Source organism: Streptomyces axinellae (assembly GCF_039532135.1).
Taxonomy (GTDB): domain Bacteria; phylum Actinomycetota; class Actinomycetes; order Streptomycetales; family Streptomycetaceae; genus Streptomyces; species Streptomyces axinellae.
Genome location: NZ_BAAARJ010000014.1, coordinates 114,373 through 217,325, shown reverse-complemented (window position 1 = coordinate 217,325; position 102,953 = coordinate 114,373). Strand labels below are relative to the sequence as shown.

At 70.1% G+C, this 102,953-nt stretch carries 88 protein-coding genes, 4 tRNA genes and 2 pseudogenes (1 of these 94 running past the window's edge); 30 read left to right on the top strand and 64 right to left on the bottom strand.

What is annotated here, in order from left to right; translation table 11 throughout:
- Nucleotides 1-17 precede the first annotated feature (17 nt).
- From ABD339_RS21930 to ybiA, 4 genes and pseudogenes are all read left to right on the top strand, one after another.
- Entirely contained in the window at nucleotides 18-416 is a 399-nt protein-coding gene (locus ABD339_RS21930; RefSeq protein WP_344568124.1) for a putative T7SS-secreted protein, read from the top strand.
- Nucleotides 329-1,813, top strand: a pseudogene (locus ABD339_RS21925) (RHS repeat-associated core domain-containing protein); the annotation flags it as partial. The gene ABD339_RS21930 and the pseudogene ABD339_RS21925, both read left to right, overlap by 88 nt.
- Before the next feature lie 1,010 nt (nucleotides 1,814-2,823).
- Nucleotides 2,824-3,078 (top strand): hypothetical protein, encoded by a 255-nt coding sequence (locus ABD339_RS21920; protein WP_344568106.1) that lies wholly within the window; start codon nucleotides 2,824-2,826, stop codon nucleotides 3,076-3,078.
- Entirely contained in the window at nucleotides 2,984-3,685 is a 702-nt protein-coding gene (gene ybiA, locus ABD339_RS21915) for a riboflavin biosynthesis intermediates N-glycosidase (RefSeq protein WP_344568105.1), read from the top strand. Before ABD339_RS21920 ends, ybiA begins: the two co-directional genes overlap by 95 nt.
- Nucleotides 3,686-3,845: 160 nt before the next feature.
- Here ybiA and ABD339_RS21910 read toward each other — a convergent pair whose 3' ends face one another.
- The gene (locus tag ABD339_RS21910; RefSeq protein ID WP_344568104.1) at nucleotides 3,846-5,708 is read right to left on the bottom strand and encodes an MFS transporter; all 1,863 of its coding nucleotides are present in this window, start codon (nucleotides 5,706-5,708) and stop codon (nucleotides 3,846-3,848) included.
- Nucleotides 5,709-5,971: 263 nt separating this feature from the next.
- Here ABD339_RS21910 and ABD339_RS21905 point away from each other — a divergent pair, with 263 nt between their 5' ends.
- Nucleotides 5,972-6,994: an Lrp/AsnC family transcriptional regulator gene (locus ABD339_RS21905; RefSeq protein ID WP_344568103.1), complete on the top strand. Its 1,023-nt coding sequence runs from the start codon at nucleotides 5,972-5,974 to the stop codon at nucleotides 6,992-6,994.
- An 84-nt stretch (nucleotides 6,995-7,078) separates the two neighbouring features.
- Here ABD339_RS21905 and ABD339_RS21900 read toward each other — a convergent pair whose 3' ends face one another.
- The 3 genes from ABD339_RS21900 to ABD339_RS21890 all read right to left on the bottom strand — a co-directional run bounded on the left by ABD339_RS21900 (nucleotide 7,079) and on the right by ABD339_RS21890 (nucleotide 8,937).
- Nucleotides 7,079-7,294: a DUF397 domain-containing protein gene (locus ABD339_RS21900; RefSeq protein ID WP_344568102.1), complete on the bottom strand. Its 216-nt coding sequence runs from the start codon at nucleotides 7,292-7,294 to the stop codon at nucleotides 7,079-7,081.
- Nucleotides 7,291-8,145 (bottom strand): helix-turn-helix domain-containing protein, encoded by an 855-nt coding sequence (locus tag ABD339_RS21895; protein WP_344568101.1) that lies wholly within the window; start codon nucleotides 8,143-8,145, stop codon nucleotides 7,291-7,293. Before ABD339_RS21895 ends, ABD339_RS21900 begins: the two co-directional genes overlap by 4 nt.
- Before the next feature lie 600 nt (nucleotides 8,146-8,745).
- Entirely contained in the window at nucleotides 8,746-8,937 is a 192-nt protein-coding gene (locus ABD339_RS21890) for a hypothetical protein (RefSeq protein WP_344568100.1), read from the bottom strand.
- Between the two features lie 741 nt (nucleotides 8,938-9,678).
- On the opposite strand from ABD339_RS21890, the gene ABD339_RS21885 reads away from it, so the two are divergent.
- The gene (locus ABD339_RS21885; protein WP_344568099.1) at nucleotides 9,679-10,269 is read left to right on the top strand and encodes a Uma2 family endonuclease; all 591 of its coding nucleotides are present in this window, start codon (nucleotides 9,679-9,681) and stop codon (nucleotides 10,267-10,269) included.
- Between the two features lie 164 nt (nucleotides 10,270-10,433).
- Here ABD339_RS21885 and tuf read toward each other — a convergent pair whose 3' ends face one another.
- The 5 genes from tuf to ABD339_RS21860 all read right to left on the bottom strand — a co-directional run bounded on the left by tuf (nucleotide 10,434) and on the right by ABD339_RS21860 (nucleotide 15,880).
- Complete coding sequence (gene tuf / locus ABD339_RS21880; RefSeq protein WP_344568098.1) at nucleotides 10,434-11,627, bottom strand: elongation factor Tu; 1,194 nt, start codon at nucleotides 11,625-11,627, stop codon at nucleotides 10,434-10,436.
- A gap of 227 nt (nucleotides 11,628-11,854) precedes the next feature.
- Entirely contained in the window at nucleotides 11,855-13,978 is a 2,124-nt protein-coding gene (gene fusA, locus ABD339_RS21875; RefSeq protein ID WP_344568097.1) for an elongation factor G, read from the bottom strand.
- 39 nt (nucleotides 13,979-14,017) lie between these two features.
- Nucleotides 14,018-14,488, bottom strand: coding sequence for a 30S ribosomal protein S7 (gene rpsG / locus ABD339_RS21870; RefSeq protein ID WP_191209779.1), 471 nt, complete (start codon nucleotides 14,486-14,488; stop codon nucleotides 14,018-14,020).
- A gap of 2 nt (nucleotides 14,489-14,490) precedes the next feature.
- A complete protein-coding gene (gene rpsL / locus ABD339_RS21865; protein WP_344568096.1) occupies nucleotides 14,491-14,862 on the bottom strand; it encodes a 30S ribosomal protein S12 in 372 nt (123 codons plus the stop codon).
- Between the two features lie 547 nt (nucleotides 14,863-15,409).
- Entirely contained in the window at nucleotides 15,410-15,880 is a 471-nt protein-coding gene (locus ABD339_RS21860) for a DUF1707 and DUF4190 domain-containing protein (RefSeq protein ID WP_344568123.1), read from the bottom strand.
- A 240-nt stretch (nucleotides 15,881-16,120) separates the two neighbouring features.
- On the opposite strand from ABD339_RS21860, the gene ABD339_RS21855 reads away from it, so the two are divergent.
- The 6 genes from ABD339_RS21855 to ABD339_RS21830 all read left to right on the top strand — a co-directional run bounded on the left by ABD339_RS21855 (nucleotide 16,121) and on the right by ABD339_RS21830 (nucleotide 22,988).
- Nucleotides 16,121-16,831 carry a Crp/Fnr family transcriptional regulator gene (locus ABD339_RS21855; RefSeq protein WP_344568095.1) on the top strand — a complete coding sequence of 237 codons (711 nt, stop codon included), beginning with the start codon at nucleotides 16,121-16,123 and terminating at the stop codon, nucleotides 16,829-16,831.
- Between the two features lie 125 nt (nucleotides 16,832-16,956).
- Entirely contained in the window at nucleotides 16,957-17,799 is an 843-nt protein-coding gene (locus ABD339_RS21850; RefSeq protein WP_344568094.1) for a hypothetical protein, read from the top strand.
- Complete coding sequence (locus ABD339_RS21845) at nucleotides 17,796-20,012, top strand: hypothetical protein (protein WP_344568093.1); 2,217 nt, start codon at nucleotides 17,796-17,798, stop codon at nucleotides 20,010-20,012. The genes ABD339_RS21850 and ABD339_RS21845 overlap by 4 nt, the downstream gene beginning before the upstream one ends.
- A gap of 32 nt (nucleotides 20,013-20,044) precedes the next feature.
- The gene (locus ABD339_RS21840) at nucleotides 20,045-21,394 is read left to right on the top strand and encodes a hypothetical protein (RefSeq protein ID WP_344568092.1); all 1,350 of its coding nucleotides are present in this window, start codon (nucleotides 20,045-20,047) and stop codon (nucleotides 21,392-21,394) included.
- A 68-nt stretch (nucleotides 21,395-21,462) separates the two neighbouring features.
- Nucleotides 21,463-21,939, top strand: a complete 477-nt coding sequence (locus ABD339_RS21835) for a Pycsar system effector family protein (RefSeq protein ID WP_344568091.1) — start codon at nucleotides 21,463-21,465, stop codon at nucleotides 21,937-21,939.
- 35 nt (nucleotides 21,940-21,974) lie between these two features.
- A complete protein-coding gene (locus ABD339_RS21830) occupies nucleotides 21,975-22,988 on the top strand; it encodes a M48 family metalloprotease (RefSeq protein WP_344568090.1) in 1,014 nt (337 codons plus the stop codon).
- A 142-nt stretch (nucleotides 22,989-23,130) separates the two neighbouring features.
- Here the strand turns inward: ABD339_RS21830 and ABD339_RS21825 are convergent, their stop codons facing one another.
- The 10 genes from ABD339_RS21825 to ABD339_RS21780 form a co-directional block, all read right to left on the bottom strand.
- Nucleotides 23,131-27,030, bottom strand: coding sequence for a DNA-directed RNA polymerase subunit beta' (locus ABD339_RS21825; protein ID WP_344568089.1), 3,900 nt, complete (start codon nucleotides 27,028-27,030; stop codon nucleotides 23,131-23,133).
- A gap of 95 nt (nucleotides 27,031-27,125) precedes the next feature.
- On the bottom strand, nucleotides 27,126-30,608 hold the full coding sequence (gene rpoB / locus ABD339_RS21820) for a DNA-directed RNA polymerase subunit beta (protein WP_344568088.1): 3,483 nt from the start codon (nucleotides 30,606-30,608) through the stop codon (nucleotides 27,126-27,128).
- A 538-nt stretch (nucleotides 30,609-31,146) separates the two neighbouring features.
- Nucleotides 31,147-31,536, bottom strand: a complete 390-nt coding sequence (rplL, locus tag ABD339_RS21815) for a 50S ribosomal protein L7/L12 (protein ID WP_344568087.1) — start codon at nucleotides 31,534-31,536, stop codon at nucleotides 31,147-31,149.
- Nucleotides 31,537-31,620: 84 nt separating this feature from the next.
- On the bottom strand, nucleotides 31,621-32,193 hold the full coding sequence (gene rplJ / locus ABD339_RS21810; protein ID WP_344568086.1) for a 50S ribosomal protein L10: 573 nt from the start codon (nucleotides 32,191-32,193) through the stop codon (nucleotides 31,621-31,623).
- 318 nt (nucleotides 32,194-32,511) lie between these two features.
- Nucleotides 32,512-33,417 carry an SCO4651 family lipoprotein gene (locus ABD339_RS21805; protein WP_344568085.1) on the bottom strand — a complete coding sequence of 302 codons (906 nt, stop codon included), beginning with the start codon at nucleotides 33,415-33,417 and terminating at the stop codon, nucleotides 32,512-32,514.
- Between the two features lie 258 nt (nucleotides 33,418-33,675).
- A complete protein-coding gene (gene rplA, locus ABD339_RS21800; protein ID WP_344568084.1) occupies nucleotides 33,676-34,398 on the bottom strand; it encodes a 50S ribosomal protein L1 in 723 nt (240 codons plus the stop codon).
- Between the two features lie 88 nt (nucleotides 34,399-34,486).
- Nucleotides 34,487-34,921, bottom strand: a complete 435-nt coding sequence (rplK, locus tag ABD339_RS21795; protein ID WP_326688602.1) for a 50S ribosomal protein L11 — start codon at nucleotides 34,919-34,921, stop codon at nucleotides 34,487-34,489.
- Nucleotides 34,922-35,123: 202 nt separating this feature from the next.
- Nucleotides 35,124-36,173 carry a transcription termination/antitermination protein NusG gene (nusG, locus tag ABD339_RS21790; RefSeq protein WP_344568083.1) on the bottom strand — a complete coding sequence of 350 codons (1,050 nt, stop codon included), beginning with the start codon at nucleotides 36,171-36,173 and terminating at the stop codon, nucleotides 35,124-35,126.
- Nucleotides 36,174-36,247: 74 nt separating this feature from the next.
- Nucleotides 36,248-36,529, bottom strand: a complete 282-nt coding sequence (gene secE, locus ABD339_RS21785) for a preprotein translocase subunit SecE (protein ID WP_344568082.1) — start codon at nucleotides 36,527-36,529, stop codon at nucleotides 36,248-36,250.
- Between the two features lie 128 nt (nucleotides 36,530-36,657).
- Nucleotides 36,658-36,730: transfer RNA gene (locus tag ABD339_RS21780), tRNA-Trp, on the bottom strand.
- Between the two features lie 179 nt (nucleotides 36,731-36,909).
- Here ABD339_RS21780 and ABD339_RS21775 point away from each other — a divergent pair.
- Together ABD339_RS21775 and ABD339_RS21770 are read left to right on the top strand one after the other, a co-directional pair.
- On the top strand, nucleotides 36,910-38,145 hold the full coding sequence (locus ABD339_RS21775; protein WP_344568081.1) for a pyridoxal phosphate-dependent aminotransferase: 1,236 nt from the start codon (nucleotides 36,910-36,912) through the stop codon (nucleotides 38,143-38,145).
- Between the two features lie 179 nt (nucleotides 38,146-38,324).
- A complete protein-coding gene (locus ABD339_RS21770; RefSeq protein ID WP_344568080.1) occupies nucleotides 38,325-39,362 on the top strand; it encodes an adenosine deaminase in 1,038 nt (345 codons plus the stop codon).
- A gap of 119 nt (nucleotides 39,363-39,481) precedes the next feature.
- Here ABD339_RS21770 and ABD339_RS21765 read toward each other — a convergent pair whose 3' ends face one another.
- The 6 genes from ABD339_RS21765 to ABD339_RS21740 form a co-directional block, all read right to left on the bottom strand.
- Nucleotides 39,482-40,624, bottom strand: a complete 1,143-nt coding sequence (locus tag ABD339_RS21765; protein WP_344568079.1) for a UDP-N-acetylmuramate dehydrogenase — start codon at nucleotides 40,622-40,624, stop codon at nucleotides 39,482-39,484.
- Nucleotides 40,625-40,805: 181 nt separating this feature from the next.
- Nucleotides 40,806-41,240, bottom strand: coding sequence for a MaoC family dehydratase (locus ABD339_RS21760; RefSeq protein WP_344568078.1), 435 nt, complete (start codon nucleotides 41,238-41,240; stop codon nucleotides 40,806-40,808).
- A 5-nt stretch (nucleotides 41,241-41,245) separates the two neighbouring features.
- Nucleotides 41,246-41,698: an FAS1-like dehydratase domain-containing protein gene (locus tag ABD339_RS21755; protein ID WP_344568077.1), complete on the bottom strand. Its 453-nt coding sequence runs from the start codon at nucleotides 41,696-41,698 to the stop codon at nucleotides 41,246-41,248.
- 183 nt (nucleotides 41,699-41,881) lie between these two features.
- Nucleotides 41,882-42,046, bottom strand: a complete 165-nt coding sequence (gene rpmG, locus ABD339_RS21750; RefSeq protein ID WP_344568076.1) for a 50S ribosomal protein L33 — start codon at nucleotides 42,044-42,046, stop codon at nucleotides 41,882-41,884.
- A 90-nt stretch (nucleotides 42,047-42,136) separates the two neighbouring features.
- Nucleotides 42,137-42,209, bottom strand: a tRNA-Met gene (locus tag ABD339_RS21745).
- A gap of 39 nt (nucleotides 42,210-42,248) precedes the next feature.
- Nucleotides 42,249-42,321, bottom strand: a tRNA-Thr gene (locus ABD339_RS21740).
- A 274-nt stretch (nucleotides 42,322-42,595) separates the two neighbouring features.
- Between ABD339_RS21740 and ABD339_RS21735 the strand changes: the two genes are divergently transcribed.
- From ABD339_RS21735 to ABD339_RS21725, 3 genes are all read left to right on the top strand, one after another.
- On the top strand, nucleotides 42,596-44,011 hold the full coding sequence (locus ABD339_RS21735; RefSeq protein ID WP_425576053.1) for an amidohydrolase family protein: 1,416 nt from the start codon (nucleotides 42,596-42,598) through the stop codon (nucleotides 44,009-44,011).
- 41 nt (nucleotides 44,012-44,052) lie between these two features.
- Nucleotides 44,053-44,721: an NAD(P)H-binding protein gene (locus tag ABD339_RS21730; RefSeq protein WP_344568074.1), complete on the top strand. Its 669-nt coding sequence runs from the start codon at nucleotides 44,053-44,055 to the stop codon at nucleotides 44,719-44,721.
- A gap of 858 nt (nucleotides 44,722-45,579) precedes the next feature.
- Nucleotides 45,580-45,828, top strand: coding sequence for a hypothetical protein (locus tag ABD339_RS21725; protein ID WP_344568073.1), 249 nt, complete (start codon nucleotides 45,580-45,582; stop codon nucleotides 45,826-45,828).
- Between the two features lie 1,103 nt (nucleotides 45,829-46,931).
- Here the strand turns inward: ABD339_RS21725 and ABD339_RS21720 are convergent.
- Nucleotides 46,932-47,013 (bottom strand) — tRNA-Tyr (locus ABD339_RS21720).
- Nucleotides 47,014-47,221: 208 nt separating this feature from the next.
- Between ABD339_RS21720 and ABD339_RS21715 the strand changes: the two genes are divergently transcribed.
- Nucleotides 47,222-47,710: a YajQ family cyclic di-GMP-binding protein gene (locus tag ABD339_RS21715; RefSeq protein WP_326688619.1), complete on the top strand. Its 489-nt coding sequence runs from the start codon at nucleotides 47,222-47,224 to the stop codon at nucleotides 47,708-47,710.
- 204 nt (nucleotides 47,711-47,914) lie between these two features.
- Complete coding sequence (locus ABD339_RS21710) at nucleotides 47,915-48,058, top strand: hypothetical protein (RefSeq protein ID WP_344568072.1); 144 nt, start codon at nucleotides 47,915-47,917, stop codon at nucleotides 48,056-48,058.
- A 42-nt stretch (nucleotides 48,059-48,100) separates the two neighbouring features.
- Here ABD339_RS21710 and ABD339_RS21705 read toward each other — a convergent pair whose 3' ends face one another.
- The 12 genes from ABD339_RS21705 to ABD339_RS21650 all read right to left on the bottom strand — a co-directional run bounded on the left by ABD339_RS21705 (nucleotide 48,101) and on the right by ABD339_RS21650 (nucleotide 59,841).
- Nucleotides 48,101-48,505 carry a YccF domain-containing protein gene (locus tag ABD339_RS21705; protein WP_344568071.1) on the bottom strand — a complete coding sequence of 135 codons (405 nt, stop codon included), beginning with the start codon at nucleotides 48,503-48,505 and terminating at the stop codon, nucleotides 48,101-48,103.
- Nucleotides 48,502-49,365 (bottom strand): zinc metalloprotease HtpX, encoded by an 864-nt coding sequence (htpX, locus tag ABD339_RS21700; RefSeq protein WP_344568070.1) that lies wholly within the window; start codon nucleotides 49,363-49,365, stop codon nucleotides 48,502-48,504. The genes ABD339_RS21705 and htpX overlap by 4 nt, the downstream gene beginning before the upstream one ends.
- 268 nt (nucleotides 49,366-49,633) lie before the next feature.
- Nucleotides 49,634-51,352 carry an NADH-quinone oxidoreductase subunit N gene (locus ABD339_RS21695; protein WP_344568069.1) on the bottom strand — a complete coding sequence of 573 codons (1,719 nt, stop codon included), beginning with the start codon at nucleotides 51,350-51,352 and terminating at the stop codon, nucleotides 49,634-49,636.
- Complete coding sequence (locus tag ABD339_RS21690) at nucleotides 51,349-52,929, bottom strand: complex I subunit 4 family protein (RefSeq protein WP_344568122.1); 1,581 nt, start codon at nucleotides 52,927-52,929, stop codon at nucleotides 51,349-51,351. The genes ABD339_RS21695 and ABD339_RS21690 overlap by 4 nt, the downstream gene beginning before the upstream one ends.
- Before the next feature lie 25 nt (nucleotides 52,930-52,954).
- Entirely contained in the window at nucleotides 52,955-55,150 is a 2,196-nt protein-coding gene (locus tag ABD339_RS21685) for an NADH-quinone oxidoreductase subunit 5 family protein (RefSeq protein ID WP_344568068.1), read from the bottom strand.
- Nucleotides 55,147-55,590 carry an NADH-quinone oxidoreductase subunit NuoK gene (nuoK, locus tag ABD339_RS21680; protein WP_344568067.1) on the bottom strand — a complete coding sequence of 148 codons (444 nt, stop codon included), beginning with the start codon at nucleotides 55,588-55,590 and terminating at the stop codon, nucleotides 55,147-55,149. The genes ABD339_RS21685 and nuoK (ABD339_RS21680) overlap by 4 nt, the downstream gene beginning before the upstream one ends.
- A complete protein-coding gene (locus ABD339_RS21675) occupies nucleotides 55,590-56,204 on the bottom strand; it encodes an NADH-quinone oxidoreductase subunit J family protein (protein ID WP_344568066.1) in 615 nt (204 codons plus the stop codon). The genes nuoK (ABD339_RS21680) and ABD339_RS21675 overlap by 1 nt, the downstream gene beginning before the upstream one ends.
- Nucleotides 56,201-56,758, bottom strand: a complete 558-nt coding sequence (locus ABD339_RS21670; RefSeq protein WP_344568121.1) for a 4Fe-4S binding protein — start codon at nucleotides 56,756-56,758, stop codon at nucleotides 56,201-56,203. The genes ABD339_RS21675 and ABD339_RS21670 overlap by 4 nt, the downstream gene beginning before the upstream one ends.
- A 77-nt stretch (nucleotides 56,759-56,835) precedes the next feature.
- Nucleotides 56,836-57,795 (bottom strand): complex I subunit 1/NuoH family protein, encoded by a 960-nt coding sequence (locus ABD339_RS21665; RefSeq protein WP_344568120.1) that lies wholly within the window; start codon nucleotides 57,793-57,795, stop codon nucleotides 56,836-56,838.
- On the bottom strand, nucleotides 57,792-58,844 hold the full coding sequence (locus ABD339_RS21660) for an NADH-quinone oxidoreductase subunit C (protein WP_344568065.1): 1,053 nt from the start codon (nucleotides 58,842-58,844) through the stop codon (nucleotides 57,792-57,794). The genes ABD339_RS21665 and ABD339_RS21660 overlap by 4 nt, the downstream gene beginning before the upstream one ends.
- On the bottom strand, nucleotides 58,841-59,479 hold the full coding sequence (locus ABD339_RS21655; protein ID WP_344568064.1) for an NADH-quinone oxidoreductase subunit B: 639 nt from the start codon (nucleotides 59,477-59,479) through the stop codon (nucleotides 58,841-58,843). Before ABD339_RS21655 ends, ABD339_RS21660 begins: the two co-directional genes overlap by 4 nt.
- Nucleotides 59,470-59,841, bottom strand: a complete 372-nt coding sequence (locus ABD339_RS21650) for an NADH-quinone oxidoreductase subunit A (protein WP_344568063.1) — start codon at nucleotides 59,839-59,841, stop codon at nucleotides 59,470-59,472. Before ABD339_RS21650 ends, ABD339_RS21655 begins: the two co-directional genes overlap by 10 nt.
- A 364-nt stretch (nucleotides 59,842-60,205) precedes the next feature.
- Between ABD339_RS21650 and ABD339_RS21645 the strand changes: the two genes are divergently transcribed.
- The 5 genes and pseudogenes from ABD339_RS21645 to rarD all read left to right on the top strand — a co-directional run bounded on the left by ABD339_RS21645 (nucleotide 60,206) and on the right by rarD (nucleotide 65,544).
- Nucleotides 60,206-60,907 (top strand): sensor domain-containing protein, encoded by a 702-nt coding sequence (locus tag ABD339_RS21645; RefSeq protein ID WP_344568119.1) that lies wholly within the window; start codon nucleotides 60,206-60,208, stop codon nucleotides 60,905-60,907.
- Nucleotides 60,901-60,978 (top strand): annotated as a pseudogene (locus tag ABD339_RS21640) (DNA-binding response regulator); the annotation flags it as partial. The gene ABD339_RS21645 and the pseudogene ABD339_RS21640, both read left to right, overlap by 7 nt.
- Before the next feature lie 212 nt (nucleotides 60,979-61,190).
- Nucleotides 61,191-63,128: a 2-oxoacid:acceptor oxidoreductase subunit alpha gene (locus ABD339_RS21635; RefSeq protein ID WP_344568062.1), complete on the top strand. Its 1,938-nt coding sequence runs from the start codon at nucleotides 61,191-61,193 to the stop codon at nucleotides 63,126-63,128.
- Nucleotides 63,121-64,266 (top strand): 2-oxoacid:ferredoxin oxidoreductase subunit beta, encoded by a 1,146-nt coding sequence (locus ABD339_RS21630; RefSeq protein ID WP_344568061.1) that lies wholly within the window; start codon nucleotides 63,121-63,123, stop codon nucleotides 64,264-64,266. The genes ABD339_RS21635 and ABD339_RS21630 overlap by 8 nt, the downstream gene beginning before the upstream one ends.
- Nucleotides 64,267-64,485: 219 nt before the next feature.
- Nucleotides 64,486-65,544 carry an EamA family transporter RarD gene (gene rarD, locus ABD339_RS21625; protein ID WP_344568060.1) on the top strand — a complete coding sequence of 353 codons (1,059 nt, stop codon included), beginning with the start codon at nucleotides 64,486-64,488 and terminating at the stop codon, nucleotides 65,542-65,544.
- Nucleotides 65,545-65,633: 89 nt separating this feature from the next.
- Here the strand turns inward: rarD and ABD339_RS21620 are convergent, their stop codons facing one another.
- From ABD339_RS21620 to ABD339_RS21605, 4 genes are all read right to left on the bottom strand, one after another.
- Nucleotides 65,634-66,569 carry an ABC transporter permease gene (locus tag ABD339_RS21620; RefSeq protein ID WP_344568059.1) on the bottom strand — a complete coding sequence of 312 codons (936 nt, stop codon included), beginning with the start codon at nucleotides 66,567-66,569 and terminating at the stop codon, nucleotides 65,634-65,636.
- Nucleotides 66,556-67,518, bottom strand: a complete 963-nt coding sequence (locus tag ABD339_RS21615) for an ABC transporter ATP-binding protein (RefSeq protein ID WP_344568058.1) — start codon at nucleotides 67,516-67,518, stop codon at nucleotides 66,556-66,558. Before ABD339_RS21615 ends, ABD339_RS21620 begins: the two co-directional genes overlap by 14 nt.
- A 107-nt stretch (nucleotides 67,519-67,625) precedes the next feature.
- The gene (locus ABD339_RS21610; RefSeq protein WP_344568057.1) at nucleotides 67,626-68,861 is read right to left on the bottom strand and encodes a LolA family protein; all 1,236 of its coding nucleotides are present in this window, start codon (nucleotides 68,859-68,861) and stop codon (nucleotides 67,626-67,628) included.
- A 427-nt stretch (nucleotides 68,862-69,288) separates the two neighbouring features.
- Nucleotides 69,289-70,302 (bottom strand): polyprenyl synthetase family protein, encoded by a 1,014-nt coding sequence (locus ABD339_RS21605; protein WP_344568056.1) that lies wholly within the window; start codon nucleotides 70,300-70,302, stop codon nucleotides 69,289-69,291.
- 303 nt (nucleotides 70,303-70,605) lie between these two features.
- On the opposite strand from ABD339_RS21605, the gene ABD339_RS21600 reads away from it, so the two are divergent.
- Entirely contained in the window at nucleotides 70,606-72,171 is a 1,566-nt protein-coding gene (locus ABD339_RS21600; protein WP_344568055.1) for a peptide MFS transporter, read from the top strand.
- 59 nt (nucleotides 72,172-72,230) lie between these two features.
- A complete protein-coding gene (locus tag ABD339_RS21595) occupies nucleotides 72,231-74,273 on the top strand; it encodes a CocE/NonD family hydrolase (RefSeq protein ID WP_344568054.1) in 2,043 nt (680 codons plus the stop codon).
- 30 nt (nucleotides 74,274-74,303) lie between these two features.
- Here the strand turns inward: ABD339_RS21595 and ABD339_RS21590 are convergent, their stop codons facing one another.
- Nucleotides 74,304-75,518, bottom strand: a complete 1,215-nt coding sequence (locus tag ABD339_RS21590; protein ID WP_344568053.1) for an amidohydrolase family protein — start codon at nucleotides 75,516-75,518, stop codon at nucleotides 74,304-74,306.
- Nucleotides 75,519-75,619: 101 nt separating this feature from the next.
- On the opposite strand from ABD339_RS21590, the gene ABD339_RS21585 reads away from it, so the two are divergent.
- Nucleotides 75,620-76,087 (top strand): MarR family winged helix-turn-helix transcriptional regulator, encoded by a 468-nt coding sequence (locus tag ABD339_RS21585; protein WP_344568052.1) that lies wholly within the window; start codon nucleotides 75,620-75,622, stop codon nucleotides 76,085-76,087.
- Nucleotides 76,088-76,149: 62 nt separating this feature from the next.
- A complete protein-coding gene (gene fahA, locus ABD339_RS21580; protein ID WP_344568051.1) occupies nucleotides 76,150-77,361 on the top strand; it encodes a fumarylacetoacetase in 1,212 nt (403 codons plus the stop codon).
- A 123-nt stretch (nucleotides 77,362-77,484) separates the two neighbouring features.
- On the opposite strand, the gene ABD339_RS21575 is transcribed toward fahA, so the two are convergent.
- The 4 genes from ABD339_RS21575 to recQ all read right to left on the bottom strand — a co-directional run bounded on the left by ABD339_RS21575 (nucleotide 77,485) and on the right by recQ (nucleotide 81,045).
- The gene (locus ABD339_RS21575; protein WP_344568050.1) at nucleotides 77,485-77,802 is read right to left on the bottom strand and encodes a hypothetical protein; all 318 of its coding nucleotides are present in this window, start codon (nucleotides 77,800-77,802) and stop codon (nucleotides 77,485-77,487) included.
- Nucleotides 77,799-78,200 (bottom strand): hypothetical protein, encoded by a 402-nt coding sequence (locus ABD339_RS21570; protein WP_344568049.1) that lies wholly within the window; start codon nucleotides 78,198-78,200, stop codon nucleotides 77,799-77,801. The genes ABD339_RS21575 and ABD339_RS21570 overlap by 4 nt, the downstream gene beginning before the upstream one ends.
- The gene (locus tag ABD339_RS21565; protein ID WP_344568048.1) at nucleotides 78,197-78,757 is read right to left on the bottom strand and encodes a SigE family RNA polymerase sigma factor; all 561 of its coding nucleotides are present in this window, start codon (nucleotides 78,755-78,757) and stop codon (nucleotides 78,197-78,199) included. Before ABD339_RS21565 ends, ABD339_RS21570 begins: the two co-directional genes overlap by 4 nt.
- Nucleotides 78,758-78,996: 239 nt before the next feature.
- Entirely contained in the window at nucleotides 78,997-81,045 is a 2,049-nt protein-coding gene (gene recQ / locus ABD339_RS21560) for a DNA helicase RecQ (RefSeq protein ID WP_344568047.1), read from the bottom strand.
- 162 nt (nucleotides 81,046-81,207) lie between these two features.
- Here recQ and ABD339_RS21555 point away from each other — a divergent pair, with 162 nt between their 5' ends.
- Nucleotides 81,208-81,774, top strand: a complete 567-nt coding sequence (locus tag ABD339_RS21555) for a hypothetical protein (protein WP_344568046.1) — start codon at nucleotides 81,208-81,210, stop codon at nucleotides 81,772-81,774.
- A 147-nt stretch (nucleotides 81,775-81,921) separates the two neighbouring features.
- Here the strand turns inward: ABD339_RS21555 and ABD339_RS21550 are convergent, their stop codons facing one another.
- The 15 genes from ABD339_RS21550 to ABD339_RS21480 all read right to left on the bottom strand — a co-directional run bounded on the left by ABD339_RS21550 (nucleotide 81,922) and on the right by ABD339_RS21480 (nucleotide 98,993).
- Nucleotides 81,922-82,305, bottom strand: a complete 384-nt coding sequence (locus ABD339_RS21550) for a cupin domain-containing protein (RefSeq protein WP_344568045.1) — start codon at nucleotides 82,303-82,305, stop codon at nucleotides 81,922-81,924.
- A gap of 155 nt (nucleotides 82,306-82,460) precedes the next feature.
- The gene (gene nuoN, locus ABD339_RS21545; protein ID WP_344568118.1) at nucleotides 82,461-84,077 is read right to left on the bottom strand and encodes an NADH-quinone oxidoreductase subunit NuoN; all 1,617 of its coding nucleotides are present in this window, start codon (nucleotides 84,075-84,077) and stop codon (nucleotides 82,461-82,463) included.
- 35 nt (nucleotides 84,078-84,112) lie between these two features.
- On the bottom strand, nucleotides 84,113-85,777 hold the full coding sequence (locus tag ABD339_RS21540; RefSeq protein WP_344568044.1) for an NADH-quinone oxidoreductase subunit M: 1,665 nt from the start codon (nucleotides 85,775-85,777) through the stop codon (nucleotides 84,113-84,115).
- A gap of 4 nt (nucleotides 85,778-85,781) precedes the next feature.
- Nucleotides 85,782-87,728, bottom strand: a complete 1,947-nt coding sequence (gene nuoL / locus ABD339_RS21535) for an NADH-quinone oxidoreductase subunit L (RefSeq protein ID WP_344568043.1) — start codon at nucleotides 87,726-87,728, stop codon at nucleotides 85,782-85,784.
- A gap of 13 nt (nucleotides 87,729-87,741) precedes the next feature.
- Nucleotides 87,742-88,041, bottom strand: a complete 300-nt coding sequence (gene nuoK, locus ABD339_RS21530; RefSeq protein WP_344568042.1) for an NADH-quinone oxidoreductase subunit NuoK — start codon at nucleotides 88,039-88,041, stop codon at nucleotides 87,742-87,744.
- Nucleotides 88,038-88,985 carry an NADH-quinone oxidoreductase subunit J gene (locus ABD339_RS21525; protein ID WP_344568041.1) on the bottom strand — a complete coding sequence of 316 codons (948 nt, stop codon included), beginning with the start codon at nucleotides 88,983-88,985 and terminating at the stop codon, nucleotides 88,038-88,040. The genes nuoK (ABD339_RS21530) and ABD339_RS21525 overlap by 4 nt, the downstream gene beginning before the upstream one ends.
- Nucleotides 88,982-89,614, bottom strand: a complete 633-nt coding sequence (gene nuoI, locus ABD339_RS21520; RefSeq protein WP_344568117.1) for an NADH-quinone oxidoreductase subunit NuoI — start codon at nucleotides 89,612-89,614, stop codon at nucleotides 88,982-88,984. Before nuoI ends, ABD339_RS21525 begins: the two co-directional genes overlap by 4 nt.
- A gap of 37 nt (nucleotides 89,615-89,651) precedes the next feature.
- Nucleotides 89,652-91,058: an NADH-quinone oxidoreductase subunit NuoH gene (gene nuoH, locus ABD339_RS21515; RefSeq protein WP_344568040.1), complete on the bottom strand. Its 1,407-nt coding sequence runs from the start codon at nucleotides 91,056-91,058 to the stop codon at nucleotides 89,652-89,654.
- Nucleotides 91,055-93,601, bottom strand: a complete 2,547-nt coding sequence (locus ABD339_RS21510; RefSeq protein WP_344568039.1) for an NADH-quinone oxidoreductase subunit G — start codon at nucleotides 93,599-93,601, stop codon at nucleotides 91,055-91,057. Before ABD339_RS21510 ends, nuoH begins: the two co-directional genes overlap by 4 nt.
- Before the next feature lie 103 nt (nucleotides 93,602-93,704).
- Nucleotides 93,705-95,039 (bottom strand): NADH-quinone oxidoreductase subunit NuoF, encoded by a 1,335-nt coding sequence (gene nuoF, locus ABD339_RS21505; RefSeq protein ID WP_344568116.1) that lies wholly within the window; start codon nucleotides 95,037-95,039, stop codon nucleotides 93,705-93,707.
- A 92-nt stretch (nucleotides 95,040-95,131) separates the two neighbouring features.
- A complete protein-coding gene (nuoE, locus tag ABD339_RS21500; protein WP_344568038.1) occupies nucleotides 95,132-95,905 on the bottom strand; it encodes an NADH-quinone oxidoreductase subunit NuoE in 774 nt (257 codons plus the stop codon).
- A complete protein-coding gene (locus ABD339_RS21495; protein WP_344568037.1) occupies nucleotides 95,902-97,230 on the bottom strand; it encodes an NADH-quinone oxidoreductase subunit D in 1,329 nt (442 codons plus the stop codon). The genes nuoE and ABD339_RS21495 overlap by 4 nt, the downstream gene beginning before the upstream one ends.
- Entirely contained in the window at nucleotides 97,231-97,938 is a 708-nt protein-coding gene (locus tag ABD339_RS21490) for an NADH-quinone oxidoreductase subunit C (protein WP_425576052.1), read from the bottom strand.
- A gap of 126 nt (nucleotides 97,939-98,064) precedes the next feature.
- A complete protein-coding gene (locus tag ABD339_RS21485) occupies nucleotides 98,065-98,619 on the bottom strand; it encodes a NuoB/complex I 20 kDa subunit family protein (protein WP_344568035.1) in 555 nt (184 codons plus the stop codon).
- Between the two features lie 14 nt (nucleotides 98,620-98,633).
- Nucleotides 98,634-98,993 (bottom strand): NADH-quinone oxidoreductase subunit A, encoded by a 360-nt coding sequence (locus ABD339_RS21480; protein WP_344568034.1) that lies wholly within the window; start codon nucleotides 98,991-98,993, stop codon nucleotides 98,634-98,636.
- 864 nt (nucleotides 98,994-99,857) lie between these two features.
- Here ABD339_RS21480 and ABD339_RS21475 point away from each other — a divergent pair.
- Nucleotides 99,858-100,667 carry a C40 family peptidase gene (locus tag ABD339_RS21475; RefSeq protein WP_344568033.1) on the top strand — a complete coding sequence of 270 codons (810 nt, stop codon included), beginning with the start codon at nucleotides 99,858-99,860 and terminating at the stop codon, nucleotides 100,665-100,667.
- 115 nt (nucleotides 100,668-100,782) lie between these two features.
- Here the strand turns inward: ABD339_RS21475 and ABD339_RS21470 are convergent, their stop codons facing one another.
- Nucleotides 100,783-101,988, bottom strand: a complete 1,206-nt coding sequence (locus tag ABD339_RS21470) for a hypothetical protein (protein WP_344568032.1) — start codon at nucleotides 101,986-101,988, stop codon at nucleotides 100,783-100,785.
- A gap of 30 nt (nucleotides 101,989-102,018) precedes the next feature.
- A protein-coding gene (locus ABD339_RS21465; protein WP_344568031.1) for a DUF6571 family protein crosses the window boundary here: on the bottom strand, nucleotides 102,019-102,953 show its end. It continues 1,315 nt past the right edge of the window; 935 of the gene's 2,250 nt are visible here — the last part of the coding sequence; its start codon lies off the right edge, out of view — the gene reads right to left on this strand; its stop codon occupies nucleotides 102,019-102,021.

Genomic DNA, 102,953 nt, shown 5'->3' with positions numbered 1-102,953 from the left:
CCAGGGGTTTGCGGGGTGTGGGGAAGGGGGCGTTGAAGGGGCGGGCTGCGGACGCCTTCTGGGAGAAGGTGGGGCTGGAGCCGGTCAAGTGGGTGAAGGCGGCGGACGCGTGCGAGAAGGCTGCCGGCGCGCTGGAGGATTTCGCGGGGACGGTGGAGTGGGCGCAGGGCCAGGCGGGGGAGGCGGTGGCCAAGTACAAGGACGACAAGAAGAAGGCCGCCCAGGAGCAGTTGGACGAGGCGCGTTCCCAGCGTGACGAGGCGGCGGGGCGGGCGCGCACGGCGGTGCGGGCGGCGCGGGACGCGGCCCCGCCCAAGGCGTCTTACCCGCCGGACGTCCGACCGCTGAGACGGATTTCGACAACCGCACCCAGCACTACCAACTCGACGCGGTGGGCGGCCTGGTCCGGCGGGTGACACCCCTGGGCGAGCAGATCACCCACGAACGCGACCTGCTCGGCCGCACCGTACGCAAGAACGCGGCCGGCGCCGTGACCACCTACGTCTACGACGCGGCAGGCCGCCTGCTCGAAGCGGTCGGCCCCGACGCGGAAGTGCGCTACCAGCGCGACAAGCTCGGCCGCGTCAAAACCGAACTCGTCAACGGACGGGCCCTCACCCACACCTACGACGCCCTCGGCCGCCGCACCCGCCGCACCACCCCCACCGGCGCCCTCTCCACCAGCACCTACGACCCCGCAGGCAACCGCACCACACTCACAACCTCCGGCCACACCCTCGACTCCACCCACGACGCCGCAGGCCGCGAAACCCAACGCCACATGGGCGACCAGGGCCTCACCCTCACCCAGATCTGGGACCCCGCAGGCCGCCTGACGACACAATCCTTGTCGGCCGGGACCGTGGTTCAGGAGCGTGGCTATTCCTATCGGGCGGACGGCTGTCTGACGGAAGTGGACGACAGCCTCTCCGGCCGCGCAATCTTCGATCTCGACGCGGTGGGCCGGGTGACGGCTGTCCACGCCGCCGCCTGGACAGAGCGGTACGCGTACGACGACGCGGGAAACCAAACTCACGCGAATTGGCCCACCACACACCCGGCCCCGGAAGCGACAGGCCCACGCACCTACTCCGGAACGGTGATCCAAGCGGCGGGAAAGGTTCGCTACGAACACGACGAGGCGGGCCGCATCAGGCTCCGCCAGAAGCCCCGCCTGTCGAAGAAGCCGGACACCTGGCACTACACCTGGGACGCGGAGGATCGCCTCACGCAGGTCGTCACCCCGGACGGCGCAAAGTGGCGCTACACATATGACCCGCTGGGCCGCCGCACGGCGAAATACCGCATGATCGGCGAAGAAGCAGTCGAGCGTACGACCGTCACCTGGGACGGTGCCACGCTCGTGGAGCAGACCACCGCGGCCCAGCACCTCCCCCATCCGGTGACCCTCACCTGGGACCACAAGGGCCACACGCCTCTGGTACGGATGGAGCGGCTGACTGACGAATTCACGCAGGCGGAGATCGGCTCTCGCTTCTACGCGATGGTCACCGATGTTGTCGGCACGCCCACCGAGCTTGCGGCGGAATCCGGGCACATAGCCTGGCGCACCCGATCCACCGTCTGGGGCACCACCACCTGGCACACCAACAGCACGGCCTCCACACCCCTCCGCTTCCCCGGCCAGTACTACGACCCCGAAACCGGCCTCCACTACAACTACTTCCGCCACTACGATCCGGAAACCGCCCGCTTTGCACTTCCGGATCCGCTCGGATTGGCACCGGCACCGAATCCGGTCGCTTACGTGGACAACCCCCACTCCTGGATCGACCCGCTGGGCCTCGCACCCGAATATCCAGACCGCCCGGGGTTCGTCGAGCGTATGAAGGACAAGTTCCGGCCTCTGGGGTATCGGGCCGACCAGATCATGCGCGGGCAGCGGGAACCCATGCGTTTGGGTGATCTGGGCGACATCGAAACCCCGTACCTGGGAGACCCACTGAAGATGGGGCTCACTCGCAGCATGGACGATGACGCTGCTCCGCGCCATCAACGATCCGGACGGGATCGGGCACGTAGTGACGATCAGCGGGGGAGAAGTCATTCAAGGAAATCACAGAATCGCGGAAGCATTGTCCAGGATGAACGATCCTGCCCACCCCGGCATTACTCCGGAAACCATTGTGCATATTCTGGGCAGGGGAGGAAATTGATGAAAATACCCTTTGGTTGGCTCAGGCATCGGGCACGAGTTGTCTCGCCTTTCGGGTGGCCGGTACCGGCAGAGGTCCGCGTCGTCGATGAGCGCACTCTGCAAAAATTGATTGTCGATGCCCAGGAGAGAGGGTTCAGCCGTAACGGGAAACGAATCGAATTCGAAGCGGCTGCAACTGGTGATGAGAAATATATTCTCACCCCGATCCTTCAGGAGAACACTCCAGGAGAAAGCTGGATCTGCACCATTTTCGCCTACGACCTGGGCCGGGTAGGCGGAAAAACGTCTCCGCTTCGACGCGTTCCGCATCGCCTGGATGTCGCCACGCGCACTTTCGATGACCTCGGGAAACTTTCGCCCCAAACCCAGGACCAACTTCTGCACGCCTTGATCGGAGAATTCATGACTTCCACTCCCCCGGCGGGAGCCAAGGGCTGATTGCGGGGCGGGCCAAGCGACGCACTGGCATGAAAACGGGGAAAGAAAGCGTGTTGGCAGGACTTTCGTTGGTCCGTGATGAATCGTCTCGACACGTCTAACGGTTCAACCCGCTGCCGCACACTGCTGGACTCGCTGACGAGAACGCAGGCTACTGCCCCAGGACCGAACCACGGTGCGGAAACTCCACCCCAGAGAGCCGAAAAATGCTGCGCAATCACCAAGAACGTACCGCCCGAGTTCTCGGAGTGGCCCCCGTCGGGGCGAGGGTCGACGTGGACGGGGTGCCCGGGTTCCTCGACCAGGCGAAGCACCCGTCCTGGCGGGACCCGAACGCTCCGCCGCCCGAGGTAGGCGACGAACTCCATGTCGTGGTCCTGGATGCCGATCGCGAGCCCCCGCGACTCAGCGCACTCCAGCAGGACATCGACAACGCTCGGCGACTGCGGGACGCACCATGAACTCGTCGGCTCCGTGGCGGAGAAACGGCCTCGAAGGCCCAGGTATCGCCAACTATGCCCCGAACAATCGCCGAAGCCGTGGAAATGGAGCGGTCGGGCCAAACGATGCGGTTCCTGTTCTTCTGGAACAGCCAACGGGGCAACAACGAGAGCCCGGGGCCCGGCTGGCCTCAGTCAATGGTGGCAAGAAGAATTCACTTCCGAAGGGCACACTTTCCGTTCCGCGGAGCACTACATGATGGCGCACAAGGCTTGGCTGTTCAATGACGGCGATGCCGCGAAGCGCGTTCTCGCGGCCTCACACCCCGGCGAAGCAAAGTCGTTGGGCCGTCAGGTGCAGGGGTTCGAGGAAGACATATGGCACGAGCACCGGTACGGCATTGTTGTGCGCGGGAGCATCGCGAAGTTCTCTCAGAGCCCAGAGGTCAGGGATTTCCTTCAGAGCACCCATAAACGGGTACTGGTGGAAGCAAGCCCCTTGGACCGGATCTGGGGAATCGGCTTGGCTGCGGGCGACGAACGCGCATTGCCACCCGCCTCATGGAAAGGTCTCAACCTGCTGGGTTTTGCCCTCATGGAAGCTCGCGAGGAAATGACCTCGCAATGACGGGGTGCCGCGACCCGCCCCCTACGGCGAGGGCGGGCATCAGCCGCACCAGCCCCGCCCACCCCGCGTCCCGTACAAGGGGAGGTCGTTCGGCTCCCGGCTCGCCGCCTCCCCCCATACGTCGGGGCGCGCGGCGGGGTGCACAGCGGGGGCGCAGCCCCTACCCCCGCCGCGTCACACCCACCTCGGGCAGTCGGCTGCCGTCACCTTCCGTACCGTCACCGGCGCGCGCATCGGCATCAGCACCGGCGCCCACACCCACATCGGCGCCGGTACCGGCATCCGCCCCCGCCCCCGTGCCCGAACCGCCACCAGCGCCCTCTCCCCCACCGGCCGGTTCCCCTTGCCCATGGCTGACGGCGGCGGGCAACGTCGGGGCGCCCCCGGTGGCGCCGGTGGCATCCCCGGTGGCGCCGGTGGCATCCCCGTCAGCAGGCCGACGCGACGGTCGTACCAGCGCCAGCACCAGCAGCCCCCCAGCTCCCGCCGCCAGCGCCGCCACCAGGAACACCTGGTCGAGCCCCGTGGCGAACGCGCCGTGTACCAGTTCGCGCGCCGCACCCCGGTGCGCGGCGGGCGCCGCGTCCACCAGGCGCTGGGCCTGCCCCGCGGCCAGCGCCGAGGCACCCGCCTCCGGGTCCGGAACCGTGCCGGGCCCGGCCAGGGCATCCGCCGTCCGGCTCGTGAAGACCGCACCGAGGACGGCGATGGCCAAGGTCATGCCCAGTTGACGGAACGTGTTGACGGCCCCGCCCGCCATTCCGGCGCGCTGCGGCGGCACCGTGGACGTCGCGGCCGAGACCAGCACCGGGGTGGCCAGTCCGACGCCGATCCCGGTGACCACGAGGCCCCATACGAGGGACGCCCGCCCCGCGTCGGCTGTCATACCGGCGCGCAGCAGCAGCATGCCCCCGGCGATGCCCAGCAGTCCGGCCCCGATCGGCAGGCGCGGCGCGAGCCGCTGGATGTGGCGGCCGGCCACGGCGGAGACGAGGAACGACGACCCGGCCAGCGGAGCCAGCGCGAGTCCGGCGCTTATCGGACCCAGGTCCAGCACGGACTGCAACCACAGCGAGAGCAGCACCAGGCAGCCGAAGGCCCCGCCCTGCAACAGCAGCGCACCGCTCATCAACGCCGCGAACGAGGGACGGCGCAGCAGCGCCAGGTCCAGCATCGGGACGCCCCCGCGCCGCGCCGTACGGTGCTCGATCACCACGAACGCGACGAGCGCCACGGCAGTGACGGCGAAGGCGGTCAGGACCTCGGCGGAGGCCCAGCCCGCCTCCCCGCCGCGGATGAGCCCGTAGGTGAGGGTGGCCGCCGCGACGGTGAAGGCCACGGCGCCGGCCACATCGATACGCGCCCCCGCCCCGGACCTCGCTCCCCCGCCCGCACCCGGACCCGCACCGGCACCGGCACCGGCACCGGCACCGGCACCGGCACCGGACGACCCTGCCGGCTGACCGGCCGGCCGGTCGGCCCGCACCACCCGCAGCGTCATGGCGATGGCGACGGCGGCGATCGGCAGGTTGACCCAGAAGATGGTCGGCCAGCTGAAGTTCTCGGTGAGCAGTCCGCCCAGCAGCGGGCCCGCCGCAGCCGCGGCGCCGTTGGCCGCGCCCCACACGCCGAACGCCGTACCCCGGTCCCTGCCCTGGTAGGAGGTGAGCAGCAGCGCGGGCGCCGTCGCGAACATCGCGGCGCCGCCTATGCCCTGCACCACGCGCGCCGCGATCAGCATCTCCGCGCTGGACGCGAGGCCGCACACGAGCGAGGCCAGGCCGAAGACCGCCAGGCCGCAGACGTAGGACCGCCGATGGCCGAAGCGGTCCGCGAGCGACCCGGAGGCCAGCAACAGCGCGGCCAGGGCCAGGGCGTAGCCGTCGATCACCCACTGCAAGGAGGCGAAGGAGGCGTCGAGGTCGTCAGCCATGCTGGGGAGCGCGACGTTCACGATGGTCACGTCGACCAGCAGGATGAAGGCGCCGAGGCAGACCGCCAACAGGGGCCACCACTTGCGCATATCAGGTTCTCCGTTCGGTTCGGATCGGGTGGGATCGGTTCGGATCGGTTCGGGTGTGCGTGCCGTCCAGGAAGAGGGCCGGGACGGCGACAACGGGATGGGGCGCGGCCGGACAGGGCCGGATCTGGAAGGGGCGGGCCGGGACGGGGGCGGCACGCCCAGCGGTAGGTGACCTCGGCCCCGTCAGGTAGAGCCTTGAGCCCGCACAGCCACATCGCTAAGCCAGAGCAGCTCTCATGCGCGAATCCGACACAATGAAGCCTATGGCGACCTATCTCGACACCCCCCGTCACACGTCCCGAAGCCTGTCGGACGACGACATGGCGCTCGTGCACGCGCTTCAGGTCAACGGACGGGCCTCGTTCCGGGAGATCGCCGACGCGCTCGGCATCTCCGACCAGACCGCCGCGCGCCGCTGGTCCCGGCTGCGGTCCGCCGGGCGGCTCCGGGTGCTGGGCCTGACCGACCCGCTGCGGCTGGGGGATTCCATCTGGCTCGTCCGCGTACGGTGCACCCCCGACGCGGCGACCTCCCTCGGGGAAGCGATGGCGCGGCGCCCCGATACGACCTGGGTCCACCTCAGCTCCGGCGGTACCGAGATCAACTGCTCGGTGCGCACCCGTGGTCCAGGTCTTGAGGAGTCCCTGCTCCTCCAGAAGCTCCCGCGCACCCCACAGGTGGTGGACGTGTCGGCGCACTGCTCGCTGCACATGTTCTTCGGCCGGCACCTGAGCCCGATCAACAAGCGCGGGCCGCTGAGCCCCGCCCAGGTCGCGGCGCTCACTCCCCCGGACGCCCCAGCCGAGCGAGCCACGGAATCTGCCCCTCCGGTGACGCTGGACGACAGCGACCGGCACCTGCTCGACCTGCTGGCCCGGGACGGCCGTGCCGCCCCGGCGGACCTGGCCACGGCGACCGGACTGTCCCCCTCCACCGTGCGCCGCCGCATCGCCGAACTCCGAGCGGCCGGCGCCCTGTACTTCGACGTCGAATACCACGCCGACGTCCTCCAGCAGAGCTTCCGGGCCGCCCTGTGGCTGGAGATCGACCCGTCACACCTCGCCGAGGCGGGGGCGACGCTCGCGGCACACCCGGAGGTCGCCTTCGCCACCGCGGTCACCGGCACAGCGAACCTCTACGCCAGCATCGACACCACGACCGCCCAGTCCTTCTACCGCTACCTCACCGAGTCGGTGGCCGCCCTCCCCGGCCTCCGCCACACGGCCACCTCCCCCACCCACCGCACCTTGAAGGGCCCCGGCCCCTACCTCCCGCCCCGCCCCTGAGCCCCGCACTCTGCGTCCCGCCCCCTACACGCCGGTGCCCCGCCTCCAAGGAGGAGACGGGACACCACACGAACCGGTCGAGCGTCAGGCCACATCCGCCGCGTACGACACGAACTCGGCCCAAGCGCCGGAGCCGAACCCGAGCCGAGGCCCCGCCGTGTCCTTGGAGTCACGGACGTGCACCGCGTCAGGTGCCAGAGCGACCTCCACACAATCCGGACCGTCGTTGTCGCTGTAACTGCTCTTGACCCACTCCAGGTCGGCGGCGCCTTCTCTTGAAAACGGCTTCAACGCTGTCATGTCTCTCCCAGCACCTTTTCGATGAACGCCAAAGACTCACGCGGAGTGAGCGCTTGTGAACGGATCATCCCATAGCGCAGCTCAAGGATCTGCACCTCTTTCGGGTCAGCCATCAATCGGCTGGTGAGCTGTGCATTCGTAGCCCCCAACGTCTTGCCGTCCTTGAGCTTCAGCACCCGAAGCTCGCCGCCCATCCCCCCATGCTCCTCACAGTCCAGCGGCATCACCTGGAGAGTGACATGGCGCAACTGCCCAACTTCCAGGAGCCGTTCGAGCTGCGCCCGCCACACCGCCCTGCCACCGAGCGGCCTCCGCAGCGTCGCCTCTTCCTGGACGAACGTCAACGTGGGCGCCGGACGTCGTTCGAAGATCGCCTGGCGGGCCATCCGAGCGGCAACATGCCGGTCGATCTCGTCCTCGCTGAACGCGGGCCGCCGCATGGCGAAGAGCGCTCGCGCGTAGTCCTCCGTCTGCAACAACCCGTCGAGATTGTGGTCCCCGTAGGCGCCCCGCTCGACGAGCTTCGACTCCAACTTCGCCAAGTCCCGGACTTTCTTCGGGTACCGGGCCTGCTTGACGTCCTCCTTCATCGCGGAGAGCTTGCCGCCCGCGCCGAGCCGGTCATCGGCGTTGTCGAGGAACTGCGGCTGGGGGAGCCGCTTCGCGCGCTCGACCGCGGAGACCATCTCCTCGCAGTATCCGATCGCCGCGCCCAACCCGGTCTGTGTGAGCCCGGCCGCCTCCCGCCACAACTTGACCTGGCGACCGACCGCGCGCGCCACAGTCGTGGAGTCGTCCTCCAGGCCCGAATCCCAGCCCGAGCCCCACTCGTCTCCGTCGTTCTCAGCCATGCGCATCTACCCCTGCCTCTGTCTCATTCGACGCGCGACACAGTACGCACGCCCAACAACCCTGTGTCACAAGCGCGGGAAGCCCACCCGGTTACGGCGTACAAGCCGTACAATTCCGCGCCCCGACAGAACAGGTCCCCCACCGGAACGCGCGCCCCCACGACCCGGTACTCAACACTCCGGTACGCAACACCCCGGTGCTCCGCGACCCCGCGCCCCGCATCCCCGCACTCCACGAAGCCAAAGACGTAAAGGAACCCGCGAAAGCACCTCACCAAGCCCCACCAAGCCCCACAGCTCCCCATCAGCCCCCTCACCCACACGAGTGAACGCGGCCAACTCCGTTGGACAAAGCGCCTGTTGACTGGCACAGGCTCCAACTCGACACGACAACCGCACACATGCGACGGCCCCCGGCCGGGACTGGCATCCCGAACGAGGGCCTGACCATCGAGGAAGTAGGAGCTTCCCGGTGGCTCTTCAGCAGCTTGACGCGGCTGCCCCCACGCCGGGCCCCGTTCCGCCGCACGCCCCGCGAGCCGTTCACCATCCCGTCCACCGAACGGCACCCCGTTCCGGGCTCGTGCACATCAAGCACCGTCACCGCGAGCGCTTCACGGTGTCGGCGACCACCTGGCCCAGCACCGCGAGCTGTCCCTCCTCGCGATCGGCCTGGCCGTACACATCCAGTCCGTACCGGACGGCGCCAGGGCGGACATCAAGTCGCTCAGCGCCCGCTTCCCCGAGGGCGAGACGCGTATCGCCGCCGCCCTGCGCGAGTTGGAGGCGCACGGTTACCTGACACGAACGGCGCGGCGCACACCCGGCGGCCCTCTGGTCACCCGCACCGGTCTCGTACGCCAACCCGGCAGCGGCGACACCCACCCCCTGCCAGCCCGAGCCAACGCCAGCACAACCCCAGACGCAGACGCAGACACCAGCACCACCGGCATCACCAACACCAACATCACCGGCACCGGCACCGGCACCGGCACCGCCGCCACACTCCTCGCAGCCCTGCGCCGCGACGACGACCGGCTACTGCTGTCCGAACGGGACGTGGCCCGCCTCTCCCCCGCCGTCACGGCGTGGCTGGAGCGCGGCGCCGGGCCGGAGGCCATCCCGCGGCGCCGGGCCGGAGGCCATCCGCCGCGCGCGGACCGCGCACCTCCCCATCGGGCTGTCATGCCGCCCGCGGCCTGTCGGCTTCCGTCCTGGCGCGCAGACCGCGCACCTCCCCATCGGGCCCGTCCACCACCCCGCGGCCCTGCTCTCCCACCACCTGACCGCGCTCCTCCCCCCGCCGCTCCCCGCCGCCCCGCCATCGGCCCCGTCCCCCGACCCGTTCGAGGAATGCCCCGACTGCGAACGCCCCTTCCGCGCCCCCGGCCCCGGCCGCCGCCGGTCCTGCCGCACGGGGCCGAACGCGTACGCGCGAGCGGTCGGGCTCACAGCCCCCCGGCTAGCATGAATGGTCCGCTCTCCGGTCCCACCGCAGAGATCTCGGTCCCACCGCACACAGGAGCGAGCGCCGTGACCCTCACCCCGCACCACGCGGAACACGACTCCTTCCAGTACCAGGCCATGCGCGACATCGTGGACCGCGTACACGACGGGGTGCCCGGCAAGCTGGAGATCACCAAGGAAGGAATCGTCCACGACATGATGGCCCCGGGGGGACCGCACGAACTGACGGCGGCGCGCGTCAGCCGGCGGCTGGAGAAGGTCATGCCGGACGAGCTGCTGGCGCACACCGGGACACCCGACGTGGAGGACGTGGCCGAGGGTGTGCTGCGGCACCCGGACGTCATGGTGATCGCCGAGGCCGATATGGAGATCGAGGCGTCATTCGACCCGCGTACCATCCTCGCCGCAGTCGAGGTGGTGTCCCGGTCCAACCCGGACAACGACTGGACGGGGAAGATGCGGGATTACCCGCTGCTCGGTATCCCGGTCTACGCGGTCTTCGATCCCCGCACCGGAGAAGGCGCGGTCCTCTCGGACATCCACCCGACTCCGCAAGGCCCCCGGTACGCGACCAGGAAGAACTTCGTCTATGGCGAGGACGTCACCATCGCCGACTGGACGATCTCGACCAAGGACCTGCCGCGCTATCCGGAGTGACCCGACAGCCTCGGAGCATCCACCCGCACACAGAAGCCCGCACACAAAGAAGAGGGCCCGCACGGCACAAGCCGTACGGGCCCTCTCCCAGCTCCAGCCGGAACGAAGCCCCGACCGAACGCGTCAGACGCGCTGAACGCGCGAGCCGCGTCAGACGCGACAGGTCACTTGTTGATCTTGGTGACCTGGCCGGCGCCCACGGTCCGGCCACCCTCGCGGATGGCGAACTTGAGGCCCTCTTCCATGGCGACGGGCTGGATGAGCTGGACGCTCATCTCGGTGTTGTCGCCCGGCATGACCATCTCGGTGCCCTCGGGGAGGGTCACGACACCGGTCACGTCGGTGGTGCGGAAGTAGAACTGCGGGCGGTAGTTGTTGAAGAAGGGGGTGTGACGGCCACCCTCGTCCTTCGACAGGATGTACGCCTGCGCCTCGAACTCCGTGTGCGGGGTGACCGAGCCCGGCTTGATGATGACCTGGCCGCGCTCGACGTCCTCGCGCTTGATGCCACGGAGCAGCAGACCGACGTTCTCACCGGCCTGACCCTCGTCCAGCAGCTTCCGGAACATCTCGATGCCGGTCACCGTGGTGGTGGTCTTGGTGTCCTTGATGCCGATGATGTCAACGGTCTCGTTGACCTTCAGCACACCGCGCTCGATACGGCCGGTGACGACCGTACCGCGACCGGTGATGGTGAAGACATCCTCGATCGGCATCAGGAACGGCTTGTCGGTGTCGCGCTCGGGAGAGGGGATCGCCTCATCGACGGCCGCCATCAGCTTGACGACGGACTCGCCCCACTCCTTGTCGCCCTCAAGAGCCTTGAGCGCGGAGACCTTGACGACCGGAACCTCGTCGCCCGGGAACTCGTACTCGGAGAGCAGCTCGCGAACCTCGAGCTCGACGAGTTCCATGATCTCCTCGTCGTCCACCATGTCGGCCTTGTTCAGCGCGACGACGATGTACGGAACACCGACCTGGCGGGCCAGGAGCACGTGCTCCTTGGTCTGCGGCATCGGGCCGTCGGTGGCGGCGACCACGAGGATGGCGCCGTCCATCTGGGCGGCACCGGTGATCATGTTCTTGATGTAGTCCGCGTGACCCGGGCAGTCGACGTGGGCGTAGTGACGGTTCTCCGTCTGGTACTCGACGTGCGCGATGGAGATCGTGATACCGCGCTGGCGCTCTTCGGGCGCCTTGTCGATGTTCTCGAAGGCCGAAGCCTCGTTCAGGTCCGGGTACGCGTCGTGCAGCACCTTGGTAATCGCCGCGGTAAGAGTGGTCTTGCCGTGGTCGATGTGACCGATGGTGCCGATGTTGACGTGCGGCTTAGTCCGCTCGAACTTCGCCTTCGCCACTGGGGTCCTCCTGTGGACTGGTGCTGTACACCCTCCACAGTTTTGCGGAGGGGTTCAGGTGGTCGTACCGAACAGATCAGGACCCCGAGGGGGATGCCCTTGACCTGTTCGCTGGGATGGGCCGGCGGCCGGGGCATCCCCGGCACAGCCGCACGGAAAGTCCGTACGCTCTGTGCCGGAGTGCCCCGAATGCCTTTGCTCCAGCCTAAAGGGTGAGCGTGGGTCTGTTACTCGCCCTTGGCCTTCGCGATGATCTCCTCGGCGACGTTCTTGGGAACCTCGGCGTAGGAGTCGAACTGCATGGAGTAGTTGGCACGCCCGGAGGTCTTGCTGCGCAGGTCTCCGACGTAGCCGAACATCTCCGACAGCGGTACCAGGCCGGTGACGAGCTTGGCGTTACCGCGGTCCTCCATGGACTGGATCTGGCCGCGGCGGGAGTTGATGTCTCCGATCACGTCGCCCATGTAGTCCTCGGGCGTCGTCACCTCGACCTTCATCATCGGCTCCAGCAGGGCCGGGCTGGCCTTCCGGGCGGCTTCCTTGAACGCGATGGAGCCAGCGATCTTGAATGCCATCTCGGAGGAGTCGACGTCGTGGAAGGCACCGTCGAGCAGCGTCACACGGACACCGGTCAGCGGGTAGCCGGCCAGCACGCCGAACTCCATGGCCTCCTGGCAGCCGGCGTCCACGGACGGGATGTACTCCCGCGGGATGCGGCCACCGGTGACCTGGTTGACGAACTCGTAGCCGTCACCCTCAAGAGGCTCGACAGAGATCTGCACCTTCGCGAACTGACCGGAACCACCGGTCTGCTTCTTGTGGGTGTAATCGACCTTGTCGACCTTCTTGCGGAGCGACTCGCGGTAGGCCACCTGCGGCTTACCGACGTTGGCCTCGACCTTGAACTCGCGCTTCATCCGGTCGACGAACACATCGAGGTGCAGCTCGCCCATGCCAGAGATGATCGTCTGGCCGGTCTCCTCGTCGGTCTTGACCTGGAAGGACGGGTCCTCCTCGGACAGCCGCTGAATCGCGATGCCCAGCTTCTCCTGGTCACCCTTGGACTTCGGCTCGATGGCGACCTCGATCACCGGGGCCGGGAAGTCCATGGACTCCAGGATCACCGGGTTCGCGGCGTCCGAGAGCGTCTCACCCGTGGTGGTCTGCTTCAGGCCCATGACGGCGACGATGTCACCGGCACCCACCGACTCGATCTCCTCACGCTTGTTCGCGTGCATGCGGTAGATCTTGCCGATGCGCTCCTTGCGGCCCTTCACGGAGTTCAGCACCTGGGTGCCGGCCTCCAGACGGCCGGAGTAGACGCGCAGGAAGGTGAGCTTGCCGAGGTGCGGGTCGCTGGCGATCTTGAATGCCAGCGCCGACATCGGCTCGTCCTCGGAGGGGCGCCGCTTGATGATCTCGTTGGCGTCCTTCGGGGACTGGCCCTCGACGGCCTCGACATCGATCGGGGCCGGCAGGTAGCGGACGATCGCGTCCAGGAGGGGCTGCACGCCCTTGTTCTTGAACGCGGTGCCGCAGAAGACCGGGGTGACGGTGATGGTGCCCTCGGCGCCGGTGGAGGCGAGGGTGACACGGCGGATCGCCGCCATGAGCTGGTCCTGGGTGGGCTCCTGGCCCTCCAGGTACAGCTCCATCATCTCCTCGTCGTTCTCCGCCACGGCTTCGAGCAGCTTGCCGCGCCACTCCTCGGCCGCCTCGGTGTGGGTGTCCGGGATGTCGACGGTGTCGTACATCTCGCCCATCTTCGCCTCGGGCGACCAGACGAGCGCCTTCATCTGCACGAGATCGACGACGCCCTTGAAGTCCGCCTCGGTGCCGATCGGCAGCTGCATGACCAGCGGCACCGCGCCCAGGCGGTCCACGATCATGTCCACACAGCGGTGGAACTCGGCGCCGGTACGGTCCAGCTTGTTGACGAAGCAGATGCGCGGGACGCCGTAACGGTCGGCCTGCCGCCACACCGTCTCGGACTGCGGCTCGACACCGGCCACCCCGTCGAACACCGTCACAGCACCGTCGAGCACACGCAGCGCACGCTCCACCTCGACGGTGAAGTCCACGTGGCCGGGGGTGTCGATGATGTTGATGGTGTAGTCGACGTCGTTGAGCGGCCAGTGAGTGGTCGTCGCGGCAGACGTGATCGTGATGCCGCGCTCCTGCTCCTGCTCCATCCAGTCCATCGTGGCTGCGCCGTCGTGGACTTCACCGATCTTGTAGCTGCGACCGGTGTAGAAAAGGATCCGCTCGGTGGTCGTCGTCTTGCCCGCGTCGATGTGGGCCATGATCCCGATGTTGCGGACCTTGGCCAGGTCAAGTGAAGTGGTAGCCATAAGGCTTCAGTCTTCTCTCGGTCTCGATGGGGTCTGCGACTACCAGCGGTAGTGCGCGAAGGCCTTGTTGGACTCGGCCATCTTGTGCGTGTCCTCACGCTTCTTGACGGCTGCGCCCAGGCCGTTGGAGGCGTCGAGCAGCTCGTTCATGAGGCGTTCGGTCATGGTCTTCTCACGGCGGGCGCGGGAGTACCCGACGAGCCAGCGCAGCGCGAGAGTGGAGGCGCGGCCGGGCTTGACCTCGACCGGCACCTGGTAGGTGGCGCCGCCGACCCGGCGGGACTTGACCTCAAGGGTCGGCTTGATGTTCTCCAGCGCGCGCTTGAGCGTGATGACCGGGTCGTTGCCGGTCTTCTCACGCAGACCCTCCATGGCGCCGTAGACAATGCGCTCGGCGGTGGAGCGCTTGCCGTTCAGGAGCACCTTGTTGATGAGGGACGTCACCAAAGGAGTGCCGTAGACCGGGTCGATGATGACCGGGCGCTTCGGGGCGGGGCCCTTACGAGGCATGCTTACTTCTCCTTCTTGGCGCCGTAGCGGCTGCGAGCCTGCTGGCGGTTCTTGACGCCCTGCGTGTCGAGGGAGCCGCGGATGATCTTGTAGCGAACACCCGGCAGGTCCTTCACACGGCCACCACGCACGAGCACGATGGAGTGCTCCTGGAGGTTGTGACCCTCACCCGGAATGTAGGCGGTGACCTCGATCCCGCTGGTCAGACGCACACGCGCGACCTTACGCAGGGCCGAGTTCGGCTTCTTCGGGGTGGTCGTGAACACACGCGTGCAGACGCCACGACGCTGGGGCGAACCCTCCAGTGCGGGCGTCTTGTTCTTCTCGACCTTGTCCTGCCGGCCCTTGCGGACCAGCTGCTGGATCGTAGGCACCGTTTCTCCGGTTTCTGTGTGCCGTCTCGGTAAAGCTAACCTGGGCCACAGCCCGACCCACGAGGTCGGGTGTGTCGAAGACTGCAGGTATCCGCTGAAGGCGGAAGACTTCTCCGTGGTGAGAAGCATGCAGATCCCGGTACCACCAGCTGCGCGGACATTCACCGCTCTCGCGGGGAGACAACAGCGCAGGGGACACCCCAGGCACAAGGTCTGAGGGTACCTACCTCATCGGCTGGGGTCAAAACAAATGGACCGGCCACCATAGCGCCTGCGACCTGCGAGAAGAAGAGCACCAGGCGTACGCCGACGAACCGACCCTTCGAGCCGTGACGGCGGACCCGGCGCCGCGACCGGCCCGGCCGGCCCGTCACGGAGCGTCCTCCCGTGCGGAGTACCGCGAGACGACCGGAACCCCGGGCCGGGGCCTCCCCCGCGCTGGGCCCCCTCCCGGCCGAAAGACGGGGGAGGAGCCGAGAGCTCGGGAGAGCGTGCCCGACGACGGGGCGGAAGGCAACTCGCCGGACGGACAATGCCGGCCACGCGGCTAGCTCGCCGCGACCACCGCGAGGATGAACGCGAGCGCGAACCCGATGGCCAGCCAGCCGAGCACCAGCCCGGCCGTCGCCAGCCCGGCCCCCTCCTCGCCGCTCCTGCGGATCTCCGCCTTCGCCTTGTGCCCCAGAACGACCGCGGGGATCGCCGTCAGCCCGTACATGGGCGACAGGATCCCGCAGACCAGCGCCCCGATGGCGGACCCGTTGGTCCTCGGCGGAGGCTGCGCGGGCAAGAACGTACGGGCCACCACCGGATACTGCGGCTGAGCCTGCACCGGCCGCGGCATCGCCATCGGCCCCTGCGGCAGGTCCGCGATGAGCACGTTCAACTCCGCGTACGTCTGCGACTGTGAGGCTCTCGTCAGCCGCTGCTCGTACTCGGCCTGACTCAGCCGGCCCTCGCTGAACCCGGCCTTGAGCACGTCGATCGTCCGCTCCCGGTCCGAGTGCGACGCGCGCATCGCCCCGAGCTGCTGCTCCCCCTGGGTCGGAACCCCCTCGGGGTTCCACGGTCCGAACGCCACTGCCCCCCACCTCCCGGCTCGCTTGCCCTTGGCTCTCCATCATCCATGACGCAGCCCATGCGCGACGGGTTCGCGCAGCATCGAAATCGGCCTCTCCCGACGCCACGAACGCTCCATTACAGTGTGCAAGCAGCCGCGACACCACGTGAGCGGCACGGTGGGGGAGGCAGAGCGTTCATGCCCGAGATACCGGGTCCTGGAGGGCCAGAGCTCGATGACCGCGTCCCCTATCTCGCCAGACTTGAACGCGCCGATCGCGCCTCTCTCGTCGCGCTCGGCCACGAGATGCGGTTCGAGCCGAGGGTTCCGCTCCTGCACCAGCACGAGCCCTCGTCGCACGTCCTCCTGATCCGAAGCGGCTGGACGAAGGTCACCGCCACCGCCTCCAACGGATACGAGGCGCTGCTCGCACTGCGCGGTCCGGGGGACGTGATCGGGGAGAGCGCCGCGCTCACCGGCCACCCCCGCTCCGCCACCGTCACCGCGCTCGAACCCGTGCTGGCCGTCGCCGTCGACCACGACCGGTTCCAGCGGTTCCTCACCGACACTCCCCGGGCAGCCCTGCGGCTGCTCTCCCTGACCAGCGACAGGACCCGGGCAGCTGACCGCAGGCGCCTGGAGTTCGCCTCCATGCGGGTCCGGGAACGTTTCGCCGCGCTGCTGCTGGAGCTCGCGCGCATGCACGGCAGGCGCGACGGGGATGCCATCGAGTTGACCGTCCCGCTCAGCAAGCAGGAGCTGGCCGGTTCCATTGGCGCCTCACGGGAGATGGTCAACAAGCTCCTGGGCGACCTCCGGAAGCGAGGGGTGGTCACCACCGGCCGCCGCTCCATGGTCATCCTCCGGCCGGACACCCTGCGCCGGATCTGCGCAGAGAGCGACCACTGACCAAGACCCGAACAGCACTGTGTGTATTCCTACACGGAAGGACTGAGCCTTCCTCCCTCACGGTGATCTCCGTTCGTGCGGAACGCTGCTTCGCATCCCGCCAACGATGAGAGGCCAAGGCCGACATGAGCGAGCCCGTGAGCCGTACCCTGCTTCTGCTCGACATCGAGCGCTACAGCAATCGCGATGACGTCGAACAGGTCTACCTGCGGCGAACGCTGTACGACATCGCGGACCGCGCTCTGGATGCCGCCGGTGTGGACGAACCCATGCGCCGCCGGGCGGACAGAGGCGACGGACTGATCGAACTCATCGATGCCAACGCCTCGCTCCGCTCTCTGCTCCGGGTCTTCCTCCACGAGGTCCCCGCTTCCCTGCGCGCCGTCAACCGGATGGCCTCCAGCAGCGCTCAGATCAGACTGCGCGCGGTACTCGCCACCGGATACGTGACGGTCGACGCCGCCGACGGCTGGGTTGGCTCCGACCTCAACCACGCGGCCCGCCTGCTGGACTGCGAGGAGCTGCGGGCGGCGCTGCGGGAGCGGGACAACGATCTCGCATTGTGTGTGTCGGACCCCGTGCACAGCGGCATCGTGCGGCACAGCCACCCCGGCATCCCGGTGGAGGATTTCCATCGCATCGCGCCTGCCAGCAAGAACGGCACGCTGAGCGCCTGGCTGTACGGCCCGGCGGCCCTCCCCGACCGCGCCCTGGGCGCCGCCCACTCCCCCGAAACCGAAGCCCGCCACCGGCCGGAATCCCCGTCACCGACTGCGGAGCCGGCGCCGGAGCGGACCCCGGTCGCGCCCCCCGCCGCCCCCGCTCCGGCCGGAGGCATCACCTTCAACGGGGGCGCCTCCGTGGGCGGCAGTGTCGTCGGCGGAAACCAGTACGGCGTCGCGGGCGGCACCGTCCACGGAGACGTGCACCCCGCAGCCTCCCTGCCCGACTCCGGAGCGGGTCGGTGAGCGCCGGAGCCGACACGGCCTCCGGCACCCGGGGCGACGGTGCGCGCCCCGGCGAGCAGCACCCCGGCCAAGAGGCCGGGGAGTCCGACGCCAACGGGGAGGCCGAGAACCGGGAGGCCGAAGAGCAGACCGAGGAGCGCGCCCAGAACGCGTGGGAAGCCCGTAAGGATCTCTACCGGCACAGCCCCGCCTTCATGCTCGGTCACGAGGCACACGTGGGCGGCAGTCTCGTCGGCGGCTCGCAGTACGGAGTCAGCGGTGGGCATGTGGGCCGTGATGTGGTCCTGGGCCCCAAAACGGAGATATACCATCTCGGCTCCGGCCTCGGCGGCAGGGCGGTCTCGGGCCAGATACCCACCGAGGAACTGGAGCCACTGGAGCGGCTGTTCGCCGTGGATGAGAAGGAGTTCGAGCGGCTGACCGAACGGCTGCGCAGCGAACGGCTCCTGATCCTCACCGGACCACGGTCCTCGGGAAGGCGCATGGCGGCTTTGATGATGCTGCGCCACTTGGAGGCGGTACCCGTGCACGCACTGGACCGTGACCTGGATCTGGCCGAACTGCCCCAGCATCTCCAGGAGGGGCAGGGCCACCTGCTGTGCGACCTTCCCGGCGACGATGCCGAGCCGCTGCGCGAGTCACACGCGCTGGCAGTCCGCGACAAGCTCACCACCACGGGCGGCTATCTGGTGATCACTGCGGGTCCGGGGCTGCGTGCCGAGGGCATCGCCCCTGCGCCTTGGCACCCGCCGTCGGCCACCGCTGTCCTGTCCCGACACCTGCGGGCTGCGGTCGACGAGGAGACGGCCCGGGAACTGCTCGGGCTGGAAGCGGTCGGCGCCTTTCTGGATCACAGTCCCCAACCGCGTGAGGCCGCCGGGCTGGCCGCGTTCCTGGCCGGCCACGCTCGGGGCGAGGTCAGCGCGACGGCACTGGAACGGTTTTCCGTCGAGACCGTGGAACAGCAGGTCCGGGAGTGGTTCGACGACACTGCGCTCCCCCTGCGCGACAAGGCGTTCCTCGTCTCACTCGCGGTCTTCAACGAAGGCCCCTACGCGCTCACGGCCGAGCTGGGTGACCTGCTGTTCGCTCAGCTCCAGAAGACCCAGGACCCCTATGTGCGGCCCCAGGTGCCGGTCTTCGGCACCTCCATCGACACTCGGCTCCAGCTCGCCCGGGCACGCCGCTACACGGAGGAAGAGGCGACCGAATGGGGCCCGGTGACGCAGTTCAAGGCCGCCTACAAGGACGGTCGCGTGGCGCTGGTCCTGATGCGCGAGGTATGGACGGGCCACCCTTCGGCCCGCCCTGCGTTGCTGGACTGGCTCCGGAAGCTGGCCGACGACGGCAGGCCCTTGGTCCGTACCCGGGCCGCCGCCACTGCCGCCGTCCTGACCGCCAGGGATCTGCCCTCCGCCATCGGGCTGCTCGTCCAGGGGTGGGCCGGATCCGCCCAGGCCCACCGCCGCGTCACCGCGGTCAACACCGTGGCCCTGGCTCACGCGATGGGCGCCCCGCACATGCCGCAAGTGGTGCGCAGCTGGTGCGACAGCGAGCAGAAGCACCTGCGCTGGACGGCTATCCGCGCCTATGCGCTGCTGGGCGAGGAACGCCCGGAGGAAGCCCTTACCGCACTGCGCGCCGCGGTGGTCCATCCTGAGGACGTCGACGAGGAGGAGCTGGCGGAGGCCGCTTCCTCGGCCGCGCTGTTACTGGTCGCCGACGCCGGCACGACCGTCTACGCCCACCTGGTGCGCGCGCTGGAGGAAGAACGGACGGCGCAGGAGCTGGCGCTGCGAGCCTTCCTCACCGCGTGCCGGTGGAGCGACGGCGACGACAGTGGTTCCGGCGGTGGGCTGCCCATACTCCTGGATCGCTACGGCCGCGCCCTGGTGAAGGAGACCGCCTGGGGAAGAAGCGGCCCGAACCAGGAGGCGCACCGGGAGACCCGGGCCATCGCCGCGCTGTGGCGCGCCGCACTCGGCGACCGGGACCACACCAGGTCGGCGCTGGAAACCTTCGCCGACTGGGTGCGCCGCGCCGACCGGAACGCCGACACGGAGTGGGCGCTGAGCGCGCTGCTGCCCGCCCTCGCCGTCACCGACAAGGAGCGGGCCCGGCTGAGCCATCTGCTGCGCACCATGCGAGCCGAAGGCGGCGGGCCCCCTCCGCCTGTGGCCAGGCGCCTGCTCACCACTATCACACCTAGCTGACAGGCACGATCCCCAGCTGACAGGACAGGAATATGGACACCCTGCACGATCCTCCCGAGTGGCCATGGCCTGCCGGCCGCCACTCGGAGCTGGCCGATCCGGTGCTGACCGTGCGACAGCTCTCACGGTTCGAGAACCTGGGCCGCAGGCCGCCTCTCCAAGTCGACAACGCTCATGTGTGCGTCACACGCAAGCACACCTACGACACCTACCTCCCACCCCGACGTCCGCAGTTGGCAGGCAAGCGGTATGTCGCCGTCTACGCGGTCGACGTCGGTGTGCATCCCGTACGGGCCGGCCTGCGCTTTCCGAGCGACAACGACGCCCTTGAGTTCGGCGCCGACATTGAGCTGCGCTGGCAGGTCCACGATCCCGCGCTGTTCGTGGAAAGCGGTCACCGGGATGTGCCGAACCTGCTGCTCGGCGACTTGCAGCAGCGGGTCCGCCCCGTGCTGCGCGGCTTCCCCATCCAAGAGAGCGCGCGGGCGGAACAGTCCCTGCTCCACGAGCTGGCCTCAGGCATTCCCTTGGGTTCCGCGGCGGGGTTGAGCGTGCGCTGGACCGTACGGCTGCGCCGGGACGAGGCGAACATCACGCACCAGCAGCGTCTCCAGGCGATCGAGCACACCGGAGTCGAGTCCCTCCAAGCAGCCCGAAGCGGCCTGCCGGCTGACACGGCGCAGGACGCACGGGCGCGCCACCAGGACCAGCTCCAGGCCGAACGGACACTGCTGTACGGACAGCAGCAGCATGAACTGGCCATGCGGCAGCTCCAGTGGGACCACGAACGCGCGCTGCTGACCAGCCGCCAAGGAGCGGAACTCCAGGAGTCCGAAGTCGCGAAGATCGAGTTCTATCAGCACTATTTGGAAAAGAACGGCGCCGCGGCATGGGCACTGCACCTCGCTGAGCACCCCGAGGACTCGCGGCTGGTGATGGAGCACCTGCGACAGGACCAGCTCCGGTACCTGCGCTCCCAGGTCGATGTCGCCAAGGAAGTGCTCGGCAGCGACCGTGCGGAGGCACACGAGCTCGAAGGGCTCCAGCTGGCGATGCTGCACACAGTGAAGGCGCTACAGGCCGAGGGCCAGATCATGACCATGCCGGGGGAAACCCCGTCACCGGCTGCCGACAGCGGGGGACGGCCGGCACCCTTTCTGCCGGGTGCGCCGGACCGGACGCCTTCACGCAAGGCCGATATCGCGGCCGAGGATTCTCCAGCGGAGGCCCGCACTCTCCCTACCCGAACCCCCGACGCACCGGACATACCGCCTCTCCCCCATGGTGCGCCCCCTCCCCGGTGGTCCCCGCCACCGGCCTTCGCCGCCGAGAGGAGTCCGGGCGCCGACGACGGGCCGGCTACCGGCGGGGATGGCGCATGAGCGGACGCCCGCCTGCCATGCGGGGAAGTGGAGCGAGGGATCCTCGTCCCGGACAGGACCTCCGTCCCGTGGCGGACCGCCTGCTCCAGGACATCCGCGGCGAGATCACCAGAGCGGACAGCAAGGCATCCGTTCTGCTCGGAGCCCTGAGCATGACGGTCGGGGCGGTGGCCGGTGTGCTCACGGGTCGCGGTTGGGCGCCCTCCCAACTTCCCGCCACCGCGACCCTCGTCTGGTGGACCGGAGCCTGCGCGTTGGCGGCAGCGCTCTTCGCCCTGCTCATGGCGGTCTTCCCGCGATACCGCCACAGTGGCTGGGCACCTGGGATGCCCCTCACCTACTTCGGCGATGTGCACCGCGCCGCTGCTCGTGGACTTCTCGACAGCGCCCTGCGGGACACCGAGGAAGCAGCCCTCGACAGCCTCGCTCAGGCACTCACGGCGACCAGCCGCATTGTCCGCGACAAGCACCGCTGGATCCGGGTCGGCCTGGGCAGCTTCTGGGCCGGAACGCTCCTGCTGTGTCTCGCGATGGTCGCGGACTGACACCCCCACCCTTTCCTCCCGCCAGGAGCATGATCATGACGCCCCAGCAAGACAGCCCGTACCAGCCCCCGGCCCAGGCGGACGCCGACTCCCACCACCCGCACGAGATGACGTTCGAGCGGCGGCGGATCCATCTCTCGGCACATCATCGAGGCGCTGACGTCACTGCCTGGGGCAGTCTTCTGCTCCACTTGCCGCACGCGGTATTCAGCCTCGTGGTGGTTTTCCTCGTCTCGTTACTTTTCGAGGGTCTGGAGCCCTTCGTTGTCGGAGGGTGGCTGCTGAGCGGGGTGCTCGTGTTCCATAAGCCAACCGAGTCCGTCATCGCCCGGCGCTTCCTCCACCTGCGCCGTCCTACGAACGAGGAGAGACAGCGGCTGGAGCCCGTCTGGCGCGAGGTCACCGCACGCGCCGGCGTGGACGAGCACGGATACGTCCTGTGGATCGAGGAGAGCGACGAGCTGAACGCCATGGCGGCAGCGGGCCACATAGTAGGGGTCACCCGGTACGCGACAGAGAGCATCCCCTCGGGCCACCTGGCCGCCGTGCTGGCCCACGAGCTGGGCCATCATGTCGGCGGACACTCATGGGCCTCACTTCTGGGGTACTGGTACTCGCTGCCGGGGCGGGTGACGGCGACTCTCCTCCGGCGCGCGCTGAAGCCGGCCCTCCGGTGCTCCCTCTCTTCCGTGGCGGGCGCCCTTCTGTTCCTGGCCGCCTTGTGCGCGCTGGCGACTGTCGCCCTCCGCTCCCTGCACGGGCTGCCCCTCCTGCTGCTGGGCGTCCCCTACTTGCTCGCCGCCGTCGGAAGACGAAGCGAGCTGCGGGCCGACCGGCATGCCGCGGGCCTCGGGTTCGCGCCGATGCTCGCCGAGGTCCTGAGCACGACCGGACCCACCGAGGCGGGCAAGGCGCCCCGGGCTGCTTTCACCTCTCGTCCGGGATCAGCACGCCGGTCCCAGGCGGGCGGGTTCGCGGGATTGCTTGCCACCCACCCGGACCCGCACACCCGGCTGCATCATCTACAGCCGTACCTGGACCGGACCTGAAAGCCTCCGGGCAGGGGACGGGCCTGGTCACGGGCCTCGCGTGCCACGCCGAAGGGCGGCCACCCGCGTGGGGTGACCGCCCTTCGGCGTTCTGCCTCAGTTCCTGCCCGGGTCCGGCGTACCGGCCCGGTCCTCGTCAGGATCAGGCGTTGTACGGACCGTAGTCGTAGTCCTCCAGCGGGACCGCCTGGCCGGAGCCCGTGCCGAAGGGCGAGTAGTCGATGTCGTCGTATCCGACGGCCGAGTACATCGCGGCCTTGGCCTCCTCGGTCGGCTCGACCCGGATGTTGCGGTAGCGGGACAGGCCCGTACCGGCCGGGATGAGCTTACCGATGATGACGTTCTCCTTGAGGCCGATCAGGGAGTCCGACTTGGCGTTGATCGCCGCGTCGGTCAGGACCCTGGTCGTCTCCTGGAAGGACGCCGCCGACAGCCACGACTCGGTGGCCAGCGACGCCTTGGTGATACCCATGAGCTGCGGGCGTCCGGAGGCCGGGTGGCCGCCTTCCTGCACCACGCGCCGGTTCTCGCCCTCGAACTTGGTCCGCTCCACCAGCTCGCCCGGCAGCAGCTCCGCGTCGCCGGACTCGATGATCGTCACGCGGCGCAGCATCTGCCGGATGATGATCTCGATGTGCTTGTCGTGGATCGACACGCCCTGCGAGTTGTAGACCTTCTGGACCTCGCCCACCAGGTGCACCTGGACGGCGCGCTGGCCGAGGATGCGGAGCACGTCGTGCGGGTTCTCCGTACCCATCGTGAGCCGCTGGCCGACGGCGACGTGGTCGCCCTCCTTGACCAGCAGACGGGCGCGCTTGGAGACGCTGTAGGAGGTCTCGTCCGAGCCGTCGTCCGGGGTGACGATGACCTTCTTGGTCTTCTCCGTCTCCTCGATACGGACCCGGCCGGCCGACTCCGAGATCGGCGCCACGCCCTTGGGCGTACGGGCCTCGAACAGCTCGACCACACGCGGCAGACCCTGCGTGATGTCGTCACCCGCCACACCACCGGTGTGGAAGGTACGCATCGTCAGCTGGGTGCCGGGCTCACCGATGGACTGGGCCGCGATGATGCCGACGGCCTCGCCGATGTCCACCAGCTTGCCGGTGGCCAGCGAGCGCCCGTAGCACATGGCGCAGGTGCCGACCTGCGACTCGCAGGTGAGGATCGAGCGGGTCTTGACGGTCTCGACGCCGTGCCGGACCAGTTCGTCGATGAGCACGTCGCCCAGGTCGGTGCCGGCCGGGGCCAGCACCTTGCCGTCCACGACGATGTCCTCGGCGAGGCAGCGCGCGTACACGCTGGTCTCGACGTCCTCGTCCTTGCGCAGCACACCGTCGGCGCCCTTGGTCGCGATCGACAGCTTGAGGCCGCGGTCGGTGCCGCAGTCCTCCTCGCGGATGATCACGTCCTGGGAGACGTCCACCAGACGACGGGTGAGGTAACCCGAGTCCGCGGTACGCAGGGCGGTGTCCGCGAGACCCTTACGGGCACCGTGCGTGGCGATGAAGTACTCCAGCACGGAGAGACCCTCACGGAACGACGCCTTGATGGGCCGCGGGATGGTCTCGTTCTTCGCGTTCGACACCAGACCGCGCATACCGGCGATCTGACGCATCTGCATCATGTTCCCTCGGGCGCCCGAGTCCACCATCATGAAGATCGGGTTCGTCTTCGGGAAGTTGGCGTTCATCGCCTCGGAGACCTCGTTGGTCGCCTTGGTCCAGATGTTGATCAGTTCCTGCGTGCGCTCGTCCTTGGTGATCAGACCGCGCTCGTACTGCTTCTGGACCTTCTCGTCCTGCGCCTCGTAACCGGCGATGATCTCCGGCTTGGAGTCGGGGACGATGACGTCGGAGATCGCGATGGTCACACCCGAACGGGTCGCCCAGAAGTAACCGGCCGACTTCAGGTTGTCCAGCGCCGCCGCGACGACGACCTTGGGGTAGCGCTCGGCCAGGTCGTTGACGATCTGGGAGAGCTGCTTCTTGCCCACGGTGTACTCGACGTACGGGTACTCCTCGGGCAGCAGCTCGTTGAAGAGCGCACGGCCCAGCGAGGTGTGCAGCCGGAAGCCGTCGCCCGGCTGCCACTCCGGCTCGCCCTCCTCCGGCACCGGCGGCGTCCAGCCCAGGGGCGGGGTGGTGCCGGCCGGGAAGCGGATGTCGATCATCGCCTGGAGCGACAGCTCCCCGGCGTCGAACGCCATGATCGCTTCCGCGGTGGAGTTGAACGAGCGCCCGTCGCCGAACGTCTCGCGCTGCTCCTCGTCGGTGGTGAGGAAGAACAGCCCGAGCACCATGTCCTGCGTCGGCATCGTCACGGGACGGCCGTCGGCGGGCTTGAGGATGTTGTTCGAGGACAGCATCAGGATGCGGGCCTCGGCCTGCGCCTCGGCGGACAGCGGCAGGTGCACGGCCATCTGGTCACCGTCGAAGTCCGCGTTGAACGCGGTGCACACGAGCGGGTGGATCTGAATGGCCTTGCCCTCGACCAGCTGCGGCTCGAACGCCTGGATGCCGAGGCGGTGCAGGGTCGGCGCACGGTTGAGCAGCACCGGGTGCTCGGCGATGACCTCTTCGAGGACGTCGTAGACCACGGTGCGACCGCGCTCGACCATGCGCTTGGCCGACTTGATGTTCTGCGCGTGGTTCAGGTCCACCAGGCGCTTCATCACGAACGGCTTGAACAGCTCCAGCGCCATGGCCTTCGGCAGACCGCACTGGTGCAGCTTGAGCTGCGGGCCGACGACGATGACGGAACGGGCCGAGTAGTCCACCCGCTTGCCCAGCAGGTTCTGCCGGAACCGGCCCTGCTTGCCCTTGAGCATGTCGGACAGCGACTTCAGCGGACGGTTACCAGGACCGGTGACCGGACGGCCGCGGCGGCCGTTGTCGAACAGCGCGTCAACGGCCTCCTGGAGCATCCGCTTCTCGTTGTTGACGATGATCTCGGGCGCGCCGAGGTCGAGCAGCCGCTTCAGACGGTTGTTCCGGTTGATGACGCGGCGGTACAGGTCGTTCAGGTCGGAGGTCGCGAAGCGGCCACCGTCCAGCTGCACCATCGGACGCAGGTCCGGCGGGATGACCGGCACGCAGTCCAGCACCATGCCCTTGGGGCTGTTGCTGGTCTGCAGGAACGCCGAGACGACCTTGAGGCGCTTGAGCGCGCGGGTCTTCTTCTGGCCCTTGCCGGTGCGGATGACCTCGCGGAGCCGCTCGGCCTCCTCGTCCAGGTCGAAGGTCTCCAGGCGCTTCTGGAGAGCAGCGGCGCCCATGGAGCCGTCGAAGTAGGTGCCGAAGCGGTCGCGCAGCTCGCGGTAGAGCAGCTCGTCGCCCTCCAGGTCCTGGACCTTGAGGTTCTTGAAGCGGCTCCACACCTCATCCAGGCGGTCGATCTCGCGCTGGGCGCGGTCGCGCAGCTGCTTCATCTCGCGCTCGGCGCCCTCGCGCACCTTGCGGCGCACGTCCGCCTTGGCGCCCTCGGCCTCCAGCTCGGCCAGGTCGCTCTCCTGCTTCTTGGCGCGGGCTTCGAGGTCGGCGTCGCGGCGCTGCTCGATCTGCTGGCGCTCCACGCCGACGTGCGCCTCCAGGGAGGGCAGGTCGCGGGTGCGGCGCTCCTCGTCGACGTACGTGATCATGTACGCCGCGAAGTAGATGACCTTCTCCAGGTCCTTCGGGGCGAGGTCCAGCAGGTAGCCCAGCCGGGAGGGAACGCCCTTGAAGTACCAGATGTGGGTGACGGGCGCGGCAAGCTCGATGTGGCCCATCCGCTCACGGCGCACCTTGGCGCGGGTGACCTCGACGCCACAGCGCTCACAGATGATGCCCTTGAAGCGGACGCGCTTGTACTTGCCGCAGTAGCACTCCCAGTCCCGGGTCGGACCGAAGATCTTCTCGCAGAAGAGTCCGTCCTTTTCGGGCTTGAGGGTGCGGTAGTTGATGGTCTCCGGCTTCTTGACCTCGCCGTGCGACCACTGGCGGATGTCGTCAGCGGTGGCAAGGCCGATTCGCAGTTCGTCGAAGAAGTTGACGTCGAGCACTCTCGTCAATCCCTCTCAGGGTTGTGTGTCAATGGGGTCTGAACGGGGTCGCGGGAGGGCCGGGAGCCGCGGTTCCGCGGCTCCCGGCAACCCCGTCAGACCTCTTCGACGCTGCTCGGCTCGCGCCTGGACAGGTCGATGCCGAGCTCCTCCGCCGCGCGGAAGACGTCCTCGTCGGTGTCACGCATCTCGATCGACATGCCGTCCGAGGACAGCACCTCGACATTGAGGCAGAGCGACTGCATCTCCTTGATGAGCACCTTGAAGGACTCGGGGATGCCGGGCTCGGGGATGTTCTCGCCCTTGACGATGGCCTCGTAGACCTTCACGCGGCCGGTGACGTCGTCGGACTTGATGGTGAGCAGCTCCTGGAGGGCGTAGGCGGCGCCGTACGCCTCCAGCGCCCACACCTCCATCTCGCCGAAGCGCTGGCCACCGAACTGGGCCTTACCACCCAGCGGCTGCTGGGTGATCATCGAGTACGGACCGGTCGAACGCGCGTGCAGCTTGTCGTCGACCAGGTGGTGGAGCTTGAGGATGTACATGTAGCCGACCGAGATGGGGGCCGGGAACGGCTCCCCGGAACGGCCGTCGAACAGCTGCGCCTTGCCGGAGGGCTGCACCATCCGCTCACCGTCGCGGTTGGGCACCGTGGACTCGAACAGACCCGAGATCTCGTCCTCACGGGCACCGTCGAAGACGGGCGTGGCGACATTGGTCCCGGGCGCGACCTCGTCGGCGCCGATCTCCGCGAGCCGCTGCTGCCACTCCTCGGAGCCCTCGACCTTCCAGCCCTGGGAGGCCAGCCAGCCGAGGTGGATCTCCAGGACCTGGCCCGGGTTCATCCGGGAGGGGACGCCCAGCGGGTTCAGGATGATGTCGACCGGGGTGCCGTCCTCCATGAACGGCATGTCCTCGACCGGCAGGATCTTGGAGATGACGCCCTTGTTGCCGTGCCGGCCCGCGAGCTTGTCGCCGTCGGTGATCTTGCGCTTCTGCGCGACGTAGACCCGCACGAGCTGGTTGACGCCCGGGGGAAGCTCGTCGCCCTCCTCGCGGTCGAAGACGCGGACGCCGATGACCTTGCCGGTCTCGCCGTGCGGCACCTTCAGCGAGGTGTCACGGACCTCGCGCGCCTTCTCACCGAAGATCGCGCGCAGCAGCCGCTCCTCGGGGGTCAGCTCGGTCTCACCCTTCGGGGTGACCTTGCCGACGAGGATGTCGCCCGCCTCGACCTCGGCACCGATGCGGATGATGCCGCGCTCGTCGAGGTCGGCGAGGACCTCCTCGGAGACGTTCGGGATGTCCCGGGTGATCTCCTCCGGGCCGAGCTTGGTGTCACGGGCATCGACCTCGTGCTCCTCGATGTGGATCGAGGAGAGGACATCGTCCTGCACCAGACGCTGGCTGAGGATGATCGCGTCCTCGTAGTTGTAGCCCTCCCACGGCATGAACGCCACGAGCAGGTTCTTGCCGAGCGCCATCTCCCCTTCGTCGGTGGACGGGCCGTCGGCCAGCACCTGGTTCTCCACGACCCGGGCGCCCTCGTCCACGAGCACCTTCTGGTTGAAGGAGGTGCCCTGGTTGGAGCGGGTGAACTTGGCGACGCGGTAGGTGTTGTACGTACCGTCGTCGTTGGCCACCGTGACGTAGTCGGCGGAGACCTCCTGGACGACACCGTCCTTCTCGGCCTTGATCACATCGCCGGCATCGACCGCGCAGCGGTACTCCATGCCGGTACCGACCAGCGGCGCCTCGGCCTTGATGAGCGGCACGGCCTGCCGCATCATGTTCGAGCCCATCAGCGCGCGGTTGGCGTCGTCGTGCTCCAGGAACGGGATCATGGCGGTCGCGACCGACACCATCTGGCGCGGCGAGACGTCCATGTAGTCCACGTCGTCACCGGGGATCAGGTCCACCTCGCCGCCACGGCGGCGGACGAGCACCCGGTCCTCGGCGAAGCGCATCTCCTCGGTGAGCGGCGCGTTCGCCTGGGCGATGACGAAGCGGTCCTCCTCGTCGGCCGTGAGGTAGTTCACCTCGTCGGTGACGACGCCCCCGGAGACCTTGCGGTACGGGGTCTCGACGAAGCCGAACGCGTTCAGCCGGCCGTAGGAGGCGAGCGAGCCGATCAGACCGATGTTCGGGCCTTCCGGCGTCTCGATCGGACACATGCGCCCGTAGTGCGAGGGGTGCACGTCACGGACCTCGAAGCCGGCCCGCTCACGGCTCAGACCACCCGGACCCAGCGAGTTCAGACGCCGCTTGTGGGTGAGACCCGAGATCGGGTTCGTCTGGTCCATGAACTGGGACAGCTGGCTGGTGCCGAAGAACTCCTTGATGGAGGCGACGACCGGCCGGATGTTGATCAGCGTCTGCGGCGTGATCGCCTCGACGTCCTGCGTGGTCATCCGCTCACGGACGACACGCTCCATACGGGCGAGACCGGTACGGACCTGGTTTTGGATCAGCTCGCCGACGTTGCGCAGACGGCGGTTGCCGAAGTGGTCGATGTCATCGGTCTCGATGACGATCTCGTCGCCCTCGGCGGAGGTGGACTCGGTCTCACCCGCGTGCAGCTTCACCAGGTACTTGATCGTGGCGATGATGTCCGCGGTGGTCAGCACGCCGGAGTCCAGCGGCTCGTGGCCGCCGAGCTTCTTGTTGATCTTGTACCGGCCGACCTTGGCCAGGTCGTAGCGCTTCGGGTTGAAGTAGAGGTTCTCCAGCAGCGTCTGCGCGGCCTCCCGGGTCGGGGGCTCGCCCGGGCGCAGCTTGCGGTAGATGTCCAGCAGCGCGTCGTCCTGACCCTGGGTGTGGTCCTTCTCCAGGGTGGCGCGCATGGACTCGTACTGGCCGAACTCCTCAAGGATCTGCTCGGTCGTCCAGCCGAGCGCCTTGAGCAGGACGGTCACCGACTGCTTGCGCTTGCGGTCGATACGCACGCCGACCATGTCGCGCTTGTCGACCTCCATCTCCAGCCAGGCACCCCGGGACGGGATGATCTTGGCGGAGTAGATGTCCTTGTCGGACGTCTTGTCGATGGAGCTGTCGAAGTAGGCACCCGGCGAGCGCACGAGCTGTGTGACGACGACACGCTCGGTGCCGTTGATCACGAAGGTGCCCTTGTTGGTCATGAGCGGGAAGTCGCCCATGAAGACCGTCTGGGACTTGATCTCGCCGGTCTCGTTGTTGGTGAATTCAGCGGTGACGAAGAGCGGAGCCGCGTACGTGAAGTCGCGTTCCTTGCACTCGTCGATGGAGTTCTTGGGGGGCTCGAAGCGGTGGTCGCGGAAGGTCAGCGACATCGACCCGGAGAAGTCCTCGATCGGGGAGATCTCCTCGAAGATCTCTTCCAGACCGGACTTGGTGGGGACGTCCTGTCCGCTGTCCAGCGCAGCCTCGACGCGACCCTTCCAGGCGTCGTTGCCGAGCAGCCAGTCAAAGCTCTCGGTCTGGAGCGCGAGAAGGTTCGGAACCTCAAGCGGCTCCTTGATCTTCGCAAAAGAGATACGCAGCGGGGCAGTGCTGGCGCCGGTGTTCGAATTGGCAGTCGAGGCGGTGCGCGAGGCGGCCAAGAGGGGGTCCTTCCGAGGGCTCGGACTCTCTACACGCATACCGGTGCCCCTGGTGACGGGCAGGGGGCAGCTAAAAGGCAGCGCAAAGGGTCAGTGTAGCCACAAGGCCCACTGATGTCCAGAGCGGATTTCAGGAAACCGGCTCACGCCCCGGTCTCCACCTCCTGCGGTTGTTCTTCTCGTTTCCGCCACCGTCCCAGCGGCCTCGATACGCCGGGGCGGACCGTGCTCGACTGCGGCACTTCTCGCCTGCCGCAACACTTCCCGCTTCGCCCTCGATCCATGCCTCGGATCCAGGATCGATGTGACGACGCGTCCCGAGAATTGCGCGCTGCGTGCCGTTCGTCAAGGCCCCCAGAGGCAACGAAGATCACCATACCCGCCAGTGCGTGCGGACGGCGCAAGCGTCACAGCCACGCCAAAGGGCGACCACCCGTGTGGGTGATCGCCCTTCGCTGCTGTCCCCACCCGCGCGGGGTAGGAACGCGTGACCCGATGACTCAGGGAGTCAGTGGGCCGATGACTCGGTGAGCCAGGTTCACTTGACCTCGACCGAGGCGCCGGCGCCCTCAAGGGACTCCTTGGCCTTCTCGGCGGCGTCCTTGGCGACCTTCTCGAGGACCGGCTTCGGGGTGCCGTCCACGAGCTCCTTGGCCTCCTTCAGACCCAGCGAGGTCAGCTCACGCACGACCTTGATGACCTGGATCTTCTTGTCGCCGGCGCCGGTGAGGATGACGTCGAACTCGTCCTGCTCCTCGACGGCCTCGGCGGCGGCACCGGGGGCACCCGGGGCGGCGGCGACGACGGCGGCCGGGGCGGCGGCCTCGACGTCGAACTTCTCCTCGAACTTCTTCACGAAGTCGGACAGCTCGATGAGGGTCATCTCCTCGAACTGGGCAAGCAGGTCATCCTGGCTGAGCTTCGCCATGGTGCTGGTCCTTCCAATAAGTCGGCTGGTGCCGGATCAATATGTCGGCGGGCTTACGGGCCCGCTGCGACCGAGTGCGGAGAGTTACTCGGACTCGGCCTCGGCGGGAGCCGGAGTGTCGGCACCGCCCTGCTCTTCGACCTTGCTGCGAAGCGCGTCCGCTGTGCGGACGAACTTCGTGAGCGGGGCCTGGAAGGTCGCCGCGGCCTTGGCCATGGACGCCTTCATGCCACCGGCCAGCTTGGCGAGCAGCACCTCGCGGGATTCGAGATCCGCGAGCTTCTTGAGGTCGTCGGCGCCGTACAGCGCGCCATCGACGATGCCGCCCTTGATCACGAGGGCGGGGTTGTCCTTGGCGAAGTCACGAAGACCCTTCGCCGCCTCGACCGGGTCACCGGTCACGAAGGCGACAGCCGAAGAGCCCGTGAGGAACTCGTCCAGCTCGTTGATCCCGGCCTCGTTGGCCGCGATCTTGGTCAGCGTGTTCTTCACCACACGGTACTGAGCGTTCTCACCGAGCGAGCGGCGCAGCTCCTTGAGCTGGGCCACGGACAGCCCGGTGTACGCGGTGACCACGGCGGCGCTGGAGTTGCGGAACTTGTCCGTAATCTCACCAACGGCGTCGATCTTGTCGGGTGCGACCTGATCCCTTGCCATGAGCCTCGGCCTCCTTCCGGGTGATGAGGACCGCTCGGAAGGGGCTGAACACAACAAACGCCCCAGCGCAGGCGCATGGGGCGTCGGCTCGACCCAAGTGCGTTGAGCACCGGGGGAGTTCTTCCTCAATCACCTGCGCGGGCCGTCCGCGGTGAGGCGGATCCTTCGGTCACCGTGCGCCACGTATGCGCACGACGACGACCAGCGGTCTTTGGCTTCTCGTTGAGACTACGCGAACGGCCCCTTGAGCGGCAAATCCGCCCAGGGGCCGTCGGTTCCGGGAACGACGCGGCTCCGCGGGACAGCTGCCCAAGCGGGTCAGCTCTGGCCGCCGGTCAGCTCTGTGAAGTCCACGGCGTCGTCGGCGGAGGGGTCCTGGACATCGACCTCGGTGCCGTAGTCCGAGTAGTAGACCGTGGAGTCCAGGTCGCCTTGGCCCTTGGTGCTCTTGGCCGTCTCCCGCTTCTTGACCAGCAGGTTCTGGTCGTCGATCCACAGGTCGATCTTCTCGGTGGTCATGCCCGTCTGCTCCAGCTGCTGCTGAAGCTGCTGAAGGTCCTTCTCGCTCAGGTCCTTGGACTGCATCTCGGCCAGTTCGGAGACCTTGAGGGTGCCGGAGTAGTGGGTGGCCTTCTTGCCGCGCACCTGCTCGCTGCCGACCTGCTTGACCTGCTTGCTGGCCACCAGCAGCTGGACTGAGCGCGCGGGGTTGTTGTTCTGGAGCTGGTCCTTCATGAACGCGCCGGAGGCCCCCGCCTTCTCGGCGAGCACGTCGTAGTCGTACTTGATCCAGTGCTTGCCCTTGCCCGCGGTGGAGGCGAAATCATCCCCCATGTTCACGTACATGGCGTCCTTGGCGTAGCGCACCGTCATGGGCTTGTTGCCCATCGGGGAGCCCTTGGTCGCGCTGCCGGACTGGGTGACCTCGATGTCTCCGGTGACCCCGCCCTCCGACCAGTCCATGACGCCCTTGAGGTCGGAGTTCATCTCGCCCTGGGGGGTGGTCTGCTTCTGAACGCCGTCCACCTTCGCGGACTGCTGCTTCTCGGTCGTCGTGGACGCCTTGCGCAGCGCCGCGAGGGTGCCCTGGATCGGGGAGCCGCCCGCCTTCTGTCCCCCGTTGTCGCTGCCGCCGTCTCCCCCGCTGTCGCTGCCGCCACAGGCGGTGAGTCCCGCCATCAGCACAACACCCGCTGCCGCCGCTGCTATTCGTGTCTTCTGCATGGGAATGCCCCCCGGTTTTGAACGGACTCCTGCACCACGGTTTCTTTAACCGCAGCTTACGCAACGTCCAAGACGAACGACCCGGTGGACGAGGTTCCACCGGCCCCCGGACCGCGCGTTCACCTGTCGCGTGTCCACCGGCAGCGCGCGATCCCCGGACTGCGTCCGGCGCCAACGGCGAGGGCCGGTGCCCGCTCCCCTTCAGGAGCGGGCACCGGCCCTGTTGCCGTAACGGCCGGCCGACGGATCGGCCCGGTCTCAGACCGCCGCCGGGTCCTCCTCGGTGAGGAGGTTGCGGGTGCGGTTGCCGTCCACCGGGATACCCGGGCCCATCGTGGTGGTGAAGGTGGCCTTCTTGATGTACCGGCCCTTCGCCGCCGCGGGCTTCAGCCTGTTGATCTCCTCAAGGGCCGCGCCGTAGTTCTCGACGAGCTGCTTCTCGTCGAAGGACGCCTTGCCGATGATGAAGTGCAGGTTGGCGTGCTTGTCGACGCGGAACTCGATCTTGCCGCCCTTGATGTCCGTGACAGCCTTGGTGACATCCGGGGTGACGGTGCCGGTCTTCGGGTTCGGCATCAGACCACGCGGACCGAGCACGCGGCCCAAGCGGCCGACCTTGCCCATGAGGTCCGGGGTCGCGACGACGGCGTCGAAGTCGAGACGGCCACCGGCGACCTCCTCGATCAGTTCGTCGGAGCCGACGATGTCGGCGCCGGCGGCCTCCGCAGCCGCAGCACGGTCACCGGTCGCGAAGACCAGGACCCGGGCGGTCTTACCGGTTCCGTGCGGGAGGTTGACGGTGCCGCGGACCATCTGGTCGGCCTTGCGCGGGTCAACGCCCAGACGCAGGGCGACCTCGACGGTCGCGTCGAACTTCTTCGTGGCGGTCTCCTTGGCGAGGCGGACGGCCTCCAAAGGCGCGTACTGACGCGTCTTGTCGATCTTCGCGTCCGCTTCGCGGAGAGTCTTGCTGCGCTTCACTGCATCTCCTGACAGTTGGAGTCGTGGTACGGGCCAGCGCTTGGCCCTGCCACGGCAATACGGGACGGGTGCCGCGGACCGGGTTCGGTCAGCCCTCGACGGTGACGCCCATGGAACGGGCGGTGCCGGCGATGATCTTCTCGGCGGCGTCCATGTCGTTGGCGTTGAGGTCGGGCATCTTGGTGGTGGCGATCTCACGCACCTGGTCGCGGGTGAGCTTGGCGACCTTGTTGGTGTGCGGAACGCCGGAGCCCTTCTCGATACCGGCGGCCTTGAGGATCATCTTCGAGGCCGGCGGCGTCTTGGTGATGAAGGTGAAGGAACGGTCCTCGTAGACCGTGATCTCCACCGGGATCACCCAGCCACGCTGCGACTCGGTCGCGGCGTTGTACGCCTTGCAGAACTCCATGATGTTGACGCCGTGCTGACCCAGCGCCGGGCCGACGGGCGGCGCCGGGTTGGCGGCACCGGCCTGGATCTGGAGCTTGATCAGCCCCGCGACCTTCTTCTTCTTGGGAGGCATGTTCTCTCCGGGTCCTGGATGAGAGGTGATTCGCCCTCCGCCCGTCACCCGGGCGGAGGCATACCGCACAACGATAGCCGGTATCACCGTGCGGCTTGAAACCGAGCAGGTCAGGAAGGCTGCGAGAGCCTTCCTGACCTGCTCGGAAGCTGTGGTGTGACCCTGGACTCAGCCCTTCGGGCTCAGTCCTTCTGAAGCGGGCTCAGTTCTTCTGGATCTGGTCGAAGCTCAGCTCGACCGGGGTCTCGCGGCCGAAGATCTCGACGAGGCCCTTGACCTTCTTCGAGTCGGCGTTGATCTCGTTGATCGTCGCCTGGAGGGTGGCGAAGGGGCCGTCGGTGACGGTGACCGAGTCGCCGACCTCGAAGTCGAGCACCTGGACCTCGACCTTGCGGCCGGGCCCGCCCGCGGGCTTGCCCTCCTCGTCGGCCGCGGCGGCCTTGGCGGCCTTCTCCTCGGCCTCCGGCGCGAGCATCTTGACGATCTCGTCCAGGGTCAGCGGGTACGGGTCGTAGGCGTTGCCGACGAAGCCGGTGACACCCGGGGTGTTGCGGACGACGCCCCAGGACTCGTTGGTCAGGTCCATCCGCACCAGGACGTAGCCGGGCAGCTTGTTCTGGCGGACGGTGCGGCGGTCGCCGTTCTTGATCTGGACGACCTCTTCCTGCGGCACCTCGGCCTGGAAGATGAAGTCCTCGACGTTGAGCGAGACGGCGCGCTGTTCAAGGTTGGTCTTCACGCGGTTCTCGTAGCCCGCGTAGGTGTGGATGACGTACCACTCGCCGGGCAGGAAGCGCAGTTCCTCGCGGAGCTGGGCGACCGGATCGACCGGCGCCTCATCCTCGGCGGACTCGGCGGTCCCGGCGTCCTCCGCGGCTTCCCCGGCCTCGCCGTCAACGGCCTCCGGGGCCTCGCCCGCTTCGGCGGCCTCATCGGCCAGGGCGTCCTCGGCCGCTTCGGCGGCGGCCTCATCGGCGCCCTCCACGCCCTCGACGTCCTCGGTCAGGGTGCCGGCGGCTTCGTCGTCCACAGTGCCCTGGCCGCTCTCGGCGTTCCGGGCCTGCGCGTCCTCCGCGGTCTCGGCGACAGCGCCGGTCTCGACGCCCATGGCCGCTTCCTCGGCGGGCACGCCCGCGGCGGCGTCAGCGGCTTCGGCCTGGTCGACGCTGCTGTCCGCCGCCTCGACGATGTCACGCGCCGTGTCGTCACCCTCTTCGGGCTTGACGGCGTCGTTCAGGTTCGGCTCAGACACGGTGGCTGCTTCTTCCTGGCTTCAAGGGGTCGTACATGCGGAAAGCCCCGCGAGCGGGGCACTCCGCGGGAGGGTCAGCTGAAGATGTACTTCATTGCTTCTGACAACCCATAGTCAATCACGAACACCAAAGCGATGATGATGACGACAAAGACGATCACCACGGAGGTGTACGTGGAGAGCTGCTGCCGAGTCGGCCAGACAACCTTGCGAAGCTCCGCGACGATCTGGCGGTAGAAAAGCGCGAGACGAGCCATTGGCCCCTTCTTCGCCCGCTTTCCGCCCTTACGAGGCTTCTTGCCCTCGGACGACCCTCCGGGCTCAGGGACCTCGGTGGTGTCCGTGATCTCCGTCACTCGTCCTCACCTGATCCGGGTCGTGGCCCTGCGGCGTCCGGCCCGGCCGCACGGCGGTGCAATTCAGTGCATTTCAGAACGTACGCAAAGGTGCCTGCACAAACACGCACCCAGCGAGGTATGTGTAGCAGGGCCGGAGGGACTCGAACCCCCAACCGCTGGTTTTGGAGACCAGTGCTCTACCAATTGAGCTACGACCCTTTGTCGTTCCTTCAACCTACCGCATACAGGCGGTCGCATGGAGTGCGCGCTCTGAGTGACGAATGAAGGCCAACGACGTGTGAGTGTACGTGCTCCACGGGCGGGCGTCGAACAGGATGCTGCGGTGCCGCGCGCGAACCCCGGTGCCCCGGGGCCCGGGGGTCTGGGAACATGCGTGTATGACCGCTGCGACTCCCTCTGCACACTCCCCTTCCGAGCGACGTCTGTCGGCCCGCATCAGCGCGATCTCCGAGTCCGCGACGCTGGCCGTGGACGCCAAGGCCAAGGCGCTCAAGGCCGCCGGGCGCCCCGTGATCGGGTTCGGAGCCGGCGAGCCCGACTTCCCGACGCCCGATTACATCGTCGAGGCCGCCGTCGCCGCCGCGCGTGACCCGAAGAACCACAGGTACTCCCCGGCAGGCGGACTGCCCGAACTGAAGTCCGCCATCGCCGCGAAGACGCTGCGGGATTCCGGATACGAGGTCGAGGCGTCCCAGGTGCTCGTCACCAACGGCGGCAAGCAGGCCATCTACGAGGCGTTCGCCGCGCTGCTCGACCCGGGCGACGAGGTCATCGTCCCGGCGCCGTACTGGACCACCTACCCCGAGTCGATCCGGCTGGCCGGCGGGACCCCCGTGCCCGTCGTCGCGGACGAGACGACCGGATACCGGCTGACGGTCGAGCAGTTGGAGGCCGCGCGCACGGACCGCACCAAGGTGCTGGTCTTCGTCTCCCCCTCCAACCCGACCGGCGCCGTCTACCCGCGTGAGCAGGTCGAGGAGATCGGCCGCTGGGCCGTCGAGCACGGGCTGTGGGTGCTCACCGACGAGATCTACGAGCACCTGGTGTACGGGGGCGCCGAGTTCACCTCGATGCCGGCCGTGGTGCCCGAGCTGCGCGAGAGGTGCGTGGTCGTCAACGGTGTGGCGAAGACGTACGCCATGACCGGCTGGCGCGTGGGCTGGATCCTGGGCCCGCAGGATGTGATCAAGGCCGCGGCCAACCTCCAGTCGCACGCCACCTCCAACGTCAGCAACGTCTCCCAGGTCGCGGCGCTGGCCGCCGTCTCCGGGGACCTGGAGGCGGTCGCCACGATGCGCGAGGCGTTCGACCGGCGGCGGCGCACCATCGTCCGGATGCTCAACGAGATCGACGGGGTGCTCTGCCCCGAGCCCGAGGGCGCCTTCTACGCCTACCCCTCGGTCAAGGCCCTGCTGGGCAAGGAGATCCGGGGCAAGCGGCCCGCCACCAGCGTGGAGCTGGCCGCGCTCATCCTGGAGGAGGTCGAGGTCGCGGTCGTCCCGGGCGAGGCGTTCGGCACTCCCGGATACCTGCGGCTCTCCTACGCGCTGGGCGACGAGGACCTGGTGGAGGGCGTCTCGCGCATCCAGAAGCTGCTGGCCGAAGCGAACTAGCCGAGGCGAACCAGCGGCAGCGGCGGCGCGGGTGGGGGCCACAGCGGAGGCACTCCGTCCCCTGCCTGCCCTTCCCGCGAGCGGGTCCGGAGACATCTCCGGGCCCGCTCTTGCTTTCGGGCCTCCCTCTTGCGGGTACCCGTTACCTCTTCGCCACCCGGATACGGCAGGATCTTGGGATGTTGCACTCTTCCTCAGAGCGGGATCTGCGGACGCTGCCGAAGGCCCATCTGCATCTGCACTTCACGGGTTCGATGCGCTCGGGGACCCTCCTCGAACTGGCCGACAAGTACGGCGTCCACCTGCCCGAGGCGCTGAGCGGGGGCGAGCCTCCGCAACTGCGCGCGACCGACGAGCGCGGCTGGTTCCGCTTCCAGCGGCTGTACGACATCGCGCGCTCGTGTCTGCGCGAGCCCGAGGACATCCAGCGACTGGTGCGCGAGGCCGCCGAGGAGGACGTCAGCGACGGCTCGCGCTGGCTGGAGATCCAGGTCGATCCCACCTCGTACGCGCCCCGGCTGGGCGGGCTCTCGCCCGCGCTGGAGATCATCCTGGACGCGGTGGAGACCGCGTCCCGCGAGACCGGCCTGGGCATGCGAGTGGTGGTGGCGGCGAACCGGATGAAGCACCCGCTGGACGCCCGTACGCTGGCGCGGCTCGCGGTGCGCTACCGGGACCGGGGCATCGTCGGCTTCGGCCTGTCCAACGACGAACGCCGGGGCTTCGCACGCGACTTCGACCGGGCGTTCGCCATCGCGCGGGAGGGCGGCCTGCTCGCCGCGCCGCACGGCGGCGAGCTGTCGGGGCCGTACAGCGTGCGCGACTGCCTGGATGATCTGCGGGCCGACCGGGTGGGGCACGGGGTGCGCGCCGCGGAGGACCCGTGGCTGCTGGAGCGGCTGGCCGAGCGGGGCGTCACCTGCGAGGTGTGCCCGGCCTCCAATGTGGCGCTGGGCGTCTACGAGAAACCCGAGGACGTGCCGCTGCGTTCCCTGTGGAACGCCGGGGTGCCGATGGCCCTGGGCGCGGACGACCCACTGCTGTTCGGCTCGCGGCTGGTGGCGCAGTACGAGATCGTGCGGACGGCGCACGGGTTCTCGGACGAGGAACTGGCCGAGCTGGCCCGCCAGTCGGTGCGCGGCGCCTCGATGCCCGCGGACGTGCGGGCCGGGATACTGGCCGACATCGACGCCTGGGCGACGGCGGTTCCGGCCTGACCCGGACTGACCCGGACTGGCCGGGAGTCGGCCCGGACCGGACGGGTCGGCTCCGGGCGTCACTTCCCCGTCCCCCCGTCGCCGCTCCCTGTCGGCCCGTACCGCGCCCCGCTGCCCCGCTACAGCGCGCAGCCGACCGTCACCGGCTCGTTGTGCAAGGTGACGCCGAACGCCGCCTCGACCCCGTCGCGCACCTCGCGGGCCAGGGCCAGCAGGTCGGCGGTGGTCGCCGTGCCCCGGTTGGTGAGGGCCAGCGTGTGCTTGGTGGAGATACGGGCGGGGCCGGTGCCGTACCCCTTGGTGAAGCCGGCCTTGTCGATGAGCCAGGCGGCGGACGTCTTGGTGCGGCCCTCCCCCGCGGAGAAGGCGGGCGGGGCGACATCCGGCCCGAGGCGCTCGCGCACCCGTGCGACGAAGGCGGCGAACTCTGCCTCGTCCAGGACCGGGTTGGTGAAGAACGACCCCGCCGACCAGGTGTCATGGTCCGCCGGGTCCAGGACCATGCCCTTGCCCGCGCGGAGCTTGAGCACCGTCTCGCGCGCGAGGGCCACGGGCACCCGGTCGCCGGTCTCCACCCCGAGGACGCGGGCCGTCTCGGCGTACTTCAGCGGCGCGGAGAGGCCGCCGGCGTCCTCCAGCGCGAAGCGCACCCGCAGGACGACGTGGCGCTCGGGGTCGGCCTTGAAGCGGCTGTGCCGGTAGGAGAAGCCGCACTCCGCATTCGGGATCGTGACCGTCTCTCGGGCGTGGCGGTCGTAGGCGACGACCTCGGTGAGGGTGCTGGAGATCTCCTGGCCGTAGGCGCCCACGTTCTGGATCGGGGTCGCCCCGGCCGAGCCCGGGATGCCCGCCAGGCACTCGATGCCGCCCAGGCCCGCCTCGACGGTGCGGGCCACGGCCCGGGACCAGTTCTCCCCGGCTGCCAGCTCCAGGCAGCCGCCCGAGAGCGAGAAACCGCTGGTCGCGATGCGCAGCACCGTGCCCGGGAAGCCCTCGTCGGCGATGACGAGGTTGCTGCCGCCCGCGACGATCAGCAGAGGCGTTCCGCTGTCGTCGGCCTCGCGGACCGCCTCGATCACCTCGTCGTCGGTGGTCGCCGTGATCAGGCGGGTGGCGGGCCCGCCCAGGCGCAGCGTCGTGAAGGACGCGAGCGCGAGCGGCGCGTGCGCCGGGGAGGCCGGAGAGCCCGGGGAGGCCGGGAAGGCGGCGCCGGAATGCCCGGAGCCCGCGGGGTCAGTGGGGTCAGCGTGAAGTTCCTGCACGTGCTCAAGGGTACGAGAGGGGGCGCGTACGGCCCGGATCGGTACGCCCCGGCCGGGCGCGGGCGGCGTGGCGGCCTGTCGGAGCCTGCGGGCGCTCGGGGCTCAGAACTTCCCCGGAACTTCAGACTTCCCCAGAGCTTCAGGACTTCAGAGCTTCAGGGATCCAGGCCGCTCGGACCGCTCAGGCGAGCTTGACCACGGCGCGGGACATGCCGAGCACCTTCTGGCCCGCGCTGGTGACCGTGAGATCGACCTGGACCGTGCGGGCCTCGTCATCCAGCTTGGCCGCGACCTTCGCCGCCACCTCGATGAGCGCGCCCTGTCCGTCGTCAGGCACGACGACCGGCTTGGTGAAGCGCACGGAGTAGTCCACGAGCGCGCCCGGGTCACCGGTCCAGTCGGTGACGGCTCGCGCGGCCTCGGCCATGGTGAACATGCCGTGCGCGATGACGTCGGGGAGCCCGACCTCCTTGGCGAAGCGCTCGTTCCAGTGAATGGGGTTGAAGTCCCCCGAGGCACCGGCGTAGCGCACGAGCCTGTCGCGGTCCACGGGGAAGGTGCGGACGGGCAGTTCGGTACCGGCCTCGACCTCGGCGTAGGCGACCTTGGCTGTCATCGACGTCACTCCCCTTCCACCGCGCGCGCCACCAGCTTGGTGTGCACGGTCACCACCGGACTGCCTTCCGCGTCGGTCACCTCGCCGCGGATCTCCAGCACCTCGTTGCCCGCCAGGGACTTGATCGACTCGATCGTGGAGGTGACCGAGAGCAGGTCACCGGCCATGACCGGACGCGTGTACGCGAACTTCTGGTCCCTGTGCACCACGCGCGCGTAATCCAGCCCCAGCTTCGGGTCGCGCACCACGCGCTGAGCCTCGTCGAAGCTGATGGAGAAGACGAACGTCGGCGGCGCGATCACCTCGGCGTGGCCCAGCGCCCTGGCGGCCTCGGGGTCGGTGTAGGCGGGATGGGTGTCACCGATGGCCTCCGCGAACTCGCGGATCTTCTCCCTGCCGACCTCGTAGGGACGGCTGGGCGGATACGTCCTCCCGACGAAGGACTGGTCGAGTGCCATCGGCGGCGCCTCCTGCGGCAAGGGTGGGTGTAGGCGAGGGCGGGACGAACAGGCGACCGGCCCGCGGGCCCCGCCCCGGCACCCGGGAGCCCTCCGCGCGCTGCGGGAGGGCTGCGAGGTCCGGGCGCCGACACAACACGAGGCCGACCCCGGCTGGCGGGGACGGCCTCGGAGCGAGACGGTTCAGCGAGTCTCGCGGTGCACGGTGTGCTTGTTGTCGCGCGGACAGAACTTGCTCATCTCAAGCCTGTCCGGGTTGTTACGCCGGTTCTTCTTCGTGATGTAGTTCCGCTCCTTGCACTCCACGCAGGCCAGCGTGATCTTCGGGCGGACGTCTGTGGCAGCCACGTGAGTGCTCCTTGACGAACGGACGGGTTTAAACACAGAAAGAGTAGCCGATCGGAGGACCGACCCCACAACCGGCTACTGTCGGTGAAGTAGCGGTGACCGGACTTGAACCGGTGACACAGCGATTATGAGCCGCTTGCTCTACCGACTGAGCTACACCGCCACGATGCGGTGATCTCCCGCGGAAGATCTCTCACATCAGAGCCCCAAAACGGAATCGAACCGTTGACCTTCTCCTTACCATGGAGACGCTCTGCCGACTGAGCTATTGGGGCGAGCGATGAAGACATTACACGCCTGGCCGCCAAACGTGAAATCCGTATTGGCCCCGCCCGCGTCCCCGCCCGGCCCCCGTCCCAACAGGCCCTGGCGCTACACCGATACGGCCCGGGGCGCCGCGCCGGCACGGGGGTGAGCGGCGCGCCGATACGGCCCCGCGCGGCCTGCCGATACGGGCTCGGGCACCACGCCGGTACGACTATTCGTCTCCTCCCCGCCGCCGCTCACCGGGCGTCCTACTCTCATCTCCACATGCGACGTGGGAGCAAGATGACCGACGATGAGCCGCAGGAACCGGGGAATTCCGGGCGGGAATTCCGCGACGCCGCTGCCCCGCATCCCTCACACCCCCCTCACTCGCTCGTCCTGTGCGGCGCCCGCCTCGTGGACGGCCGCACGGTCGACGTCCGGCTGGTGGCCGACCGCATCGAGGCCGTCGGCACGGCGGGCAGCCTGGGCCCGGCACAGGACTGCGGCACACGGGTCGATCTGTCCGGATACCTGTTGCTTCCGGCCCCCGCCGAGCCGCACGCGCACTACGACACCGCACTGACCGCCGACCCCCCGCCCGAGCCCACAGGGCGCGACTCTCACCACGCCCAAGGCGCGCACGGCAGTCACAACGGGCACGACGCGCCCCCCGTACGGAGCACGGCCCGGGGGCGGAGCACCGCCGGGGGGCGGGGCGCGGGCCAGGGGCGGGATACGGACGCCTGCGGGGAGGACGTCCAGCGGCGCACCACCGAGGCCGCGCTGCTCCAGCTCGGGCAGGGGGCCACCGCGCTGCGCACCCATGTGCACATCGGCGGCGTCGCCGGGCTGCGCTCGCTGGAGGCGGTGCTCCAGGCACGCAGATCGCTGCGCGGGCTGGTGGACCTGAGCGCGGTGGCCGTGCCCCGGCTGCTGACCGGAGCGGGCGGCGCCGAGGAGCTGGCCATGCTGCGGGACGCGCTGAAGATGGGCGCGAGCGCCGTCGGCGGCTGCCCCGATCTGGACCCGGACCCCGGCGGCTACGTCGAGGCCGTGCTGGAGGTCGCGGCCGAGCACGGCTGCCATGTCGATCTGCACACCGACGGGAGCGATCCCGCGCGGCTGACGCGGCTCGCCTCGGCGGCCGGCGGACTGCGGCCCGGGGTCTCGATCGGACCGTGCGCCGGGCTGGCGCGGCTGCCGCACCAGGTGGCACTGCGTACGGCCGACCAGCTCGCCGCCGCCGGGGTCACCGTCGTCTGCCTGCCGCAGGGCAACTGCGGCATGCTGGAGCGCCCCTCCCCCGCCTCGCCCTCCCGGGTGGCGCCCGCGCGGGTGCTGGCGGCGGCCGGGGTCGCGGTGGCGGCCGGCAGCGGGGCGCTGCGCGACGCCGCCAACCAGGTCGGCCGGGGCGACCCGCTGGAGGCCGCCTACCTGCTGGCCTCCCACGGCGAGGCCCGGCCCGAGAGCGCGTACGACGCGGTCAGCACGCGGGCCCGGGCCGCGATGGGGCTGCCCGAGGTCCGCGTCGAGGCGGGCTTCCCCGCCGAGTTGCTCGCGGTGCGCGGCTCGCGGCTGGCCGGTGCGCTCTCGCTCGCCTACAGCCGCATCGTGGTGCACCGCGGCCGGGTGGTGGCCCGTACGAGCGCGGTGCGCGAATACTGCGACCTGGCGGCGGCGCCCGAACTCGGGCTGCCGCGTCAGTCCCAGGGGTGAGGTCCCCGGCCCGGTGACCCGGTGGGCGTACGGTCGGGGGTATGCGCACAGTTATCGCTGGTGGACACGGTCAGATCGCGCTGCGGCTGGAGCGGCTGCTCGCCGGGCGCGGGGACGAGGTGGCGGGTATCGTCCGCCGCCCCGAGCAGGCGAGTGACCTGCTGGGGGCGGGCGCCGAACCCGTCGTGTGCGACCTCGAGTCGGCGACGGCCGACGAGGTCGCCCGGCACCTGGAGGGCGCCGACGCCGCGGTCTTCGCGGCGGGCGCGGGCCCGGGGAGCGGCAGCGACCGCAAGCAGTCGGTCGACCACGGCTCGGCGGTGCTGTTCGCCGACGCGGCCGAGAACGCCGGCGTACGCCGCTTCCTGATCGTCTCCTCGATGGCCGCCGACGCCTCGCTGTCCGGGACTCCCGAGGGTATGGACCCGGTCTTCGCGGACTACCTGCGCGCCAAGGGCGCCGCCGACGACGACGTACGCTCCCGGGCGGGCCTGGACTGGACGGTGCTGCGCCCCGGCCGCCTGACCGACGGCACCGGGACCGGCCGCGTCCACCTCGCCGAGCGGACCGGGCGAGGCGATGTGACCAGGGACGACGTGGCCGCCGTGCTGGTCGCCCTGCTGGATTCGCCGGGGACTGCGGGGCGGACGCTGGAACTGGTGGGCGGCCGGACGCCGATCCCGGAGGCGATCGCCGCCATCGGCGGGTGAGCCGGCCCGTGAACGCGCCTCCGCCTCCGTGACCCGGCATACCTTCCGTTCCGCACCCGCCGCCTCGGCCACCCCTGCCGTCCTCGCCGCAGCGCTGCGCCCACGGTGCGGCTACGGGCCGCCGACCCCGTCGGCTGCCGGGGCCGCCGCGTTCCCGGCCAGCCACAACGCGTGTTTCGCACACCTGGCCGACGCGCTGCTCGACCAGGCGCCCCGTGCCGCGGTGCGGATGGCCTCCCTGCGCGGGGTGGACGCGGCCCCTCTGGTGCTCGCCGATGTCGATCCGTCAGGGCGCCTGTTCACCGGGACGGTGCGTCTGGACCAGTTACGGCTGGAGGGCAGCTGCGCCTTCGTCCGGGTCCCGCGCCGCGCCGACGGGCGGCGCGGCCGGTACGGGCGGTGGGGGTGGCGGGGACGGCACGGCCGAGACGGGCGCGGGGGTGGTTCGGCCGGCCGGCGCGCTTCACCCAGCGCCGTACGCTCGCCGAGGAACGCACTGGCGCGCGAGCGGCCCGGCCGCGGTCCGGGGCTGGAACGTTGCGGTCTTCGGCGCGGGGCACATGGGGCCGGCCCAACTGGCGCCGCTCCACCGGGCGCTGCGCAAGTCGTTCGAGGACGCCAAGAACGAGCCCGGCGCTGCGGACTTCTCCTAGGCGAGATGGAGAGGCGCCGCCACGACCGCACCGGCACCACCCGCGCCGAACGCGGACTGCTGCACGGCTACTGGCTGCTGTGCGGCTACGGCCTGCGCGCTTCCGGCGCCCTGGGCCGGCTCGCCGCCGCCATGCTCCTCACCCTCGTCCTGCTGATGGCTTCGGCCTGCCCCAGGACACCCCGGAACAGCGGGCGACCGCCACCGTGCCGCCCGGCGGAGGAAGGATCACGGTCGAGCTGGCGAAGAAGGACCCGCACCATCCCACGGGCAACAGGTGCACCGGCGAGCGCTTCGAGAAGTCCCTGGACGTCACCCTCAATTCGGTGGTCTTCCGTTCCGTCGGGCAGGACCTCACCACGGTCGGCACCTCCATCGAGATGACCTCCCGCATTCTGGAACCCGCCCTGCTCGCCCTGACAGTTCTCGCCGTACGCGGACGTGTCAAACGCTGACGCCGCACTTCACCGTTTTACGGTTGCACCGCTGTACGGCTTTACGATTCCACTGCTTCGCCGCTTCACCGCTTTCAGCGCCTCTTGGATCCCTTGCGCTGTGCTGCCGCCTCGGCGAGTTGAGGCTGGGGCGGCTTTCGAAGCACATTTCTCTCCGCCTTGGGGCGACGGAGGGGGGACGATTTCTGCGGGGCGCCCGTACCGGTTTTCCGCGTGCCTTTTCCCCATCCGGGGAGCAAGCCTTTTGCCGAGCGAGTGACTTCTTTCCTCAGCCGGTCGAATGGACCGTCGGAGTCGTACGAGTGCGACGTCCCAATCTCGCTGGGCTCGGGGGTCTGCCCTGCGGAGTCTCTGGAATCCGGGGAGCCCGGGGAGTCCGGCATCTGCCGCGTTTCGATTCCCGGGCGTATCGGAACCGGCCGCGGATTCAAGAAGGCTCCCTGCCCAGGGTGTCCGTCACGGGCCGGAGCGCTGGGAGTCCTCCGCTGATACGTATACGGATCGCTCGGGTACTCCGGGATCGGAGACAGCCCCCGTGGTGCCTTGGAGGCCGCCGCCCACCTCCGCGAGCGAGGGGGCTGAGACCTTCCCCAACTGTCGGGCATCGAGAACTCCAATTTCAGTGCACGCGCGGCCGTCCGAAGTTCACCTTTCAACTCCGGTGCAAGCGCGTGTGGTTGGGATGGCGGGGAGTGACCCCGCATAAGCTGAACCAGCCAGGACCACTACTCCCCGGACAGCCACCCCCTTATGCGGATTGCGACCCGGAGAAAAACGTAGAGCCCGGCGTTCCGGTTCAACGGGCCGAGGGTCCGCCCCGGAGGACACCGCCGAGCCGCGCCCGCGCCACCCGCATGGCCTTCATCACACCGCGCCGCACGCCCGTCACTCGGCACAGCCCGGACAGCCCGGACGCCATACGTCATCACCGTCCGTACTCGGGCGCGGGCGCGGCACCGAGGACCGGCAGGGGGCGGGGGGAGATCAGGGGGTGGGGATGGGACGGAAGCGAGGCGGCGCCTGCCTGTCCGTCCCGGCGGGGAAACAGGAAACGGGCCCCTGACCGGCCGATTGGCTGGTCAGGGGCCCGTTTCGGGTTCCTGTGGCGGCGCCAGGATTCGAACCTGGGAAGGCTGAGCCGGCAGATTTACAGTCTGCTCCCTTTGGCCGCTCGGGCACACCGCCTGGGAATCGCTGCCTGGCACCCCGCCGGGGCGGTGCGCCGTGGCAACGGTGTAAACCATACCCGATGGCCGGGGGTGGTTCGCCACTCGGTTGATCAGCCGCCGCACGGGCCGCGGGGCGGTCGGCCGCACGGTACGGGTGGCTAGGCTTTGCGCACGGCCATCGAGGCCGCTTTCTGCCGGATCTACGTACGAGGAGCCAACTCACCATGGCCGACTCCAGTTTCGACATCGTCTCGAAGGTCGAGCGGCAGGAGGTCGACAACGCCCTGAATCAGGCCGCGAAGGAGATCTCGCAGCGCTATGACTTCAAGGGTGTGGACGCCTCCGTCGCGTGGTCGGGCGAGAAGATCGAGATGCGGGCGAACTCGGAGGAACGGGTCAAGGCCGTGCTCGACATCTTCCAGTCCAAGCTGATCAAACGCGGCATTTCCCTGAAGGCGCTGGACACCGGGGAGCCGCAGGCTTCCGGTAAGGAATACCGCATTTCCTCCTCGCTCCAGGAGGGAATCTCGCAGGACAACGCGAAGAAGGTCGCCAAGGTCATCAGGGACGAGGGCCCCAAGGGCGTCAAGGCGCAGGTGCAGGGCGACGAGCTGCGGGTGACCTCCAAGAGCCGGGACAGTCTCCAGGAGGTCATCACGCTGCTGAAGGGCAAGGACTTCGACTTCGCGCTTCAGTTCGTCAACTACCGCTGAACCGGCTGGGCTTCGCCTGGCACGCGCGGGGATACGGATGCGGTCATGCCTTCCGGGGCGTGGCCGCATTCGTGTGCCGGGAGCCCGTCCGCCAGGGACCCGTCCGCCGGGAGCCTGGCACCCCCGCCGGGGCCCCGGGTGCCGGGAGCGGACCGTGCGGAGTTTCCGGGCGGCGAGGGCCGCTGCCGTCAGGGAGAGGACGAGGTGACGCAGGAGGAGCGGGGTACCTTCGGCCGGCTCTACTACCTGCTGATGGTCGGGCTCGTCATGGAGGAAACGCTCGGCCCCGATACCGAGGTACCGGGGTCGATGCTGGTGGAGGCGATGCGGAGCATCGCCGGGACCTGACGCTCGTGGCGCGCCCGGAGCCTCCCGGGCGGCGGGGAGCCGCTACCAGCGGTAGTGGGGGTAGGCGGCCTGGGCGCCCGTCGGGACGATCTCGCGGCCGAGTGGCATCAGGGAGATCGGGATCATCTTGAAGTGGGCCAGGCCGAAGGGGATGCCGATGATGCTCACGCACAGGGCGACGCCGAGCGTCAGGTGGCCGATGGTGAGCCAGATGCCCGCGAAGATCAGCCAGATCACGTTTCCGGCGCCGGATGCCGCACCGGCTTCACGCCGTTGGACGACGGTTCTGCCGAACGGCCAGAGCGCATAGGAGGCGATGCGGAAGCAGGCCAGGCCCCAGGGGATGGTGATGATCAGGACGCAGCACACCAGCCCGGCGAGGAGATAGCCCAGGGCCATCCACAGACCGGAGAAGATCAGCCAGATGAGGTTGAGGAGGGTCTTCACTCGGTCCAGCCTGCCATCTTCTCCAGGCGCGCGACACGTTCGGTCATCGGGGGATGCGTGGAGAAGAGCTTGGAGAGCCCCTCGCCCCTGCGGAACGGGTTGGCGATCATCATGTGGCTCGCCGTCTCCAGCCGGGGTTCGGGGGGCAGGGGCAACTGCTGGGTGCCGGACTCCAGTTTGCGCAGCGCGGAGGCGAGCGCGCGGGGGTCCCCGGTGAGCTGGGCCCCGGAGGCGTCGGCCTCGTACTCCCGCGAGCGCGAGACGGCGAGTTGGATGAGCGAGGCGGCGACCGGGCCCAGAATCATGATCAGCAGCATGCCGACCAGGCCCGGCCCCTCGTCGTCGTCGGAGCGGCCTATGGGCACCAGCCAGGCGAAGTTGACCAGGAAGAGCACCACGGAGGCGAGGGCTCCGGCGACCGAGGAGATGAGGATGTCGCGGTTGTAGACGTGGCTCAGCTCGTGGCCGATGACGCCGCGCAGCTCCCGTTCGTCCAGCAGGCGCAGGATGCCGTCGGTGCAGCACACCGCGGCGTTACGGGGGTTGCGGCCGGTCGCGAAGGCGTTGGGGGCCTGGGTCGGGGAGAGGTAGAGGCGCGGCATCGGCTGGCGCGCGGCCGTCGAGAGCTCGCGCACGATGCGGTACAGCTCGGGGGCCTCGAACTCGCTCAAGGGGCGGGCGCGCATCGCACGCAGCGCGAGCTTGTCGCTGTTCCAGTACGCGTACGCGTTGGTGCCCAGCGCGACGGCCAAGGCGATGACGAGGCCCGTCGTGCCGAAGAAGCTCCCGATGACGAGGATGAGAGCGGACAGCCCCCCGAGGAGCAGGGCCGTCCTCAGCCCGTTGTGCCGGCGGTGCACGGTACGCCCTCCAGGTGGTGCGGCGGGGAATCCCGAGCAGGGTGGTCCTTCCACTCTCCAGGTGGCCCCTTCCAGTGGACCCTCCCTGGCTGGTCAACGCATTCCGGACCGGCGCAGTTCCCCCGCCGTACCCGCGTGGGCCAGGCGTGACGAGGCTCGCACCGGGCTGTGACCTGCCCCTGTCATGCCGCCCGCGGCCTGTCGGCTTCCGTCCTGGAGAGCCGGGGCGGGGCGGAGTGGGGTGAGGGAGGTTTGGGGCGAGCGCGCGTCAGAAGAGCGCCGTGTCCGCGAAGCGGAGGAGGAGCTGCGGCGCACCGGATGCCACGAGGGCGAGGAGGCCGGTGAGTGCGATCGTCGCGGTGAGCGGCAGTGCGAGGCGGCGCGGACGCGGGCGCGTGCCGGGCCCGGCCGCCACCGGCTCGCCCGTACGGCCGTGCTCCTCCCCGGCGGTCTCCCCCGTGGGACGGCCGTCACCGGCCGGGCGGAAGAGCAGCGCCGTCCAGCGCAGGTAGTACACCAGCGCGATCACGACGTTCACCGCCATGACGACCGCGAGCCAGCCCAGGCCCGCATCGACGGCGGCGCCGAAGACGGTCACCTTGGCGAACAGTCCGATGACACCAGGTGGCAAGCCCGCCAGGCACAGCAGGAAGAAGCCCATCGCGAGCGCGGTCAGCGGGCGTGCGGAGACCAGGCCCCGGAAGTCGTCGAGACGGTGCCCGGAGACTCCGTCGTCCACCGGGTCCGCTCCCGCCGTACCCGATTCCGCCCCGTCGGCTCCTGCCGTCGCACCGGCCGGCCCCGCGGCGCGTACGGCCGCGACGACGGCGAAGGCGCCGAGGTTCACCACCGCGTACATCAGCGCGTAGGCCAAGGTCGCGCCGATCGCCGCCGAGGGGTCGTCGGCCCGGCCCGCGTACCCGGCCGAGGCGATCGGGACGAGCAGATAGCCCGCCTGCCCCACCGACGACCAGGCCAGCAGGCGCACCGCGCTGTGGGCCCCCGCGGCGCGCTGGCGCAGCGCCGCGAGGTTGCCGACGCTCATGGTGAGCGCCGCCAGCACCGCCAGCGCCGGGCCCCACAGGTGCGCGTACGAGGGGAAGGCCCGCACGGTCACCAGGATCAGTCCGGTGAGGCCCGCGACCTTGCCGACCACCGACAGGTAGGCGGCGACCGGCACCGGGGCGCCCACGTAGGTCTCGGGCACCCAGAAGTGGAAGGGCGCGGCCCCCGCCTTGAAGGCGAAGCCCACCAGGGTGAGCACGACGCCGGTGGCGGCCAGGGTCTCCAGTCGGCTGTCGGCGCCCGGCAGGCCCTCGGCGACGGCGCTCAGATGCATGCTCCCGGTCGCGGCGTAGACGAAACTGACGCCCAGGAGCATCACGGCGGTCGCGGTGACCGAGGAGAGGAAGAACTTCAGCGCCGACTCGGACGACAGCCGCCACCCGCGCCGCAGCCCCACCAGCGCGAACGCGGGCAGCGAGACGACCTCCAGCGCGACCACGAGCGTGGCCAGGTCCCGGGCCGCGGGCAGCAGCGCCGCACCGGATGCCGAGGAGAGCAGCAGGAACCAGAACTCCCCCGCGGGCAGTTCCTCGTCGCGTACGGCCGAAACGGACAGCAGCGCCGTCACGAAGGCGCCGCCCAGAACGAGCAACTGGATGGTGAGCGTAAACGGGTCGGCGACATAGCTGCACGCCCCGTTCCCCGAGGTCAGGCAGAACGTCGAGCGGTCCGCGCCGATCAGCGGGACGATGGCCAGCCCGGCCAGCGCGAGCCCTCCGGTGGCCAGCCATCCGAGCAGCGCTTTGTGCCGCTCCGCCAGGAAGAGATCGGCCACCAGGACCACGAGGGCGAAGAGGGCGGCCAACGCGGGGGGTGCGATGGCCGCCCAGTCCACGCTCTGGACGAGGTGCTGGGCGTTCCCGGTGCTGTGCGCACCGAGCCGCTGAACGCTCTCGGAGGCGAGAGTCACTGGCGCTGTCATCGGGTCACTCCTGGCAGGAGGCTCTGCACGGCCGGATCGGTCAGCCCCAGCAGCGCCGCGGGCCACAGCCCGGCGAGGACGGTGAGGACGACCAGCGGCGTCCAGGCCGCGAATTCATGGGGCCGCACATCCGGCAGGTCCCGCACCCCCGGCTCGGCGGCGGGGCGTCCCGGTCCCGCCCCGTCCGGATCGCCCATGCACACGCGGCGTACGACCAGCAGCATGTAGGCGGCCGTCAGCAAGGTGCCCAGGGCTCCCAGGACCATGAAGACCAGGTAGGCGGGGCGGCTGAGCCCGGCGGCCGGGTGGTAGGCGCCCAGCAGCGCCAGCAGCTCGCCCCAGAAGCCGGCCAGTCCGGGCAGGCCGAGGGAGGCGACGGCGCCGAAGGCGAGGATCCCGCCGAACCGCGGCGCCCTCCCGTAGAGCGCGGCGCCCGTCGCACCGGCCAGGCTGTCCAGGTCACTGGTGCCCATGCGGTCCTTGAGCGCGCCGACGAGGAAGAAGAGCAGCCCGGTGATGAGGCCGTGCGCGACGTTGGCGAACAGCGCGCCGTTGACACCCGTATGGGTGAGGGTGGCGATACCGAGCAGCACGAAGCCCATGTGGCCGACGGAGGAGTAGGCGATCAGCCGCTTGAGGTCCCCGCCCGCTCCCTCACGTACGAGGGCGAGGCAGGCCAGCGACCCGTAGATGATCCCGACGGCCCCGAAGGCCGCCAGATACGGCGCGAAGGTGTGGATGCCCTCCGGCACCCCGGCCAGCAGGATCCGGACGAATCCGTAGGTGCCCATTTTCAGCAGCACTCCGGCGAGCAGCACCGAGCCCACCGTGGGCGCGGCCGTGTGCGCGTCCGGCAGCCAGCTGTGCAGCGGCCACATGGGCGCCTTGACGGCGAGGCCGATGCCGATGGCCAGGGCCGCGAGCAGCTGGGTGGTGTGGCCGAGGCCGGAGCCGCGTTCCTGGGCGAGCCGCACCATGTCGAACGTTCCGGCGTTCAGCCCGATCAGGAGCAGGCCCAGGAGCATCACCACGGAGCCGAGGAGCGTGTAGAGGATGAACTTCCACGCGGCGGCGGCCCGTCCTGCCCCGCCCCACCTGGCGATCAGGAAGTACATCGGGATGAGGACCATCTCGAACGCCAGGAAGAACAGCATCAGGTCGAGCACCGCGAAGGTGGCCAGCGTGCCGCACTCCAGCGCGAGCAGCAGGGCGACGAACGCCCTCGGGCTGGGCCCCTGCGGCATCTTGGCGTAGCTGTAGAGCGCGCACAGGAATGTCAGCAGCGCGCTCAGCACGAGCAGCGGCAGGGAGATCCCGTCGGTCCCGAAGTGCAGCCGGACGCCCAGCGCCGGGATCCAGCCGACGTCCGTCTCGGCCTGCATGGTGCCCGGGTTGTCGTGATCGAAGCCGAGTGCCAATGCGACGGTGAGGGCCAGCACCACGCCGGTGACGGTCACTCCGTGCCGCAGGACGGCCTGCTCCGGGCTGCGTCCGCGCAGTCCGGGCGGCGCGGGCAGCAGCGCGGCCAGGGCGCCGAGCAGCGGCAGGGCGACGACGGCGACGAGGAGCGCCTGCATCACTGTCTCGTCGAGCGGGATCACGTCACGCCCCTCCGTTCCCTGTCGCGGCCAGTACGGCGGCGATGGCGAGCACCAGCGAGCCCGTCAGCAGCGCGCCCAGGTAGGTCTGCACGTTGCCGGTCTGCGCGCGGCGCACGGCGGCGCCCAGCAGCCGGGAGCCGCGCCCCGCGCCGTTGACGTAGGCGTCGATGACCTCGCGGTCCAAGAAGCGCACCAGGCGGGCGGCGCCCTGGACGGGGCGGACGACGACGGCCGCGTAGACGGCGTCCAGGTGGAATCCGGCGGCGGCGTGCCGGTGCAGCGGTCCGAGGAGCAGCAGGCCGGGATCCACGTCGTACTCGGGGTGCAGCGCGGCGTGTGCCGTGCTGTGCCGCCAGGTGGCGTACGTCAGGATGCCGCCGACCAGTGACACTCCGGTGGCCAGCACGGAGGTGGTCAAGGTGGGCGTCAGGGAGCGGCCGTCGAACCAGTCGGGCAGCACGAGGAAGCCCAGGCCCAGCGCGAGGGAGGGAAGCGCGAGCACCCACAGGACGGCGGTCATCACGACGGGTTCCCGGGCCTGGCCGTCGTGCGGCCGGCCGGGCGCGGGCATGGCCAGCTCCGTCTCGGGCGCCTGCTGCGGCACCACCTCGGGCACGTGTTCGGCGGCCTTCTCGGAGCCGACGGCGAGCGGCACGGGCCCACTGTTCGCGTCGGCACCGGATGCCCCACCGGATGCCTTGTCGGACGTGGCCGCCGCACCGGATGCTGTGTCGGACGCGGACGCCGCACCGGATGCCGCGCCGTTGCCGGTGGCGAGGGCGCGGGCCGGGGCGCGGTGCGCTCCCCGCAGCAGTTCGGGGGCGCCGGCCAGCAGCCACAGGCGGGCCGCGTAGGCGGCGGTCAGGAGCGCGGTGAGCATCCCGGCGGCCAGGACGATCCATCCGGCGCCCGCCGGAACACCGGGCGCCCCCTCGAACGCCGGATGCGCGTCCCCGAAGGCGGCGTGCTCGGCGGCGGCCAGTACGGCCTCTTTCGAGAAGAATCCGGAGAACGGCGGGATGGCGGCCAGGGCCAGCAGCGCGACGGTCATCGTCCAGAAGGCATCCGGTGCGCGCTTGGCGATGCCCCCCGCCCGGGCCATCAGGGTCAGGGAGTTGGTGCCCGCGGTGTGGATGACGACTCCGGCGGCGAGGAAGAGCAGCGCCTTGAACGCGCCGTGGGTGAGCAGGTGGAAGACGGCGGCGCCCCGGTCGGCGACGGCCAGCGCACCGGCCATGTAGGCGAGTTGGCTGATGGTGGAGAAGGCCAGGACGCGTTTGATGTCGTCCTGGGCGAGCGCCGCGAGCGCGGCACCGGTCATCGTCAGCGCCGCCATCAGCGCCAGGACGACGAGCGCGGCCGAGGACGCGGCGAAGACGGGCAGCAGCCGGGCGACGAAGTAGACGCCGGCGGCGACCATCGTCGCGGCGTGGATCAGCGCGGAGACCGGCGTGGGACCGGCCATGGCGTCCGGCAGCCAGGAGTGCAGCGGGAACAGCGCGGACTTGCCCGCCACTCCGGCGAGCAGCAGCAGCGCGATCAGCGTCGGGTGCGACAGCTCGAATCCGGACAGGGACGAGGTGACCCGGGTGACGACGGTGCTGATGCGGAAGCTGCCCGCCTCGGAGGCCAGCGCCAGGATGCCGATCAAAAAGGGCACGTCCCCGAGTTTGGTGACCAGGAACGCCTTGAGCGAGGCCGAACGGGCGGTGGCCGTCTCCCAGTAGTGCCCGACCAGGAAGTACGAGCAGATGCCCATGATTTCCCAGCCGACGAGCAGCACGATGAGGTCGTCGCTGTAGACGACGAGGAACATCGCGGCGGTGAAGAGGGAGACCAGCGCGGCGTACGAGGAGTAGCGCGGGTCCTCGCGCAGGTATCCGGTGGAATACAGCTGCACGCAGGAGGCGACGACGCCGACGAGCACCGCCACGAGGACGGCGAAGCCGTCGAGTTGGAGGGCGAGCTGGACCGGCAGCGCGGCATTGCCCGTCGGGGTCAGCTCGGTGGCCGCGCGCAACGGCGCACCGCCGCCCTGGCGGACCGCGACGACGACGGCGAGCGCGGCGGCGGCGACCGTCGGCAGGACGGCCAGCGGCCGGACGAAGCCGGGGGCCCGGCGGCCGAGCAGCAGTCCGGCCACGGCGCCGAGAAAGGGCAGCACGGGGACGAACGCTGCCAGGGTCGTGGTGCTCACGCGTGCTGCCTCCCTGCGGAGCCGCCCAGGTCGGAGGGGGTATCGGGGCCGGCGCCAGGGCCGTTGTCAGTGGCGGGTGTCACACTCGCCACATCGCTTGAACCGTCGCCGGAGACGCCCCCTGGCGGGCCGCCGTCCTCACGGAGGCCCCTGAGTCTGTCGATGTCCGAGCTGCCGCTGTCGCGGTGGACGAGCAGGACGATCGCCAGACCGATGCCGATCTCCGCCGCGGCGATGGCGATCGTGAAGAGCGTGAGCGCCTGGCCCGCGTGCAGCGTGTCGCGGAGCCAGACGTCGAAGGCGACGAGGTTGAGGTTGACGGCGTTGAGCATCAGCTCGACCGACATCAGCACGAGGATGGCGTTCCTGCGGGCCAGTACCCCGTAGAGCCCCACGCAGAAGAGGAGCACGGCGAGCACGGCCGGATAGGCGAGGTGCATCAGCGCCCGCCTCTCTTGTGCCGCTTGGAGAGCACGATCGCGCCGACGAGCGCGGCCAGAAGGAGGACGGAGAGCGCTTCGAAGGGCAGCACCCAGTGCCGGAAAAGGGCGACACCGGTGACCTTGGTCGAGCCCGCCACGGCGCCGTCGAGGTCGATCCAGGTGGAGCGGAAGGCGTCGATGACAACGGTCACCAAGGTGGCCGCGGTGGCGAGGGCGACGGCGAGCGCGATCCAGCGGTTGCCGGAATCGGCGTCCGATGTCGCTTTCGCGCGAAGCGCGGCATATGAAGGGTGGTGGCGGGAGACGGGCGGGACTATGGGGGCCTTGGTCAGCATCAATCCGAACAGGAGGAGAACGATGACGGATCCCACGTAGATCAGCACCTGCACCCAGGCGATGAACTCCGCGGTCAGGAGCAGATATTCGACGGCGACCCCGCCGAGCGCCGCCACCAGCCACAGCGCGGCGTGCACGAGCTGTCTGGTGGTGACGGTGATCAGCGCTGCGCCGAGAGTGGCGAGGCCGACGAGGAGGAAGACGATCTCGACCCCGGTCGGGGAGAGAAATCCGGGGTGGCCGGCGGCGAGCGGGTGCGCGTCGGCGAGGCTCATGCGTCGCCCTCCGCCCGCGGCTCTTCCGGCGAGGGCTGCTCCGGTTGTCGAGCCGATGGGGGCTGCTCCTCGACGGCTGCCGACTGCTCGGCGGCGGACAGCTTGTCGGCGGTCTTGCGGGCCGTCGCCAGCTCCTTGGGCTCCTCGGCCGCCTCGTCCAGCGCGGGCGGCTCGGGCACGGTCCACATCCACTCGCGGAGCCGGTCGCGCTCGTGGGTCAGCTCGTGGATGTCGGTCTCCGCGTACTCGAACTCCGGCGACCAGAACAAGGCGTCGAAAGGACAGACCTCGATGCAGATACCGCAGTACATGCACAGGGCGAAGTCGATGGCGAAGCGGTCCAGCACGTTCCGGCTGCGCTCCCGGCCGCCGGGCGCCGCCGGGGGCACGGTCTCCTTGTGGGAGTCGATGTAGATGCACCAGTCGGGGCACTCGCGCGCGCAGAGCATGCACACGGTGCAGTTCTCCTCGAACAGACCGATCACGCCCCGGGTGCGGGGCGGCAGTTCGGGCTGCGCGTCCGGGTAGTGCTCGGTGACCGAGCGACGGGTCATCGTACGGAGGGTGACGGCCAGGCCCTTGGCCAGGCCCGAGCCGAAGACCCCCCGCTCGGAAGCCGCGCGTGCCACGGCTACATCACCACCTTGACGACGCCGGTGAGGGCGATCTGGAAGAGGGCGAGCGGCACGAGCGCCGTCCACGCCAGCCGCTGGATCTGGTCCTCGCGCAACCGCGGATAGCTGACCCGGAGCCAGATGACACCGAAGGCGAGGATCCCGGTCTTGAGCAGCATCCACACCCAGCCGAGGCTTCCGGCCGCGGGGCCGTGCCAGCCACCGAGGAAGAGCACGGCGGTGAGTGCGGAGAGGACGACGATGCCGGCGTACTCGGCGAGCAGGAAGAGCGCGAAGCGCAGGCCCGTGTACTCGGTGTACGCGCCGAAGATGATCTCCGAGTCGGCCACCGGCGCGTCGAAGGGCGGCCGTTGCAGCTCCGCGAGACCGGCCGTGAAGAAGACGACGGCGCCGACCAGCTGCCATGGCAGCCACCACCACTCCCACACGCCGAGGATCCCCGGGAGGGAGAGGGTGCCCGCCGCCATGGCCACGGAGGCGGCGGCGAGCAGCATGGGCAGCTCATACGCCAAGAGCTGAGCCGCGGTACGCAGGCCGCCGAGGAGGGAGAACTTGTTGGCCGAGGCCCAGCCGCCCATGAGCGAGCCGAGGATGCCGACACCCATGACGGCGAGGACGAAGAAGATCCCCGCGTCCAGGGCCTGGATGACGCCGCCGCCGGGTGCGACGGGGATCGCGACCAGCACGAGCAGATAGGGCAGCAGCGCCAGCGCCGGGGCGAGTTGGAAGACCCGGCGGTCCGCGCCGTCGGGGACGATGTCCTCTTTCTGGGCGAACTTGACGCCGTCGGCGACGAGTTGGGCCCAGCCGTGGAAGCCCCCGGCGTACATCGGCCCGACGCGGCCCTGCATATGCGCCATGACCTTGTGCTCGGTCTGGCCCACGAGGAGGGGCAGGACGAGGAAGGCGAGCAGTACAGCGACGATACGGAGAGTGACGTCGAGGGCGTCCATCAGTCCTCGTCCCTCCGGTTCTCGTCACCTGTCTCCGCGCCCGCGTCGGATGCCCCGGCGCCCGCGTCGGCCCCGGGCTCCGTGTCGGTGCCGGACTCCGTGTCGGTGCCGGACTCCGCGTTGTCGGTGCCGGCCCCGGTCTCGGCGGGGGGCGCCTCGGGAGTGTGGTGCCAGGGAGCATCCGAGGAGCGGGGAGCCTGCGCACCGGATGCCTTGCCGCGTCCGGCGGCCGACCACTCGGAAGGCGCCGGCTTCGGCTCGGCGGGCTTCGGCTCGGTGGACGACGTCTCCTTGCCCCCCGTCTCCTCGCTCGCCGTAGGCGCCCCAGGTGTCCCGGACTCCGCAGGTGCGGCGGCTCCCCGCTGGGAGGCAGAGCCCGCGCTCGCCGAGCGGGCGCGGCGCGGGCTGTCCCTCGTCGCGGTGCGGCGGGTGCGCTCCCGGGCCGGGGCCGGAGGGAGCTGGCCCTTGAGGGGGCCCCACTCGTTGGGGTCGGGAACACCGGGGGGCAGCATCTGGCGGCGCTTGGGACCGCCGTGCCCCGACTCCCCCGGCTCCTTGGCGCCGGGCCACGCCTTGGCGACGCGTGCCGCGAGAACGAAGTCCTTGCGCAGCGGATGTCCTTCGAAAGTGTCCGGCAACAGCAGCGGGACGAGGTGCGGGTGGCCGGGGAAGTCCACGCCGAACATCTCGTGGGTCTCGCGCTCGTGCCAGGCGGCGCCCGCGTACACACCGGTCGCGGTGGGCAGCGCGGGGGCCTCGTGCGGCACCGTCGTACGGACGATCAGCCGGTGCGTCCCGGCCCGGCCCGCCGCGGGCAGCGCCACCAGGTGGGCGCAGACGCGGAATCCGGTGCCGGGCTCGTCCACGGCGCTGAGCCAGTCGAAGAAGGTGCAGCCCAGTTCGTCACGCGCGGTCGTCAGCGCCGCGATCCACGCCTCGGCGGGCACATCGACGGTGAGCAGCCCGTAGGCGTGCTCGGCCGTCGCGCCCTCGCCGAACAGGTCGTCGGCAGCGCGCGGCAGCCAGCCCGGATGCTCTGCCGGGGCGGTCACGTCCGCTCCCCCTCGCCGTCCGGATGCCCGGCATCCGGCGAGGGGTCGGGCTGCGGCGAGGGGCCGGGCCGCGGCGGGGTCACCAGACCGCTGGTGAGGGCCGCGGCGGAGGTGCGGCCGGCGTAGCGCTCGGACGTCGATTCGGCGGCGATCTTCTCCTGGAGCTTCAGCACACCCTGGAGCAGCGCCTCGGGGCGGGGCGGGCAGCCGGGCACATAGACATCGACGGGGATGATCTGGTCCACGCCCTTGGTGACGGCGTACGAGTCCCAGTAGGGGCCGCCGCAGTTGGAGCAGGCGCCGAAGGAGATCACGTACTTCGGCTCGGGCATCTGCTCGTAGAGCCGCTTGACCGCGGGGGCCATCTTGTCGGTGACCGTGCCCGAGACCACCATCAGATCGGCCTGCCGGGGGCCAGGGGCGAACGGGATCACGCCCAGCCGGATGAAGTCGTGCCGGGCCATGGACGCGGCGATGAACTCGATGGCGCAGCAGGCCAGCCCGAAGTTGAAGACCCACAGGCTGTAGCGGCGGCCCCAGTTGAGCACCACCTTCATCGGCTCGGGCGCCAGCCGGGCGAGCGGGCCGAGCCTGGGTCCGTCCGGCCGGCCTCTTTCGGAGATCGTTACGTCCATTCCAGGACGCCCTTCTTGTACGCGTACAGCAGGCCGACGGCCAGGAAGCCGAGGAAGAGGAACATCTCCGCCAACGTGACCCCGCCGAACCCCGGCGCGTCGAAAATCGTGGCCCAGGGGAAGAGGAAAACGGAATCGACGGCGAAGACGACGTACAGGAAGGCGTAGACGTAGTAGCGGATCTGCGTGTGCGCCCAGCCCTCGCCGACCGGATCGACTCCGCACTCGTAGGTCAGCATCTTCTCGCGGGTGGGAACGACCGGCCGCAGCAGCCGCCCGGCGGAGAAGGCCACACAGACGAAGAGCACCCCGACAACGGCGACCAGCCCGACGACCGAATAGCCGTGGAAGTAGTCCGGCACGTCCGCCCCGTCCTGTGTGGTGTGTCGCCTGTGTCGTGTCGAATCGGTGTGTACGTTCGAGGATCTGTCGCACGGGAGTCTAGGCCCTGAGCGGGCCGGCGAGGACAGCCGCGTCACACTCCGGTGGGCGCGAAAGGCACGCGCTCCGGCAAGGTGCGGGTCACGCGCTCCGGACACAGCGAGGGCAGTGAAGGTGGGGTTAACCCCACCCCGATCCTCCGGTATCCACCATGGCAACCCCCGGGGCCGAGCGAGCACGCTGGAGACATGAACACGAGCCCGCCGCCCCTCTCTTCGCCCGCCGGAGAGTGCGGTGGGGCCTCTTCGGATTCGGAACCGCGCGGTGCGGCTCCCCCTCGGCGGCATGGTGCGGCATCATCCGGGGCGCGCCGCCAGGAGCGGGTGCGCGACGCGGGTCTGGGGCGCACAGCAGGGGCTTGCGGCGCGCGGCAGGACCGAGGCCCCCGGCAGGCCACATGCTCCTGTCGGCTGTCGGCACGTCCGGTGCCGGACGCTGCCCGGGGCGAGGGCCCGCGGCCCCTGCCGAAGGGCTTCCACACGCCGCAGACGTGGCGGGAGGCCGCAGACGTGGCGGGAGACAGCGCACTTCCTCCTCAGCGCCAGCACGGACACCCTCGGGTCCTTCCGCATCGCGGCCGGCGTCTTGTTCGGCGGCCTGCTCGCGCTGACCGTCGTCCGGCTGCCCGCGCCGGCCTTCCTGCTGCTCGGATGCCGGCGGATCGGAAAGTTCGAGCGGGCCCGCGCCCGGGTGCTGCTGCGGCTGTCCATCGCCGAGCCCAGCCCGCTGCGCCCTGACCGACCGGGCTTCCTGAGCTGGATACGGGCCCAGGTGAAGGATCCGATGGCCTGGCGACAGGCGCTGTACTCCTTCATCACGCTGCCGTGGGGAAGGTTCACCGGCATCGTGACGGGGTGCGCGCTGGTGGCGTTCCCCGCCCTGCCGCGGGGGGCCAGAGGACTGACGAACGCCGGCCGGCTGCTGATACGGGCCCTGCTGGAGCGGCGCCCCGGCGGTCCCACCACCATTCGCCGCCCAACTTCCTGAAGCTCGGCCTCTCCCAGAGTGACGCGGATCACCGCCGAGTCCTGGCCGTGCTCACCTATCCGGACTCCTGACGGGGCAGATAGAGGTAAAGAGCGGGAAGACAGCGGGCAAGGGCGGGAAAAGGGGCGCTTGAGGAGCGCTCCAGGGGGTGGGCTGATCGTGGCAGCGCAGGGTGGAGGGGTGTCTCAGAACGCTGTCCACCATGAGAACACCTGCGGGAAGGCAACCCTTAGCGACGTACGATGGCTGGCGAGCCGCCGCCTTGAGGGAGGTCCGATCCACCGTGACCAGTCAGGTCAGTAGCCCAGCCGGGCAGCAGTCCGGCCCCGAAGGGGGCCAGGACAGCAGCGGGGACGCCGTCAGCAAAGAGGTCCGGCGCCTCGACCGGGTCATCATCCGGTTCGCCGGGGACTCCGGCGACGGTATGCAGCTCACCGGTGACCGCTTCACATCCGAGACCGCGTCGTTCGGGAACGACCTCTCGACGCTGCCGAACTTCCCGGCCGAGATCCGCGCCCCCGCAGGCACCCTGCCCGGCGTCTCCAGCTTCCAGCTGCACTTCGCCGACCACGACATCCTCACCCCGGGTGACGCGCCGGACGTGCTGGTGGCCATGAACCCGGCGGCGTTGAAGGCGAACATCGCGGACGTGCCGCGCGGCGCCGAGATCATCGTGAACACGGACGAGTTCACCAAGCGGGCGATGGCGAAGGTGGGCTACGAGAACAGCCCCCTGGAGGACGGTTCGCTGGACGGCTACAGCGTGCACCAGGTGCCGCTGACGACGCTGACCGTCGAGGCGCTCAAGGAGTTCGACCTGGGCCGTAAGGAGGCCGGGCGTTCCAAGAACATGTTCGCGCTGGGCCTGCTGTCATGGATGTACCACCGGCCCACGGAGCAGACCGAGGCGTTCCTGCTGTCGAAGTTCGCCAAGAAACCGGCGGTCGCGAAGGCGAACATCGCGGCGTTCCGCGCGGGCTGGAACTTCGGCGAGACGACCGAGGACTTCGCGGTCTCCTACGAGGTGGCGCCCGCGTCCACCGCCTTCCCGCCGGGGACCTACCGGAACATCTCGGGCAATCTCGCGCTGTCTTACGGACTGGTCGCCGCGTCTCAGCAGGCGGACCTGCCGCTGTTCCTCGGCTCGTACCCCATCACCCCCGCCTCCGACGTGCTGCACGAGCTGAGCAAGCACAAGAACTTCGGGGTGCGCTCCTTCCAGGCCGAGGACGAGATCGCGGGCATCGGTGCCGCGCTCGGCGCCGCCTTCGGGGGCTCACTGGCGGTCACCACGACCTCGGGCCCCGGCGTGGCGCTCAAGTCGGAGACCATCGGCCTGGCCGTCTCCCTGGAGCTGCCGCTGCTGATCATCGACATCCAGCGCGGCGGCCCCTCCACCGGCCTGCCCACCAAGACCGAGCAGGCCGACCTGCTCCAGGCGATGTACGGGCGCAACGGCGAGGCGCCGGTGCCGATCGTGGCGCCGGCCACCCCCGCCGACTGCTTCACCGCGGCGCTGGACGCGGCACAGATCGCGCTGACCTACCGCACCCCGGTCTTCCTGCTCTCGGACGGCTACCTGGCCAACGGCTCCGAGCCCTGGCGGATCCCCGATGTGGGCGAGCTGCCCGATCTGCGGGTGCGCTTCGCCTCGGGGCCCAACCACGAGCTGGCCGACGGCACCGAGGTCTTCTGGCCCTACAAGCGCGATCCGCAGACCCTCGCCCGCCCCTGGGCGGTGCCCGGCACCCCCGGCCTCGAACACCGCATCGGCGGCATCGAGAAGCAGGACGGCACCGGCAACATCTCCTACGACCCGGCCAACCACGACTTCATGGTCCGCACCCGGCAGGGCAAGGTGGACGGCGTCCAGGTGCCGGACCTGGAGGTCAGCGACCCCGGCGGCGAGGCCCGGCTGCTGGTGCTCGGCTGGGGCTCCACCTACGGCCCGATCACCGCCGCCGTACGCCGTATCCGCAACGCCGGGGGCGAGATCGCGCAGGCGCATCTGCGCAACCTCAACCCGTTCCCGCGGAATCTCGGTGAGGTGCTGCGGCGTTACGAGAAGGTGGTCGTGCCCGAGATGAACCTCGGCCAGCTCGCCACTTTGGTCCGCGCCAAGTATCTCGTCGACGCACAGTCGTATACGCAGGTCAACGGCATGCCTTTCAAGGCTGAGCAGCTCGCGACCGCACTCAAGGAGGCCATCGCACATGGCTGAGACGTCCCCCGGTGTCGCTCAGGAGGCCCCCGCGGCCGGGGAGGCCCAGGGCGCGGCGCCCGAGGCGCTGTCACTGGTGCCCCGCGCCGTGGGCAAGCAGACGATGAAGGACTTCAAGTCCGACCAGGAGGTCCGCTGGTGCCCCGGCTGCGGTGACTACGCCGTACTCGCCGCCGTGCAGGGCTTCATGCCCGAGCTGGGCCTGGCGAAGGAGAACATCGTCTTCGTCTCCGGAATCGGGTGCTCCTCGCGCTTCCCGTACTACATGAACACCTACGGGATGCACTCCATCCACGGCCGCGCCCCGGCCATCGCCACGGGTCTGGCCACCTCCCGGCGCGACCTGAGCGTGTGGGTCGTCACCGGCGACGGCGACGCGCTGTCCATCGGCGGCAACCACCTCATCCACGCCCTGCGGCGGAACGTCAACCTCAAGATCCTGCTGTTCAACAACCGGATCTACGGTCTGACCAAGGGGCAGTACAGCCCGACGTCGGAGGCAGGGAAGATCACGAAGTCGACGCCGATGGGGTCGCTGGAATCACCGTTCAACCCCGTCTCGCTGGCGCTCGGCGCCGAGGCCGGTTTCGTGGCCCGTACGGTCGACTCGGACCGCAAGCACCTGACCAGCGTGCTGCGCGCCGCCGCCGATCACCCGGGCACGGCGCTCGTGGAGATCTACCAGAACTGCAACATCTTCAACGACGGCGCCTTCGAGGCGCTCAAGGCCGCGTCTTCCCCACAAGCGGACGACCGGGCCCAGGAAGCCGTGATCCGGCTGGAGCACGGTGAGCCGATCCGCTTCGGCGCGCCCGCCGATGACGGGCTCGGCTCGCAGGGGGTCGTGCGGGACCGCGCCACGGGGGAGCTGCGCGTGGTGGATGTGCGGGAGGAGGGTACGGCCGAGGTACTGGTGCACGACGCGTCCGCCGCCTCCCCGGCCACCGCGTTCGCGCTCTCCCGCCTCGCGGATCCGGACACGCTGTACCGCACCCCGATCGGTGTGCTGCGCGATGTCCGCAGGCCGGTGTACGACACCCAGATGGCGGACCAGCTCGAACGCGCCGTGGAACAGGGCGGCAAGGGAGACCTGTCCGCGCTGCTGCACGGCAACGACACCTGGACGGTCGTGGGCTGACCCGCCACCACAGCAACCCTCCGAGGGCCCGGCACCCCCAGGTGCCGGGCCTTTGTGCTGCCCGGACGCACGAGTGCTGCCCGGACGCACGAGTGCGGCCCCCGCTCCCGTGCGGCCGGAGGGCCGGAGGGCGACAGGACCATAATCCAGGACGGAAATGACAGCGACAGACTCCGGCGTTACCTTCTGGGAGTCGGCAGTTGGACGAAGGGGGTACCCGTGAGCGCACAGACATCGAACCGCACAGGTCTGCTGTACGGATTCGCCGCGTACGGCATCTGGGGGCTGCTCCCGCTGTACTGGCACGCGCTCGCCTCCACCAGTGCGGGTGAGGTGCTGGCCCACCGCATGGTCTGGTCGCTGCCGACGGCTCTGGTGGTGCTGGCGCTGGCCCGCCGCTGGTCGTGGATACCCGCTCTGCTCCGGCAGCCGAAGAAGCTGGGCCTGGTGGTGCTGGCCTCCGCGGTCATCTCCGCCAACTGGGGCCTGTACATCTGGGCCATCAACTCCGGCCGTGTGCTCGAATCGTCCCTCGGCTACTTCATCAACCCCCTGGTCTCCATAGCCTTCGGCGTGCTGCTGCTGCGCGAGCGGCTGCGCGTCGCGCAGTGGGTGGCCGTCGGCACCGGCACCCTCGCCGTGATCGTGATGACCCTCGCCTACGGCAGGCTGCCGTGGCTGTCGCTGTGCCTGGCGTTCAGCTTCGCGACATACGGCCTGATCAAAAAGCACGTCAAGCTGGACGGGGTGGCGGGCTTCAGCGCCGAGACCGCCGTGCAGTTCCTGCCCGCGCTCGGATTCCTCGTCTACCTCGGCATGCGCGGCGAGTCCAGCTTCGTCTCCGACGGCGTCGGGCACACCCTGCTGCTGGTCTTCTGCGGTGTGGCGACGGCGCTGCCGCTGATCTGCTTCGGCGGCGCGGCCGTACGGTTGCCGCTGTCCACGATCGGGCTGCTCCAGTACCTGGCCCCGGCCTTCATGTTCCTGCTCGGGCTCACCGTCTTCCACGAGGAGATGCCCCCCGAGCGCTGGGCCGGCTTCGGCCTCGTGTGGGTGGCTCTGTGCCTGCTGACCTGGGACGCGCTCCGCACCGCCCGCCAGGGCCGCAAGGCACTGCGGGTGGCGGCCGAACGGGTGCGCGAGCGGGAGGAGGCCCAGGAGCGCGAGGCGGCCCGCCGGGAACAGGCCCCCCAGGAACAGACGGAAGCCCCGGAGCAGTCCCAGGCGCCCCGTACGCCTCCGGCACCCCCGGCCCAGCCCTCCGCCTCCACGCGCTAGCCGCCCCACGCGCTAGCCGCCCCCACTCGCAGGCGAGGGCCGCGAAAGGGCGACGGCTGCGGCAGCTGCGAGGGCTGCCATGCCGGTGTTCAGGCGGTGATGTCGCGGCCCGTGAAGCGGGCCCAGGCCGCCGAGGTGAACACGGCCGTGTAGAGGGCCTGGAGGCCGAGGTTCTTGAGGATCTGGTCCCAGTAGACCGGGTCGCGCAGCAGGTCGGCGAAGCTCAGCCAGTAGTCGGGGAACAGGTACGGGTGGACCGCGTGCAGCTGCGGGATGGTGTTGACGATCTGCACGGTGATCAGCAGCCCGACCGTCGCGGCCATGGCGGCGATGCCGCTGTTGGTGAGCGTCGAGATGAACAGGCCCAGCGCGGCGAGCCCGACGAGGCTGACGGCGACCGCGACGGCGATGGCCAGCGCGCGCAGCAGCCCCTCGCCGAAGGAGACGGCCGTCCCGGACAGCAGGGTGACCTCGCCGGTGGGGAAGAGCAGGGCGCCGGTGATCAGCGCGGAGACGGCGACGGTGAGGGTGGCGGCCAGGCAGAAGGCCAGGATGGTGGTGAACTTCGCCGCCAGCAGGCGCGTACGTCCGGCCGGTGCGACCAGCAGATAGCGCAGTGTGCCGCCGCCCGCCTCGCCCGCCACGGAGTCGCCCGCGATGACGCCGACGGTCATCGGCAAGAAGAACGGGAGCGTGGCGGCCAGCGAGGTGAAGACCAGGAACAGCCCGTTGTTGGTGACCTGGGAGATGAACGCGGGCCCGCCCTCCTCGCCTCCCCCGCCGATCGAACCGCCGTCGCTGGTCTCGATCTTGACGGCGATGCCGACGAGGACCGGCACGGCGGCCAGCACCACCAGCAGGGCAAGGGTGCGCCAGCGGCGGAAGGTGACGGTCAGTTCGCTGCGGTAGAGCCCCAGCGACCACAGCGGACGGGCCCGCACACCGCCGCCCGCCGCGGGCCCCGTCCCACCCGTCTCACCCCGTGTCTCAGCCCTCGGCTCGGCCCCCGTCTCAGCCCGCGACATCGAAACCCTCCCCGGTCAGTGAGACGAACACGTCCTCCAGCGAGGCACGTGTGACGCCGAACGAACGGACCCGGACACCGGCCGTCACCAGCGCGGTGTTCAGCTCGGCGAGGTCGCCCGGGGGCGGGTCGCCGGTCAGCTGTTCGCCGTCGGTGACCAGGTCGCTCACCCCACGCTCCTTCAGCACCCTGGCGGCTTCCGCCGGGTCGGGCGTGGTGACGGCCAGCTTGCCGCGGGCTCCGGCCGACATCTCGGCGACGGTGCCCTGGGTGACCAGCCGGCCCCGGTTCATCACGGCGGTGTGGGTGCACACCTGCTCGATCTCGTCCAGGAGGTGGGAGGAGAGGAAGACGGTGATCCCGTCCCCCGCCAGCTCCCGCACAAGGGTGCGGATCTCCCGCATGCCCTGCGGGTCCAGGCCGTTGGTCGGCTCGTCCAGTACGAGCAGCTCGCGCGGCTGGAGCAGGGCTGCGGCCAGGCCGAGGCGCTGCTTCATGCCGAGCGAGTAGGCCCGCGCCTTCTTGCCCGCGGCGCCGGACAGCCCCACCCGCCCCAGCGCCCGCTCCACCCGGGCCCCGCGGGTCGCCGGGTCGGCCGTGGGGTCGGCGGCGTCGTAGCGCAGGAGGTTGTCGCGGCCGGAGAGGAAGCCGTAGAGCGCGGGCCCTTCGATGAGCGCGCCCACCCGCGGCAGGACGCGCCGCACTCCCCCGGGCATGGATTCGCCCAGGACGTGCGCGCTGCCGCCGGTGGGCTCGATGAGGCCGAGCAGCATCCGGATGGTGGTGGTCTTCCCCGAGCCGTTGGGCCCGAGGAAGCCGAAGACGCTGCCGCGCGGGACAGAGAGATCGAGGGCATCGACGGCGAGCTGTCCGCCGCGGAAGCGCTTGGTGAGTCCCCGTGTCGAGATCACGGCGCTCTCGTCGCCCGGCGCGGCGTCCGGCTCTGCCATGTGCTCCCTCGATCTCTCTCGTCCCCGTGCGTTCCGACGGCGAGGCCGTCAGCCGGCGGCTACCCCGCGACAGCGCCGACCCGTGGCAGCGCTACTTCGCGGTGGCGCTACTTCGCGGCAGCGTTCGCGGCCTTGACCAGGCCCTCCTTGGTCACGGCCCCGACGTAGACCTTGCCGTCGTCCGTCATCAGGGCGTTGACGAGGCGGGTGCTGAAGACCCGGCCGGTGCCGAAGTCGCCCTTGACCTTGTCGGTGACGCTGTCGAGCATCTTCTGTCCGTCGCCCGGGGCACCGCCCGAGCCACCGGGTGCGCCGTCCTTGCCGCCGACGCCGCCCGGCAGGCCGCCGTCCCACTCGACGACCTTGTTCCAGTCGCTCGCGTCCTTGTTGACGACGCGGAGGCCGTCGAACCCGGACAGGTCCGGCCGCTCGCCCTTCGCCTGGCCGCCGGGCTTCCGGTGCTGCTCGGCCTCGGTCACCTTCGCCCCCTTCGGGGGCTTGAAGTCGAAGGTGCCGGCGTCGGGCTTGCCGAAGTCCACCTTGGCGTAGGCCACATCCACGGCGGGCTTGTCGCCGTCCTTCGGGGTGAGCGTGAACTTCAGCGGCACGCCGTTCTTCGCGTCAACGCCTATCCGGACCGACTCGATGGTGGAGTCGGGCGCGCCCTTGGGCTTGAGGACGAGCTGGTAGGCGTCGCGGCCCGCGATCTTCGCGGTGCCATCGACGCTCACGGAGGTGGATTTGCCGACCGCCTTGAGTGCCTGCTGGGCGGCCTTCTGCGGGGTCACCCCCTCGTGGCGGGGCGACTTGGCCCGGTCGCCCTTGGGGGCCTTGCTGTGCCAGGCGGCGTTGGTGCCGCTGTCGAACGCCCAGACATCCTGCGCGTTGTGGACGATGCTGTACTCGGCGGCGTCCTCGATGACGGAGAAGCGCTGCTTGTCGGGGCCGTCCGCGGCGAAGCGCAGGGTGTGTTCACCGGAGGCGAGTTCCATGAGCTTCTTGTCGGGGGAGGCATCGGGTTCACTGTCGTCCCCGCCCTTCCCCTCCGTACCGCTCTTGTTGTCCTGCGGTCCGCCGCCGAAGCCGCCTCCGCCACCGGAGCCCGGCAGCTCGGGCAGGCCGAGGTCGGTGTTGACCTTGATGGTGCCGGACATGTGCTCGACGTTCGACTCGGCCACCTTGGCGACCAGGTCCTCGGCCGTGATCTTCGGCAGGTCGGGGTCACCGGTGCTGGCGAGCGCGGGGACGAGCCCGACGGTCGCCGCGGCGATACCCGCGACGGCGACCGGCACGCCGTACCGCACCGCCTTGCGCCGGGAATTCCTCGGTTGGATCTGTGCCATCTGTCTGTCCTACCTCCGTGATCGGCGGCGGTCTGTAGGTCGCACACTCGTCCACCCCTTGCCGCCATTCTCACCCGAATCGGTGCGGGGGTGCATGACTCCTATCGCATCAAATCCCACCGCGCCTGGCGTCAGCCGCCGGAGGCAGATCGCCGTACTCCCCCGGGATGACGGCCCTGCGCCCGGCCCTACGCCTACGGGTCGGCGCTCGCGAACGGCATCTCAGGGGTACCGGGCCGCCGTTCGGACGGCCCGAAGCCGACACCGCATGCCCGACGGGCCCGGCCGTTCCGGCTCCGCCACCCTGGGACACCCGGACACCCGGACACCCGGACACCCGGTCAGCCGGACAGACACCCGACAGCCAGTCAGCCGGACGGACGGACAGCCGGGCACCCGGGTCCCGGAGAGGCGGCGGGGGCGGGGCTCACCCCGCGCGGTGGACCACCGCTCTGCACAGCTCCGAGAGCGCCGTCTTCGCGGCGTTGTCGGGCAGCGGGGCCAGCATCTCGCGGGCCTCCTCGGCGTAGCGGACCGTCGCACGGCGGGCCCGCTCCAGGGCCGGGTGGGCCCGCAGCCCGGCCAGCGCCTCGGCGAGCCGCGCGTCGTCGCTCAGGTCCCCGCCCAGGAGGGCGGCCAGTTCGCGGTCCTCGGCGGTGCCCTCCGGGGAGGCGGCGCGCTCGCGCACATACAGCACCGGCAGCGTGGGAATGCCCTCGCGCAGGTCGGTGCCGGGGGTCTTGCCCGACTCCTGCTCGTCGCTGGCGATGTCGAGGACGTCGTCGGCGAGTTGGAAGGCGACTCCGACGCGCTCGCAATACTGGGTCAGCACCGAGACGGTGCTCTCGTCGGCGCCGGACATCATCGCGCCGAAGTGTCCCGCGACGGCGATCAGCGAGCCGGTCTTGCCCGCGATCACATCGAGGTAGTGGTCGATCGGATCCTGGCCCTCGGAGGGTCCGGCGGTCTCCAGGATCTGGCCGGTGACGAGGCGTTCGAAGGACTCGGCCTGGATGCGCACGGCCTCCGGGCCGAGGTCGGCCAGTATGTGCGAGGCGCGCGCGAACAGGAAGTCCCCGGTGAGCACGGCGACGGAGTTGTCCCAGTTGGCGTTGGCGCTGGGCACCCCGCGCCGCACGTCGGCCTCGTCCATGACGTCGTCGTGGTAGAGCGTGGCGAGGTGGGTCAGCTCGACGACCACGGCCGAGGGCACGACGCCGGGCGCGTACGGGTCGCCGAACTGCGCGCCGAGCATCACCAGCAGCGGCCGGAACCGCTTTCCGCCGGCCCGCACCAGGTGCTGCGCCGCCTCCGTGATGAAGGGGACGCCGCTCTTCGTGGCCTCCAGGAGGCCCTCCTCGACGGCCGCCAACCCCGCCTGGACATCTGCTTCAAGAGCCTGGTCCCGCACGCTCAGCCCGAAGGGCCCGACGTCGGTCACGAGGGGTACTCCTGTCTGCGTACACGGAAGGAACGAGTGGAAGGAACGATCAGCGGGCTCGGATCGTGCGATGTCACGTTCTCTCATTGGCCGAGTGCCACCCACCGGTCGGGTGCCACCGTCTTCTGGCAGCGTAACCGGTCACATAACGATCATGGTCGGCGCCCGCCCTCCAGACCTCGCTTGGCGTGCCATACCGGGAATACGGGATATGTTGCACGTCACCCTTTGGGTGCGGTTTGCGGATGCGCATCCGGGAGAGCAGAGGCACGCGAATCGCCGAACGTGTCAGGAGCAACCCCTGTGTCCCCCAGATCCAGCCGAGACCCCGACCGGGATCGGAGACCGGCCGGCAGTGAGCCTACGGGTCCCGGCCGACAGGCGGCGGACGACGGCGAGCGCGGCGACCCCGAGCAGCGCGACCACCGCTTCCTGGGCCACCCCCTGGGCCTGCTGACCCTCTCCGGGCTGGAGGTCTGGGAGCGCTTCTCCTTCCTGGGCATGCAGGCCATCCTGGTGCTGTTCTTCTCCGCCTCGCAGGCGGACAACGGCCTGGGCATGGCACCCGGCGCCGCCGCCTCGGTCGCCGCCGGGTACAGCACCCTGGTCTATCTGCTGTCGGTGGCGGGCGGCTGGATCGCCGACCGGATGCTGGGCTCGTACCGCTCGGTGCTCTACGGAGGCGTGCTCATCGCCTGCGGCCACTACGCGATGGCCGTGCCGGTGGACGCCTTCACCTGGACCGGCCTCGGTCTGATCAGCGCGGGCACCGGCATGCTCAAGCCCAACGTCGCCGCCATGGTGGGCAAGCTCTACCGCGCCACCGACGAGCGCCGCGACGCCGGGTTCTCCCTCTACTACATGAGCATCAACGTGGGCGCCTTCTTCGGCCCCATCGTCACCGGGCTGCTCGGCGAGGACATCGACTGGCACTGGGGCTTCTCGGCGGCGGCGGTCGGCATGACCCTCGGCCTCATCCAGTACCTGGCCGGGCGGCGCCACCTGGCCGGGCGCAAGGAGAGCGCCGAGTTCGCGCTGCCCCCGGCCGCCATGCGGCGCGCGGTGTGGCTCATCGTGGGCGGCGTTCTGGCGTGTGCCGCGCTGTGCGCGGGGCTGTCGCTGGCCGGGGCGCTGACGCTCCCGGGCTTCGTGGACGCGCTCACCTACGCGGCGATGGCCGCGCCGCTGGTCTACTTCACGGTGATCTGGCGCAGCCCCCGGGTGAGCGCGGCCGAGCGCGGCAGGCTGCGGCCGTTCCTGGTGCTGTGGCTGGCCTCGGTCGCGTTCAACTTCGTGCTCTTCCAGTCGTACACGGTGCTCGTCCTGCTCACCGACGCGCATGTGAACACCAGCGTCTTCGGCTACCACGTGCCCTCCAGCTGGATCAGCTCCGCGCTGGGGGCCGTCTCGGTGCTCTCGGCGCCGTTCATCGCGGGCACCTGGCAGCGGATGGGCCCGCGCCAGCCGCACGCCTCCAACAAGCTGGCGCTCGGCGTCCTGCTGGGCGGGCTGGGGTTCCTGGTGCTGGTGCCCGCGGTGCTGGGCAAGTCCGGCGCCGGCTGGCAGATCAGCCTGGTGTGGGTCGTACTGGCGGTGCTGTTCATCGGTGTCGGCGATGTGCTGCTGGAGGCCACGGGGCTGTCGGCGACGAGCAAGCTGGCGCCCGCCGCCTTCAGCAGCCAGGCGCTGGCCCTGTGGTTCCTCTCCCTCGCGCTGGCCAACGGAGTCCAGGCCCAGACCGTGAAGTTCTACGGCGAGATCTCCGACAGCCTCTACTTCACGCTCAACGGCGCGGTCGCCGTCGTCGTCGCGCTGGCCGTATTCGCCGTCGCGCCCTGGCTGCGCCGCACGATGCACCCCGTCCACTGAGCCCCCTGAGTCCCGCCCCCGCCCCTGGTGTCCGCCCCCTGGTGTCCGAGGATTTTCTTATGCACATCCGCACAGCTGACCAGTTCCCCCACCGGATCGTCCGCGAGGACCTGTGGATTCCGCTCCCGGACGGGACCCGTCTGTACGCCCGGATCTGGCGCCCGGTGACCGAGGAGCCGGTGCCCGTCCTGCTGGAGTACCTGCCCTACCGGCTCAGCGACTGGACGGCCCCACGCGACGCCCAGCGCCACCCCTGGTACGCGGGCCACGGCTACGCCTCCGTCCGCGTGGATGTGCGCGGCCACGGCAACTCCGAGGGCCGGCCGGGCGACGAGTACGACGAGACCGAACTGGCCGACGGCGAGGCCGTCATCGCCTGGCTGGCCGCGCAGCCCTGGTCCAGTGGCAAGGTCGGCATGTTCGGCATCTCCTGGGGCGGCTTCAACAGCCTCCAGCTCGCGGCCCGCGCCCCCGAGGCGCTCAAGGCGATCGTCACCGTCTGCTCGGCCGATGACCGCTACGACAACGACGTGCACTACATGGGCGGCTCCGTCCTGGCCGTGGACATGCACGCCTGGGCCTCCACCATGCTCGCTTTCGTCTCCCGCCCGCCGGACCCGGCCCAGGTCGGCGAGGGCTGGCGGGAGATGTGGCGGCGCAGGCTGGAGGCGGTGGACCCGTTCATCCACACCTGGCTGGGCCACCAGTCCCGCGACGCGTACTGGCGGCACGGCAGCGTGTGCGAGGACTACTCCACGGTCAAGGCCGCCGTCCTGGCCGTCGGCGGCTGGCACGACCCCTACCGGGATACGGTCCTGCGGCTCGTGGAGCATCTGCCCCGCGAGAGCGGGGCGCCGGTGCGCGGGCTGATCGGCCCCTGGTCGCACCAGTATCCGGACCGCGGCCTGCCGCCGGGCCCGGCCATCGGCTTCCTCCAGGAGACCCTGCGCTGGTGGGACAAGTGGCTCAAGGCGGACGACAAGACGGCCGCGCCGGGCGAGAAGGACGTCATGGACGAGCCGCTGCTGCGCTCGTGGATCAGCGAGCCGCACCCGCCCGCCACCGTCTACCCCCGGCTGGCCGGGCGCTGGGCGGGCGACGCGGCCTGGCCCTCGCCCGCCGTCACCATGACCCCCTACGAACTGCCCGGCAGCGGCCCCGTACACGTGCGCTCGCCGCAGCACACCGGCGTGGACGCCGGGCGCTTCTTCCCGTTCGGAAACGACTCGGACCTGCCGCCGGACCAGCGCGAGGAGGACGGCCGCTCGGTCTGCTTCGACTCCGGGACGCTGGGGGGACGCGTCGAGGTACTGGGACGGCCCCGGGTGCGGCTGCGCATCACCTCCGACGTGCCGCGCGGACAGGTCATCGCGCGAGTGTGCGACGTGGCGCCGGACGGGTCCTCGACGCTGGTCACGCGGGGCGTGCTCAACCTCACCGCGCGGCACGGGCGCGACCGGGTCGTCGAGTGGCAGCCCGGCGCCACGGAGGACGTCACCTTCGAACTGAACGGCATCGGGCACGCGTTCCCGCCCGGCCACCGCATCCGCCTCGCCCTCTCCTCCGCGTACTGGCCCTGGATCTGGCCGCAGCCCGGCAGCGAGGCCGGCTGGGTCCTCGACCCGGCGGGCAGCAGGCTGGAGCTGCCCGTACGCGACCCCGCCGCCGACGCCGGCGCCCCGCCCATCCGCTTCGCCGAGCCCGAACAGGCCGAACCGCTGGGCGTCCGCTACCCGGAGGCGGCCAATCCGCGGCCCGAACGCGTCGTCGTGCGCGATGTCGCCGCCGGGGAGTGGCGCCTGGAGGTCGATCCCCGCTACGGCGGCACCCGCGTCTACCCCGACGGGCTCGAATTCACCGAGAACGCGCTGGAGACGTACTCCATCCACGAGGACGACCCGCTGCGCGCCGCGGCGCGCTCCGCGTGGGAGATCCGCCTCAAGCGGGCCGACCTGGGCTGGGACGCCCGCGTCACCACCCGCTCCCGGCTGCGCGCCGACGGCGCCGACTTCATCGCCGTGAACGAGGTGCGGTGCGAGGACGGCGGCGAGGAGGTCTTCCACCGCGTGTGGGAGCGCCGGATTCCGCGCACCGCGGGCTGACGGTTCCGGCGCGCGAGGAGGGGGCCGCGGTCACTCCGACAGGCGGGTGCCGCGGCGCCAGACGGCGCGGGTGTTGAGGGTGTCGCCGATGTCGCTGGTCGGGTCGCCCCCGACCAGCAGGAGGTCGGCGCGCAGCCCCTCGGCGACGCGGCCCCGGTCGCTGAGGCGGAAGCGGCGGGCCGTGGTCGCCGTGGCCGCGCGCAGGGCCCGTGCGGGGGTGAGGCCGGCCGCCACGAGGTACCGCAGCTCGTGGTGCAGGCTCGCTCCGTGTGCCAGGCCCCCGAAGAACGTCTCGGGCATGGAGACGTCGGTGCCGGCCAGCACGTCGATACCGGCGGCGTCCAGCGCGCGCACGGTGTCGTACACGTCCTCCAGCCTGCCTTGCGGGTAGCGGTCGTAGCTGGAGCGCAGGGTCCGGTCCCACGCGCTGTCGAGGCGGGCGGCGACCCGGGGGTCGTCGGCGAGTTCGCTGCCGGTGATGCCCATCATCGAGGCATTGAGGCTGATGCAGGGCACCACGAACATGCCCGCGTCCTTGATGAGGCCGATGATCTCGGCCGTGTGCGGCTGGTCCATGAACACGTGGACGACACCGTCGATGCCTGCTTCGGCGGCCATCCTGGTGGCTTCCACCGTCAGCGCGTGGGCCACGGTGAGGGCGCCGTACTTCTTGGCCTCCGCCACGCCCGCGTTCACGGTGGCCTGGTCGAGCGAGGGCAGCCCGGGGTGTCCCTCCACGCTGCCGTCGTCGATCATGAACTTGATGAAGTCGGAGCCCCGGGCGAGGAGTTGGGGGACGAAGCCGGCCGCTTCCTCGGGAGTGGTGGAGAACGGCATCAGGGGCATCACCGGGGGGAGGTCCCACTTCGGCCGGAACCCTTCGGGCATCAGCTCGCTCGGGTGACCGCCGGGCGGTGTGATGGCGAAGCCCGCGGAGCGCACGTCGGCCACGGTGTCGTCGTCGGTGATCGGCCCCCGGTTCTCCCGGGTGTTCATCCCCTGCATCTCCAGCTCGGTCGTCACCCCGAACCGCAGGGCGAGCGCCAGGGAGCCCGGGGCGGAGTGCACGTGGGCGTCGATGAGCCCGGGCAGCAGTGTGGCGCCGCCGCCGTCGACGATCTCGGCGCCTCGGGGAGCGTCGCCACCGACCCGGACGATCCTCCCGCCGTCGATGACCACGGTCCGCACGCCGAGGGACTTCTCCCCGTCGAAGACCTGGGCGTTGGTGATCGCGGTGAGTGCCATGGCAGTCCGCCTCGTTTCCTTGCTCGTCGCATTTCCATACCCGATGCTATGTACTTGCGCGAAGGTATGCAAATGCGCGATGCGGGCCTAAACTCAGGCACATGAGCAGCGCGTCTTCCTCCGAGCGGCCCCCCGACGACCCGGCGCTGGACCAGATCGGCCCGGCGCTCTCCCGGCTGCGCCGGCGCGCACCGGCATCGGGCAAGGACCTCTCCCGCAATCTCGTGCTCAATGTGATCGCCGACGCGCCGGGCGAGACGACCGTCGGCGGCCTCGCCGCCGAGATGGGCGTCGCCCAGCCGGTGGCCAGCCGGACCGTCGCCGCCTGCATCGAAGAGGGGCTGCTGCGCCGGGCGGCCTCCCAGTCCGACGGCCGCCGTACCGTGCTCGAACTCACCGAGCACGGCGAGGCCGAACGCAGCCGCTTCGCCGCCGAACAGCGAAAGGCGTTCCAGGAGATCACCGCTGCCTGGTCACCGGAGGAGCAGATCCAGTTCGCGCGCCTTCTGGCCCGTTACGGCGCCGACGCCGCCGCATGGTCCAGAAAGCGGGCCGCGCACCCCCAGTGAGCGAACGGGCCCCGGCCTCCGCGTCCTTCACCGTCGGCGTGCGGGCCCATAACCTGACCCGTATGAGTGACACAGCCCTCTTCGGCCCGGACAACCTTCCGTACGGCCTCTTCAGCACACCGGACAGCCCCGGCCACCGCCGGCTCGGCATCCGGTACGGCGACGACGTGCTCGACGCGGGAGCCGCGGCCCTCGCCTTCGGCTCGGCGCACGCCGATGTGCTCCAGCAGCCCTCGCTCAACCCCCTGATGGCCGCGGGCCGGAGCGTGTGGCGGGCCGTACGTGCCGAGTCGCGCTCCTGGCTGACCGAGGACGTCCACCGCGAGACGGCGGCCCGTCATCTGCTGCCGCTGTCCGGGGTGCGGCTCCACCTGCCGTTCGAGGTCGCCGACTACGTCGACTTCTACGCCAGCGAGCAGCACGCCACCAACGTCGGCCGCATCTTCCGCCCCGACGACGAAGCGCTCACCCCCAACTGGAAGCACCTGCCGATCGGTTACCACGGCCGGGCCGGCACCGTCGTCGTCTCCGGCACCCCCGTCGTACGGCCGCAGGGGCAGCGCAAGCCGCCGAACGAGCCGCTGCCGCTCTTCGGGCCCTCCCGGCGGCTGGACATCGAGGCCGAGGTCGGCTTCGTGGTCGGCGCCCCCAGCGAACTGGGCGCGCAGGTCGGACTCGACGGCTTCCGCGACCACGTGTTCGGCGTGACGCTGCTCAACGACTGGTCGGCGCGGGACCTGCAAGCCTGGGAGTACGTGCCGCTCGGCCCCTTCCTCGGCAAGTCCTTCGCCACCTCCGTCTCACCGTGGATCACCCCGCTGGAGGCCCTGGACGCGGCCCGCGTGGCGCCCCCGGCCCGCGATCTGCCGCTGCTGCCGTACCTCGACGACTCGGCGGAGGGCCTGGCCGAAGGCGGCCTGGACCTGCGGCTGACGGTGCGGCTGAACGGGCACGTGATCGCGGAACCGCCGTTCTCCACGATGTACTGGACGGCGGCCCAGCAGCTCGCCCACCTGACGGTGAACGGGGCCTCGCTGCGTACGGGCGACCTGTACGCGTCGGGCACCGTCAGCGGCCCCGAGCCCGCCCAGTTCGGCTCCCTCTTGGAGCTGACCTGGGGCGGCCGTGAACCGCTGGAACTCCCGGACGGGAAGCGGACGTTCCTCGAGGACGGCGACGTGGTCACCCTCACCGCCTGGTGCCCGGGCCCGGCGGGCACCCGCCTGGGCCTGGGCGAGGTGACGGGCGAGGTCCGCCCGGCCGTGGGCGCGTAGCCGCGCGGGTGCGTGGGCGCGTAGCCGCGCGGGTGCGTGGGCCGCACGGGTGCGTGGGCCCCGGGCGTAAGCAAGCCACCGAGAGCGGGGCCCACGACCAGGCCCGGGGCCGGGGCCGGGGAGTCAGCCGATACCGCCGCCGAGCGTGCGCCGGTGGCCTTCGGAGACGGCCGAGACCGTGTACGGGTCGCCCCGCGCGCTCCGCTTTCCCGCCGGGTGGTCGAACCGACCGGCGAAGACATGCTTGCCCGGCGGGACGGAGCGCCCCTTCCTGAGCGACCAGCGGTAGACGAGCGCACCCTTCTCATGCCGGACGGAAACGGCGAAGTCCTGCGCTGGACGGGTGCGCCAGGAGCCCGTGGAGGCCGGCTTCCGCGGGGCGTCCGCGATCCGCAGCCCCACCGTCAGCGCGGTGAGGCGGCCGGCCGTGCCGACGGTCACCTCCGTCTGCGACCAGTAGGCGTTGCTCCTCCGGTCCACAGCGCCGTGCGAGGTGAGCGAACCGCTCGTGCGCGGGCTCCGGCCCCTCCGGCCCCTCCGGCCGCCGGTCCCGCTGAGGAGCGGACCGTCGGCGGATGCCCGGGCCCGCCGCCGCTGCCGTCGCCGATCCGCGCCCACAGCGCGGCCGTGCCGCCGACGCCGAGCACCACCAGCAGCGCGCCCACGGTGCCCGCCACCGGTAGCCGGGGACCCCGGCCCTCCCGGCTTCCCCCGGGCTCCTCGGCGGCGCACGCGATCCGGGCGGCCATCCGCGCGCGGTCCGGCTGGTGGGCGTGCGCGGCGGCGCGCAGTTGGGCCCGCACGCGCCGCGCGTCCTCGGACTCCTCCGTCGGCTTCACCGGGTGTACCGTTCCGCCTTCTCGCCACGCAGTGCCAATGCCGCGTCCGCGCTACGCGGCGCCTCCTCCTCCCGGGGCTTGAGCAACCTCGCTGACTCGGCCATCCCGCGCGACGTCTGGCTCTTGACCGTGCCGGTCGAAATCCCCAGCACCCGGGCCGTATCCCGCTCCGACACATCGAACGCGTGCCGCAGGACCACACACGCCCGCCTGCGGAACGCCAGCCTCCCGAGCGCCTCGCGCACGTCCAGCACGGCCGGAACGTCGGGCCCCTCGCCGCGTTCCGCGTGCCGCGACCGGAACAGGGCGATCCTGCGCCGCTCGCGAGCGCGGCTGCGGATGTGGGTGCGCGCGAGGTTGGTGACGACGCCGCGCGCGTACGCGACCGGCCGCTCGGCGGTGCGCACCCGCTCCCACGAGCGCCGGATCGCGACGAAAGCGTCCGCCGCGAGGTCGTCCGCCTCCTCGGCGTCGCCGAGCAACAGGTAGGCCAGGCGGGCGAGTTCGGCGTGGTGCTGGGCGAAGAAGGCGTGGAACTCGTTCGTTGAGGAATGCACAGCACCCCTCGCTGTTCGAAATCCCGGTCATCGACCGTCATTCCGTACCACTCCGTGCGAGCGGTGAGGGCACCAGGGAGCCGGCACAGGGGCGCCCCCGAAGGGGCGCGGGGAACTGCGCGCTCAGCACAGAAGCACCCGCACCCTGCACGGCACAGACAGGGGCACCCCCAACGCAGCACCAGCAAAGAGAGCAACAAAAGATCCGCCGGACAAGCCGCGACGCAACGAGACGGCTGTCAGAACTCGAACTCCGGATCCGGGCCCGGCTCCGGCTCGAACTCCGGATCCGGCCCACGCCCGGCGCCGGGGCCGGGCCCCGGTACGGGCAAAGGGTCCACTTCGGCAGACGCATCAAACGCCGATACCGGCTCAGGGACGGCATCCCGGTCCGCCGCGACCACCGCCAGAATCCCCTCCCCGTAGTTGGCCAGCTTCTTCTCGCCGACGCCCCCGATACCGCCCAGCTCACCGAGCGTGCCGGGGCGCAGGGTGGCGATCTCGCGCAGCGTCGCGTCATGGAAGACGACATACGCCGGGACGCCCTGTTCCCTGGCCTGCTCGCCCCGCCAGGCGCGCAGCGCCTCGAACAGCGGCTTGGCCTCCTCCGGCAGATCGGCAGCCGCCGCTGCCGCCTTGCCCCCGCCGCGCCCGGAGCGCTCAGCGCGCCCGGCGCCCTCGGCCTTCGCGGGCGCTGTCTCCAGCCGGTCCCTCCGCAGCCGTACCTCCCGCTCGCCGCGCAGCACCTCCGCGCTGGCGTCGGTGAGCACCAGCGTGCCGTGCTCGCCCTCGACCTCCAGCAGGCCCTGGGCGAGCAACTGCCGTACCACGCCCCGCCATTCGGGCTCGCCCAGGTCGGCGCCGATGCCGAAGACCTTCAGCGCGTCGTGGTCGAACTGGATGACCTTGGCGGTCTTGCGGCCCAGCAGAATGTCCACGATCTGCCCGGCGCCGAACTTCTGGCCGCGCTCCCTCTTGAGCCGTACGACGCAGGAGAGCGCCTTTTGCGCGGGCACCGTGCCGTCCCACGTCTCGGGCGGGGTCAGGCAGGTGTCGCAGTTGCCGCAGGCGACATCCGTGGCGCCGGCGGCGGGCTCCTGGCCGAAGTACTCCAGCAGCTGCGCCCGGCGGCAGCGCACCGACTCGCACAGGGACAGCATCGCGTCGAGGTGGGCGCGCGCCCGGCGCTGGAAGGCGGGGTCGCCCTCCCCGCCCTCGATCAGCTTGCGCTGCTGGACGACGTCCTGGAGGCCGTAGGCGAGCCAGGCCGTTGAGGGTTCGCCGTCCCGCCCGGCGCGGCCGGTCTCCTGGTAGTAGCCCTCGACGGACTTGGGCAGGTCGAGGTGGGCGACAAAGCGGACGTCCGGCTTGTCGATGCCCATGCCGAAGGCGATCGTGGCCACCACCACCAGCCCGTCCTCGCGCAGGAAGCGGGACTGGTGCGCCGCGCGCGTGCCCGCGTCCAGGCCCGCGTGGTAAGGCACGGCCTCCACTCCGTTGCGGCACAGGAACTCGGCCGTGCGCTCCACGCTGTTGCGCGAGAGGCAGTAGACGATGCCCGCGTCGCCCGCGTGCTCCTCCTTCAAGAAGCGCAGCAGCTGCTTCTTCGGGTCGCGCTTGGGCACGATGCGGTACTGGATGTTGGGCCGGTCGAAGCCGGCGACGAAATCGCGGGCCCCGTCCAGCCCCAGCCGCTGGACGATCTCCCGGTGGGTGGCGCGCGTCGCCGTGGCCGTCAGGGCGACCCGGGGCACCTCGGGCCAGCGCTCGCCGAGCATCGACAGCGACAGGTAGTCGGGGCGGAAGTCGTGGCCCCACTGGGCGACGCAGTGTGCCTCGTCGATCGCGAAGAGCGAGACCTTGCCGCGCTCCAGCAGCGCGCCCGTGGCCTCCAGGCGGAGCCGCTCGGGGGCGAGGTAGAGCAGGTCGAGTTCACCGGCGAGGAACTCGGCCTCCACCACGCGGCGCTCCTCGAAATCCAGCGTCGAGTTGATGAACCCGGCGCGCACGCCCAGCGCGCGCAGCGCGTCCACCTGGTCCTGCATCAGGGCGATCAGGGGCGAGATCACCACGCCCGTACCTGGTCTGACCAGCGCCGGGATCTGGTAGCAGAGCGACTTGCCGCCGCCGGTCGGCATCAGCACGACCGCGTCGCCACCGCGCGTCACGTGCTCGATGACGGCTTCCTGCTCGCCGCGGAACGCGTCGTAGCCGAACACCTTGCGCAGCACGCGCAGCACATCCGGCTCCGGCGCCCCGGCGGATTCCTCGGCACTCTCTCGAAGCATGCCGCCACGATAGGCGCCACCACCGACACGCGGCGCCGCTTCTCCCCTACGGGCGGCTCCCCCGGCCCCTCCACGCGCTCCCCGGGCCGCCGCAGCGAAGGTACCGAGCTTCGCGGGCGCTGCTAGGTTGTCATGAGCTTGAAGGCCGATCGAGGAGGGCGAGTGCGCACGTCAGCACGGAGGGCGGGGGCGGTGGCCGCGGCAGCGGCGATCGCGCTGCTGCTGAGCGGCTGCGGAAGCAGCGACGACGACAAGGGCAAGGACGAAAAGGACGCCTCCCAGGGCGACCACGCGAAGAAGACCGCCGGTCCTACCCCTTCGGCGGACAAGGGCGCGGGCGGCAAGGGCGAGCTGCCCGGCGTGTGGACGGCGAAGGCGTCCGGCGAGAAGCTCACCTTGACCGTCGTCGGCAAGACCGCCTCCCTGCTCCGGGGCGAGAAGGTGTGCACCGGACAGGTCATGACCACCGGAGCGGACAGCGCGCTGGTCCTCAAGTGCCCCGGCGGCACGGGCGAGGACCGCAGCACCGGCAAGGTCGCCGAGCTGACGGCGAAGACCCTCAAGATCACCTGGAACGGCGGGGAGAGCGACACCTACACCAAGGTCGCCCAGTCCCCGGCGAAGCTGCCCAAGAACCCCGATGAGCTGAAGGACGTGCCCGGCCTCTCCGACAAGCTGCGCGAGGCCACGGTGGAGCCCGGAAAGGTCCGCGAGTACCCCGGCAACTGACGCCCCGCACCCGGCGGGAGCCCTACGCCGCGGCCCCGCGCCCCGGCCCGGAAGGCACCGCACAGCACCGTACCCGGAGCGCGGGCTCCGGTGCGCGCGACGGCCCGCCTTCCCCGTCCCGGCCGGCGGTCAGGGAAGGCGGGCCCGTCATGTCTCTCGCGGCGAGATCAGGTGCACCGACTCCTGCTCGCGCGGATCGGTGCGCGCCACCACCACCGTCACCGGCTCTTCTCCGGTCACCGGCATGTGCGGTGTGTTGGCGGGGACGTAGACCATGTCGCCCGGGTGCAGGGTGTCGCGGTTGCCGAGGTCCTCGCCGTGCCATATCTCGTGTTCACCGCTGACGACGTATATCGCCGATTCGTGGCCCGAGTGCAGGTGGGGCTCGCCGCGGGAGTTCGCCGGTATGTGCAGGACGTGCAGGCACAGCCCCTTCGCACCCACCGATTCGGCCGATACCCCCTCGGTGAAGATGCCGCCCTGTATCCCCTCGTATCCGTCGTTCTCCCGACGGAGAATCACACAACCCATGCTTCGAATTCCTACCGTTTCCGCACACCATTTGTCACTGGTACATCAAAAGACGCCACCAGCAGCCCAGTTGGGACTTCTGGTGGCGTCAGTGACGTGGCTTGATATGACGCCCCGTCAGGGTCTGTCCGGACGGCAGCCCGCCCGGCGGCGCGTCACCGGACGAACACCCCGGCGTGCCCGGCCAGATCCAGGAAGTACTGCGGCGCCACACCGAGCACGACCGTGACCACCACGCCGATGGCGATGGCCGAGGTCGTCATCACGCTCGGCACCGCCACGCTGGGCCCGTCGGCCTGCGGCTCGCTGAAGAACATCAGGACGATGACCCGCAGGTAGAAGAACGCCGCGATGGCCGAGGCGATCACACCGACCACGACCAGCGCCCCGGCGCCGCCCTCGGCCGCCGCCTTGAACACCGCGAACTTCCCCGCGAACCCGGAGGTGAGCGGAATGCCCGCGAACGCCAGCAGGAAGACGGCGAACACGGCGGCCAGCAGCGGCGAACGCCGCCCCAGGCCCGCCCACTTGGACAGGTGCGTCGCCTCGCCGCCCGCGTCCCGCACCAGCGTGACCACGGCGAAAGCGCCCAGCGTCACGAAAGAGTAGGCGCCCAGATAGAAGAGCACCGAGGAGATGCCGTTCTCCGAAGTGGCGATGACACCCGCCAGCAGGAACCCGGCGTGCGCGATCGAGGAGTAGGCCAGCAGCCGCTTGATGTCCGTCTGGGTGATGGCCACCACCGCACCGGCCAGCATGGTCAAGATCGCCACGCCCCACATCACCGGCCGCCAGTCCCAGCGCAGCCCCGGCAGCACCACGTACAGCAGCCGCAGCAGCGCGCCGAAGGCGGCGACCTTGGTGGCGGCGGCCATGAAGCCGGTCACCGGGGTCGGGGCGCCCTGGTACACATCCGGGGTCCACATGTGGAAGGGCACGGCGCCGACCTTGAAGAGCAGGCCCATCACCACCAGCGCGCCGCCGATCAGCAGCAGCGCGTCGTTGCCCATGGTGTCGGCCAGCACGGGGTCGGTCGCCACGTCGGAGCCGGAGATGACCCGCGCGATGCCCGAGTAGTTGACGGTGCCCGCGTAGCCGTACAGCAGCGCGATGCCGAACAGCAGGAACGCCGAGGAGAAGGCGCCCAGCAGGAAGTACTTGACCGCCGCCTCCTGCGACAGCAGCCGCCTGCGCCGCGCCAGCGCGCACAGCAGGTACAGCGGGAGGGAGAAGACCTCCAGCGCGATGAAGAGGGTCAGCAGGTCGTTGGCGGCCGGGAAGATCAGCATGCCGCCGACGGCGAACATCAGCAGGGGGAAGACCTCGGTGGTCGTCCAGCCCGCCTTGACCGCCGCGCGCTCGCCCTCACCACCCGGTACGGAGGCGGGCTGCGCGGCGAAGGAATCGACCCGCGCGCCGTGTGCCGCCGGCTCCAGCCGGCGCTCGGCGAAGGTGAAGACGCCCACGATGCCGACCAGCAGGATGGTGCCCTGCAAGAAGAGCGCCGGGCCGTCCACGGCGAGCGCGCCCATGCCGACGATCTGCGCCTTGCTGCCGCCCGAGCCGCTGGCCGCCAGCCCGACGACCGCGGCGAACGCGGCGGCCAGGCCCAGCAGCGACATGAAGACCTGCACCGGATACCGCGACTTGCGCGGCAGGAACGCCTCGATGACGATGCCGAGCGCGGCGACGCCCAGCACGATCAGCGTCGGCGAGAGCTTGCCGTACTCGATGCTGGGGGCCTGGAGCTTGTCGCCCTGGCCCGCCGCCATTGTCCACAGGCTGGGGACAGCCGTTTGCACCACGCTCACTCGTGGTCACCTCCGCCGTTCTCCGCGGGCTTGTAGGAGGTCCGGTGGTCGGCGACCCGGTGATCGGGCTTCGGATCGGTCTTCCGCACGTCGGACATGGTGTGCTCGACCGCCGGATCGACGATCTGGGTGAGCGATTTGGGGAACAGGCCGAGGAACAGCAGCAGCGCGATCAGCGGCGCCACCACGGCCATCTCCCGCACCTTCAGATCCGGCATCCGCTCGATCTCCGGCTTGAGGACCGGCCCCGTCATGGTGCGCTGGTAGAGCAGCAGTACATACAGCGCGGCCAGGATGATGCCCGCCGTGGCCACGATGCCCGCGACCGGATAGCGGCTGAACGTGCCGACCAGCACGAGGAATTCACTGACGAACGGCGCGAGCCCCGGCAGCGACAGCGTCGCCAGTCCGCCGACGAGGAACGTGCCGGCCAGTACCGGGGCCACCTTCTGCACCCCGCCGTAGTCCGCGATCAGGCGCGAGCCCCGGCGGGAGATGAGGAAGCCCGCCACCAGCATCAGCGCCGCCGTCGAGATGCCGTGGAAGACCATGTACAGCGTCGCACCGCCCTGCCCCTGGCTGGTCATCGCGAAGATGCCGAGGATGATGAAGCCGAAGTGGGAGATGGACGCGTAGGCGATCAGCCGCTTGATGTCCCGCTGCCCGACGGCCAGCAGCGCCCCGTACAGGATGCTGACCAGCGCGAGCGCGAGCACCACGGGGGTGGCCCAGTCGCTGGCGCCGGGGAAGAGGCCCAGGCAGAAGCGGAGCATCGCGAAGGTGCCGACCTTGTCGACGATCGCCGTGATGAGCACCGCGATCGGCGCCGTGGACTCGCCCATCGCGTTGGGCAGCCAGGTGTGCAGCGGCCACAGCGGCGCCTTGACGGCGAAGGCGAAGAAGAAGCCCAGGAACAGCAGCCGTTCGGTGGTGGCCGACATGGTCAGGTCGCCGCCTGCCCGTGCCTCCAGCAGCTTCTGGAGGGAGAAGGTGCCCTCGCCGAGCTGGTCGGCGCTGACGACGTACAGCCCGATGACGGCGGCCAGCATGATCAGCCCGCCGGCCAGGTTGTAGAGCAGGAACTTCACCGCCGCGTAGGAGCGCTGCTTGGCGCCCTCCTCCTCACCGGCGGCGTGCGCCCGGTCCCCGAAGCCGCCGATGAGGAAGTACATCGGGATGAGCATGGCCTCGAAGAAGATGTAGAAGAGGAAGACGTCGGTGGCGGCGAAGGAGATGAGGACCATCGCCTCGACGGCCAGGATCAGCGCGAAGAAGCCCTGCGTGGGACGCCACCTGGAAGTCGTCCGTTCGGCGCCGTCCCCGGAGTCCGCGTCGTGCCAGCCGGCGCCGATGACGAACGGGATCAGCAGCGCCGTCAGCCCGATCATCACCGCGCCGATGCCATCGACGCCCAGCTCGTAGCGGACCCCGAAGTCGGCGATCCACGCGTGCGATTCGGTCAGCTGGTAGCGGGCGCCGCCGGGGTCGAAGCGGACCAGCACCACCGCCGCGAGGACGAGCGTGGCCAGCGAGAACAGCAGCGCCAGCCACTTGGCGGCGGTCCGCCGGGCCGCCGGGACGGCCGCCGTGGCGACGGCCCCGACGGCGGGCAGCGCCGCCGTGACCGTCAGAAGAGGAAATCCTGTGCTTGCTACAGACATTGACTCAGACCGCCCTCATCAGCAGGGTGGCGGCGATCAGTACCGCCGCGCCGCCGAACATGGACACCGCGTAGGAGCGGGCGAAACCGTTCTGGAGCCGCCGCAGCCGCCCGGACAGCCCGCCGAAGGAGGCGGCCGTGCCGTTGACCGCGCCGTCCACCACCTTGTTGTCGGCGTAGACCAGGCTGCGGGTGAGATACGAACCGCCGTTGACCAGCACGATGTGGTTGAAGTCGTCCTGGAGCAGGTCGCGCCGGGCCGCGCGGGTCAGCAGCGAGCCGCGCGGCGCCACCGAGGGCACCGGCCGCCGCCCGTACTGGAGCCAGGCGGCGCCGACCCCGATGACCAGGGCGACGATCGTGGCGGTGGTGACCACGGGTGCCGATACCGGCGAGTGCCCGTGCTCGAACTGCGTCACCGGCTCCAGCCAGTGGACGAAGGACTCGCCCGCCTTGAAGAGCCCGCCCGCGAAGACCGAGCCGAAAGCCAGGACGATCATGGGGATCGTCATGGTCTTCGGGGACTCGTGCGGGTGCGGTTCGGCGTGCTCGCCCCGTGTTTCGGCGGCGGGCTCCACATCGGTCTCGGCCGGGGAGGGGGTGGCCGCCTTGCGCCAGCGCTCCTCGCCGAAGAACGTCAGCACCATCACCCGCGTCATGTAGTACGCGGTGATCGCGGCGCCCAGCAGGGTCACCGCGCCCAGGATCCAGCCCTGGGTGCCGCCCTTGGCGAACGCGGCCTCGATGATCTGGTCCTTGGAGAAGAAGCCGGACAGCCCGGGGAAGCCGATGATCGCCAGATAGCCGAGGCCGAACGTCACGAAGGTGACCGGCATGTGCTTGCGCAGGCCCCCGTAGCGGCGCATGTTCACCTCGTCGTTCATCCCGTGCATCACGGAACCGGCGCCGAGGAAGAGCCCCGCCTTGAAGAAGCCGTGGGTGACCAGGTGCATGATCGCGAACGCGTAGCCGATCGGGCCGAGTCCGGCGGCCAGGATCATGTAGCCGATCTGCGACATCGTCGAGCCCGCCAGGGCCTTCTTGATGTCGTCCTTCGCGCAACCGACGATCGCACCGAACAGCAGCGTGACCGCGCCGACGACGACCACCGCCGTCTGCGCGTCCGGCGCCGCGTTGAAGATCGCGCCGGAGCGGGTGATGAGGTAGACGCCCGCGGTCACCATCGTCGCCGCGTGGATGAGGGCCGAGACCGGAGTCGGGCCCTCCATCGCGTCGCCCAGCCAGGACTGGAGCGGCACCTGGGCCGACTTGCCGCAGGCGGCCAGCAGCAGCATCAGCCCGATGGCGGTCAGCTTGCCCTCGCCCGCGTCCGTCGCGCTGGAGAGCACCGGCGCGAAGGCGAAGGTCCCGAACGTGCTGAACATCAGGAAGATGGCGATGGCCAGGCCCGCGTCACCGACCCGGTTGACCAGGAACGCCTTCTTCGCCGCCGCCGCGGCCGTCGGCTTGTGCTGCCAGAACCCGATCAGCAGGTAGGAGGCCAGGCCCACGCCCTCCCAGCCGACGTACAGCAGCAGGTAGTTGTCGGCGAGGACGAGCAGCAGCATCGCCGCCAGGAACAGGTTCAGATAGGCGAAGAAGCGGCGGCGCCCGGGGTCGTGCGCCATGTAGCCGACCGAGTAGAGGTGGATGAGCGTGCCCACGCCGGTGATCAGCAGGACGAACGTCATCGAGAGCTGGTCGAGCTGGAAGGCGACGTCGGCCTGGAAGCCCTCCACCGGCACCCACGACCACAGGTGCGAGTGCATGGCGCGGTGTCCGCCGCCCTTGCCGAGCATGTCGAAGAAGAAGGCGGCGCCCAGCGCGAAGGAGACGGCGGCGAGCAGCGTCGCCACCCAGTGCCCCGTCCGCTCCAGGCGCCGGCCGCCGCACAGCAGCACCGCGGCGCCCAGCAGGGGCGCGCCGATGAGCAGTCCGATCAATGACTCCACTGGTTCGTACCCCTCACAACTTCATCAGGCTGGCGTCGTCGACCGAGGCCGAGTGGCGGGAGCGGTAGAGCATCACGATGATCGCCAGCCCGACGACGACCTCGGCGGCGGCGACGACCATGACGAAGAACGCCATGATCTGGCCGTCGAGGTTGCCGTGCATGCGGGAGAAGGCGACCAGGGTCAAGTTGGCCGCGTTGAGCATCAGCTCGATGCACATGAACACCACGATGGCGTTGCGCCGCAGGAGCACTCCGGTGGCGCCGATGGTGAACAGCAGCGCTGCCAGGTAGACGTAGTTGACGGGGCTCACTTGGCTGCCTCCTCGCGCTCGTCGGCGGCGCCCTGGGCCCCGGGGCTCTCCCGACCGCGCCGTCGTTCGGCGGCCTCGGCGGCCTTCTCGCCCGGGTCCTTCGGGCCGGGGTAGGGGCGCTGGCCGTGGTGGTCGGCGGTGCGCTGTTCCAGTGCGGCCAGGCTCGCCATCTGTTCGGCGCTGACCTCGCGGATCTGGCCGCGCTCGCGCAGGGTGGGGCTGACACTGATGTCGGCGGGGGTGCCGTCGGGCAGCAGGGCCGGCCGGTCCACCGCGTTGTGCCGGGCGTAGACGCCGGGTGCGGGCAGCGGCGGCACCTGCTTGCCCCTGCGGACCCGCTCCTCGGACTGCTCGCGCTGGGACTTGCTCTTCTCGATGCGCTCACGGTGGGTCAGCAGCGTGGCGCCGACGGCGGCGACGGTCAGCAGCGCGCCGACCACCTCGAAGGCGACCACGTACTTGGTGAACAGCAGCGAGGCCAGCGCCGGGACGTTGCCCTCGGCGTTGGCGGCGCCCAGCCCGTTGAAGCTCGCGACGGGGGTCTGGGCGAGCCCCGCGATCAGCAGGATGCCGAGGCCGAGCGCGCATCCGGCGGCCAGCCAGCGCTGCCCCTTGAGGGTCTCCTTGAGGGAGTCGGCCGCGCTGACGCCGACCAGCATCAGCACGAACAAGAACAGCATCATGACCGCGCCGGTGTAGACGACGATCTGGACGACGCCCAGGAAGTAGGCGCCGTTGGCGAGGTAGAACAGCGCCAGGATGATCATGGTCCCGGCCAGGCAGAGCGCGCTGTGCACCGCCCGGCGCATCAGCACGGTGCCGAGCCCGCCGAGCACGGCGAAGGTGCCCAGCAGCCAGAACTGGACGGCCTCCCCGGTGGAGGTGGCGGCGGCGGCGAGCGAGGCGGTGTCCGCGAGTGCCGCGGGGCCGGCGAGCGCGGTCATCGGTCACCCTCCCCGGATCCGGTCTCGGTGCCGCCGGTCATGGCCCCCCGGGCCGCGGCCCGCGAGTCCAGTCCGTCCCCCGCGGCGGCGGCCGGCTCGTCCGGGCCCCAGGTGTCGGCCGACTCCTGGGGTACGGCGGTATCCCGTACCCGCTGCGGCTGCGTACCGGGCGCGGCCTCGCTGACCAGGCCCTGGTAGTAGTCCTTCTCGGTCATGCCCGGGTAGATGGCGTGCGGGGAGTCGACCATGCCCTCCTCCAGGCCCGCGAGCAGTTCCTCTTTCGTGTAGATGAGGGACTGCCGGGAGGAGTCGGCCAGTTCGTACTCGTTGGTCATCGTCAGCGCCCGGGTGGGGCACGCCTCGACGCACAGGCCGCACAGGATGCAGCGCAGATAGTTGATCTGGTAGACGCGGCCGTAGCGCTCGCCCGGCGAGTAGCGCTCCTCCTCGGTGTTGTCCGCGCCCTCCACATAGATCGCGTCGGCGGGACAGGCCCAGGCGCACAGCTCGCAGCCGACGCACTTCTCCAGCCCGTCCGGGTGCCGGTTGAGCTGGTGGCGGCCGTGGAAGCGCGGCGCCGTGGGTTTCTTGTACTCGGGGTACTGCTCGGTCAGCCGCTTCTTGAACATGTCCTTGAAGGTCACGCCGAAGCCGGCCACGGGATTCTCAGGCACCGTCAGCCCCCTTGCTCTCGGTTCCGTCAGTGGTTCCGGCGGCGACCGGTTCGCGGTCGCGGCCGGCGCGCGAGGGGCGTCGTGGCACCGGCGGCGGTTTCTGGCCGGGCAGCGGCGGGACGGGGAAGCCGCCGGCCATCGGGTCGAACGCCCCGTCCTTCGCGGGCCGTCCGTCACCCGGCGGCCCCTCGGACTCGGAATCGTCATCGCCGCCGCCGCGGAAGAAGTCGATGACGAAGGTGATCAGCAGCAGGCCCAGCGCCGTCCCGGCGACCCAGTAGACGACCTCGCTGTAGTCGTAGCCCTCGTTGCGCATGGCGCGGACGGTGGCCACCAGCATCAGCCACACCAGGGCGACCGGGATGAGGAGTTTCCAGCCCAGCGTCATGAACTGGTCGTAGCGCACCCGGGGCAGGGTGCCGCGCAGCCAGACGAAGACGAAGATGAGCACGGCGAGCTTGGCGGTGAACCAGAGCATCGGCCACCAGCCGTGGTTGGCGCCCTCCCACCAGGTGGAGATCGGCGCCGGGGCCCGCCAGCCGCCCAGGAAGAGGGTGACGGCGAGCGCGGAGACGGTGACCAGGTGGATGTACTCGGTCAGCATGAACATCGCGAACTTGATCGAGCTGTACTCGGTCTGGAAGCCCGCGACCAGGTCGCCCTCGGACTCCGGCATGTCGAACGGCGCGCGGTGCGCCTCGCCGACCATCGACACCAGGTAGATGAGGAAGGAGACCGGCAGCAGATAGGCGAACCAGCCGTCCGCCTGCTCCGCGACGATCGTCGAGGTGGACATCGAGCCGGAGTAGAGGAAGACCGCGGCGAAGCTGAGGCCCATCGCGATCTCGTAGCTGATGATCTGGGCCGTCGCGCGGACCCCGCCCAGCAGCGGATACGTCGATCCGGACGACCAGCCGGCCAGCACCACCCCGTAGGAGGCGATGGAGGCGGTGGCCAGGATGAACAGGACGGCGACGGGCATGTCCGTCAGCTGCATCGTCGTGCGGTGGCCGAAGACCGAGATCTCGTTGTCCGCCGGGCCGAACGGGATGACCGCGATCGCCATGAAGGCGGGCACCGCGCCGATGACGGGGGCCAGCAGGTAGACGAGCTTGTCGCTCCCCTTGACGGTGATGTCCTCCTTGAGCATCAGCTTCACACCGTCGGCGAGCGACTGGAGCATGCCCCAGGGGCCGTGCCGGTTGGGCCCGATGCGCAGCTGCATCCAGCCCACGATCTTCCGCTCGAAGACGATGGACAGCAGCACCGTCAGCATCATGAACGCGAAGCAGAAGACGGCCTTGAGCGCGATCAGCCACCAGGGGTCCGTGCCGAACATCGACAGGTCCTCGGCGGCGAGGACGCTCTGGGACGGGGCGGCCAGGGCGAGAGCACTCATGCGGCGCCTCCCTCCTCGGGCTTGTGGTCGTGGGCGGACGCGGAGGACCCGGCGAGCCCGCCGGAGGGGCCGATACGGACCAGTTCACCGGGGCCGGCCCCGGTATCGGCCGCGACGCCGCGGCCGGCCGAGTTCAGTGGCAGCCACACCACCCGGTCGGGCATCTCGGTGATCCGCAGCGGGAAGCGCACCTGGCCCCTCGGCCCGGTGACGGCCAGTTCGTCGCCGTCCCCGACCCCGGCCTCGGCGGCCGTCGCGGCGGAGAGCCGGGCCAAGGCCGCGTGCCGGGTTCCGGCCAGCGCCTCGTCGCCCTCCTGGAGCCGCCCCTGGTCGAGCAGCAGCCGGTGCCCGGCGAGCACGGCCTCCCCGGCGGCGGGCTGGGGCACCGAGCGCGCCCCCGTCCCCGGAGCCGGTGACAGTACGGCCTCCATCTCGTGGACGGTGTGGCCGAGCCGGTCCAGCTCGCCGCGCGCCATGCGGACATCGGGCAGCCCCAGGTGCACATCGAGGGCGTCCGCCAGCATGTTCAACGCCCGTGCGTCGGGCTGCACATGACGGCGCGTCATCTGGTCGGGCTTGACGGCGGCCTCGAACAGCCGGGCGCGGCCCTCCCAGTTGAGGAAGGTGCCCGACTTCTCCACCGCGGCGGAGACCGGCAGCACCACATCGGCCCGGTCGGTGACCTCGCTGGGCCGCAGCTCCAGGCTGACGACGAACTCCGCCGCGTCCAGGGCCCGCAGCGCCAGCGCCGGATCGGGCAGATCCTCGACGCCGACACCGCCGACGACCAGCGCCGACAACTCGCCGTCGGCGGCGGCCTGGAGGATCTGCGAGGTGTCGCGCCCCGGCTCCGACGGCAGTTCGGCCACCCCCCACACCCGGGCGACCTCGGCGCGGGCCGCCGCGTCGGCGACCGGCCGGGCCCCCGGCAGCAGCGTGCCCAGCGCGCCCGCCTCGATCGCGCCCCGCTCCCCCGCGCGGCGCGGCACCCACGCCAGGGTGGCGCCGGTGGCGGCGGCGGTGCGTACGGCGGCGGTGAGCGCACCGGGCACGGTGGCCAGCCGCTCGCCGACGAGGATGACCGAACCCTCGGCCCGCAGCGCCTCGGCCGCCTCACTCCCCCGCTCCTCAAGACCGACGCCGCCCGCGAGCCCGTCCAGCCACTCGGTCTCGGTGCCGGGCGCGGCACACAGCAGGGTGCCGCCCGCCTTCTCCAGGCCCCGGGTGGCGTAGGGGGCGATCGCGAAGGTGCGCTGCCGGCGGGTGCGCCACGCCTTGCGCAGCCGCAGGAAGATGCCGGGCGCCTCCTCCTCGGCCTCAAGTCCGGCCAGCAGCACGGTGGGCGCGGCCTCCAGCGCGCGGTAGGTGAGCCCTCCCCCGCCCAGGTCCTTGCCCTTGCCGGCCACGTGCGCGGTCAAGAAGGCGCTCTCCTCGGCGGAGTGGGCCCGTGCGCGGAAGTCGATGTCGTTGGTGCGCAGCGCGACGCGGGCGAACTTGGCGTAGGCGTACGCGTCCTCGACGGTGACCCGCCCGCCGGTCAGCACCCCGGCCCGGCCGCGCGCCCCTTCGAGCCCGCGGGCCGCGGCCTCCAGCGCCTCGGGCCAGCTCGCCGGGGCCAGTCGGCCGTCCGCACCGCGCACCAGCGGGGTGGTGAGCCGGTCGGGCCGCTGCGCGTAGCGGAACGCGAAGCGGCCCTTGTCGCAGAGCCACTCCTCGTTGACCTCGGGATCGTTGGCCGCCAGCCGCCGCATGACCTTGCCGCGCCGGTGGTCGGTGCGGGTGGCGCAGCCGCCGGAGCAGTGCTCGCACACGCTGGGCGAGGAGGTGAGGTCGAAGGGGCGGGAGCGGAACCGGTAGGCGGCCGAGGTGAGCGCGCCGACCGGGCAGATCTGGATGGTGTTGCCGGAGAAGTAGGACTCGAACGGGGTGTCCTCACCGGTGCCCACCTGCTGGAGAGCGCCCCGCTCCAGCAGCTCGATCATGGGGTCGCCCGCGATCTGGTTGGAGAAGCGGGTGCAGCGCGCGCACAGCACGCACCGCTCCCGGTCGAGCAGCACCTGCTTCGAGATGCCGACGGGCTTCTCGAAGGTGCGCTTCTTGCCCTCGAAGCGGGAGTCGGCGTCGCCGTGCGACATCGCCTGGTTCTGCAAGGGGCACTCGCCGCCCTTGTCGCAGACCGGGCAGTCCAGCGGGTGGTTGATGAGCAGCAGCTCCATCACACCGCGCTGGGCCTTGCTGGCCGGCTCGGAGGTGAGGTGGGTCTTGACGACCATGCCGTCGGTGCACTGGATGGTGCAGGACGCCATGGGCTTGCGCTGGCCCTCGACCTCCACGATGCACTGCCGGCAGGCACCGGCCGGGTCGAGCAGCGGGTGGTCGCAAAAGCGCGGGATCTCGATACCGAGCTGTTCGGCGGCGCGGATGACCAGCGTGCCCTTGGGGACGGAGATCTCCGCTCCGTCGATGGTCAGCGACACGAGGTCTTCCGGCGGTGGAGCGACCTCCCCTCTTCCGGAGGGCGAGGCAGGGGTGGTGACGGTCATGCGTGCACCTCCGGTGGGGACGCGTTGTTCCGGTCGCGAGGTTCTTCCGGGAATCCGGGGCGGGCCCGGCGGGGTCCGGGGCGGGCCCGGCGGTCGGCCACGGTCACGCGGTCACCCCCGCGCGCGGCGCGCCCGCCGCGTCCGCCCAGACCGTGGACCTCGCGGGGTCGAAGGGGCAGCCGCGCCCGCCGAGATGGGCCTCGTACTCGTCGCGGAAGTACTGGAGCGAGGAGAAGATCGGGGAGGCCGCGCCGTCGCCGAGGGCGCAGAAGGACTTGCCGTTGATGTTGTCGGCGATGTCGGCGATCTTCTCCAGGTCGGCCCCCGACGCCTTGCCGGCCTCGATGTCCCGCATCAGCTGGACGAGCCAGTAGGTGCCCTCGCGGCAGGGGGTGCACTTGCCGCAGGACTCGTGCGCGTAGAACTCGGTCCAGCGGGTGACGGCCCGCACCACGCAGGTGGTCTCGTCGAAGCACTGGAGGGCCTTGGTGCCCAGCATGGAGCCCGCGTTGCCGACGCCCTCGTAGTCGAGGGGGACATCGAGGTGCTCGGCGGTGAGCAGCGGGGTGGAGGAGCCGCCCGGGGTCCAGAACTTCAGCTGGTGGCCCGGGCGCATGCCGCCGCTCATGTCGAGGAGCTGGCGCAGGGTGATGCCGAGCGGGGCCTCGTACTGGCCGGGACGGGCCACATGGCCGCTGAGCGAGTAGAGCGTGAAGCCGGGGGACTTCTCGCTGCCCATCGAACGGAACCAGTCCTTGCCCTTGTTGACGAGGGCGGGAACCGAGGCGATGGACTCGACGTTGTTCACCACCGTGGGGCAGGCGTACAGACCGGCGACGGCCGGGAAGGGAGGCCGCAGCCTCGGCTGCCCCCGGCGGCCCTCCAGCGAGTCGAGCAGCGCGGTCTCCTCACCGCAGATGTACGCGCCGGCGCCGGCGTGCACGGTCAGCGTCAGGTCCTTGCCCGGCCCCAGCGCGTCCTTGCCGAGATATCCGGCCTCCCGCGCCTCGCGCACCGCCTCGTGCAGCCGCCGCAGCACCGGCACGACCTCGCCGCGCAGATAGATGAAGGCGTGGCTGGAGCGGATGGCGTGACAGGCGATGACGATGCCCTCGATGAGGGAGTGCGGGTTGGCGAAGAGGAGGGGGATGTCCTTGCAGGTGCCCGGCTCGGACTCGTCGGCGTTGACGACGAGATAGTGCGGCTTGCCGTCGCCCTGCGGGATGAACTGCCACTTCATCCCGGTGGGGAAACCGGCGCCGCCGCGCCCCCGCAGGCCCGCTTCCTTGACGTAGGCGATCAGGTCGTCCGGGTCCATGGCCAGCGCCTTGCGCAGGCCCTGGTAGCCGTCGTGCCGCCGGTAGGCCGCCAGCGTGTAGGAGTCGTCCTCGTCCCAGTGCGCGGACAGCACCGGGGTGAGGAGCTTTTCGGGGCTCATGTCCGGCGGGCCGGAGTGGGGCTGGTGGTCCGCGTGGTCCTGGGACCTGGTGGTGTCGTCCTGGCCGCTGCCGCCCTGGGCTGCCACGGTCATCACTCCCCCTCCTCGTCGGCCGCCGCACGGCGTGGGGCGACGACGCCCGGCGCGGTCTCCCCCTTGGCGAGCCGCAGGCCCACCAGAGAGGCCGGACCCGCGCTGCCGGTGGCGGCGTTGGCGTCGGCGCGCCGGTCGGGGAAGCCCGCGAGGATGCGCGCCGTCTCCTTGAACGTGCACAGCGGGGCGCCGCGGGTGGGTTCGACCTCGCGCCCGGCGCGCAGGTCATCGACGATCCGCCGCGCGCTCTCCGGCGTCTGGTTGTCGAAGAACTCCCAGTTGACCATCATCACGGGCGCGAAGTCGCAGGCCGCGTTGCACTCGACGTGCTCCAGGGTGACCTTGCCGTCCCCGGTGGTCTCCCCGTCGCCCACGGCCAGATGCTCGCGCAGCGCCGCGTAGATGGCGTCGCCGCCCATCACCGCGCACAGGGTGTTGGTGCACACCCCGACCTGGTAGTCGCCCGAGGGCTTGCGGCGGTACATGGTGTAGAAGGTCGCCACGGCGTTGACCTCGGCCGTGGTCAGTCCGAGCTGTTCGGCGCAGAACCGCTGTCCCGTGCGGGTGACGTGCCCCTCCTCCGACTGCACCAGGTGCAGCAGCGGCAGCAGCGCCGAGCGGGAGTCGGGGTAGCGGGCGATGATCTCGCGGGCGTCCGCCTCCAGCCGCTCCCGCACCTCGGCGGGGTAGTCGGGCGCGGGCATCTGCGGGATGCCGATCTCCACGGCCCCCGCCGGGTTCTGTGCCGGAGTCTGTGCCGGCTGTCCGCTCATCGGTCGACGCCTCCCATCACGGGGTCGAGGGACGCGACGGCCACGATGACGTCCGCGACCTGGCCGCCCTCGCACATCGCCGCCACGGATTGCAGGTTGGTGAAGGAGGGGTCGCGGAAGTGCACACGGTAGGGGCGGGTCCCGCCGTCGCTGACCACATGCGCGCCCAGCTCGCCCTTGGGCGACTCGACCGCCGCGTACGTCTGGCCCGGTGGCACCCGGAAGCCCTCGGTCACCAGCTTGAAGTGGTGGATGAGGGCCTCCATGGAGGTGCCCATGATGTTCTTGATGTGATCGAGGCTGTTGCCGAGCCCGTCGGGGCCGAGCGCGAGCTGCGCGGGCCAGGCGATCTTCTTGTCACCGACCATGACGGGGCCGGGCTCCAGCCGGTCCACGCACTGCTCGATGATGCGCAGCGACTGGCGCATCTCCTCCATGCGCAGCAGGAAGCGGCCGTAGGAGTCGCACGTATCGACGGTGGGGACCTCGAAGTCGTAGGTCTCGTATCCGCAATACGGCTGCGCCTTGCGCAGGTCGTGCGGGAGCCCGGCCGAGCGCAGGATCGGCCCGGTGGCGCCCAGTGCCATGCAGCCGGCCAGATCGAGGTAGCCGATGTCCTTCAGCCGGGCCTTGAAGACGGGGTTGCCGGTGGCGAGCGCGTCGTACTCCGGCAAGTTCTTCCGCATCTTCTTCACGAACTCGCGCAGCGCGTCGACGGTGCCGGGCGGCAGGTCCTGCGAGAGGCCGCCGGGACGGATGTAGGCGGAGTTCATCCGCAGCCCGGTGATCAGCTCGTAGAGGTCCAGGACCAGTTCGCGGTCGCGGAAGCCGAAGATCATGATCGTGGTGGCGCCCAGTTCCATGCCGCCGGTGGCGATGGCCACCAGGTGCGAGGAGATCCGGTTCAGCTCCATCATCAGGACGCGGATGACGTTGGCGCGGTCGGGGATGTCGTCCTCGATGCCCAGCAGCCGCTCGACGCCCATGCAGTACGCCGCCTCGTTGAAGAACGGCGTCAGGTAGTCCATGCGCGTCACGAAGGTGGTGCCCTGGGTCCAGGTGCGGAACTCCAGGTTCTTCTCGATGCCGGTGTGCAGATAGCCGATGCCGCAGCGGGCCTCGGTGACCGTCTCACCGTCGATCTCCAGGATGAGCCGCAGCACACCGTGTGTGGAGGGGTGCTGGGGGCCCATGTTGAGGATGATCCGCTCGTCGTCGCTCTTGACGGCGTGTGCGGCCAGCTCGTCCCAGTCCCCGCCCGTGACGTCGTAGACGGTGCCTTCGGTGGTCTCCCGGATACCGGCGGGTGCGTGTGTGGTGGACATTTAGCTGTACGACCTCCGCTGGTCAGGAGCGGGAATCTGGGCACCCTTGTATTCGACGGGAATGCCGCCGAGGGGGTAGTCCTTGCGCTGCGGGAAGCCCTGCCAGTCGTCGGGCATTATGATCCGCGTCAAACCCGGATGCCCGTCGAAGATCAGGCCGTAGAAGTCGTACGTCTCGCGCTCGTGCCAGTCGTTGGTCGGGTAGACCTCGACGATCGAGGGGACGTGCGGATCCGCGTCCGGGGCGCTGACCTCCAGCCGGATCAGCCGGTTGTGGGTGATCGAGCGCAGGTGGTAGACGGCGTGCAGCTCGCGGCCCTTGTCACCGGGATAGTGGACGCCGCTGACCCCGGTGCACAGCTCGAAGCGGAGCGCCGGGTCGTCGCGCAGGGTGCGAGCGACGCGGAGCAGATGCTCGCGGGCGATGTGGAAGGTCAGCTCGCCGCGGTCCACGACGGTCTTCTCGATGGCGTTCTCCGGGAGCAGCCCCTGCTCCTCCAGCGCCCCCTCCAACTCGTCGGCGACTTCGTCGAAGGATCCATATCCGGCTCCGCCGCGTGGGTCGCCGTAGGGCCGGTTGCTGGCGCCGGGCAGCCGTACGGTGCGCACGAGGCCGCCGTAGCCGGAGGTGTCACCGCCGTTGTTGGCGCCGAACATCCCGCGCCGTACCCCGATGACCTCACCGGCCTCCCGGGCCTGGGCCGGCACGGAGCCGTTGCCGTCGCCGTTCGCACGCTCATCACTCACAGCGCCCCCTTTCGTTCGCTTCTCCGCCCGCGCGGCACAGCGCGCGCATCATCCTCGGCCGCGACCCGGCAGCCGCGCGTGCGTCGCTCACCGAAGCAGCCCCTTCATCTCGATCGTCGGCAGCGCCTTCATGGCCGCTTCCTCCGCCGCGCGGGCCGCTTCCTTCTGGTTGACGCCGAGCTTGGAATGCAGAATCTGCTCGTGGAGCTTGAGAATGGCGTCCAGCAGCATTTCGGGGCGCGGGGGGCAGCCGGGCAGATAGATATCGACGGGGACGACGTGATCGACTCCCTGCACGATCGCGTAGTTGTTGAACATGCCGCCCGAGGAGGCGCAGACGCCCATGGAGATGACCCACTTGGGGTTGGGCATCTGGTCGTAGACCTGCCGCAGCACCGGGGCCATCTTCTGGCTCACCCTGCCCGCCACGATCATGAGGTCCGCCTGGCGGGGTGAGCCGCGGAAGACTTCCATCCCGAAGCGGGCGAGGTCGTAGCGGCCGGCTCCCGTCGTCATCATCTCGATGGCGCAGCAGGCGAGCCCGAAGGTCGCCGGGAATATCGACGACTTGCGCGCCGCCCCGGCCATCTTCTCGACGGTGCTCAGCAGAAAGCCGCTCGGCAGTTTCTCTTCAAGTCCCATTGCTTATCCTGCCCCTAGTCCCATTCCAGGCCGCCGCGCCGCCAGTCGTAGGCGTACGCGATACCGATGAGGGCGACGAAGACCAGCATTTCGACGAGCCCGAACATCCCGAGTGAGTCGAAATGCACGGCCCACGGGTAGAGGAAGACGATTTCGATGTCGAAGATGATGAAGAGCATCGCCGTCAGGTAGTACTTCACCGGGAAGCGCCCGCCCCCGGCGGGCTGCGGCGTGGGCTCGATGCCGCACTCGTATGCCTCCAGCTTGGCCCGGTTGTAGCGCTTGGGACCGACGACCGAGGCCACGGCCACGGAGAAGACCGTGAACCCCGCCGCGATGGCTCCCAGTACGAGGATTGGTGTGTAGACGTTCACCGCTCCCGTCTCCCTCCAGGCGTCGACTCTGACTACCGGCAGACCGCTGGGCCGCTGTGTGCCCCCACGAAGATCGCTCCTATGTGAGGCAGTTCACAAGCCCTGTTCGCAGGCATCTTAAGCCCGGCCCTCTGTGATCTGCGACACGGGGTACGGCAACTGCTTTGTGATCTCCACCACCTGACGGTGAATCATCCGTTCGGGCGAGCGGTGATCTTCATACGCAAAGCCCACGGATGATCACCCGAGGTGACGTTTCGACGGTGCTCACACCCCTTGACGGTCGATCGCTGTATCAGGCACGGGCATGCACAGGCAAATTCGCGCTGGACACAACTGCCTGGTATGCGACGACCACTTGCGCTCGTGCGATCGTGAACGCCGGCACAAGCCGGGAGGCGGCGCGAAGCGCGCGGCAGCGGTGGGGCTCGCGCGCGACCCTGGCGACCCTCCCCATGACAGAGCGGCCCCACCCCACGACAAAGGGGTTACCCCTCGGACAGCAAGGGGCGACCCCTCTCGCCGGCAAAGAGAAATAGGGAGATACGGACCCAACGCCCCATTTGCGCGAAGAGTTGACCGGTGCCCCCGACGCGAGGCCGCGCGGGAATGTGACCTGCACCACCCGAAAGCCCGACGATCTTCTTCACCTTTGCGCGTCGAATCCGGCCGTGATATTGCCGTGACAAAAACTCCGGCATTGCGGACAACTGCATGGTCACAGCCTCGTAGTTGGGCAATGATCACGGTGGCCGGGCACCCTTACGGGGTCTCCCGGAGGGGCCAACTGGCGGTGTACGCGACGACTGTGGCGCATCGCACGATTGTTGAGCGGAGGGTTCGGCGCCTGCTAGGCATGCCCTCATGTCCCCGAAAGCTCAGATACCCAGCCACCGGAAGCCCCGCTCCAGCAAGATGAACACGGCGCTGCGTGCGGGCATGACGGGCGGCGTCATGGGCACCATCGCCCTCACCACGGCGGCGGCTCCGGCCCTCGCGGCCGACAAGGACGCGCCGGCCCAGACCCAGGAGCTGCCCAAGCTCTCCGGCGACCTGGCCGGTTCCACCACGCGCGCGGCCCAGTCCCTCCAGACCTCCGCTCAGCAGTACGAGCTGCAGGACGCCCAAGAGGCCGCCGCGGCCAAGGCCAAGAAGCAGGCCCAGGAGAACAAGAAGAAGGCGGAGGCCAAGGCCCGCGCCGAGGCCAAGCGCAAGGCGGAGGCCGCCAGCAAGGCCCGCGCCGCCGAGCGGAAGGCCGCTGCCCCCGCCTCCCGCTCCGCCGAGCGCGCCACGCTCAACACCGCCTCCGCTCCCAAGGGCGGCAACGTGGCGACCGTCCTCAGCTTCCTGCGGGCGCAGGTGGGCAAGTCCTACGTCATGGGCGCCACCGGCCCCTCCGCCTATGACTGCTCCGGACTGACCGGTGCCGCCTTCAAGCAGGTCGGCATCGACCTGCCGCGCACCTCGCAGCCGCAGTCCACGGCCGGCACCCCGGTCTCCCTCAGCAACCTCCAGCCCGGTGACCTCCTCTACTGGGGCAGCGCGGGCAGCGCCTACCACGTGGGCGTGTACGTCGGCGGCGGCAAGTTCATCGGCGCCCAGAACTCCTCCACCGGTGTCGTCGAGCGCCCCCTGAGCTACGACCAGCCCACCGGCGCGGTCCGCGTCCTCTGACGCACTCGCTCACCCGAACCCGCTGAGGGCCCCACCGCACGACGGAGCGGTGGGGCCCTCGGCGTGTCCGCGGCCGGCCGACCGGGTACGGAGGCCCGACCGTGCGCAGGGCCGCTCAGGGCAGTTTCACATCGCCGCACCCGTGCCGCTCCGCCGACTGCCGGGCGAACGCGGAGAGGGCGTCGGCGCGGAAGGCGGGCGGGTTCCCCGTCGTGGGCACCTTGCCCGCGCCCGTCCTCGTGTCGTTGTCCGGGACGCCGTGGAGCAGGAAGAGGGCCCGGGTGCCGGTGCCGTGGCCCGTACCGGTGCCCGGGCAGGAGGCGGTGGCCCAGGTGAGGGTGCCGTCCTTCTCCTGGCCCCGCTCGCCGCTCACGCGTGCGGCGAACCTCTTGGTGAAGTCCTCGGCGTAGGGGCCGTAGTACGCGGACATCCAGTACGCGGGCAGTTGGGCGTCCCCGGCCGTGGTGAGGACGCAGTCCTCGACGGGGGCCGACCCGCTCGCCGGGGGCGCCCACGTGTGGCCCAGGCCGAGGCGTGCGGCGCGCGCGGCCAGCGGGCGCAGCCCCGCGCACGTACCCGGGGCCGTGGCGAGCCCTGACGGGTGGGCGCGGGGGCTGCCGGTGAGCCCGGCGAGCGAGCCCTCGGCCGGATGGTCGCAACCGGCCGCATCCGCGGCCTTCTCGGCGGACTCGACCACGGCGGCGGCGAACCTATGCCGCCCGGCGGAGGAGAGCCCGGCACCGTTCCCCGTCCCCCGGTCGAGACGGGCGTTGACGGTCAGGCTCCCGGCCCTCTCGCCGGCCTCGTTGGCCTTGCTGCCCCTGTTCCCCTCGCCGCCCTTGCTGCCTTTGCTGTTCTCGTTGCCCTTGCTGTTCTCGTTGCCGCACTGGAGCCAGAGGCTGACGGTGGCCCGGCCCTGGTCGCTCATCAGCACGCCGGGCCAGGAGCCGAGGGGCGAGACGGGGGCGCTGTAGGCGAACAGGCGGGTGCGGTCGAGCAGGCGCGTGGCCGCGTCGTCCTCCGAACCCCAGCGCACCTGAAGGCTCATGCTGCTGTCCCCGTCCCGGGCTCTGGCCACGCAGGAGGCCGGTGTCCCGTCCGGGCCGGTGTCCTTCGCCCCCACGTCCCGGCTGCCGAGCACGGTACGGATCTGCGGAGCCGCCAGGATGCCCCCGCAGGCGCGGGAGAGCTGCCGCTCCTCCCGCCACGACTGGAGCGTGCCCGTTCCGTACAGCACCCCGCCCACGAGCAGGAGACAGGCCAGTCCGCTCAGGAGAGCGAGGGCCAGCGGCCCGCGACGGGGCTTCCACGACTGCGGCATGGCCGCAGGCTATCCAGGCCCGCTCCTGCGCTAGTCCGGGCGGCCCAGGTTGATGAGGGCCTTCTCCCGTGAGTCCGCGTAGCTGCCCTGGCCGACGCCCTGGAGCTTCTCGACCTGGGGGCTGGGCTTCCCCGACTCGATGCCCGTATCGCCGCCTTGGGCTCCCACCCAGGAGGTGGCGAGGTCGTTCATCTGCTTCTGGCCCGTGTGGAAGACGTTCGCGCTCTCCTTGGCGCCGACCGCGTTGGCGTCCGCGATCGCGTTCTTGGTCCAGTCGTACATACCGAAGTCCACGATCCGGTTGGCGATATCGACGCCGGGCACCCCGACGGTCGCGGCCTTGGGCGGGATGAAGTCGATGAGCGCGTTGGCGGAGTTGACGTGGTGGTTGACGTCGCGGGCCCACTGGACGGCGGCGTCGCGCTTGTCGAGGGCGATGTCGGTCATGACCCCGTCGTAGTGGCCCCAGACGTTGCCCACGTTCTGCATCGCCACATCGCGGGTGTCGATGGCCTTGGTGTCCCCCTCGATGGGGATGCCGGCCAGGCTGTCGGCGGAGTACTGCCGCTCGGCGTTGAACATGTCGGCGAAGGCCGCCGGGTCCTCCGCCACGCCCCGCATGACCTTGTCCAGCGCCTGCTCCGAGAGGGCCACCCGGACGTTGCCGTCGGTGTCCTTCCACACCCCTTGTGCGAGGTGCTGGTCGTTTTGGTAGCCGGGGTTGGTGCCGGTCAGGATCTCGTGCACGTCGGGGGTGTAGTCGGTGAGGATGTGCCCCAGCGGCGCCCGGAGGTTGGTGGGCATCTTGTCGTCGAGGTGGGAGACGGCGTACTGCATCACGCGCGCCTGCTCGTCCGTGTGCCCGCCCAGCGGGTGGTGGGTGCCGGGCACGTTGCCCGTGGCCGCCGCCTCCAGCGCCTGGCCGAAGCCGCCGCGATCGGAGAGGTCTGCCAGTTCTTTCATGC

Bases quoted from the DNA above. Each gene is read 5' to 3' on its own strand.
- ABD339_RS21920 (WP_344568106.1), top strand. From the start codon at position 2,824: ATGCTGCGCAATCACCAAGAACGTACCGCCCGAGTTCTCGGAGTGGCC.
- ybiA (WP_344568105.1), top strand. From the start codon at position 2,984: ATGTCGTGGTCCTGGATGCCGATCGCGAGCCCCCGCGACTCAGCGCAC.
- ABD339_RS21910 (WP_344568104.1), bottom strand. From the start codon at position 5,708: ATGCGCAAGTGGTGGCCCCTGTTGGCGGTCTGCCTCGGCGCCTTCATC.
- ABD339_RS21905 (WP_344568103.1), top strand. From the start codon at position 5,972: ATGGCGACCTATCTCGACACCCCCCGTCACACGTCCCGAAGCCTGTCG.
- ABD339_RS21900 (WP_344568102.1), bottom strand. From the start codon at position 7,294: ATGACAGCGTTGAAGCCGTTTTCAAGAGAAGGCGCCGCCGACCTGGAG.
- ABD339_RS21895 (WP_344568101.1), bottom strand. From the start codon at position 8,145: ATGGCTGAGAACGACGGAGACGAGTGGGGCTCGGGCTGGGATTCGGGC.
- fusA (WP_344568097.1), bottom strand. From the start codon at position 13,978: ATGGCTACCACTTCACTTGACCTGGCCAAGGTCCGCAACATCGGGATC.
- rpsG (WP_191209779.1), bottom strand. From the start codon at position 14,488: ATGCCTCGTAAGGGCCCCGCCCCGAAGCGCCCGGTCATCATCGACCCG.
- ABD339_RS21860 (WP_344568123.1), bottom strand. From the start codon at position 15,880: ATGCGCGCGTCGCACTCGGACCGGGAGCGGACGATCGACGTGCTCAAG.
- ABD339_RS21855 (WP_344568095.1), top strand. From the start codon at position 16,121: ATGCCCGAGATACCGGGTCCTGGAGGGCCAGAGCTCGATGACCGCGTC.
- ABD339_RS21850 (WP_344568094.1), top strand. From the start codon at position 16,957: ATGAGCGAGCCCGTGAGCCGTACCCTGCTTCTGCTCGACATCGAGCGC.
- ABD339_RS21840 (WP_344568092.1), top strand. From the start codon at position 20,045: ATGGACACCCTGCACGATCCTCCCGAGTGGCCATGGCCTGCCGGCCGC.
- ABD339_RS21830 (WP_344568090.1), top strand. From the start codon at position 21,975: ATGACGCCCCAGCAAGACAGCCCGTACCAGCCCCCGGCCCAGGCGGAC.
- rplL (WP_344568087.1), bottom strand. From the start codon at position 31,536: ATGGCGAAGCTCAGCCAGGATGACCTGCTTGCCCAGTTCGAGGAGATG.
- rplJ (WP_344568086.1), bottom strand. From the start codon at position 32,193: ATGGCAAGGGATCAGGTCGCACCCGACAAGATCGACGCCGTTGGTGAG.
- ABD339_RS21805 (WP_344568085.1), bottom strand. From the start codon at position 33,417: ATGCAGAAGACACGAATAGCAGCGGCGGCAGCGGGTGTTGTGCTGATG.
- rplK (WP_326688602.1), bottom strand. From the start codon at position 34,921: ATGCCTCCCAAGAAGAAGAAGGTCGCGGGGCTGATCAAGCTCCAGATC.
- ABD339_RS21775 (WP_344568081.1), top strand. From the start codon at position 36,910: ATGACCGCTGCGACTCCCTCTGCACACTCCCCTTCCGAGCGACGTCTG.
- ABD339_RS21770 (WP_344568080.1), top strand. From the start codon at position 38,325: ATGTTGCACTCTTCCTCAGAGCGGGATCTGCGGACGCTGCCGAAGGCC.
- ABD339_RS21760 (WP_344568078.1), bottom strand. From the start codon at position 41,240: ATGACAGCCAAGGTCGCCTACGCCGAGGTCGAGGCCGGTACCGAACTG.
- ABD339_RS21755 (WP_344568077.1), bottom strand. From the start codon at position 41,698: ATGGCACTCGACCAGTCCTTCGTCGGGAGGACGTATCCGCCCAGCCGT.
- ABD339_RS21735 (WP_425576053.1), top strand. From the start codon at position 42,596: ATGACCGACGATGAGCCGCAGGAACCGGGGAATTCCGGGCGGGAATTC.
- ABD339_RS21730 (WP_344568074.1), top strand. From the start codon at position 44,053: ATGCGCACAGTTATCGCTGGTGGACACGGTCAGATCGCGCTGCGGCTG.
- ABD339_RS21715 (WP_326688619.1), top strand. From the start codon at position 47,222: ATGGCCGACTCCAGTTTCGACATCGTCTCGAAGGTCGAGCGGCAGGAG.
- ABD339_RS21695 (WP_344568069.1), bottom strand. From the start codon at position 51,352: ATGACAGCGCCAGTGACTCTCGCCTCCGAGAGCGTTCAGCGGCTCGGT.
- ABD339_RS21690 (WP_344568122.1), bottom strand. From the start codon at position 52,929: ATGCAGGCGCTCCTCGTCGCCGTCGTCGCCCTGCCGCTGCTCGGCGCC.
- nuoK (WP_344568067.1), bottom strand. From the start codon at position 55,590: ATGCACCTCGCCTATCCGGCCGTGCTCGCCGTGCTCCTCTTCTGCGTG.
- ABD339_RS21675 (WP_344568066.1), bottom strand. From the start codon at position 56,204: ATGAGCCTCGCCGACGCGCACCCGCTCGCCGCCGGCCACCCCGGATTT.
- ABD339_RS21670 (WP_344568121.1), bottom strand. From the start codon at position 56,758: ATGACCCGTCGCTCGGTCACCGAGCACTACCCGGACGCGCAGCCCGAA.
- ABD339_RS21655 (WP_344568064.1), bottom strand. From the start codon at position 59,479: ATGGACGTAACGATCTCCGAAAGAGGCCGGCCGGACGGACCCAGGCTC.
- ABD339_RS21645 (WP_344568119.1), top strand. From the start codon at position 60,206: ATGGTGCGGCATCATCCGGGGCGCGCCGCCAGGAGCGGGTGCGCGACG.
- ABD339_RS21630 (WP_344568061.1), top strand. From the start codon at position 63,121: ATGGCTGAGACGTCCCCCGGTGTCGCTCAGGAGGCCCCCGCGGCCGGG.
- ABD339_RS21620 (WP_344568059.1), bottom strand. From the start codon at position 66,569: ATGTCGCGGGCTGAGACGGGGGCCGAGCCGAGGGCTGAGACACGGGGT.
- ABD339_RS21615 (WP_344568058.1), bottom strand. From the start codon at position 67,518: ATGGCAGAGCCGGACGCCGCGCCGGGCGACGAGAGCGCCGTGATCTCG.
- ABD339_RS21610 (WP_344568057.1), bottom strand. From the start codon at position 68,861: ATGGCACAGATCCAACCGAGGAATTCCCGGCGCAAGGCGGTGCGGTAC.
- ABD339_RS21595 (WP_344568054.1), top strand. From the start codon at position 72,231: ATGCACATCCGCACAGCTGACCAGTTCCCCCACCGGATCGTCCGCGAG.
- ABD339_RS21590 (WP_344568053.1), bottom strand. From the start codon at position 75,518: ATGGCACTCACCGCGATCACCAACGCCCAGGTCTTCGACGGGGAGAAG.
- ABD339_RS21585 (WP_344568052.1), top strand. From the start codon at position 75,620: ATGAGCAGCGCGTCTTCCTCCGAGCGGCCCCCCGACGACCCGGCGCTG.
- fahA (WP_344568051.1), top strand. From the start codon at position 76,150: ATGAGTGACACAGCCCTCTTCGGCCCGGACAACCTTCCGTACGGCCTC.
- recQ (WP_344568047.1), bottom strand. From the start codon at position 81,045: ATGCTTCGAGAGAGTGCCGAGGAATCCGCCGGGGCGCCGGAGCCGGAT.
- ABD339_RS21550 (WP_344568045.1), bottom strand. From the start codon at position 82,305: ATGGGTTGTGTGATTCTCCGTCGGGAGAACGACGGATACGAGGGGATA.
- nuoN (WP_344568118.1), bottom strand. From the start codon at position 84,077: ATGGCGGCGGGCCAGGGCGACAAGCTCCAGGCCCCCAGCATCGAGTAC.
- ABD339_RS21540 (WP_344568044.1), bottom strand. From the start codon at position 85,777: ATGTCTGTAGCAAGCACAGGATTTCCTCTTCTGACGGTCACGGCGGCG.
- ABD339_RS21525 (WP_344568041.1), bottom strand. From the start codon at position 88,985: ATGACCGCGCTCGCCGGCCCCGCGGCACTCGCGGACACCGCCTCGCTC.
- nuoI (WP_344568117.1), bottom strand. From the start codon at position 89,614: ATGTTCAAGAAGCGGCTGACCGAGCAGTACCCCGAGTACAAGAAACCC.
- nuoH (WP_344568040.1), bottom strand. From the start codon at position 91,058: ATGAGTGCTCTCGCCCTGGCCGCCCCGTCCCAGAGCGTCCTCGCCGCC.
- ABD339_RS21510 (WP_344568039.1), bottom strand. From the start codon at position 93,601: ATGACCGTCACCACCCCTGCCTCGCCCTCCGGAAGAGGGGAGGTCGCT.
- nuoF (WP_344568116.1), bottom strand. From the start codon at position 95,039: ATGAGCCCCGAAAAGCTCCTCACCCCGGTGCTGTCCGCGCACTGGGAC.
- nuoE (WP_344568038.1), bottom strand. From the start codon at position 95,905: ATGAGCGGACAGCCGGCACAGACTCCGGCACAGAACCCGGCGGGGGCC.
- ABD339_RS21495 (WP_344568037.1), bottom strand. From the start codon at position 97,230: ATGTCCACCACACACGCACCCGCCGGTATCCGGGAGACCACCGAAGGC.
- ABD339_RS21485 (WP_344568035.1), bottom strand. From the start codon at position 98,619: ATGGGACTTGAAGAGAAACTGCCGAGCGGCTTTCTGCTGAGCACCGTC.
- ABD339_RS21475 (WP_344568033.1), top strand. From the start codon at position 99,858: ATGTCCCCGAAAGCTCAGATACCCAGCCACCGGAAGCCCCGCTCCAGC.
- ABD339_RS21470 (WP_344568032.1), bottom strand. From the start codon at position 101,988: ATGCCGCAGTCGTGGAAGCCCCGTCGCGGGCCGCTGGCCCTCGCTCTC.